Origin of the sequence: Nonomuraea sp. NPDC052634, assembly GCF_040678535.1 — a bacterium.
In the GTDB taxonomy this organism is placed as follows: Bacteria; Actinomycetota; Actinomycetes; order Streptosporangiales; family Streptosporangiaceae; genus Nonomuraea; species Nonomuraea fastidiosa.
In genome coordinates, this window is sequence record NZ_JBFATY010000004.1 from 1 (window position 1) to 110,654 (window position 110,654).

At 70.6% G+C, this 110,654-nt stretch carries 110 protein-coding genes, 2 tRNA genes, 2 pseudogenes and 1 riboswitch (1 of these 115 running past the window's edge); of the genes and pseudogenes, 63 read left to right on the forward strand and 51 right to left on the reverse strand.

All coding sequences use genetic code 11. The features are described from left to right. The first annotated feature begins 112 nt into the window (after nt 1-112). From AB0K67_RS19130 to AB0K67_RS19145, 4 genes and pseudogenes are all read left to right on the forward strand, one after another. Nucleotides 113-1,279 (forward strand): FAD-dependent oxidoreductase, encoded by a 1,167-nt coding sequence (locus AB0K67_RS19130; RefSeq protein WP_364061417.1) that lies wholly within the window; start codon nt 113-115, stop codon nt 1,277-1,279. 30 nt (nt 1,280-1,309) lie between these two features. Continuing rightward, nucleotides 1,310-1,948: pseudogene (locus AB0K67_RS19135) on the forward strand (CU044_5270 family protein); the annotation flags it as partial. A gap of 241 nt (nt 1,949-2,189) precedes the next feature. Next, nucleotides 2,190-2,405 (forward strand): hypothetical protein, encoded by a 216-nt coding sequence (locus tag AB0K67_RS19140; protein WP_364061419.1) that lies wholly within the window; start codon nt 2,190-2,192, stop codon nt 2,403-2,405. Between the two features lie 59 nt (nt 2,406-2,464). Continuing rightward, complete coding sequence (locus tag AB0K67_RS19145; RefSeq protein ID WP_364061422.1) at nt 2,465-2,950, forward strand: hypothetical protein; 486 nt, start codon at nt 2,465-2,467, stop codon at nt 2,948-2,950. Nucleotides 2,951-3,046: 96 nt separating this feature from the next. Here the strand turns inward: AB0K67_RS19145 and AB0K67_RS19150 are convergent, their stop codons facing one another. Continuing rightward, complete coding sequence (locus AB0K67_RS19150) at nt 3,047-3,235, reverse strand: hypothetical protein (protein WP_364061425.1); 189 nt, start codon at nt 3,233-3,235, stop codon at nt 3,047-3,049. A 146-nt stretch (nt 3,236-3,381) separates the two neighbouring features. Here AB0K67_RS19150 and AB0K67_RS19155 point away from each other — a divergent pair, with 146 nt between their 5' ends. Beyond that, entirely contained in the window at nt 3,382-3,744 is a 363-nt protein-coding gene (locus AB0K67_RS19155; protein WP_364061428.1) for a hypothetical protein, read from the forward strand. 267 nt (nt 3,745-4,011) lie between these two features. Here AB0K67_RS19155 and AB0K67_RS19160 read toward each other — a convergent pair whose 3' ends face one another. From AB0K67_RS19160 to AB0K67_RS19190, 7 genes and pseudogenes are all read right to left on the reverse strand, one after another. Continuing rightward, nucleotides 4,012-4,533 carry a hypothetical protein gene (locus tag AB0K67_RS19160; protein ID WP_364061431.1) on the reverse strand — a complete coding sequence of 174 codons (522 nt, stop codon included), beginning with the start codon at nt 4,531-4,533 and terminating at the stop codon, nt 4,012-4,014. Between the two features lie 32 nt (nt 4,534-4,565). Then, nucleotides 4,566-5,153, reverse strand: a complete 588-nt coding sequence (locus tag AB0K67_RS19165) for a hypothetical protein (RefSeq protein ID WP_364061434.1) — start codon at nt 5,151-5,153, stop codon at nt 4,566-4,568. Between the two features lie 147 nt (nt 5,154-5,300). Continuing rightward, the gene (locus tag AB0K67_RS19170; protein ID WP_364061437.1) at nt 5,301-6,014 is read right to left on the reverse strand and encodes an RDD family protein; all 714 of its coding nucleotides are present in this window, start codon (nt 6,012-6,014) and stop codon (nt 5,301-5,303) included. After that, complete coding sequence (locus AB0K67_RS19175; RefSeq protein WP_364061440.1) at nt 6,011-6,397, reverse strand: PadR family transcriptional regulator; 387 nt, start codon at nt 6,395-6,397, stop codon at nt 6,011-6,013. The genes AB0K67_RS19170 and AB0K67_RS19175 overlap by 4 nt, the downstream gene beginning before the upstream one ends. A gap of 366 nt (nt 6,398-6,763) precedes the next feature. Beyond that, the gene (locus tag AB0K67_RS19180; protein ID WP_364061443.1) at nt 6,764-7,279 is read right to left on the reverse strand and encodes an Lrp/AsnC family transcriptional regulator; all 516 of its coding nucleotides are present in this window, start codon (nt 7,277-7,279) and stop codon (nt 6,764-6,766) included. Between the two features lie 164 nt (nt 7,280-7,443). Beyond that, nucleotides 7,444-7,553: pseudogene (locus AB0K67_RS19185) on the reverse strand (type 1 glutamine amidotransferase domain-containing protein); the annotation flags it as partial. A gap of 214 nt (nt 7,554-7,767) precedes the next feature. Continuing rightward, entirely contained in the window at nt 7,768-8,259 is a 492-nt protein-coding gene (locus AB0K67_RS19190; protein ID WP_364061446.1) for a Pycsar system effector family protein, read from the reverse strand. A 240-nt stretch (nt 8,260-8,499) separates the two neighbouring features. Between AB0K67_RS19190 and AB0K67_RS19195 the strand changes: the two genes are divergently transcribed. The 6 genes from AB0K67_RS19195 (at nt 8,500) to AB0K67_RS19220 (ending at nt 14,951) form a co-directional block, all read left to right on the forward strand. Beyond that, nucleotides 8,500-9,171: a Crp/Fnr family transcriptional regulator gene (locus tag AB0K67_RS19195; RefSeq protein WP_364061449.1), complete on the forward strand. Its 672-nt coding sequence runs from the start codon at nt 8,500-8,502 to the stop codon at nt 9,169-9,171. A gap of 159 nt (nt 9,172-9,330) precedes the next feature. Further along, nucleotides 9,331-10,077, forward strand: coding sequence for a hypothetical protein (locus tag AB0K67_RS19200; RefSeq protein WP_364061452.1), 747 nt, complete (start codon nt 9,331-9,333; stop codon nt 10,075-10,077). 2 nt (nt 10,078-10,079) lie between these two features. Further along, nucleotides 10,080-12,305, forward strand: a complete 2,226-nt coding sequence (locus AB0K67_RS19205; RefSeq protein ID WP_364061455.1) for a hypothetical protein — start codon at nt 10,080-10,082, stop codon at nt 12,303-12,305. Continuing rightward, nucleotides 12,302-13,285 carry a hypothetical protein gene (locus tag AB0K67_RS19210; protein WP_364061458.1) on the forward strand — a complete coding sequence of 328 codons (984 nt, stop codon included), beginning with the start codon at nt 12,302-12,304 and terminating at the stop codon, nt 13,283-13,285. The genes AB0K67_RS19205 and AB0K67_RS19210 overlap by 4 nt, the downstream gene beginning before the upstream one ends. A gap of 61 nt (nt 13,286-13,346) precedes the next feature. Next, on the forward strand, nt 13,347-14,630 hold the full coding sequence (locus AB0K67_RS19215; protein ID WP_364061461.1) for a DUF4407 domain-containing protein: 1,284 nt from the start codon (nt 13,347-13,349) through the stop codon (nt 14,628-14,630). 45 nt (nt 14,631-14,675) lie between these two features. After that, nucleotides 14,676-14,951, forward strand: coding sequence for a hypothetical protein (locus tag AB0K67_RS19220; RefSeq protein ID WP_364061464.1), 276 nt, complete (start codon nt 14,676-14,678; stop codon nt 14,949-14,951). Nucleotides 14,952-15,014: 63 nt separating this feature from the next. Here the strand turns inward: AB0K67_RS19220 and AB0K67_RS19225 are convergent, their stop codons facing one another. Together AB0K67_RS19225 and AB0K67_RS19230 are read right to left on the reverse strand one after the other, a co-directional pair. Then, the gene (locus AB0K67_RS19225; RefSeq protein ID WP_364061467.1) at nt 15,015-15,446 is read right to left on the reverse strand and encodes a hypothetical protein; all 432 of its coding nucleotides are present in this window, start codon (nt 15,444-15,446) and stop codon (nt 15,015-15,017) included. Nucleotides 15,447-15,643: 197 nt separating this feature from the next. Next, nucleotides 15,644-16,075, reverse strand: a complete 432-nt coding sequence (locus tag AB0K67_RS19230) for a hypothetical protein (RefSeq protein ID WP_364061470.1) — start codon at nt 16,073-16,075, stop codon at nt 15,644-15,646. Nucleotides 16,076-16,362: 287 nt separating this feature from the next. Here AB0K67_RS19230 and AB0K67_RS19235 point away from each other — a divergent pair, with 287 nt between their 5' ends. Then, a complete protein-coding gene (locus tag AB0K67_RS19235; RefSeq protein WP_364061473.1) occupies nt 16,363-16,845 on the forward strand; it encodes a hypothetical protein in 483 nt (160 codons plus the stop codon). A gap of 11 nt (nt 16,846-16,856) precedes the next feature. Here AB0K67_RS19235 and AB0K67_RS19240 read toward each other — a convergent pair whose 3' ends face one another. Together AB0K67_RS19240 and lgt are read right to left on the reverse strand one after the other, a co-directional pair. Beyond that, nucleotides 16,857-17,498, reverse strand: coding sequence for a class I SAM-dependent methyltransferase (locus AB0K67_RS19240; protein ID WP_364061476.1), 642 nt, complete (start codon nt 17,496-17,498; stop codon nt 16,857-16,859). Between the two features lie 43 nt (nt 17,499-17,541). Further along, nucleotides 17,542-18,399: a prolipoprotein diacylglyceryl transferase gene (gene lgt, locus AB0K67_RS19245; RefSeq protein WP_364061479.1), complete on the reverse strand. Its 858-nt coding sequence runs from the start codon at nt 18,397-18,399 to the stop codon at nt 17,542-17,544. Between the two features lie 234 nt (nt 18,400-18,633). Between lgt and AB0K67_RS19250 the strand changes: the two genes are divergently transcribed. Next, complete coding sequence (locus tag AB0K67_RS19250; protein ID WP_364061482.1) at nt 18,634-20,082, forward strand: MDR family MFS transporter; 1,449 nt, start codon at nt 18,634-18,636, stop codon at nt 20,080-20,082. Between the two features lie 90 nt (nt 20,083-20,172). Beyond that, entirely contained in the window at nt 20,173-23,361 is a 3,189-nt protein-coding gene (locus tag AB0K67_RS19255; protein WP_364061485.1) for a BTAD domain-containing putative transcriptional regulator, read from the forward strand. Nucleotides 23,362-23,436: 75 nt separating this feature from the next. Here the strand turns inward: AB0K67_RS19255 and AB0K67_RS19260 are convergent, their stop codons facing one another. The 3 genes from AB0K67_RS19260 to AB0K67_RS19270 all read right to left on the reverse strand — a co-directional run bounded on the left by AB0K67_RS19260 (nt 23,437) and on the right by AB0K67_RS19270 (nt 26,848). Beyond that, nucleotides 23,437-24,468, reverse strand: coding sequence for a DUF5678 domain-containing protein (locus tag AB0K67_RS19260; protein ID WP_364061488.1), 1,032 nt, complete (start codon nt 24,466-24,468; stop codon nt 23,437-23,439). Between the two features lie 36 nt (nt 24,469-24,504). Beyond that, nucleotides 24,505-25,848, reverse strand: a complete 1,344-nt coding sequence (locus AB0K67_RS19265) for an AMP-binding protein (RefSeq protein ID WP_364061491.1) — start codon at nt 25,846-25,848, stop codon at nt 24,505-24,507. Between the two features lie 394 nt (nt 25,849-26,242). Continuing rightward, nucleotides 26,243-26,848: a CGNR zinc finger domain-containing protein gene (locus AB0K67_RS19270; RefSeq protein ID WP_364063213.1), complete on the reverse strand. Its 606-nt coding sequence runs from the start codon at nt 26,846-26,848 to the stop codon at nt 26,243-26,245. 35 nt (nt 26,849-26,883) lie between these two features. Here AB0K67_RS19270 and AB0K67_RS19275 point away from each other — a divergent pair, with 35 nt between their 5' ends. Further along, a complete protein-coding gene (locus AB0K67_RS19275; RefSeq protein ID WP_364061494.1) occupies nt 26,884-27,750 on the forward strand; it encodes a hypothetical protein in 867 nt (288 codons plus the stop codon). 167 nt (nt 27,751-27,917) lie between these two features. On the opposite strand, the gene katG is transcribed toward AB0K67_RS19275, so the two are convergent. Continuing rightward, nucleotides 27,918-30,146, reverse strand: coding sequence for a catalase/peroxidase HPI (gene katG / locus AB0K67_RS19280; RefSeq protein WP_364061497.1), 2,229 nt, complete (start codon nt 30,144-30,146; stop codon nt 27,918-27,920). 33 nt (nt 30,147-30,179) lie between these two features. Next, nucleotides 30,180-30,617, reverse strand: coding sequence for a Fur family transcriptional regulator (locus AB0K67_RS19285; RefSeq protein WP_364061500.1), 438 nt, complete (start codon nt 30,615-30,617; stop codon nt 30,180-30,182). Nucleotides 30,618-30,881: 264 nt separating this feature from the next. Here AB0K67_RS19285 and AB0K67_RS19290 point away from each other — a divergent pair, with 264 nt between their 5' ends. Beyond that, nucleotides 30,882-31,328 (forward strand): protein phosphatase, encoded by a 447-nt coding sequence (locus AB0K67_RS19290; RefSeq protein ID WP_364061503.1) that lies wholly within the window; start codon nt 30,882-30,884, stop codon nt 31,326-31,328. A 203-nt stretch (nt 31,329-31,531) separates the two neighbouring features. Here the strand turns inward: AB0K67_RS19290 and AB0K67_RS19295 are convergent, their stop codons facing one another. Continuing rightward, nucleotides 31,532-32,854, reverse strand: a complete 1,323-nt coding sequence (locus AB0K67_RS19295) for a hypothetical protein (protein WP_364061506.1) — start codon at nt 32,852-32,854, stop codon at nt 31,532-31,534. A 144-nt stretch (nt 32,855-32,998) separates the two neighbouring features. On the opposite strand from AB0K67_RS19295, the gene AB0K67_RS19300 reads away from it, so the two are divergent. The 3 genes from AB0K67_RS19300 (at nt 32,999) to AB0K67_RS19310 (ending at nt 36,253) form a co-directional block, all read left to right on the forward strand. Further along, nucleotides 32,999-34,801, forward strand: a complete 1,803-nt coding sequence (locus tag AB0K67_RS19300; protein WP_364061509.1) for an NAD(P)/FAD-dependent oxidoreductase — start codon at nt 32,999-33,001, stop codon at nt 34,799-34,801. Nucleotides 34,802-34,941: 140 nt separating this feature from the next. Further along, entirely contained in the window at nt 34,942-35,379 is a 438-nt protein-coding gene (locus tag AB0K67_RS19305; RefSeq protein ID WP_364061512.1) for a hypothetical protein, read from the forward strand. Between the two features lie 61 nt (nt 35,380-35,440). Then, nucleotides 35,441-36,253: an MBL fold metallo-hydrolase gene (locus tag AB0K67_RS19310; RefSeq protein WP_364061515.1), complete on the forward strand. Its 813-nt coding sequence runs from the start codon at nt 35,441-35,443 to the stop codon at nt 36,251-36,253. Between the two features lie 69 nt (nt 36,254-36,322). On the opposite strand, the gene AB0K67_RS19315 is transcribed toward AB0K67_RS19310, so the two are convergent. Both AB0K67_RS19315 and AB0K67_RS19320 read right to left on the reverse strand, forming a co-directional pair. Beyond that, nucleotides 36,323-37,777 carry a HAMP domain-containing sensor histidine kinase gene (locus AB0K67_RS19315; RefSeq protein WP_364061518.1) on the reverse strand — a complete coding sequence of 485 codons (1,455 nt, stop codon included), beginning with the start codon at nt 37,775-37,777 and terminating at the stop codon, nt 36,323-36,325. Beyond that, entirely contained in the window at nt 37,774-38,445 is a 672-nt protein-coding gene (locus tag AB0K67_RS19320; RefSeq protein ID WP_364061521.1) for a response regulator transcription factor, read from the reverse strand. The genes AB0K67_RS19315 and AB0K67_RS19320 overlap by 4 nt, the downstream gene beginning before the upstream one ends. Before the next feature lie 126 nt (nt 38,446-38,571). Here AB0K67_RS19320 and AB0K67_RS19325 point away from each other — a divergent pair, with 126 nt between their 5' ends. After that, nucleotides 38,572-39,096 carry a hypothetical protein gene (locus tag AB0K67_RS19325; protein ID WP_364061524.1) on the forward strand — a complete coding sequence of 175 codons (525 nt, stop codon included), beginning with the start codon at nt 38,572-38,574 and terminating at the stop codon, nt 39,094-39,096. A 267-nt stretch (nt 39,097-39,363) separates the two neighbouring features. Here AB0K67_RS19325 and AB0K67_RS19330 read toward each other — a convergent pair whose 3' ends face one another. Continuing rightward, the gene (locus AB0K67_RS19330; protein ID WP_364061527.1) at nt 39,364-39,837 is read right to left on the reverse strand and encodes a YtxH domain-containing protein; all 474 of its coding nucleotides are present in this window, start codon (nt 39,835-39,837) and stop codon (nt 39,364-39,366) included. A gap of 184 nt (nt 39,838-40,021) precedes the next feature. Here AB0K67_RS19330 and AB0K67_RS19335 point away from each other — a divergent pair, with 184 nt between their 5' ends. Together AB0K67_RS19335 and AB0K67_RS19340 are read left to right on the forward strand one after the other, a co-directional pair. Then, entirely contained in the window at nt 40,022-40,558 is a 537-nt protein-coding gene (locus AB0K67_RS19335) for a peptidylprolyl isomerase (protein ID WP_364061530.1), read from the forward strand. Between the two features lie 171 nt (nt 40,559-40,729). Further along, a complete protein-coding gene (locus AB0K67_RS19340; protein ID WP_364061533.1) occupies nt 40,730-41,635 on the forward strand; it encodes a rhomboid family intramembrane serine protease in 906 nt (301 codons plus the stop codon). Nucleotides 41,636-41,670: 35 nt separating this feature from the next. Here AB0K67_RS19340 and AB0K67_RS19345 read toward each other — a convergent pair whose 3' ends face one another. Beyond that, nucleotides 41,671-41,916, reverse strand: coding sequence for a cell division protein CrgA (locus tag AB0K67_RS19345; RefSeq protein ID WP_364061536.1), 246 nt, complete (start codon nt 41,914-41,916; stop codon nt 41,671-41,673). Nucleotides 41,917-42,060: 144 nt separating this feature from the next. On the opposite strand from AB0K67_RS19345, the gene AB0K67_RS19350 reads away from it, so the two are divergent. The 3 genes from AB0K67_RS19350 to AB0K67_RS19360 are packed head-to-tail and all read left to right on the forward strand — an operon-like array spanning nt 42,061 to nt 43,451. Then, nucleotides 42,061-42,678, forward strand: a complete 618-nt coding sequence (locus AB0K67_RS19350) for a class E sortase (protein WP_364061539.1) — start codon at nt 42,061-42,063, stop codon at nt 42,676-42,678. Between the two features lie 3 nt (nt 42,679-42,681). Further along, the gene (locus AB0K67_RS19355) at nt 42,682-42,840 is read left to right on the forward strand and encodes a hypothetical protein (protein ID WP_364061542.1); all 159 of its coding nucleotides are present in this window, start codon (nt 42,682-42,684) and stop codon (nt 42,838-42,840) included. Further along, the gene (locus AB0K67_RS19360) at nt 42,837-43,451 is read left to right on the forward strand and encodes a gamma-glutamyl-gamma-aminobutyrate hydrolase family protein (protein ID WP_364061545.1); all 615 of its coding nucleotides are present in this window, start codon (nt 42,837-42,839) and stop codon (nt 43,449-43,451) included. The genes AB0K67_RS19355 and AB0K67_RS19360 overlap by 4 nt, the downstream gene beginning before the upstream one ends. Before the next feature lie 150 nt (nt 43,452-43,601). Here AB0K67_RS19360 and pknB read toward each other — a convergent pair whose 3' ends face one another. From pknB to AB0K67_RS19395, 7 genes are all read right to left on the reverse strand, one after another. Then, complete coding sequence (gene pknB / locus AB0K67_RS19365) at nt 43,602-45,500, reverse strand: Stk1 family PASTA domain-containing Ser/Thr kinase (protein ID WP_364061548.1); 1,899 nt, start codon at nt 45,498-45,500, stop codon at nt 43,602-43,604. 83 nt (nt 45,501-45,583) lie between these two features. Beyond that, nucleotides 45,584-46,957 carry a protein kinase gene (locus tag AB0K67_RS19370; protein WP_364061551.1) on the reverse strand — a complete coding sequence of 458 codons (1,374 nt, stop codon included), beginning with the start codon at nt 46,955-46,957 and terminating at the stop codon, nt 45,584-45,586. A 21-nt stretch (nt 46,958-46,978) separates the two neighbouring features. After that, nucleotides 46,979-48,439, reverse strand: coding sequence for a penicillin-binding protein 2 (locus tag AB0K67_RS19375; protein WP_364061554.1), 1,461 nt, complete (start codon nt 48,437-48,439; stop codon nt 46,979-46,981). Beyond that, nucleotides 48,436-49,815: an FtsW/RodA/SpoVE family cell cycle protein gene (locus AB0K67_RS19380; protein WP_364061557.1), complete on the reverse strand. Its 1,380-nt coding sequence runs from the start codon at nt 49,813-49,815 to the stop codon at nt 48,436-48,438. Before AB0K67_RS19380 ends, AB0K67_RS19375 begins: the two co-directional genes overlap by 4 nt. Then, a complete protein-coding gene (locus AB0K67_RS19385) occupies nt 49,816-51,138 on the reverse strand; it encodes a Stp1/IreP family PP2C-type Ser/Thr phosphatase (protein WP_364061560.1) in 1,323 nt (440 codons plus the stop codon). It lies immediately after the preceding gene. Next, a complete protein-coding gene (locus AB0K67_RS19390) occupies nt 51,135-51,605 on the reverse strand; it encodes an FHA domain-containing protein (protein ID WP_345393437.1) in 471 nt (156 codons plus the stop codon). The genes AB0K67_RS19385 and AB0K67_RS19390 overlap by 4 nt, the downstream gene beginning before the upstream one ends. Before the next feature lie 17 nt (nt 51,606-51,622). Then, nucleotides 51,623-52,363 carry a DUF3662 and FHA domain-containing protein gene (locus tag AB0K67_RS19395; RefSeq protein WP_345393439.1) on the reverse strand — a complete coding sequence of 247 codons (741 nt, stop codon included), beginning with the start codon at nt 52,361-52,363 and terminating at the stop codon, nt 51,623-51,625. Between the two features lie 200 nt (nt 52,364-52,563). Between AB0K67_RS19395 and AB0K67_RS19400 the strand changes: the two genes are divergently transcribed. After that, nucleotides 52,564-52,646, forward strand: a tRNA-Leu gene (locus AB0K67_RS19400). 375 nt (nt 52,647-53,021) lie between these two features. Here the strand turns inward: AB0K67_RS19400 and AB0K67_RS19405 are convergent. Together AB0K67_RS19405 and AB0K67_RS19410 are read right to left on the reverse strand one after the other, a co-directional pair. Continuing rightward, nucleotides 53,022-54,041, reverse strand: a complete 1,020-nt coding sequence (locus AB0K67_RS19405; protein ID WP_364061565.1) for a hemolysin family protein — start codon at nt 54,039-54,041, stop codon at nt 53,022-53,024. Then, nucleotides 54,038-55,390, reverse strand: coding sequence for a hemolysin family protein (locus AB0K67_RS19410; protein WP_364061568.1), 1,353 nt, complete (start codon nt 55,388-55,390; stop codon nt 54,038-54,040). Before AB0K67_RS19410 ends, AB0K67_RS19405 begins: the two co-directional genes overlap by 4 nt. Nucleotides 55,391-55,857: 467 nt before the next feature. Here AB0K67_RS19410 and AB0K67_RS19415 point away from each other — a divergent pair, with 467 nt between their 5' ends. The 4 genes from AB0K67_RS19415 (at nt 55,858) to AB0K67_RS19430 (ending at nt 59,972) form a co-directional block, all read left to right on the forward strand. After that, nucleotides 55,858-56,961 (forward strand): LCP family protein, encoded by a 1,104-nt coding sequence (locus AB0K67_RS19415; protein ID WP_364061571.1) that lies wholly within the window; start codon nt 55,858-55,860, stop codon nt 56,959-56,961. A gap of 268 nt (nt 56,962-57,229) precedes the next feature. Next, nucleotides 57,230-58,108: a DNA-formamidopyrimidine glycosylase family protein gene (locus tag AB0K67_RS19420; protein WP_364061574.1), complete on the forward strand. Its 879-nt coding sequence runs from the start codon at nt 57,230-57,232 to the stop codon at nt 58,106-58,108. Nucleotides 58,109-58,151: 43 nt separating this feature from the next. After that, nucleotides 58,152-58,475 (forward strand): rhodanese-like domain-containing protein, encoded by a 324-nt coding sequence (locus AB0K67_RS19425; protein WP_364061577.1) that lies wholly within the window; start codon nt 58,152-58,154, stop codon nt 58,473-58,475. A 53-nt stretch (nt 58,476-58,528) separates the two neighbouring features. Further along, nucleotides 58,529-58,645: riboswitch (TPP riboswitch) on the forward strand. Continuing rightward, the gene (locus AB0K67_RS19430; protein WP_364061580.1) at nt 58,635-59,972 is read left to right on the forward strand and encodes a cytosine permease; all 1,338 of its coding nucleotides are present in this window, start codon (nt 58,635-58,637) and stop codon (nt 59,970-59,972) included. It overlaps the preceding riboswitch by 11 nt. Here AB0K67_RS19430 and AB0K67_RS19435 read toward each other — a convergent pair. After that, nucleotides 59,941-60,510 carry a methylated-DNA--[protein]-cysteine S-methyltransferase gene (locus tag AB0K67_RS19435; protein WP_364061583.1) on the reverse strand — a complete coding sequence of 190 codons (570 nt, stop codon included), beginning with the start codon at nt 60,508-60,510 and terminating at the stop codon, nt 59,941-59,943. The two genes, AB0K67_RS19430 and AB0K67_RS19435, sit on opposite strands and share 32 nt — an antisense overlap. An 80-nt stretch (nt 60,511-60,590) precedes the next feature. On the opposite strand from AB0K67_RS19435, the gene AB0K67_RS19440 reads away from it, so the two are divergent. Both AB0K67_RS19440 and AB0K67_RS19445 read left to right on the forward strand, forming a co-directional pair. Further along, nucleotides 60,591-62,474, forward strand: a complete 1,884-nt coding sequence (locus tag AB0K67_RS19440; RefSeq protein ID WP_364061586.1) for a PAS domain S-box protein — start codon at nt 60,591-60,593, stop codon at nt 62,472-62,474. A 142-nt stretch (nt 62,475-62,616) separates the two neighbouring features. Then, entirely contained in the window at nt 62,617-63,048 is a 432-nt protein-coding gene (locus AB0K67_RS19445) for an ATP-binding protein (protein ID WP_364061589.1), read from the forward strand. Here the strand turns inward: AB0K67_RS19445 and yidC are convergent. The 3 genes from yidC to AB0K67_RS19460 form a co-directional block, all read right to left on the reverse strand. Further along, nucleotides 63,032-63,673, reverse strand: coding sequence for a membrane protein insertase YidC (gene yidC / locus AB0K67_RS19450; RefSeq protein ID WP_364061592.1), 642 nt, complete (start codon nt 63,671-63,673; stop codon nt 63,032-63,034). The two genes, AB0K67_RS19445 and yidC, sit on opposite strands and share 17 nt — an antisense overlap. Before the next feature lie 349 nt (nt 63,674-64,022). Then, entirely contained in the window at nt 64,023-64,220 is a 198-nt protein-coding gene (locus tag AB0K67_RS19455) for a DUF6412 domain-containing protein (protein WP_364061595.1), read from the reverse strand. Further along, nucleotides 64,220-64,393: a hypothetical protein gene (locus tag AB0K67_RS19460; RefSeq protein ID WP_364061598.1), complete on the reverse strand. Its 174-nt coding sequence runs from the start codon at nt 64,391-64,393 to the stop codon at nt 64,220-64,222. The genes AB0K67_RS19455 and AB0K67_RS19460 overlap by 1 nt, the downstream gene beginning before the upstream one ends. A 94-nt stretch (nt 64,394-64,487) precedes the next feature. Here AB0K67_RS19460 and AB0K67_RS19465 point away from each other — a divergent pair, with 94 nt between their 5' ends. Further along, complete coding sequence (locus AB0K67_RS19465; protein ID WP_364061601.1) at nt 64,488-65,183, forward strand: response regulator transcription factor; 696 nt, start codon at nt 64,488-64,490, stop codon at nt 65,181-65,183. Nucleotides 65,184-65,286: 103 nt separating this feature from the next. Next, nucleotides 65,287-66,360, forward strand: a complete 1,074-nt coding sequence (locus tag AB0K67_RS19470; RefSeq protein ID WP_364061604.1) for a HAMP domain-containing sensor histidine kinase — start codon at nt 65,287-65,289, stop codon at nt 66,358-66,360. 137 nt (nt 66,361-66,497) lie between these two features. Here AB0K67_RS19470 and AB0K67_RS19475 read toward each other — a convergent pair whose 3' ends face one another. Beyond that, on the reverse strand, nt 66,498-66,887 hold the full coding sequence (locus AB0K67_RS19475) for a hypothetical protein (protein ID WP_364061607.1): 390 nt from the start codon (nt 66,885-66,887) through the stop codon (nt 66,498-66,500). A gap of 187 nt (nt 66,888-67,074) precedes the next feature. On the opposite strand from AB0K67_RS19475, the gene AB0K67_RS19480 reads away from it, so the two are divergent. The 4 genes from AB0K67_RS19480 to mptB all read left to right on the forward strand — a co-directional run bounded on the left by AB0K67_RS19480 (nt 67,075) and on the right by mptB (nt 70,945). Further along, a complete protein-coding gene (locus tag AB0K67_RS19480) occupies nt 67,075-67,422 on the forward strand; it encodes an STAS domain-containing protein (protein WP_345393493.1) in 348 nt (115 codons plus the stop codon). 46 nt (nt 67,423-67,468) lie between these two features. After that, the gene (locus AB0K67_RS19485) at nt 67,469-68,197 is read left to right on the forward strand and encodes a glycosyltransferase (RefSeq protein WP_364061610.1); all 729 of its coding nucleotides are present in this window, start codon (nt 67,469-67,471) and stop codon (nt 68,195-68,197) included. Nucleotides 68,198-68,236: 39 nt separating this feature from the next. Next, nucleotides 68,237-68,779, forward strand: a complete 543-nt coding sequence (locus tag AB0K67_RS19490; RefSeq protein ID WP_364061613.1) for a DinB family protein — start codon at nt 68,237-68,239, stop codon at nt 68,777-68,779. A gap of 231 nt (nt 68,780-69,010) precedes the next feature. Continuing rightward, a complete protein-coding gene (mptB, locus tag AB0K67_RS19495) occupies nt 69,011-70,945 on the forward strand; it encodes a polyprenol phosphomannose-dependent alpha 1,6 mannosyltransferase MptB (RefSeq protein ID WP_364061616.1) in 1,935 nt (644 codons plus the stop codon). Here the strand turns inward: mptB and AB0K67_RS19500 are convergent. Next, nucleotides 70,848-73,709, reverse strand: coding sequence for a hypothetical protein (locus tag AB0K67_RS19500; RefSeq protein ID WP_364061619.1), 2,862 nt, complete (start codon nt 73,707-73,709; stop codon nt 70,848-70,850). The genes mptB and AB0K67_RS19500 overlap by 98 nt on opposite strands. Nucleotides 73,710-73,862: 153 nt before the next feature. Here AB0K67_RS19500 and AB0K67_RS19505 point away from each other — a divergent pair, with 153 nt between their 5' ends. The 4 genes from AB0K67_RS19505 (at nt 73,863) to serS (ending at nt 77,974) form a co-directional block, all read left to right on the forward strand. Next, nucleotides 73,863-75,065, forward strand: a complete 1,203-nt coding sequence (locus AB0K67_RS19505; protein WP_364061622.1) for a glycosyltransferase 87 family protein — start codon at nt 73,863-73,865, stop codon at nt 75,063-75,065. 22 nt (nt 75,066-75,087) lie between these two features. Further along, entirely contained in the window at nt 75,088-75,510 is a 423-nt protein-coding gene (locus AB0K67_RS19510; RefSeq protein WP_364061625.1) for a DUF4446 family protein, read from the forward strand. A 75-nt stretch (nt 75,511-75,585) separates the two neighbouring features. Next, nucleotides 75,586-76,506 carry a prephenate dehydratase gene (pheA, locus tag AB0K67_RS19515; RefSeq protein ID WP_364061628.1) on the forward strand — a complete coding sequence of 307 codons (921 nt, stop codon included), beginning with the start codon at nt 75,586-75,588 and terminating at the stop codon, nt 76,504-76,506. A gap of 205 nt (nt 76,507-76,711) precedes the next feature. After that, the gene (serS, locus tag AB0K67_RS19520; protein WP_364061631.1) at nt 76,712-77,974 is read left to right on the forward strand and encodes a serine--tRNA ligase; all 1,263 of its coding nucleotides are present in this window, start codon (nt 76,712-76,714) and stop codon (nt 77,972-77,974) included. 57 nt (nt 77,975-78,031) lie between these two features. Here serS and AB0K67_RS19525 read toward each other — a convergent pair whose 3' ends face one another. Both AB0K67_RS19525 and AB0K67_RS19530 read right to left on the reverse strand, forming a co-directional pair. Continuing rightward, nucleotides 78,032-79,723, reverse strand: a complete 1,692-nt coding sequence (locus AB0K67_RS19525) for a hypothetical protein (RefSeq protein ID WP_364061634.1) — start codon at nt 79,721-79,723, stop codon at nt 78,032-78,034. Between the two features lie 1,285 nt (nt 79,724-81,008). Continuing rightward, nucleotides 81,009-81,212, reverse strand: a complete 204-nt coding sequence (locus tag AB0K67_RS19530; RefSeq protein ID WP_043619750.1) for a cold-shock protein — start codon at nt 81,210-81,212, stop codon at nt 81,009-81,011. Nucleotides 81,213-81,463: 251 nt separating this feature from the next. Between AB0K67_RS19530 and AB0K67_RS19535 the strand changes: the two genes are divergently transcribed. After that, on the forward strand, nt 81,464-82,234 hold the full coding sequence (locus AB0K67_RS19535) for an HAD family hydrolase (protein ID WP_364061637.1): 771 nt from the start codon (nt 81,464-81,466) through the stop codon (nt 82,232-82,234). Nucleotides 82,235-82,587: 353 nt separating this feature from the next. Here the strand turns inward: AB0K67_RS19535 and AB0K67_RS19540 are convergent, their stop codons facing one another. Together AB0K67_RS19540 and AB0K67_RS19545 are read right to left on the reverse strand one after the other, a co-directional pair. Continuing rightward, on the reverse strand, nt 82,588-83,106 hold the full coding sequence (locus AB0K67_RS19540; protein WP_364061640.1) for a bacterial proteasome activator family protein: 519 nt from the start codon (nt 83,104-83,106) through the stop codon (nt 82,588-82,590). 5 nt (nt 83,107-83,111) lie between these two features. Continuing rightward, nucleotides 83,112-84,068, reverse strand: coding sequence for an NAD(P)H-quinone oxidoreductase (locus tag AB0K67_RS19545; protein WP_364061643.1), 957 nt, complete (start codon nt 84,066-84,068; stop codon nt 83,112-83,114). A gap of 114 nt (nt 84,069-84,182) precedes the next feature. Between AB0K67_RS19545 and AB0K67_RS19550 the strand changes: the two genes are divergently transcribed. Further along, nucleotides 84,183-86,855 carry an AAA family ATPase gene (locus AB0K67_RS19550; RefSeq protein WP_364061646.1) on the forward strand — a complete coding sequence of 891 codons (2,673 nt, stop codon included), beginning with the start codon at nt 84,183-84,185 and terminating at the stop codon, nt 86,853-86,855. A gap of 1 nt (nt 86,856) precedes the next feature. Here AB0K67_RS19550 and AB0K67_RS19555 read toward each other — a convergent pair. Next, nucleotides 86,857-86,943: transfer RNA gene (locus AB0K67_RS19555), tRNA-Ser, on the reverse strand. A 36-nt stretch (nt 86,944-86,979) separates the two neighbouring features. Here AB0K67_RS19555 and AB0K67_RS19560 point away from each other — a divergent pair. Then, nucleotides 86,980-87,321: an STAS domain-containing protein gene (locus tag AB0K67_RS19560; RefSeq protein WP_364061649.1), complete on the forward strand. Its 342-nt coding sequence runs from the start codon at nt 86,980-86,982 to the stop codon at nt 87,319-87,321. A 48-nt stretch (nt 87,322-87,369) separates the two neighbouring features. Here AB0K67_RS19560 and AB0K67_RS19565 read toward each other — a convergent pair whose 3' ends face one another. From AB0K67_RS19565 to AB0K67_RS19590, 6 genes are read right to left on the reverse strand one after another with little or no spacing between them, the layout of a single operon-like run. Further along, nucleotides 87,370-88,215, reverse strand: coding sequence for an NUDIX domain-containing protein (locus AB0K67_RS19565; RefSeq protein WP_364061652.1), 846 nt, complete (start codon nt 88,213-88,215; stop codon nt 87,370-87,372). 12 nt (nt 88,216-88,227) lie between these two features. Next, nucleotides 88,228-88,974 (reverse strand): M15 family metallopeptidase, encoded by a 747-nt coding sequence (locus tag AB0K67_RS19570; protein ID WP_364061655.1) that lies wholly within the window; start codon nt 88,972-88,974, stop codon nt 88,228-88,230. A gap of 29 nt (nt 88,975-89,003) precedes the next feature. Further along, nucleotides 89,004-89,480 (reverse strand): universal stress protein, encoded by a 477-nt coding sequence (locus AB0K67_RS19575; RefSeq protein WP_364061658.1) that lies wholly within the window; start codon nt 89,478-89,480, stop codon nt 89,004-89,006. Nucleotides 89,481-89,494: 14 nt separating this feature from the next. Further along, nucleotides 89,495-89,731, reverse strand: a complete 237-nt coding sequence (locus AB0K67_RS19580; RefSeq protein WP_364061661.1) for a hypothetical protein — start codon at nt 89,729-89,731, stop codon at nt 89,495-89,497. Then, complete coding sequence (locus tag AB0K67_RS19585) at nt 89,728-90,153, reverse strand: hypothetical protein (protein ID WP_364061664.1); 426 nt, start codon at nt 90,151-90,153, stop codon at nt 89,728-89,730. Before AB0K67_RS19585 ends, AB0K67_RS19580 begins: the two co-directional genes overlap by 4 nt. Continuing rightward, nucleotides 90,150-91,961, reverse strand: coding sequence for an MDR family MFS transporter (locus AB0K67_RS19590; RefSeq protein WP_364061667.1), 1,812 nt, complete (start codon nt 91,959-91,961; stop codon nt 90,150-90,152). The genes AB0K67_RS19585 and AB0K67_RS19590 overlap by 4 nt, the downstream gene beginning before the upstream one ends. A gap of 99 nt (nt 91,962-92,060) precedes the next feature. Here AB0K67_RS19590 and AB0K67_RS19595 point away from each other — a divergent pair, with 99 nt between their 5' ends. The 3 genes from AB0K67_RS19595 (at nt 92,061) to AB0K67_RS19605 (ending at nt 95,396) form a co-directional block, all read left to right on the forward strand. Then, on the forward strand, nt 92,061-92,621 hold the full coding sequence (locus AB0K67_RS19595) for a TetR family transcriptional regulator (protein WP_364061670.1): 561 nt from the start codon (nt 92,061-92,063) through the stop codon (nt 92,619-92,621). Between the two features lie 263 nt (nt 92,622-92,884). Then, nucleotides 92,885-94,201 (forward strand): glycoside hydrolase family 6 protein, encoded by a 1,317-nt coding sequence (locus AB0K67_RS19600; protein WP_364061673.1) that lies wholly within the window; start codon nt 92,885-92,887, stop codon nt 94,199-94,201. 214 nt (nt 94,202-94,415) lie between these two features. Then, nucleotides 94,416-95,396, forward strand: coding sequence for an LLM class flavin-dependent oxidoreductase (locus AB0K67_RS19605; RefSeq protein ID WP_364061676.1), 981 nt, complete (start codon nt 94,416-94,418; stop codon nt 95,394-95,396). Between the two features lie 22 nt (nt 95,397-95,418). On the opposite strand, the gene AB0K67_RS19610 is transcribed toward AB0K67_RS19605, so the two are convergent. The 3 genes from AB0K67_RS19610 to AB0K67_RS19620 all read right to left on the reverse strand — a co-directional run bounded on the left by AB0K67_RS19610 (nt 95,419) and on the right by AB0K67_RS19620 (nt 99,601). Then, nucleotides 95,419-95,859 carry a hypothetical protein gene (locus tag AB0K67_RS19610; RefSeq protein WP_364061679.1) on the reverse strand — a complete coding sequence of 147 codons (441 nt, stop codon included), beginning with the start codon at nt 95,857-95,859 and terminating at the stop codon, nt 95,419-95,421. A 10-nt stretch (nt 95,860-95,869) separates the two neighbouring features. Continuing rightward, entirely contained in the window at nt 95,870-96,910 is a 1,041-nt protein-coding gene (locus tag AB0K67_RS19615) for a DUF6745 domain-containing protein (RefSeq protein WP_364061682.1), read from the reverse strand. 186 nt (nt 96,911-97,096) lie between these two features. Then, a complete protein-coding gene (locus AB0K67_RS19620; RefSeq protein ID WP_364061685.1) occupies nt 97,097-99,601 on the reverse strand; it encodes a glycoside hydrolase family 2 TIM barrel-domain containing protein in 2,505 nt (834 codons plus the stop codon). 110 nt (nt 99,602-99,711) lie between these two features. Here AB0K67_RS19620 and AB0K67_RS19625 point away from each other — a divergent pair, with 110 nt between their 5' ends. The 15 genes from AB0K67_RS19625 to AB0K67_RS19695 form a co-directional block, all read left to right on the forward strand. Further along, entirely contained in the window at nt 99,712-100,323 is a 612-nt protein-coding gene (locus AB0K67_RS19625; protein ID WP_364063215.1) for an RNA polymerase sigma factor, read from the forward strand. After that, complete coding sequence (locus AB0K67_RS19630; RefSeq protein WP_364061688.1) at nt 100,320-100,970, forward strand: hypothetical protein; 651 nt, start codon at nt 100,320-100,322, stop codon at nt 100,968-100,970. The genes AB0K67_RS19625 and AB0K67_RS19630 overlap by 4 nt, the downstream gene beginning before the upstream one ends. Before the next feature lie 300 nt (nt 100,971-101,270). After that, the gene (locus tag AB0K67_RS19635) at nt 101,271-101,522 is read left to right on the forward strand and encodes a hypothetical protein (RefSeq protein ID WP_364061690.1); all 252 of its coding nucleotides are present in this window, start codon (nt 101,271-101,273) and stop codon (nt 101,520-101,522) included. Between the two features lie 219 nt (nt 101,523-101,741). Beyond that, the gene (locus tag AB0K67_RS19640; protein ID WP_364061693.1) at nt 101,742-102,071 is read left to right on the forward strand and encodes a hypothetical protein; all 330 of its coding nucleotides are present in this window, start codon (nt 101,742-101,744) and stop codon (nt 102,069-102,071) included. 186 nt (nt 102,072-102,257) lie between these two features. Next, the gene (locus AB0K67_RS19645; RefSeq protein WP_364063218.1) at nt 102,258-103,430 is read left to right on the forward strand and encodes an MFS transporter; all 1,173 of its coding nucleotides are present in this window, start codon (nt 102,258-102,260) and stop codon (nt 103,428-103,430) included. 336 nt (nt 103,431-103,766) lie between these two features. Continuing rightward, nucleotides 103,767-105,281, forward strand: coding sequence for an asparagine synthase-related protein (locus AB0K67_RS19650; protein WP_364061696.1), 1,515 nt, complete (start codon nt 103,767-103,769; stop codon nt 105,279-105,281). Further along, nucleotides 105,269-105,529 carry a lasso peptide biosynthesis PqqD family chaperone gene (locus tag AB0K67_RS19655; protein ID WP_364061699.1) on the forward strand — a complete coding sequence of 87 codons (261 nt, stop codon included), beginning with the start codon at nt 105,269-105,271 and terminating at the stop codon, nt 105,527-105,529. Before AB0K67_RS19650 ends, AB0K67_RS19655 begins: the two co-directional genes overlap by 13 nt. Then, entirely contained in the window at nt 105,526-106,002 is a 477-nt protein-coding gene (locus AB0K67_RS19660) for a lasso peptide biosynthesis B2 protein (RefSeq protein WP_364061702.1), read from the forward strand. Before AB0K67_RS19655 ends, AB0K67_RS19660 begins: the two co-directional genes overlap by 4 nt. Next, a complete protein-coding gene (locus AB0K67_RS19665) occupies nt 106,002-106,121 on the forward strand; it encodes a keywimysin-related RiPP (RefSeq protein WP_364061705.1) in 120 nt (39 codons plus the stop codon). Before AB0K67_RS19660 ends, AB0K67_RS19665 begins: the two co-directional genes overlap by 1 nt. Before the next feature lie 48 nt (nt 106,122-106,169). After that, on the forward strand, nt 106,170-106,289 hold the full coding sequence (locus tag AB0K67_RS19670; protein ID WP_364061708.1) for a keywimysin-related RiPP: 120 nt from the start codon (nt 106,170-106,172) through the stop codon (nt 106,287-106,289). A 243-nt stretch (nt 106,290-106,532) separates the two neighbouring features. Continuing rightward, nucleotides 106,533-107,459 (forward strand): ABC transporter ATP-binding protein, encoded by a 927-nt coding sequence (locus AB0K67_RS19675; RefSeq protein WP_364061711.1) that lies wholly within the window; start codon nt 106,533-106,535, stop codon nt 107,457-107,459. A gap of 6 nt (nt 107,460-107,465) precedes the next feature. Beyond that, the gene (locus AB0K67_RS19680; RefSeq protein WP_364061714.1) at nt 107,466-108,302 is read left to right on the forward strand and encodes an ABC transporter permease; all 837 of its coding nucleotides are present in this window, start codon (nt 107,466-107,468) and stop codon (nt 108,300-108,302) included. Nucleotides 108,303-108,358: 56 nt separating this feature from the next. Next, a complete protein-coding gene (locus tag AB0K67_RS19685) occupies nt 108,359-109,618 on the forward strand; it encodes a histidine kinase (RefSeq protein ID WP_364061717.1) in 1,260 nt (419 codons plus the stop codon). Nucleotides 109,619-109,625: 7 nt separating this feature from the next. Further along, nucleotides 109,626-110,258: a response regulator transcription factor gene (locus AB0K67_RS19690; RefSeq protein WP_364063221.1), complete on the forward strand. Its 633-nt coding sequence runs from the start codon at nt 109,626-109,628 to the stop codon at nt 110,256-110,258. Nucleotides 110,259-110,371: 113 nt separating this feature from the next. Next, nucleotides 110,372-110,654 carry the beginning of an ABC transporter ATP-binding protein gene (locus tag AB0K67_RS19695; protein WP_364061720.1) on the forward strand. The gene runs 623 nt beyond the window's last position, so 283 of the gene's 906 nt are visible here — the first part of the coding sequence; the start codon lies at nt 110,372-110,374; its stop codon lies beyond the right edge, outside the window.

Genomic DNA, 110,654 nt, shown 5'->3' on the forward strand with positions numbered 1-110,654 from the left:
GGCGACGGCACCAATATCGAGCGCGCCTCTGCCACCAGCGATGGCATACCTACGCCGAGACAACACCATGATCACAACAATCTACGGCTGCCGTAACTGAGAGAGAGACGAGATGGCACACGTTGTGATCATTGGAGGCGGTTTCGCGGGCGTGTGGAGCGCGGCGGGCGCGGCGCTGGCACGCGAGCGCGCGGACGGAGATGCGGACCTGCGCATCACGCTCATCGCGCCGAACGAGCACCTGGTGCTGCGGCCGCGCCTGTACGAGCCGGAGCCGGACCTGGCCAAGGTGGAGCTGCGCAGGATCCTCGGGCCGATCGGCGCCGGACACGTGCGTGCCTCAGTGAGCACGATCGACACCGAACGCCGCATGGTGGTGGCCGATGGTGAGGAGATCGGTTACGACCGCCTGGTGCTGGCGGCCGGCAGCCGGCTCGTCCGGCCACATGACCTGCCCGGCGCTGAACGGCTCTTCGACATCGACACCCTCGACGGGGCCCGGCGGCTCGCCGACCATCTGCGCGACCGGGAAGACTACAAGGTCGTGGTCGTCGGTGCCGGGTTCACCGGTCTGGAGGCCGCGACCGCGCTGGCCGCCCGTGGCAGGGTGCTGCTGGTGGACCGGTCACAGGTGGTCGGCGACCAGCTCGGCCCGGGACCGCGCAAGGACATCGAGGCGGCGCTGGACGAGCTGAGCATCGAACGCCGACTCGGGACGACGGTGACCGAGGTCGGCGAAGGGTACGCCGTTCTGTCCGACGGCACCAAGGTCGAAGCGGACGTGGTGGTCTGGACGGTGGGGATGCGGGCCAGCGAGCTCACCCGGCAGATCTCCGGCGAGCTCGACCACCTCGGCCGGGTACCGGTGGATCGGCGGCTGCGCGCTCTGCCCGAGGTGTTCGCCGCCGGAGACACCGCCGCGGCGCCGTTCGACGCCGAGCACACGGTCATGCAGGCGTGCCAGCACGCCACCCCGCTCGGCAAGGTCGCCGGGTACAACGCGGCGGCCGACCTGCTCGGGATACCGCTGCGCGACTTCACCCCCGGCCCGTACGTCACCTGCCTGGACCTGGGCGGTGCGGGTGGGATCTTCACGCGGGGCTGGGACCGAAGGGTGATGGCCACGGGCAGCCACGGCAAGGAGATCAAGATGCAGATCAACCAGGCGATCCACCCGCCGGTCGACGACGCGGAGAAGATCCTCGCCGCCGCCGACCGCGTCCGCATCGACCACCCCTTCTTCCCCCGCGACGAGAAGGAGCCCACTCCCGCCGCCTGATCACCGCCCTCCCGCAGAACGCGGCGGGCCGCACTCGTGGCGGCTCAGAGCACGGCCGCCGAGATCCGGCCGGACCAGTGGTTCTACCTCAAGGAATCGCAGCACATGCCAGGAGCCGGCCCGTCGACGTTCGAGACCTGGGACCGCATGGACGGCCTCAGGTCGGCGCTCCGCCATGAAAGCGGGCGGTTGAAGGAGGGCCCGGTGGAGAAGGGGCCGACGAACGTGCGGCGTACCCAGCAGGAGGTGGAGGCCCTACCGGCCGATCCCGACGCACTGCTGCGGCATTTCCGCGATGCTCCAGAGCGTATGCCGCTGTCGATCTGCGTGCCGACCTGCCCGCCCGAGATCGCGCAGGACATGAAAGCGTTCGGGACGATCGGGTGGTACCTGAAGTACGGGCCCATGATCCCGCCGGACACGGCCGCGGCGATGTTCCAGGCGCTGGCGAAGATCCCGCATGTCTCCGTCGAGGAGGACGCCACGGACATGGATGGCCGCCACGGCGTCGGCGTGGTCTTCGACGCGGGCGAGCACGGCAGGCTCTTCTACGTGCTCGACCCGGGCGACTACCACTACATGGGTGTGAAGGCCGTGCATGACGGCCAGAGCTTTGGCATGTCGGTGCTCGGCGCTGGAATCGTGGACCGCGCGGGTGACACTCCTTAAGCGGTCGTCTCGGTGGGCGCGTCCCGGGCGCAGGTCGTGAGGCGAGGGCGAGATCGCGGACGAGGGGCGCCGCGGGTCGACGCGGAGCTGTTCAACAAGCTCTTCTCGCAGACGTTCGACCAGTCGAAGCGGGATGCGAAGGTCGTCCAGGTCTCCAGGGACTGGAGCACGTGCATACGGGCCGAAGGGCTGCGGTACGCCGACCCGCTCGCCGCCGTCTCCGACCAGCGGTGGATGCGGGGTGGCGGGTGGCCCGCCCACCAACGAGGAGATCCGGGCGGCGCAGGCGGACGTGAGGTGCAAGGTGAAGACCGGTCTCGTCTCCGTCTGGTCGGCCGCCGAGAAACGCATCCAGGAAAGCGCCGTACGCGCTCATCCGAAGGTGTTCGAGGCGTTGAAAGCGGCGAAGGACCGGCAATCGGAGTCCGCTCACGCGATCATCGCCGGTGCTCGGTGAACCCGTCCGCCGAGGAAATGCGCACGACGGCGGGGCCGGCGGGTGCCTAGGTTGGCCTGATGACGGAAACACCGGCCACGGGCTACGACGGCTTGGCCTCCCGCCTCGTCCCGGAAGACGAACTACGGCGGTTCCTGCTGGACTGCTTCGGGATCGCCGAGCAGGAGTTGTTCGTCGGCCACACCGGCCGGCTCGACGACGCTTTGCGGGATGTTCCGCAGGACGTGGTGTTCGCCGCCTTCTGCACCTACGAGGAGGCCCGCGGCCATTTCGCGATGTCGTTCGACGTCGGTATCGAGGGACGCCTCGCCGACCGGGTGGGCCGGCGGGAGTTCATCGAGAGGTTCGCAGCGCACTTCGACATGTACGTGCTGTACGGCGACACCGAACCGGCCTGGCTGTGGACGGTGATCCTGCCGGACGGCAGCCGCCTCCTCGCCGAGTTGGACGACGAAGACGGCAGATCCATGCTTGACGCGGTCACGGCGCCGGTGCCGGGACTGCCGGACGTTCGCGTGGATGAGGGTCTCTGGCAGATTCGATGATTCTGCGGGACGCCTTTCACCGAACCGGCCGGCAGGATCAGCGTCCGGTGGCGGTGTTCGATGACGTCGGTGATGCGGGACAGCGGCTGCTCGGGTTCACGGACGGGGGGTGGCGGAAGGCTTCGTCTGCTGGGCCCCGTGCCCGTACGACAGCGCCAGGCCGAGAGACACGGCCATCGCGATGCCCAGGAGAACGTTGGACGATGCCATGCCGACCCCTGTGCCGATGGCCAGGCCGCAAGGGAGGCCGAACTTCCAGTTGGGGAGGGTCTTCATGTTCTTCATGGCTCATATCCTTCCGTGGAGGCCGCGTGCGCAGTAGAGACGGAGATCATCGGTGTCGCATGACATCTGTCAATGGGAGCTCGGACCGGCCCGGAGTACCGTGAGGCCGGTGAGCAACCGTGGGGTGCTCTCAGTAGGGTCCCGTCATGGAGATCCCCGAGCCGGCTGAACTGATCCGGCTCTTCGAGGACGAGCCGGAGAGCGAGTACGAGGACGTTCACTGGCCGGTCGGCCTGCACTCATTTCGCCTGACCCAGGGCTCGGCATCGGTCCTTTGCTCCATCGACCCCCTGGCGAGTGAGGCGTACATCAGCCTCTACGCGGACGGCGAGGAGATCGCCTACCTCGGGCGGCTGCGGCGTCTCGGGAGACTGTCGGTTGAGCGCGAGCGGTCCGGCTATGAAGGGCTGACGCTGTGGTTCCAGGAAGACTTCAGGGAGCCGGTCATGCTCCAGACCAAGCCCACGATCCGGCTGGCATGGGACGTGAAGTCTTTCGGCGAGACGTGAAGCGGCCTCGGGAAGGGTGTGATCAATCGCCGGGCGCGGCCTGGATCGGCTGACGCCGGCATGAACACGTCCGCCTCGTCCTCGGTCTCGACCGTGAACCCGTGCCGTTCGTACTGTCGCCTAACCGGACTACGCCTGCTGCGCGTTCAGCCGGGCAGGCCGTTGCGGGCTTGGGTGGCCGTGCTCGGCTGAACGCTATTCAAGGTCGTACGTCTCCGGCCCCGCGTTCACCGCGGTCCGAAGTCCTTGCAGGCCGCCTTTTGGGCGTCACTGTGGTGCGCGCCAGTGAGCGAGCTGTTTGCTCGTGCTTTTGACCACGCGCGGTTCCGACTCGTCCTGCGGCCAGATCTGGAGGAGATAACGGTCGATGACTTCGTCGGAGGTGTCGGTCTCCGCGGCCTCGTCCATGTTCTTCGCGTGGTAGCGGAGCCGGTACCAGCCCGGCCCGGCGGGCAGCGCGGGGAGTTCGTGGACGTTCTCGCCGCCCCATTCGTGCAGGGACAGCCGGCCGGCCTCCGACTCGAGGCTGACTTCCACGATGTCCTCGTAACCTTCGGTGTCCGGCCCCGGGTCGTGGTCGGTCACGGTCACGGTGAAGCCGACCTTTCCGGTGTGCAGGCCCGTGATCAGGAAGGCTCCGCCCTCGTCCACCCGAAGGATCCCGACCGGGTGCTCGGGGTGGTCATCGGGTAAGTCCTCGAAGCCCATGGCGTCGTCGGTGTCGTCGAGAAGGTAGGCCTGGCCGTAGTGAACGCCCAGGTCGAACGACACGGTGTGAGTATCGGTCATGGCAGGGAAGCGTACGATCTCGCACTGACAATTCAGCGCGAGTCGCGTGGCGAGTGGCGCGATCTGCGGTGGCCGGCGGGGCCGGACACTGTGAAGGTTCCCGAGGCGGACGGTTCGAGCCGGTATCGCGCGTAGCGGTCGCCGGGCGGTGTGAACTCCAGGCCGTTCTCGTCGAGGGCGTTGCAGATCGTCGCCTGGCCGTTCGGGAAGCCGAAGCCCAGCGACACGATCGTGCCCTCGACGCCGTCCCTGTTGAGCAGCATCAGCAGTTCCACTGCCGTGCAAGGCTGTCCCACAAGCGCGGTGAGCTCGTCGATCGCGTCGTCTCGCCATTCGAGGTGGAAGTCCTGCCAGTCCAGGCCGCGTTCCGGGTCGATGGTGTTCCAGGTGATGGAGACCTCGTCGAACTTCCAGTGGTTGATCTCGACCTGTTCGCCCTCGAAGTTCAGCAGGATCGGGCAGTTCGTGAACCACTCGTCCGCATCGAGGTCCCACGCGAGGAGGGCGCGGGTCAGCCGGCGTCCTGTGAGGCGGGCCAGGCGCGCTCCATGCGTGGCCGTGATCGCCCGGCGGTCGCTCAGCCACTCCGGCCGGTATCCGGGGACTCCGAAGTCGAACATTCACCGATTGTCGCCCAGTCCATGCCTGCCGCTTGGGGTCTGCGCAGGGTTCACGAGCCTATGCGGCGGGTCGCGGAGTTCCGCGAGGCGGCATACGCGGTGGTGGCCAAGGCCACCACCGCCCCGTTCGTGAGCGCAAGGGCCCGTTCACTGTGACTTCTCGCCGCCGGCCACCGGTACGACCTTGGTCTCCGTCAGGCGGTCGAGGATGCGGCGCCGGTCGCCCCACACGGCCGGGACCCAGTCCACCCACGCGAACGGCCCCAGCAGCAGGCATAGCCTGCGGACGATGCCGGTGATCGGGTGGATGCGCAGCCCGTTCTCGGTGACGACGCGGAGCTTCATCAGGCGCTTGCCCGGCGTCATGCCGGTGCGCGCCTCGATCAGCCCGAGCCCGATGATCGACCAGGCGAGCGCGATGGGGAAGCCGAGCGTGTAGACGAGGCCGGAGTCGTCGTACGCGCCGCACCTCAGGGGTGTGAAGGCGACACAGCCTTCGCCGAACCTGAAGTACGTGGCGGGCGGAAACGACACCGTGAACCCGCTGCCGCCCTCGATGGTCCTGATCAACCCTTGTACGAACAGCGCGATCGAGATCCCGACCAGCGGCAGGTTGTCGATCAGCACGGCGATGAAGCGGATGTCGGTGCGGGCGGGCTTGGCGTTGCGCAGTTCGGCGAAGGAGGCCGCCGCCTCGGCCGGGGTGCCGAGCCGCTCTAACGCCTCGGAGAGCTCGCCGGCCTCCGCCGCCTCCGCCAGGTGATCGCCGAGCTCCGCCCTGGCCTTGTCGCGTTCGGCGCCGACGAGGTGGCGGGCGACCTTGTCGGTGTAGTCGTCGATGGTCTGTCGTACGTCGCTCATTCGTGTACCTCGCCCAGGGTGTTGAGTAGCTGGCGCATCGCGTCGACGAGGCCGCTCCACTCCTCGCGCAGCATGGCGAGGTACGCGCGCCCGTCCTCGGTGATGACGTAGTACTTCCGCGGCCTGGACCGCCCCTCGGCCTCCCAGGTCGCGACGATGTGGCCGGAGTCCTCAAGACGGTGCAGCAGCGGGTAGAGCGTGCCTTCCTTGACCTCGAGGACGCCCTCGCCCGCGTCGCGCAGCACCTTCATCAGCTCGTAGCCGTATCGGCGGCGAACGTTGAGCACGGACAGCACGGCCAGCTCGGTCGTGCCCCGCGCGAGCTCCCGGCGGAGCCGTGCGATGGTGGCCGACCCCGGCATCGTCTCGGCATCCTCAGTCATACAAGCACAGTACGACCCGATACCTTGCGCGACAAGGTATCGGGTCGAACATAGCTACCTGCTCTGGCAGATGGCGCCGTCTGACCGTTCGTCCAGGCCCGGGAGGGGCCGCTCACCGCACCGGCTCGTACAGCCGCGACACACGTACGGCCGGCGCCCCTCTGCCGGGGCCGGCCGCGATCCACCTGCCGCCCGACGCGTCCGGCCCGTACGCGGTCAGCGCGGCCCCGGGCACCGCGCGCGGGACCCAGCGCCCGCCCTGCCGGCTGCCAGGTGTGCGTCAGCCGTCATGCCTCGCCATCCGCCTCCTGCCGAGCACATCCGGCGGAGCGGCAGAAGCAGCACCGCTGAGGCTGCTCGCACGGGTCAGCGTCGCGGGCCGCGCCGGCTCGGGGTGCCGCGTCCCGCTCGTCGCGGTTCGCTCTCGGGGAAGAGGTTCGAGCTGCGGATGTGCTCGTACACGATGGAGGTGCGTACGTCGGCGACCTCCGGCTTCTCGGTGAGCCGGTCGATGACGAACGCGTACAGGTGATCGTTGGACGGCACCGCCACGTGCAGCAGGAAGTCCTCGTTGCCCGCGGTCACGAACACGCCGATCACCTCGGGCAGCCCGGCCGCCCACTCGCGGAAGCCCTCGATGTTGGCCCGCGTGGGCGGGCGTACACGGACCGCCACGAGCGCCTGCACGGCCCGGCCGATCTTGGCGAGATCGACCTCAAGCCGCGCGCCGGTGATGACGCCGCGGTCGCGCAGCGAGCGAGTGCGGTCGAGCGCCGTGGTCGGTGCGACGCCGACCGCCGCCGCGACGTCACGGTTCGTACGCCGCGCGTCGCGCATGAGCTCCCGCAGGATCGCCGTATCGAGTTCGTCCAGCTCAGCCATACGCCGAGTATCGCCGAACTTCATACGTCCCGTAGACGATCTTGCGAATATCCAACTACTGCCGCGTGAGTTTCCCGAATAATCGACGTCGAGGACGACGACGGACGTCGCCGCCCTGCAGCCGCATGAACCTCAGGCCGCCAGCTTGGTGATCAGCGCCGCGGCCTCTCGATCAGGCGGATCGAGGCGGGGTCCTCGGCGAGGTCCCACAGCGGGCCGTGCCGCCCGGGTAGAAGACGGCGTCGTAGTCCTCCACCGAGACCGAGTCCAGGCGTCTGAGCCGGCGGGGCCGGGAGGGTGCCGTCAGGCGAGGCGGAGGATGCGGGACCCTGAGCCGGCGGGAAGCCGGGAGGGTGCCGTCAGGCGAGGCGGAGGATGCGGGACGTCGCGGCGAGGGCGCTGTCGAGCGGCCCGGGATCCCGATGGATCTTCGCCCTGACGCTCGCCCCCACCCACATCTCGTACAGCGTCTGGGCGACCTCACGCGTTCACGTGCCTTGCACGACGGCGATGACGGCCGTGATCGTGAGAGCCGCCAGAGCCGCGAGCATGGCGATGATGCCCAGGCTGCTCCACCGGTATTTGCGCGAGGCCACTTGGGCGTTCGCCCACACCTGTTCGGCCACGGCCGTGGTGAGCGCGTCGGGATCTCGGATGAGGCCGCCCAGGTCGCCGGCGTACGCATCGGGCCGGTCGCGGTAGCGCTTGGCGATCTGGTGGTAGTAGAGGAGGCCGGCGGTCTTCACGTTCACGCGGCGGGGCAGGAGGCTGAGCCCGGCACAACAGGCGGCACCGATCACCAGCAGCGCGCAGATCGCGACAGCGATCGAGAACAGCGCGCTCGGCCGCACAGTGGTCCTGATCAGCGTGTAAACGAGACCGCCGATGACTCCTGAAGCGGCAAGAGTGAACCCCGCCTTGTTCTCCGCGTGCTTGACCAGATCGACGACGAGCGAGAGGGCCCTCCACGCGTCCTCCACTCCCGCACGCGACCGGTCCGGTTGAGGGGCGGGCACCGGTGCCTGTCGCGCGGTGCGCATCTTGCTCAGGAACATCTCACCGGCCCTTCGAACGACACTGATCGGCTCCGACGATTACGGAGATCGCCGAGAGCCGTGGTGATACCTCTTCACTGAGACGGCGGTGTCTGAATTCCGTATCATCACGAATACCGCTTACATGCGAAGGTGATGGTCATGCCGTGGCCCAGGGGCACGTTTATGGCAGGGCTCGACCAGCAGACTCAGGCGGAGATTCTCGCGCTGGGCGAGCCGCAGCACTTCGATGCGGGTGACGTCCTCCTTCGCCAGGGTGATCCGCGCGTGGATCACGTCTATCTGCTGCGCTCGACGCGAGCGGGAATGTGCGCGTGCGCGAAAGTGACGGCGAACCGGGGAACGGGCGTCGAAACGCTCCTCGGTATCCGGGTCAGCGGCGATCTCATCGGGGAGATGGGCGTGCTGCGCGGCACGGAGCGCTCGGCCACGGTGACGTCCTGCACGCCGACTCTGGCTTTCCGCATCACCGCGAAGTCCTTCACGAATTACCTCAAGCAGCGGCCCCAGGTCGCCACGGCCATCGCCGCCATGCTCGCCAACCGGCTCGACTGGGCGAATCAGCGGCGGCTCGATTTCGCCGCCTTCGACATCCCCGTACGGCTTGCGCGCATCATCGGGGAACTCGCCCGGCGTCACGGGGTGGAGACTCCGGCGGGGATCGAGCTCGGCGTCAATCTGTCCCAGCAGGAGTTGGGGCGGCTCATCGGGGCGCGGGACGCCGCCGTGAGCAAGGCCATGCGATTCCTCAAGGAAACCGGCGTGCTGCGTACGGGTTACCGCCAGTACGTCATCACGGACCCGGCCCGGCTCCACGACCTGGAACGCGCAAGCTGACCGGGCCGGCATTGGCGGCGTTTAGAGCAGAACGTCACATACGCCCCATCTGTCGGAATCGCGGGTGTATTGTGCCGCCGGATTCTTCCTATTAATAGGTAGTCTGCGCGCGCTTAAGCGCTCATACTGATACCCGCGTCAGAGGCAGAGAGGCGGTCTATGGTCGTGGAAAGCACAACTTTCGGGCGTGCTCTCGTGGTTTCGAGCGACCTCAAAGGCTATGGGCGCGGCAATGACAAGCGTCATGAGACCATGCAGGCGGAGTTCGTCCGGATCCAGCAGGCCGCCACGCAGGCGGCAGGTCTCAACCGGGACGCATGGGAGCGCCAGCCGGGTGGTGACGGCGAACTCGCGGTGCTGCCCGCGGGTGAACCTGAGATAAGGGTCATCGACCAGTACGTCAGAGAGTTGGGCAAGCAGCTTCGTGACTATAACGCGGACCTTCCATTGGAGGAGCGGCTGCGGCTGAGGGTGGCGATGGCCTTCGGCACGGCCTATCCCGCCGCCAATGGCTATGCCGGCCAGGCGGTCGTGGAGGCCAGCCGGCTCCTGTCGTGCCGGCCGCTGAAACTCCTGCTGGACAGGAGGCCAGAGGTGGATCTGGCCCTCATACTCTCGCAGCGGGTCTTCGACGAGACGGTGCGGCAAGGGCACACCTCGTACTCGGTCTCGGAGTTTCGGGAAGTGCAGGTCCAGGAGAAGGAGTACGTTTCATCGGCCTGGATCCGCGTGGCCGGTATTGACGTCTCCGACTTGAGCTCGCTTTTCGCGGAAACGGAACCCGAACCGAGCGGGCCGTCGCCGCGCCACGTCGTCGGAGCGATGACCCAGAAAGCCGAAGTCATCACCAATCTCTACGGCGCCGTCGACGCGCGCAACGCTGTTTTCGGCGTGAGCGGGAAGTGACGATGGCGGAAGCATCACCGGCAAAGGAGCCGGCCGATCCCAAGACGCCTGAGGATGGCTCTGCATCCGAGGAGGGGAAGGCGTCGAAGGGGAAGGAGACCGCCGAGCAAAAGGGCGAGCAGAAGGCCGAGGAGAAGAGCGAAGAGAAAGACGAGAAGAAGGACGAGAAGAAGGACGACGAGAAGGGCGAGCAAAAGCCCGGGCAGCAGGACAGGAAGGAAGAAGCCGCCTTCGACGAGGGCGCACTCGGTCAGAGCGCCACCGTCATCAACAACTTCTTCGACGCGGTGGACGCCTCGCAGTCCGTCTTCGGCGTCGCCTCCCGGCGCTCCACGCGTACGATGACGGGCACACTCGGCCCCGCCGACATCGAGCGGGCACTCTACTCTTTCGTGCCTCCCCCTTGCTTCGAAGACGCTCTGGCGAAGTTACGCGAGCATCGCGTGCTCGTGCTCGTCAGCCGTGAGGACACCGGCAAATGGACCAGCGCGGTCGCGCTCCTGAACCGGGTCAAGCGGCCGGACACGAAGATCATCGTGCTGTCACCCGCTCGCGCCCTCGACGACCTGGCGAGCAAGACCGCCTATCGGAACGGCTGGGGCTACGTCATCCAGGGATGGACGCCGGACGACATCGCGCCGGCCCTGCAGCACTTCGAGTTCGAGACGCTCGCTCGCACGCTTGAAGAGGCCGACGCCCACCTGGTGCTCACCGTCCACCGTGACCCGGCGACCGCCGCGCCGGGGCCCTTCCACATGCGCTGGCAGATACCGGAGCCTCTCGCGCTGTTCGACGCCCACCTCGGCGGCATGGTCCTCACCGACGAGCTCGCCGAGGTGCGCGCCCACGCGGCGGAGCTTCGTTCACCCGGCCAGATCGCCGGTCTCGCACGTCAGATCGCCGTAGGCGGGCGATCCCCGGCCGACGTGCTCGCGGAGATCTCCGACAGCGAGGTGACCAAGTGGTTCGAGAGGCAGCCCAAGCGGTCCGAGGTCCTCGTGGTCGCCGCCCTCGCCTTCGCCTACAACCTCCCCGAGCGGATCTTCGAACGCCTGCTGGTCGACTTCGAGCGCATAGCGGAGGACGTCAAGCTGCGCGGCAGGGAACCGGGCGCGCAGAACGATGACGACACCCTGCCGCAGCATCGAGCGCAGTGGAGCGGTGACCACCCGCTGATCACCGTCGACAGCTCGTCGGACCTGCTCGCGGGAGAGCGCAGGATCGTCTTCCGCGCGGCCCGCCATCGTGAGCAGGTCATCACCGAGCTGATGCTGCTCTACAGCTACGACCTGTGGGAGCCGCTGCGGCTGTGGATCCGTGCCCTGGCCGACGACCTGCCGGAGGTACAGGCTCAGGTCGCGGAAGGGCTGTCGCTGCTGGCCGCCGTCAACCCCCAAGAGGTGCGCGAGTCGTTCCTCGAACCGTGGGCCGCGGGCCCGGCGTCGGAGCAGATCATGGCCACGCTGCTGCTGTCGATGATGTGCGCGAACGACACGCTGGCCCCGATAGCCCTCAGAACGGTCTTAGGGTGGGCCGTCGACGCCGGCCGGCGCCGTGCCATGACCGCGGCGCTGGCCTTCGCCGGCGGCCTGTCCATCCGCTACCCGGCCGACAGCATCGACTGGCTGTGGTTCCTGTCCTTGCGCGCGATCGACATCCGCGTGGTGGCGATACGTGCGCTCGTCCTGCTGATCCAAGGCGCCGCCGAACGCGAGGAAGGGGCGTCACAGGCACTACGGCTCCTCACCAAGCACATCGAGCTCGAGCTGCACGGCCCCATCGACCCCGGCTACGCCCGCAAGGCCCTCGCCGTGGCTCTGGAGGTCCTCAACGCCGACCGGCTCGATACCGAGGACGATCCTCTGGCGGCCTGGCTGCTGCTGAACGAGCCCGACAGTGCCCGGCCCCTGGGCACTCTCTGGGCGTGGGCCCTGCGCAGCGGCCACTACCGGAGGGACGCGATACAGGCCCTCTACCGCACCTTGCGGGCCCTCTGCGGCAAGGACGGAGCGCGCGCCGCCGCCATGGCCTTGGGGAAGGTCGTGTGGTCGTCGCTGCCGCCCAACACGGTTCCCCTGGTCAAGCGCGCGATCGAGCGCGCGGGCAACACGTTGCGGGAAGGCCGCGAAGACGCCGGCAGGACGCGGGAACTCGTTCTGGCGGTGCTCGCGGCGAGCGCTGGAGGAGGGCTTTCGAGCAGCACACGAACAAGAGGAGTCATGCCGTGAGCACCTCATATCCGATCATCGAGGAACAGGACCTGCCCCCGTCGCAGCGACGTTTCGGGATCTTCGCCCGCCGCGATCCCGCCCAGCTGCCCCAGCCGCGTGCCGGAACGGTCCTGGTCTTCGAAGTTCACGGCGGCCATCACGCGTTCGCGGAGCGCGGGCACCCAAGAGGGACCGAGGAGGCGGTCGTCGAGGCGCGCTCCGTCGCCGTCGTGGACGTGCGGGCCCGCCACGTGTCCGCCGAGGTCGAGCTGCCTTCACGCGACCTCGGCTACAAGTTCACCGTGCGGGCGAACTTCAGATGCCGGGTGACCAACCCGGAGACGGTCGTCGCCGATCACGTGAAGGACGTCGCCGAGATCCTGGCCGGGCATCTCCGCAAAGACTCGACCTTGATGCAGCTCGGAGCGACCCGCCCGATCGAGGACGTCAACGCCCTCGCTCCCGACGTCGTCTCCAGGGTGCAGGCCTTCTTGGAGTTCCATCCGCCGGTGATCGACGGCATGGAGATCGCGCTTGAGAACGTCGAGCTGCTCATGCCGGACGACGTCGCCGTACACGGAAGAGGGCTCAAGCGGATCCAGTGGGGCGGCGAGAGCGCGGAGCTGCGCGCGGCGATCGAGAACCGGGACGTCGAGCGCATCGAGAGCATTCTCCAGCGCGGGGTCGAGGCGGCGACCGCCCTCGGCATCAGCCGGGAGCAGATCATGATGAACGATGTCGTCCAGGCCAGCCGCGCGCTTCACGAGGAACGGCTGCAGCGGCTGCAGAAGGTGCTCGACAGTCTGCCCGAAGGATCGCTGGACTTCCTCCCCATCGACTCCCAGCAGCTGCTCAGCAAGGTGATGAAGGCGATGGCCGGTTTCGAGCCCTTCGACGAGGTGCCGGGGTCAGAGGAACGGCCTGCCCTACCCGACGGGCGCGATCGGGGTGAGACCGACGGTCCACGGTCCATAGGGCTGGAGGATCTGGATGACTGAGTCCGCACAGCACACAGGGCCGTCGCACGTCGGTCGGCGGTCTTGGCTGCGCAAGGTCGATGTGGGCCGGCGCCTGCGGGTGCTCGCCGGCGTCGACGAGGCCCTGCTGGCGCGCGTGCCGCTGGAACGCACCCGCTACACGGGGGTTGGCGGCGTCATTCTGGGCACCGCGGTGATGGCCGGGCTTTCGATGTGGTTCGCGCTGAGCCAGGTGCTCGGAGGTTCCCATCTGCTGCTGGCCGTCCCGGTCCTGATCTGGGCCCTCATTGTGCTCAATCTCGACCGGTGGCTGGTCTCCACCGTCACGGGCATGTGGCAGCGCCGCCTCCTCACGCTCATCCCGCGGCTGCTCGTCGCCGTGGTCCTGGGAGTCGTCATCGCGGAACCGCTGGTGCTGAGGGTGTTCGAGACAGCGGTGGTCCAGCACGTCAAAGACCAGCGCGAGACGCTCAGGAACGTACGCAGAGCCTGGTGGGTGGAGTGCAATCCCCTGCCTCCCGCCACCCCGAAGCGGCAGGACTGCCAGGGGAGCAGCCTCATGGCTTCGACACCGGTGGCGGACCTCACCGCTCTGGCCGATCTGCAAAAAGACGCCGAGAAGCTGCGGAAACGCATCGACACGGCCAACCGCCGCCATGCCAAGCTCGTGGACCAGGCGAGTGACGAGTGCGCCGGCAGGTCGGGCCCGGGGCTGAGCGGAAGAGTGGGCGAAGGGCCCCGGTGCCGCCGCCTGAAGGAGGAGGCCCGGCGCTATCTGGCGAACAGCCGTCTCAAGGAGAACACCGCCGAACTGCGGCAACTGGAAGCGCGGATCGACAAGCTGCGCGAGCCTCTTCCGGTCAAGGGGGAGGCGTACCAGAAGGCCCTCGACGCGGAGATCCAGCGGAGACTCGCCGAGATGCCGTCGCCGGACGACCCCGTCGGTCTGCTCGAACGCCTCAAAGCACTGCACGAACTGACGCGGGACAACACCTACCTCGGGGCGGCGAGCTGGCTTCTCCGGCTGTTCCTGATCCTGATCGACTGCCTGCCCGTGCTTGTCAAGCTCATGGGCGGGACGACGACGTACGACCGCATGGTCGGCGAAGAGAATCGCCGCAGGGAAGAGGTCCACGCACACCAGGTGCGGCTCGCGGCGGAGGCCGAGATCGGCCGGCTCGAACTGAGCGCGTACATGACCGCTGAGGAACGTCGCAGGGCCCGGCAGCAGATCGATGTGGAGCGGAAGGCGACCGACCTGGCCGCACGCAGCAAGATCGAGGAGATGATCAGCAACCGGACGCGTGAGCTGCGCAGGACGATGCTGAACGACGGGCGCAACGGCGCCAACCACCAGTTCAGCTGACCCCACGGCGGGCGCGGGCGCGCTGACGTCTCTTAGTCTGCGGCCATGGCGTTCAGTGAGGAGGAGTACGTCGCGTGCCTGGAGGGTGAGCGGCGCCGGTACGCCTGGGTGATGCGGAGGTACGGCGGGCTCGGTGAGGCCGAGGCGGAGGCGGCGGCCCGGGAGTTCTACGCGTACGAGCCGGCCGGCGAGCCGTACCGCGGCCTGGTCTTCCACGACGAGGCGTGGCACTGGGCGATGCTCGGGATCTACGGCGAGCGCTACTGGGTCGCCCATCCCGAGCTCGCCGACCCGCCGCCCGAGTACCGTGCTCTCGGATGAGAGCCGCGGCGGCCGCATCTCGTTCGGCGGGATGCGGCCTGTTCGCCGTCGCGCTCTGCCGGGTCAGTCCCGGACGGTCCTCTGGTGCCAGGTGTAGTAGAGGAAGGTGCTGTCGGGCCCGGTCATCGTGCCGTCGATCCGCCACCAGCTGTTGGGTGGCATCGTGTAGCTGAACGCCTTGTCACCGGGCCGGTCGTCTTCGAAGACGACCTTCTCGTCGTCGGTCAGGTCCTTCACGCGGATGGTGAACGTCTCGCCGTCCGGGATGTCGAGGCAGACCTCGTACGTGGTCTTCTCCGGCCCGTTCGCATTCCAGGCCGCGTTGTTGACCCCGTACCGTTCCACGTTGGTGGGCACGTACAGCTCATGAACCTGGTCCCACGGGCCGCTCGCGGCGCAGTCGATCGACGACGTGGCCGCCGAGGCGGGGCCGCCTGCGACGAGTGCGGTGCCGAGGACGCCGGCGGCGGCCAGCCCGGAATAGATGCGCTTCATGCCACTCTCCATCAGTGTCCCCAACCGTGATGGTTGAACGCTCAACTGATTGTGCGCGATCTTCACCTTCAATGCAAGATCGGGAAAAGTCCGGAGTCAGGTGGTCCGGTGCGGAGGCGAGGTCGCCACGGACGTCCCCCGAGTGGCGAAAGGCCGCATCCCTGCGGGCGGGATGCGGCCTCAGTGGCCCGGTCGCGTCAGGACAAGGTCCGCTTCTCGTACCAGGTGTAGTAGAGGTATGTGCTGGCCGGCCCGGTCAGCGTGCCGTAGACCTGCCAGAAGCTGTCGGGTGGCAGCGTGTACGTGAAGATCTTGTCGCCCGGCCGGTCGTCGGTGAACGTGCTCCAGGCGCCGTTGTTGTAGATGCGCACCTCGATGGCGAACTTCGAGGCTTCGTCGGGGATGTCGAGGCAGATCTCGTACGTGTACGTGTAGGGGCCGCCGATGTTGTAGCTGCGGCCGTCGATCGCGGGCCGCTCGACGTTGGTGGGGACGTAGCTGTTGCGGACCCACGTGTAGTCGTCACGTGCGGCGCAGTCGACGTCGGAGGTGGCCGCGGATGCGGGGGCGGTGCCTAACAGCGTGGCGCCGAGGACGCCGGCGACGAGAGCGGAGACGGTGCGCTTCATGCCTCTCCTTGTCCAGTCTCTTCAACCGGGATAGTTGAAGTCTCAAGAGATTCTGGCGCGCGTGCCCGCTCTTGTTCAAGGCTCGGCAGCGACGTACGCGTGCGCGACGTGGGGGGTTGTCACGGTTTCGCCCATCCGGCGGACGGTACAGGGGAGCACCGACACTCCCCGATATTCGGGTGAGGCGCGGACAAGGCGGTGGATAGCGTTCCGGTATGCGGCGATGCGGGGGGTGCGGGTGGTGGGAGCCGGCGGGGGCGCCGGACTGCCGGCGGTGCGGGGGCATCGTGGACGAGATCGTCGAGTCCGGGTGGCGGGCGTTCGTCGCGAGCGAGTTCGGGGCGCTGAACGGCCAGGAGGAGCGGGACGTCGCCGCGATGGTGGTCGACGAGCCCGACAAGCACCTGTGGCGGGTGGTGGACGCCGCCTACGACCGGCTCACCTGCGAGGAGTGCGGCGGCAGGCTGAGCAGGGGGCCGGCCGGGTGCGGCACGTGCGATCGGGCCAACGGGTTCCGGTACGTCGCCATCGAGATCGACCGGCCCGGCGTCCCACCGGGCAACGAGCACGCGATACGGGTCAACGTGTCGGTGGTGCGCAGGCCGTACGGGCTTTCATCGAACGAGCTGGTCGCGCGGCGGCTCCTGCTGCCCTACCTCCTCGGCGGGCGGCTGCCGACGACCGCGCAGGCCCAGGCCGTCAAGGCGCTGCTCAACAGGGGCGGCACGGCCGATGACCTGGCCGAGCAGCTCGATCTGGCCTGGGGGTGACGGTCCTGCGTCTACACCGCGCGCATCAGCAGGTGGCCGCGGCGGAAGCGTTCGTCCTCCAGGGGCTCGCGCAGCATGCGTCCCACCTCGGTGAAGCCCTCCTTGCCGACCAGGCCGGCCAGCTCGTCGATCGGCCAGCGGTAGGCGGGGGCGACCTTGTGGTCGAATTCCGTCACCGGTCCGCCCTCGGACTCGAAGAACCCGAGCAGGAGGTGGCCGCCGGGGGCCAGCACGCGGCGGAACTCGGTGAGGTACGGCGGCAGCTCCGCAGGCGGGGTGTGGATGACGGAGTACCAGGACAGCACGCCGCCCAGCGCGCCGTCCGGCACGTCGAGCGCGCCCATCGAGCCCAGCTCGAAGCGCAGATCGGGGTGGTCCCTGCGGGCGATCTCGATGAACGCGGGCGAGAGGTCCACGCCGAAAGCGTCCAGGCCGAGGTCACGAAGGTGCGCGGTCATGTGGCCGGGTCCGCAGCCGGCCTCGACGACGCGGCGCAGGCCCGAGGCCCGTACGAGCTCCGCGAACGCCCCCACGATCGCCCGGTCCAGCGGCAGGGCGTCGAGGGAGTCCCTGATGAGGTCGGTGTAGAGGTCGGCTACGGCGTCATAAGCGTCCGCCGTGGCGGTCAGATAAGAGGGGGACGGTCCGGCCATGGCGGACGACTGTAGCCCATCCACCCGGCCATCGGCGCAGCGGTCACTCGGCCGGGGCGGGGGCCTTACCCGCCGGTACGACGACCTCCGGCGCGTCCTTGCGCCGCGTCACCCAGACGTACACGATCGCCCCGGCGAACAGCACGAGCGACGTCCACTGGTTGATCCTGAGATCCAGGAACGTCACCGCGTGATCGACCCCGCCCACCGGGTCGATCCGTAGTCCTTCGATCCAGAAGCGGCCGAACGTGTATCCGGCGACGTAAACGGCGAACAACCTCCCGTGATGGAGCTCGAAGCGCCGCCCCGCCCACAGCAGGGCGAGGCCGAGCGCCAGGTCCCACAGCGACTCGTACAGGAAGGTCGGATGGTAGAGGACGCCGGGCTCGCCGCCGTGCGCCTGGTCGATCTCCAGCCCCCACGGGAGCGTCGTGGGGCTGCCGTACAGCTCCTGGTTGAACCAGTTGCCCCAGCGGGCGATGGCCTGGCCGACGGCGAGGCCCGGCGCGATCGTGTCGGCGACGGCGCCCAGGGACAGGCCGCGGCGGCGGCAGGCGAGCCACACCCCGACGCCACCCAGCGCGACCGCGCCCCAGATGCTCATCCCGCCCTCCCAGATGAACAGCACCTGGTAGGGCTCCTTGGTGGCGCGCGGGCCGAAGTAGAGCTGCCAGTCGGTGATGACGTGGTAGAGGCGGGCACCGATCAGGCCGAAGACGACGGCGGGGACGGCGATGTCGGTGATCGTGTCCGGCCGGCCGCCTCGGGCGCGCCAGCGGCGTTCGCTGATCCAGGCGCCCACGACGATCCCCGCGATGAAGCAGAGCGCGTAGGCCCGGATCGGGATGAATCCGAGATGCCAGACACCCTGGGAGGGGCTGGGAATCGCGGCGAGAGGCATGGAAGCGACGCTAACGGATGCGGAGCTCACCGCCCGGATTCGTGACGCGATTGTGGAATTTGTGCTGCCTGTTCGTCGCTGTACGCCGGTGGAGAAGACCGGCGCCGCCGGCCGATGAGTTCCGTCGGTGGCGCCGGTCAGTATGTGCATGACGACGATGAGCGCTTGTGACGGCGCCGTCCCCCAGGCGAAGCCCCTGACCACCTTCTGACTGACGACCGGGATCGAGGCTCCGTGATCACTTCCCCGCAAGACCACCAGCAGGACGCGCCACCCCATACCGGGAAGGCCGAAAGGCGCACGCCGCCGGTGATCCGGCTGCTGGTGCTGGCCACATTCGTGGTCATACTCAACGAGACCATCATGATCAACGCGATCCCGCGTCTGATGACCGCGCTGAGCATCAGCGAGCAGACCGCGCAGTGGCTGTCGACCGCGTTCATGCTGACGATGGCGGCGGTCATTCCGATCACCGGGTGGTTCCTGCAGCGGGTGTCCACGCGGGCCGCCTATGCCACCGCGATGGGCCTGTTCCTGCTGGGCACCGCGCTGGCCGCCGTGGCGCCGGCCTTCGAGGTGCTGCTGGCCGCCCGCATCATCCAGGCGTCGGGCACGGCCGTGATGATGCCGCTGCTGATGACGACGTTGATGCATGTGGTGCCGGAGAGCAACAGGGGCCGGGTCATGGGCAGCGTCAGCCTGGCGATCTCGGTGGCGCCCGCCATGGGGCCGACGATCTCCGGGTTGATCCTCGGCTTCGGGTCGTGGCGGCTGCTGTTCGCGGTGGTGCTGCCGATCGCGGCGCTGGTCACCTGGCGCGGTCTCGCGCAGCTGCAGAACGTCGGGGAGCCGCGCTTCAGCACGATCGACTGGTTCAGCGTGGTGACGGCGGCGGCCGGGTTCGGCGGCCTGGTCTACGGGCTCAGCAGGTTCGAGAGCGGTGAGGTCGGGGTCGCCGCGGGCATCGTGGCGGCCGGGCTCGCCACCATCGCCGTGTTCGTGGTCCGCCAGCTCGTGCTGCAGCGGCGCGGGGTGCCGCTGGTCGATCTGCGCACGCTGCGGCACCGCACGTACACGATCGCGCTGATCATGATGTCGGTGGCCTTCATGGCGATGCTCGGCTCGATGGTGCTGCTGCCGCTCTACCTGCAGAACGTCCGGTCGTTCAGCCCGCTGGAGACCGGGCTGCTGGTCATGCCGGGCGGCCTGGCGATGGGGCTGCTGGGGCCGGCCGTGGGGCGGTTGTTCGACAAGTTCGGCGGTCGGGTGCTCGTGGTGCCGGGCGCGATCGGCATCATGCTCTCGCTCGCGGGCTTCACCCAGATCACGATGACGATGCCCTACTGGCAGCTTCTCGCGCTGCACGCGCTGCTGTCGATCAGTCTGGCGGCGACCTTCACCCCGGTCTTCACGCTCGGGCTCGGCGCGGTCCCGCCGTCGCTCTACTCCCACGGCAGCTCGATCCTCAGCACGCTGCAGCAGGTCGCGGCGGCCATCGGCACGGCGCTGGTGGTCACGGTGATGAGCGCGCGCAGCGCCGCACTGCGGGCGTCGGGCGTCACCGACCTGCTCGCCGACCTCGGCGGCATGCGCCTTGCGTTCACCATCGGCGCGGTGCTGTCGGTGGCCGTGGTCATCACCGCCGTGCTGCTTCCCTCCAGGGCGGCTCCCGTCAAGGAGTGAGCGCCTTGCGCGGTCGCGGTGGCCGGTGTACAACCTGTCACCATCGACGAGGAAAGGTCATCAGTGACCGCGTTCGGCATTCTCGGTGCGGTGCAGGCTCGTTCGGCGGACGGGCCGGTGCACGTCCCGGGGAAGCAGCGGTCGGTGCTGGGCGTGCTGCTGCTCTACCCCAACACGCCGATCTCGATCGAGCGGCTGATCGACTGCCTGTGGGAGGAGCCGCCCGCCTCGGCGGTGTCCAACATCCACAGTTACGTCACCCGCCTGCGCCGTACGGTGGCGCCCCGCCTCGTCACCCAGGATCACCACTACCTGCTCCCCCTCGACCGCACTGAACTCGACCTGCTCGTCTTCGAGGACACGCTGGCCGAGGCACGCCGCCGCGCCGACGCGGGCGACCTGGGGGCGGCGCACGAGGCGTACCGGTCGGCGCTGTCGCTCTGGCGCGGCAGGCCGGCCGAGGACGCGCAGCTCACCGGCGCCGTGCTGCCGCGCGTCGCCGACCTGGAGGAGCTGGCGCTGTCCGCCCGCTGCGACTGGACGGACCTCCGGTTACGCCTGGGCCTGCACGAGGAGCTGATCGGCGAGCTGCGGGCGCTCGCCCAGGCCAATTCGCTCAACGAGCGCGTCTGGCGGCAGCTCATCCTGGCGCTGCACAGGTCGGGCCGCCGGGCGGAGGCGCTGGAGATGTACGGCCGGGTACGCGCGGTGCTCTCGGCCGAGCTGGGCGTCGAACCCGGCCCCGAGCTGCGTGACCTGCACGCCGCGATCCTCGCGGGCGACGAGACGCTGACCCCGCCCGTACGCGCCGCCGCCCCCCGCATCGTCCCCCGCCAGCTCCCGCCCGCGCTGGGCCGCCTGGTGGGCAGGCGCGCGGAGCTGGAGCGGCTGGAAGCGGTGTCGGCCGCGAAGCTGATCCTGGTGGTCGGGGGTGCGGGCGTCGGCAAGACCACGCTGGCCGTGCACTGGGCGCACCAGGTCGCCGGCCGTTTCCCCGACGGCCAGCTCTTCCTGGACGCGCGCGGTTTCGACCAGGCGCCGCCGATGAGCGCGGCCGAGGCGCTGCCACGCCTGCTCCAGACGCTCGGCTGGCCCGCCAAGGACATCCCCGTGGAGCTTGAGGCCCAGATCGGCCTGTACCGGTCGATCCTGGCCGGGCAGCGAGTCCTCGTGGTGCTGGACAACGCCGGCGATCCCGACCTGATCAGGGCGCTGATACCGCCGGGCAGCGGCTCGCGGATGCTGGTCACCAGCCGCGACCGGCTGAGCGGCCTGGTGGCGCTGGAGTCGGCGGCGCCGGTCACGCTGGACGTGCTCGACCTCGACGAGGCGGTGGCACTGCTCGCCGAGACCGCCGGGCCGGAGCGGGTTCGAAGAGAGCCGGAGGCCGCCGCCCGCCTGGCCGAGCTGTGCGCACGCCTGCCGCTGGCGCTGCGGGTGGCCGCGGCGAAGGTGGCGGCGGGCCCGCACAGGACGCTCGCCGAGTACGTGGCCGAGCTGGGCGGCCATGACCTGCTCTCGAAGCTCGAAGTGGCCGGCGACCGGCGTACGGCGGTGCGCGGCGCGGTCGGCAGGTCCCACGAGACGCTCACCCCGCGGGCTCGGCGGCTGTTCCGGCTGGTCGGGCTGGTGCCGAACACCGGCATCACGGTCCCCGCCGCCGCCGCGCTGTCCGGCTACCCGACAGGGGAGGCGGCCGGGCTGCTCGACGACCTGGCGCGGGTCCACCTCATGAACGCGGGACCCGACCGCTACACCTGCCACGACCTGGTGGTGACGTACGCGGCGGAGCGGGCGGCGGCCGAGGACCCGCCCGACGAGCGCGAGAGCGCCGTCACCCGCTATTTCGACTTCTACCTGCGCTCGATCGTGGCCGCGGGCGAGCACGTGGACGTACGCGTCGTCGGTCCCGCGCCGGGCTGCCCCGAGACGGAGGCGACACCGCTCGCCTTCGGCGACCGGGCCGAGGCGGAGAGCTGGCTTGACCGGGAGTGGGACACCATCGCCGCGCTGATCGCCCGCGCGGCCGAGCACGGCCCGTACGCCATGGCCTGGCGGCTCGCCGACGCGCTGAGAGACGTGCTGCCCTGGCGGCGGCCGGTCGCCGAGTCCTTGCGCATCGCCGAGCTGGGGCTGAAGGCCGCCCGCGCCGAGCGCGACAGCCTGGGTCAGGGCGCGACGCTGATGTCCATCGGGTACGTGCGGTGGCGCATCGGCGACCTGGAGGCCGCCATCGACGCCTACCAGGAGGCGCTGCCGTTCCTGCGCCGCGCCCGCTGGCGGGCGGGCGAGTCGGCGGCGCTGCGGGCCGCCGGGGTGGCGCTCGCGCAGGTGGGGGAGCCAGAGCAGGCCGCCGACAGGTTCCGCCGTGCGCTGGCCATCGACAGGAGGCTGGGCAACCGGGCCGGCGAGACGACCAGCCTCGCCAACCTGGCCTCGCTCTCCCTCGACCTCGGCCGGCTGCGCGAGGCCGAGCGCCGCCATCAGGAGACCATCGTCGCGGCCGCCGAGATCGGCAAACGCCATCTCGAAGCCGTCATCCTGGTGAACCTCGGCGTGGTCAGGCGGGAGCTGGGACGGCTGGACGACGCCAGGGCCACGCTCGGCCAGGCGCTGTCGGCCGGGCGGGAGACCGGGTCGCCGTACGTGGAGGCCATGGCGCTGGAGTCGCTCGCCTGCGTGCACCTGGAAGCCGGCGGGAACGAGGAGGCGCTGCCGGTCCTGTCGGACGCGGCAGAGGCGGCGCGCAGCGCCGAGAGCCCCGAGATCGAGGTGCGCGCGCTCATCGGGCTGGCGCTCGCCCACCTGCGGCTCGGGAACGTCGCCGAGTCCGGCGAGCGGCTCGATGCCGCCGCGGCGATCGCGGAGCGGACCGGCCACCGGCCGATCCAGGTGGAGCTGCTGCTCGCCCGCTCTGAGCTGGCCCGCGCCCAGGGCGCGCCCGCCGACGCGCTGGCCTTCGCCGGTCAGGCCAGGCACCTGGCGGGCCGGGGGTACGGGCTGGCGCTGGGCAAGGCGTACGCCGCCGTCGCGGACGCGCAGCTCGACCTGGGCGAGCCGGCCGCCAGCGAGGGGAGCTGCGAGGAGGCGCTGCTGGTCTTCCGCAGGACCGGGCAGCGGCTCGCCCGCGCCAGAACGCTGATCACGCTCGGCCGCGCCCTGCACGCCACGGGACGCCGGGACGCGGCACGGTCGGCCTGGCGGCGCGCGCACGCCATCGCCGCCGAAGCCGGAGCCCCCGAGCGGGGTCAGGCCGCAGCCCTGCTCGCCGGGTCCTGATCACGCCCGCCCGGCGGCCGGGCTTGGTCACGCCTGCTCGGCGGCCGGGCTTGATCATGTCACGGTGGCGCTTGATCACACCTGCTTGACGAACGGTGCGCCCTCGTACCCGGCGCGGCGGGCGGCACGCAGCGCCGTGCCCGGGGTCGGGCCGTGACCGACCACGCTGTCGTCGCCGGCGACGGCCACCCAGGTGCCCGCGGGCATGCCGGTCGCGGACCGCGCGGCGCGCAGCGAGCCGGCCAGCCGCTCGACGCGGCCGGAGGTGTCCACTTCCGACGCCGGCAGGCCGAGCCACTCGTGCGTACGCCGCTCGGCCCCGCGAAGCCGCCGCCAGATCACGTACTGGACGAGGATCGCCGGGCCGAGCACGGTCAGGAACGCCATCCCCGAGCGCAGCACGCCGGTGACGAACCCGATCTCCACCAGCACGATCAGGCCGATGCCGACGGCCGCGCCGATCCAGCCGGCCGCCTTGCCGTACGCCTTCGTCGCCACCAGCGGCCACAGCGTGAGCATCAGGCAGTCGCCGAGGCCCGCCGCCACCGGCGCCGACCCGCCCGTCACCGCCAGCAGCGGCGCGAACGGCTGCCCCACCACCTGGGCGAGAAACCGGTCGGTCAGGTCGCCGAGCCCGGTCGCGAACAGGTCGTACACCGCGAGCACGGTGGCGAACGCCGCCACGTGGCCCGCCTTCATGCCGGTCTGCGCCCACAGGCTGCTCACCCCGATGACGGCGATCACGATGAGCAGCGCGTTCAGCACCAGCACCGCGCCGCCGGACCCGGCGGCGGCCGCGGCCACGTCGGCGGCGACGAGCAGCAGCGAGAGCAGCGTCGCCCACCGCCCGCCGGCCAGCGGCGCGAGCGTCATCTGGGCGCCGGCGAGTAACAGGAGCCCGAAGATGGCGGAGACCGCGGGACCCGGCAGCGAGAGGTACGCGACGGGCATGACGACCACCAGGCAGCTCATGATGAGCACGTCCGAGGCGGTCGAATGCCCGACCGGCGGCCGGGGCAGGGTGAAGCGCCGCACGTAGCCGAGGCCGCCCAGCACGATCCCGGCGATGAGAACGTCGAGCAGGGCGATGTTCTGGAAGGTGAGCATGATGAAGGAGGTCTCCGGCGGCTGGGAAAGCGGCGGCTAGGAAAGCGACGTCTCGAAGCTGTGCTCGTACAGGTCGGCGCGGACCCGGCAGGGCTTGGGCAGGTCGTCCGCGCCGTCCACGAGCAGGATCTTGGAGACCTGGAGCGAGCGGGCGGTCGCCAGCTCCTCGATCCGGCCCAGCGCGCCGGGCGGTGCCACCACGTGCAGGTCAGGCTTGACCGGGTCGCCGGTCAGCGCGTACCTGGTCGGCAGCGGGACCTCGCGCACCCGCTGCAGCACCTCCAGGACGTCGCGGGCGGTCGGTCCTCCGCCGTAGCCGGTGGCCCGCCCGAGCACCTGGGACGTCGCCGGGAGCAGGGCGAGCTCGCAGCCGTACGGCTCGTCGGGCAGGCGGCGCACCAGGTCGCCCGTGCGGTAGCGGATCAGCAGCGTCGTCTCGCGGTACGGCGCGTACGGGGTGGCCACCAGCTCGCCGATCTCGCCAGGGGCGACCGGGGTGTCCGCGTCCACGTCGAGGACCTCGAAGTGGGCCTGCTCGGCGGCCAGGTGCAGGTGCTGCTTGCTGCACACCATGCCGGTGGTGGGGACGAGCTCCGTCATGCCGTACACGTCGGACACCGGCACGTCGAACACCTCGCGTACGCGCTCGCGCATCGCGTCGGTGAGGATCTCCGCGCCGGTGAAGATCCGGCGCAGCCCGAAGTCCTTCTTCTGCCAGCCGTCCCGCTCGGCCCGCTGCACGAGCGCTCCCAGGTAGGAGGGGACGGTGTAGAGGTCGGTGACGTACGGGGCCTTGCGGGGCAGGTGCAGCGGCGTGGCCAGCCGGTCGAGCGCGATGCCGGGATCGACCAGCCCCTGCGCGATGAAGCCGGACCCCACCAGGTTCAGCGCCCGCTGCGCCGTGATCAGGCCCACGGTCGCGCGCGAGCTGATGCACGACAGGCCCACGTGGTGCTCGCGCATGTCGCCGACGATCAGGTACGAGATCGCCGACAGCACCGCCGCCAGCTCAAGCTCGTACCGCGAGAACCAGACGATGGTCGGGATGCCCGTGGTGCCGGTGGTCTGCGCCAGCAGGACCGGCTCGCTCTGCTCCGACACGAACGCGGGGCCGGCGCCCCGCAGGGCCGACTTGGGCGTGGACGCCACCTGCGTGATCTCGTCGAGTCCGACCCCGGCCGGGTCGATGCCGTGCTCCCTGAACCACAACCGGTAGTACGCGGTGTTCTCTGCGGCGCGCTTGACCGCCTGCCGCAGCCGGCGGTCCGCCATCGAACGCCGGATCTCCGGATCGTCGACACCGCCGCCCGGCGGCAACTCGCCCGCACCCTCACCCGGCTCGCCCAGCTCGGCCAGCATCAGGCGGAGGTCGGTCACCATCTTCCGTAGTGCGTCCACATCGAAGCGGCCACCGCGAAGGACGGTGGCGGCGTAACGAAGCTGTCGAGCGGCAGTGGCGAGCAATGGCACCTCGATTCATCGTGACGGCGCGATGGGGCCGGCCGGCCCGCGAGGGACCGGCCGGCTCTGTCCGATCAGGTGGCGGGGATCTGGAACAGCGCGGTCGTCAAGGTGCTGACGGCGTACCTGGCGTAACGCAGGCCCATACGGATCACAGGTTCCTCCAATCGACGCTCGCCGCGGAGTTCCGCAGCGAGGCAGGTGATCGCCTCCCGGCTACGATCGCTCGGCACTCCACAAAAGCTCCACATGATCACCACATGGGCCTGTCAACCGTGAACGCCCTGCTCAGGGGCTGGGATGCGGGTGAGGGTCAGGCGCGGCGCCTGGCGCGGTAGGCGCTGGCCTTGGCGCGGTTCTGGCAGGACAGGTCGCAGAAGCGGCGCGAGGCGTTGCGGGTGGTGTCGAAGAAGACCAGCGTGCACTTGCCGGCCTGGCACGCGCCCAGCCTGGCGGCCTGGCCGACGCCGATCACCATGGCGAGCGCGGTGCCCATGTCGGCCGCCCAGGCGTCCACGGGGTCGGCGTCGGGGCGGTGGAAGGACAGGCCGAGCGGGTTCGCGGGGGAGCCGTGCAGGTTGGGTACGGCGTGGTGGCGTACAAGGAGGTCGTTGAGCCCGGCGGCGGCGTCGGCGAGGCCGTCGCCCGCGGCGAACACCGGCCGCAGCTCGGCGGCGATCTCGGCCAGCCGGTCGGCGTCCGCGGGGGTGAGCAGGTTCGCGGCCGGATGGACCGTGAGGTGCTGCTGAGCGGCGAGCACGGCGGCCAGCCGGTCGGCTCCCGACGCGGGCGGCGTGACGGCGCGGCCGTGCTGGAACGGCGTGGCCAGGGTGTTGATCAGCCGTACGGCGAGCTCGATCCTGCTCCCGACATAACCGTCTATTTCCGCTTGACCAGTGATTCGCCATGCTTCTACCATCACTGGCATACCTTATCTAGACAGTGAGGATTATTGTGGCCTTCGAGCAACTCGCCCGGCAGATGTGGCACCAGATCGAGCCGGTGCACGCCACGCTCTACTACAGCAAGGAGGCGTACGAGGAGGCCGCGGCGCTGGGCTACGCCGTCGAGCCGCGCTGGCCGAGCTACTTCGCCTGGCGCACGGCGCCCCTGGGCGCCGCCGGTCGCGGGCTGGTCGCCGCCGCGTACTACAGCTTCAGCCCGAAGATGATCGCCGAGTACGTGCCGGCGATCTGGGCGACGGCCGCCCCCGACCAGGTGCTCGAGGCCAGGCTGCGGGCGGTCGATCGGACGGTCCGCGCCCTCACCGGCGATGTCGCGGCGCTCGCGGAGGCGGCCGAGCTGGCGGTCAGGGCGGCGGAGAGCGCCGACGTGGCGCACCGGCCGCTGGCCGCGGCCAACCTGGCGCTGCCCTGGCCCGACGAGCCGCACCTGCGGCTGTGGCAGGCGTACACGGTGCTGCGCGAGCATCGCGGCGACGGGCACCTGACGGCGCTGCAGGCGGCGGGGCTCGACGGGTGCGAGGCGCTGGTGTCGTTCGCCGCCGTCGGGGCCGCGCCCGCCGCCACCTTCGACAGCCGGGGGTGGAGCGAGCAGGAATGGGCGGCGGCCCGCGAACGGCTGGCCGCCCGTGGGCTCGTCGACGCCGACGGCGTGGCCACCGACGAGGGGCGCGCCCTGCGCAACCGGGTCGAGCGCCACACCGACCAGCTCGCCGCCGGACCCTGGCGGGCGCTCGGCGAGGAACGCGCCGCACTGCTGGCCGAGCTGAACCTGCCGCTGCTCGGCGCGGTGTTCGAGTCGGGCATGCTGCCCTCGCAGACCACGCTGGGCATCGGCAAGATCGCCGTCGCGTACTGACCGGGCCGCGTCGGAGGTACGGACCGGAGAAAGAAAAGGGCCCGCCACCGCGAAGGCGCCGGGCCCGAAGCTTCGGCCCGCCATGTCAGCGGGCCGGGAAGAAACCCCTGTGACAGGGCCGGAGGTGGCCCGCCACTCCTTCAGCAGGTGGTGGCGGGCCGGGAGGATCAGGACAGGTCGAACCGGTCGAGGTTCATGACCTTGTCCCAGGCGGCCACGAAGTCCTTGACGAACTTCTCCTGGGCGTCGTCGCAGGCGTACACCTCGGCGAGCGCCCGCAGCTCCGAGTTGGAGCCGAAGACGAGGTCGGCGCGGGTGCCGGTCCACTTGAGCTCGCCGGTGGAGGCGTCGCGGCCCTCGAAGGTGGTGGAGTCTTCGGAGGTCGGCTTCCACGTGGTGTTCAGGTCGAGCAGGTTGACGAAGAAGTCGTTCGTCAGCGTGCCGGGCCTGGTGGTGAAGACGCCGTGCTGCGACTGCTGGTAGTTGGCGCCCAGCACGCGCAGACCGCCGACCAGGACGGTCATCTCGGGGGCGCTGAGGGTCAGCAGGTTGGCGCGGTCGATGAGCAGGTACTCGGCCGGGAGCCGGTTGCCCTTGCCCAGGTAGTTGCGGAAGCCGTCGGCCTTCGGCTCGAGGGCGGCGAAGGACTCGACGTCCGTCTGCTCCTGCGTGGCGTCCACGCGGCCGGGCGTGAACGGCACCTCGATCTCGAAGCCCGCGTCCTTGGCGGCCTTCTCGACGGCCGCGCAACCGGCCAGCACGATCAGGTCGGCCAGCGAGACCTGCTTGCCGCCGGTCTGCTCGCCGTTGAACGCCTTCTGGATGCCCTCAAGGGTGCCGAGCACGTTCGCGAGCCTGTCGGGGTCGTTGACCTCCCAGCCGGCCTGCGGCTGCAGGCGGATGCGGGCACCGTTGGCGCCGCCGCGCTTGTCGCTGCCGCGGAAGGACGAGGCCGATGCCCACGCGGTGGAGACCAGCTCGGAGACCGACAGGCCGGAGGCGAGGACGCGGCTCTTGAGCGTGGCGATGTCGTCGGCGTCGATCAGCTCGTAGGTGCGCTCGGGCAGCGGGTCCTGCCAGAGCAGCACCTCGCTCGGCACCTCGGGGCCGAGGTAGCGGGCCACCGGGCCCATGTCGCGGTGGGTCAGCTTGAACCACGCCCGCGCGAACGCGTCGGCGAACTCCTCGGGGTGGTCGAGCCAGCGCCGCGTGATCTGCTCGTAGATCGGGTCGTAGCGCAGCGACAGGTCCGTGGTGAGCATCGTCGGGTGGACGCGCTTGTTCGGGTCGTGGGCGTCCGGAACGGTGCCCTCGCCCGCGCCGTCCTTCGGCCGCCACTGCCAGGCGCCCGCCGGGCTCTTGTACAGCTCCCACTCGTACTTGTAGAGGGTCTCCAGGAAGCTGTTGTCCCACTTGGTCGGGGTCGGGGTCCAGATGCCCTCAAGGCCCGAGGTGATGGTGTCGGCGCCCTTACCGGTGCCGAAGCTGTTGCGCCAGCCGAGGCCCTGCTCCTCCAGGGGCGCGGACTCGGGGTCGGGGCCGACGTTCTCGGCCGGACCGGCGCCGTGGGTCTTGCCGAACGTGTGACCACCGGCGATCAGCGCGGCCGTCTCCTCGTCGTTCATCGCCATGCGGCGGAACGTCTCGCGGATGTCGCGGGCGGCGGCCAGCGGGTCGGGGTTGCCGTTCGGGCCCTCGGGGTTGACGTAGATGAGGCCCATCTGGACGGCGGCCAGCGGCTCCTCCAGCTCGCGGTCGCCGGTGTAGCGCTCGTCGCCGAGCCACGTGGTCTCGGGGCCCCAGTAGACGTCGTCCTCCGGCTCCCACACGTCCTCGCGGCCACCGGCGAAGCCGAAGGTCTTGAAGCCCATCGACTCCAGCGCGACGTTACCGGCGAGGATCAGCAGGTCGGCCCAGGAGAGCTTCCTGCCGTACTTCTTCTTGACCGGCCACAGCAGGCGGCGGGCCTTGTCGAGGTTGGCGTTGTCGGGCCAGCTGTTGAGCGGGGCGAAGCGCTGCTGGCCGGAGCCGGCGCCGCCGCGGCCGTCGCTGATGCGGTACGTGCCCGCGCTGTGCCAGGCCATCCGGATGATGAACGGCCCGTAGTGGCCGAAGTCGGCCGGCCACCAGTCCTGCGACGTGGTGAGCACCTCGGCGATGTCACGCTTGACCGCCGCGAGGTCGAGGGTCTTGAACTCCTCGGCGTAGTTGAAGTCCTCGCCCATGGGGTTGGCCACGGCGGGGTTCTTCGCCAGGATCTTCAGGTTGAGCCGGTCCGGCCACCACTGACGGTTACCGCCGCCCTGGGTGGGGTGGGGTGCGCGGTGGGCTACCGGGCAGCCACCTCCATCCTCCGGCTTCGGGTCCGTGACGATCGCGTCGTGGTTTTCAGACATGGGAATCCCTCCGGACTATCTGACGCAAGATGCTCATGAGCTGGTGGCTGTGGAACAGTCGGGGCACAGACCCCAGTAGATGACCTCGGCCTCGTCGATGGTGAAGCCGTGGTCGTCGGACGCGTGCAGGCAGGGCGCGTGTCCGACCGCGCAGTCCACGTCGGCGACGGCGCCGCAGACGCGGCACACGACGTGGTGGTGGTTGTCGCCGACCCGTCCCTCGTATCTCGCCGGGCTGCCCGCCGGTTCGATGCGGCGGACGAGTCCGGCGGCCGTGAGGGCGTTGAGCGCCTCGTAGACGGCTTGGAGCGAGATGTGGCCGACGCGCTCGCGCACCCCGGCGGCGATGGCTTCGACGTCGAGGTGGTCACCGTCGCGGACGGTCTCGAGCAGCGCGACCCGGGCGGCGGTCACCCGCAGCCCTACGCTGCGCAGCTCCTCGGCGCCGGTCGGCGTCCTGGGTGCGGTCATGGCGACTAACCTACTCACCTAAAGGCGAACGATACAAGTTTATGAACGATGCAATTTCAGTGTCGCTTCAAAGATAACTTGGGGTTCCGTTGGGTTTGCCCCGGTTCGGAGGCGGCCCCGTCGCGTGGTCACGGGGTGAGTGAGCCGAGGAGGGTGCGGGCGAATGCGACGACCGCCTGGCTCGCCGGCGAGTCCTGATCGCCCAGCGCTGAACGCCTGCCGTGTCGCCGTCGCGGCCGGCCGGACCGGGTTACGCTCGGCGGCGTGACGTGGGATCCCGACGCCCCGGGCGTGCTGCGCCTGCCTTCCGGGCGGCTGGTGCGCGGCCGTGGCCTGCGCCATCCGCTCCCGCCGGGCCCTGAGCCCGACTTCGGCCTCTACCTGCTCGGCAAGCAGCCGCCGCCCACCACGTGGGAGCAGCGGTGGGTGCGCTGGCCGGACTTCTGGCTGCCGTCCGATCGGCGTAAGGCCGCCGCCGACCTGCGGGAGGCGTGGGAGCGTGCCGCGTCGGAGCGGGTCGAGGTGGCCTGCGGCGGCGGACGCGGGCGCACCGGCACCGCACTCGCCTGCCTGGCCGTGATCGACGGCGTCCCCGCCGATCAGGCGGTCGCGTACGTGCGGGAGCACTACTCCCGCCACGCCGTCGAGACGCCCTGGCAGCGCCGCTACGTCGCCCGCTTCAGCGCCCAGCCGTCACCCGACCGCCCCTGAGCCCGCGCTCGCGGCCGACCGTCGACCCGACCCCGCAAGCCCGCGCTCGCGGCGAGCCGCCGTCACTCGACCGTCCGTAAGCTGTGCCCGATCGTGGCCGTGCCCGGTGCTCAGCCTGGCGATGATGCGCAGGCGCAGCGGGTTGGCCGGCGCCGCCGGCATCGCGGCCAGGGCGTCACCGGTGGAGCCCGGCGCTGAGGAGGTCATGGCTCGCCGTCGCCTGCCCGGCGGGCGAGGAACGGGGTCGGCGGCCCGAAGGCCAGCCCCACGGCCAGGCAGATCAGCGGGATGGCCGGGATCACGTACCGGACGTCGAAGGCGGCGAGGAACGGCGGCGAGGCGACGAGCGCGAGCGCGGCCAGCGCGGGCAGCAGCGCGTCCCAGCGCCGCCGCAGCGGCGCGGCGACCAGGGTGCCTGCCAGGACCAGCGTGAGCACAGGGAACGGCACGTACCCGAAGCGCTGGTAGGCGCGCAGCCAGCCGGCGTACGGCTCGACCACGCGGGTGGCGGCGGGCCCCATCTCGTACGACTCCGCGACGCCCCGTACCGACTCGCTGATGGGCCGCTCGGACGAGGGGAACTTGTACGGCGTCTTCTCGTCCACGGCCGTCCGCTCCCACCGGAAGAGCTGCCCGAGGTCGGTCAGCACGGCACCGAGGTATTCGCCCGGCTGGGCGAGGATGGCGGCGCGGGCGAACTCACCGGCGAGCCGGTTGCGGTTGGCCGTGCCCGGCACCTTCGGCAGCGGCGAGAAGTCCTCCCACAGCCAGTGGGGCGGGTAGGGCCGCTCCTCGACCGGCATGTCGGGGCAGAGCACCTTCAGCCGCTCGGGCGGCTTGATGACGTCGCAGTCGGCGAAGCTCATGGTGCGCGACCACAGGAAGTTCCCGTCGGCCTCGGTCAGCGCGAAGACGCCCTTCTCGGCCTTCATCCAGGTCGCGTACGCGCCCAGCGGGATCGCCCCGGCGACCAGCAGCGCCACCAGGGGGCGCCAGCCGTAGCGGCGGATGAGCAGGTAGGCGGCGGTGAGGATGAGCAGCGGCAGCCCGACGGTCCTGGTGATGCCGGCCAGGCCGAGCAGCATGCCGCCGGTGGCGGCGGTGGCCGGGGTGACCCGCCGGACGAGCAGCGCGACCGCGGCGGTGACGAGCACGATGAAGACCGCATCGGCCATGATCATGTGCTCGAGCAGGATCATGAACTCGTCGTAGAGCAGCGGGGTGACGAGCAGCGTGGCGCCCCAGCCGGGCAGGCCGCGGCGGCGCAGCAGGGCGTACAGGGCGACCGCGAGCCCCAGCACGAGCAGGTGCTGCAGGACCGTGACCAGCGTGAGGCTGTGGGCGGGGCGCAGCAGCGCGAGCAGCAGGGAGTAGCCGGAGGGCCGCGTCGTGCCGGGGGTCAGCTCCTCGCGCAGGAAGGCGAAGGAGTCGCCGTAGAAGAGGATGGCCGGAGGGAAGCCGAGCACGGCGAGCACGCGCAGCCCGATCGCCGGCAACATGGCGATGACCAGTGCGCGATGGGCCAAGACGAATCCGCTTCCTCGTGAGTCCCGGGACCACACAATAGTGGACAAGCTGGTCAGCGCATCGGGGCCGGGCTTGCCGCGACTATTTCCGAATGACATTCTGAAAATGAGGTCCGGACATGCCGTACGCCGCCGGAGGGATGCATGACCGTCGCCGACCGTCCCGCGATCGACAAGGAAGCCCTCCGCCGGAAATATCGCGAAGAGCGCGACAAGCGGCTGCGCCCCGACGGCAACGACCAGTACATCCGCCTCACCGGCCGCTTCGCCCGCTACCTCAAGGACCCGTACACCCCGGTCACGGCACGCGCCCCCAAGACCGACCACGTGACGGTCGCCTTCATCGGCGGCGGCTTCGCCGGGCTGCTCACGGGCGCGCGCCTCAAGGAGGCCGGCATCGACGACGTGCGCATCGTGGAGAAGGGCGGCGACTTCGGCGGCACCTGGTACTGGAACCGCTACCCCGGCGCGCAGTGCGACACCGCCTCGTACGTCTACATGCCGCTGCTCGAAGAGACCGGCCACATGCCGTCGGAGAAGTACGCGCACGCGCCGGAGATCCTCGAACACTGTCGCCGCATCGGCAAGCACTACGGCCTGTACGACAACGCCCTCTTCCACACCGAGGTCACCGACCTGGAGTGGGACGAGGCCCGCTCCCGCTGGATCGTCCGCACCGACCGGGGCGACGCGTTCACCGCTCGGTTCGTCGCCATGGGCATCGGCCCGCTGCACGTGCCCAAGCTGCCCGGCATCCCCGGCATCGACGACTTCGCCGGGCACTCGTTCCACACCAGCCGCTGGGACTACGCCTACACCGGCGGCGACCCCTCCGGCGCACCCATGGACCGGCTCGGCGACAAGCGGTTGGCGATCATCGGCACCGGCGCGACCGCCGTGCAGTGCGTGCCGCACCTCGCCAGGGCCTGCCGCGAGCTGTACGTCTTCCAGCGCACGCCCTCATCCGTTGACGTACGCGACAACCGGCCGACCGACCCCGAGTGGTTCGCCTCGATCGCCACGCCCGGCTGGCAGCAGCGCTGGCTGGAGAACTTCACCGCCAACCAGACCGGCGTCCTGGCCGACGAGGACCTGGTGATGGACGGCTGGACCGACATCGCCCGCCGCTTCCGCGCGAAGATCAGCGCGCTGCCGCCCGGCCAGATCACCCCGGAGAGCGTGCAGGCCGCGTTCGAGGACGCCGACTTCGAGAAGATGGAGGAGATCAGGGCCCGCGTGGACGCCGTCGTCCGCGACCCGGAGACCGCCGGGAAGCTCAAGGCGTGGTACCGCCAGCTCTGCAAGCGCCCCTGCTTCCACGACGAATACCTCCAGGCGTTCAACCTGCCCGGCGTCCACCTGGTCGACACCGACGGCAAGGGCGTCGAGCGCATCACCGAGCGCGGCGTCGTGGCGGCCGGCCACGAGTACGAGGTGGACTGCGTCATCTACGCCTCCGGCTTCGAGGTCGGCACCGACTACACCCGCCGCGCCGGCTACGAGGCCAGGGGGCGCGGCGGGGTGCGGCTGTCGGAGCGCTGGGCCGACGGGATGCGGACCCTGCACGGCATCCACGTGCACGGCTTCCCCAACGTCTTCATCGTCCAGCCGGCCCAGGGCGCGAACCTCATCTCCAACATCCCGCACAACTTCACCGAGGCCGGCAAGACCATCGCCGCGATCGTCAAGCACGCCATCGAGCACGGCCACACCCAGGTCGAGGCCACGCGGGAGGCCGAGGACGCCTGGATCGAGCTGCTGCTGTCGGGCAAGGGGCGGATCATGGGCTCGCTCGACTGCACGCCCGGCTACTACAACAACGAGGGCCGCGACCTCGGACTGAAGTCCTGGCTGAACGTCGGTCACCCGCAGGGCGCGATGGCCTACTTCGCCTACATCGACCGCTGGCGGAGCTCGGGCGACTTCGAAGGGCTGACGTTCCGCTGAGGAGCGCGTGCGAGGGGCGGGCGTTGCGCTGAGAAGCGCGTCCGAGGGCCTGAGCCTTCGGTGAAAGGGCCTGAGCGTGCGGTGAAAAGCTAGACCCGGCACTACTGACCACGCCTCGCACCAGCGGTTACGGTCGCAGAATGCTCGACAGGACCGCGCTGGAAGCCCTCACCCGACGGCCCTTGCCGTTCCTCGCCTCCGCCTGGCCGTGGCGCGGCGCCGCGTACCTGCTGGCCAGCCTGGTCCCCGGAGCGGCGGCGGGGGTCACGGTTGCGGCGACCGCCGCCGGGTTCGGCTTGACGCCGTATCTCGGCGTCGCGACCGGGCTGGCCGCGCTGGCGCTGTGCGTGCCGCTCGTCGCCGCCTTCGAACGCCTCCGCCTGCGCCTCGTCGACCGGATCGCCGTGCCGAAGCCGCCGGACCGGCGCAAGCGGGAGGCGGGACTCGCGCTCATGACCGTGCTGGCGCTGTGGTGGATCGACCTGATCATGCTCGCGTTCACGGCCGGCGGCCCTGTGCTGCTCATCCTCACGCCGGTCGTGCAGCCCGACGTCAACACCGTGGTCAGCACGGCGTGAGGGGCTGATGGTTCATGGGGGCATATGTCATGACCCGGCGCGCTCAGTATGGTTCGGTGGCATGAACGAGCAGTGGCAGGAAGTCGGCGACCGGGTCTACGTACGGCGCCACCGGTCGTACGACGTGAACACGGGCCTGATCGTGGGCGACGGGCACTGCCTGGTGCTGGACACGCGCGGCTCCCACCGTGAGGGCGCGGACCTGGTCGAGGCCGTCCGGCGGATCACCCCGGCCCCCTGGACGATCGTCAACTCCCACTCCCACTTCGACCACTTCTTCGGCAACGCGGCGTTCGGCCCCGCCGAGATCTGGGGCCACGTCAGGTGCGCCGAGGAGATCGAGCAGTACGGCGAGCAGCAGCGGGCCCACCTGATCGAGAGCCGCCCCGAGCGGCGCGACGAGTGGGAAGAGGTCACGATCGTGCCGCCGGACCACACGTTCGCCGCCGCGGCCAGCCTCGACATCGGCGGGCGCATGGTGCACCTGCGGCACTTCGGGCTCGGCCACAGCAGCAACGACATCGTGGTGCAGGTGCCGGACGCGGGTGTGCTGTTCGCCGGCGACCTGGTGGAGGAGGGCGCGCCGCCCGCGTTCAGCGACTCCTACCCGCTGGACTGGCCGGTCACCACGGCCGCGATGCTCGCCGAGATGCCCGAGCAGGTGATCGTGCCCGGCCACGGCGCGGTGGTGGACCGGGCGTACGTGCAGGGGCAGCAGGAGGAGCTGGCGCTGGTCGCCGACCTGGCCAGAAAGGCCCACGTGGAGGGGCTGCGCGACTCGATCAAGCTCTTCCCCTACCCCGAGCCGATCTCCCGCCAGGCCATCGAGCGCGCCTTCATGCAGCTCGACCAGCTCGACGCCTCGGTCAGCTGAGGTCAGCCGAGCGGTCAGCCCGGGTCAGCAGAGGTCAGCCGAGGTGAGGCCAGCAGAGGTCAGCAGAGGTCAGCCGAGGGGGAAGCGCGCGACGAAGCCGGAGTCGTCGTACACCAGCGAACCGCCGTGCAGGTGCGCGATGTCCCTGGCGATGGGCAGCCCGAGCCCCGCGCCGCCCGCGTCCCTGGCCCGCGCCTCGTCCAGCCGGGTGAACCGGCCGAACACCGCCTCGCGCTGGTCCGGCGGGATGCCGGGGCCGTCGTCGCTCACCACCAGCACCGCCGCGCCGTCCTCGGCGGCGACCCGCACCTTCACGGTCGAGGCGGCATGGCGTACGGCGTTGTCGACCAGGTTCGTCACCAGGCGGTCGAGATGCGCGCTCGACCCTGACATGACCACGTCGGGCGCGACGTCCAGCTCCACCCGCACGCCGGGCCGCCGCCTGGCCCGCAGCGCCGCCTCGGCCGCCACCTGACCCAGGTCCAGCTCGGCGGCGCGCAGCGGCTCGCCCGCGTCCAGCCTGGCCAGCATGAGCAGGTCGGCGGCCAGCGACTGGAGGCGTTCGACGTCGGCCAGCGCCTCGGCGGTCAGCTCGCTCGGCTCGGCCAGCTCCAGCCTGGCCCGCAGCGTCGCGATCGGGCTGCGCAGCTCGTGCGCGGCGTCAGCCACGAACCGCTTGTGCTGCTCGACGGCCGTCTCCAGCCGGTCGAGCGTGCCGTTCACGGTGGTCGCGAGCGCCGCGACCTCGTCCTTGGAGCGCGGTACGGGCACCCGCTGGTGCAGGTCACGGGCCGTGATGTCGGCCACCTTGGCGCGGATCGCGGCCACCGGGCGCAGCGCGCGGCCCACCGAGAGCCAGGTCATCGCCGCCACCACCGCCAGCAGCGCCGGCACGCCGGGCAGCAGCGCCCCGTAGACGGTGCGCAGCGCCTGCTCGACGCCGTCGAGCGGGACCCGCGACAGCAGCGTGGCGGGACCGTCGGCGGTGGTCACCTCGACGGCGGCGACGGCGTACCCGCTGGCCCTGACCAGCTCCGCGGCGCCGTCCTCCTTGGTCACCATCACGTCGGGGTCGGCGAAGCGCACCGCCACGCCCTCCTCCGGGACCGCCGCCCGCTGCGCCCCCTTCACCAGCTTGGGCTCTTCCGCCGGGGCCTTCGCGTCCGGCTCGGCGATGCGCTCTGTGGAGTGCTCGGGGATCTCCAGCGTCCGCGCGTACGGCACCGCCGCCGTGGCCCTCCTCGCCGCCTCCGCGTCGGCGCTGCTGACCAGCGTGCCGCGCAGCGACACCACCAGCACCAGCGCCGCCATGCCGAGCGCGAGCGCCACGACGAGCGTGGCCGCCGCCGTCGCGCGCACCCGCACCGAGGACAGGCCGGGGGAGAGCCGCCGCCAGAGCGCCTTCGGGCCGCGCGCGAGCTTCCCGGACAGGATCGTGATGCGCGGACGCCGCGTGAACCAGGGGGAGTGCCGCGTGAACCAGGGGGAGCGCCGCCCGTTCTCGGGGGAGCGCCGGGCGATCACGCCGCCTCCAGCCGATATCCGGCACCGCGTACGGTGATCAGCGTCGTCTTCCCGAACGGCACGTCGATCTTGCGGCGCAGCGCGCTGATGTAGACCTCCACGATGTTCGGGTCGCCGTCGTAGCTGAAGTCCCACGCCTGGGCCAGCAGGTCGCTCTTGGAGACCACCTCGCCGGCCCGCCGGGCGAGCGCGTGCAGCACGGCGAACTCCTTCGGCGTCAGCGCGATGTCCACCTCGCCCCGGCGGCAGCGCAGCCCCGCCGGGTCGATGACGAGGTCGCCCACGGTGATGCAGACAGGCCGCTCCCGCCCCCCGCGCCGGACCAGCGCGCGCAGCCGGGCCAGCAGCACCACGTACGAGAACGGCTTGGCCAGGTAGTCGTCGGCCCCGTTGTCCAGCGCCTCGGCCTCGTCGTAGACGCCGTCCTTGGCGGTGAGCATCATGATCGGCGTCCAGTTACCGGCTTCGCGCAGCCGGGAGCACACGGCGTAGCCGTTCATCCTGGGCAGCATGACGTCCAGGATGATCACGTCGTAGGTGTTCTCGGTGGCCAGCCACAAGCCGTCGCGCCCGTCGTGGGCGACGTCCACCGCGAAGCCCTCGCCCGCCAGCCCACCCTTGATCAGGTCGGCCAGCCGCTCCTCGTCCTCCACCAGTAAGACTCGCACGCCGTCCAGCCTGCCTCAGCGCACCTAAAGCGAACCTGAAGATCATTTGGGCTCTCTTCAGGATCACTTCAGGTCCGTGCGGCCACCCTCGGAGCCGTCCGATCGTTTCCGAGAGAGGAGAACTTCATGTTCAAGCGGCGTTTCGCGGTGCTCGGCGCGGCGGTTGCGCTGACCGTCGCAGGTCTGACCGGGTCCGCGCTGGCCGGGACCCCGTCCTCGCCGCCCGAGCCCGTCGCGGCCTCGGTGGCCTCCGTCGCCGTCCCAGGGGCCGGCACGCTGACCTGTAAGACCTCCGACGGCAAGGTGATCGAGCTGGCGAGGGTGAAGCCCGCCGACGGCGGCGCGGTCGCCGAGACCCGCCCGGCCCAGCCCGCGGACCCGTCCGGCGTGATCACGCAGCCGCAGCGCGCCGAGTCGGTGGACCCGAACGGCAAGCCGCAGGTCGTGTCCCCGGGCAGTGGTGAGGGCAAGGCCGAGGGGGTGAAGTTCCGTGCCACCAGGGCCGCCGAGAGCGGCGAGCCCACCGCCGACGCCCCGGCCAAGGTCCGCGTCGTGACCCCGTCCGAGACCGCCGAGACCCAGGCCGAGAAGCCCGCCGAGACCATCGAGCTCGTCTGCAAGACGATCGGCGGTGCGGGGCTCGACGACTAAGAGCGCCGCTCACGCCCTGCACGACCGGCCCCGGACCCCAGTGCATGCCGTGCCGCCAGTCCTGCTCCAGGCCGTAGCCGGTACCGACCATGAGGTGCATCGGCGGCAGCGGCGTACAGCACGTCGAACGGCTTGCCGGGCGGCGCGAACGTGATCACAGCCTTGACGACGTCGCGGGTGCCGGGAGCGTAGACCGGACGCCGGCGCCCGTAACGCGAAGCGCGCCCCCGTCGTGTGACGGGGGCGCGCTTCCCAGGACGAACGCGCTCACGATGTCTTGTGCGAGGTCTCGTCCGTCCTGCTGGACACCGTGGCCGCAACCTGGTCCGCGGACTCCGCAGCCCTGTCCGCCTTCTCATTGACCCAACGTGTGGCATCGGAGGCGGAGTCCTTCATGTGCTCGGTCCACTGCTGAGCGTTGCGGCGGTAGAACATGTAACCGATCGTCCCCACCGCGAGGCCGGTCAGCAGCACGAGCGTCGGCCATCGCCGCGATGGCGTCGGCTTGGGGTCGATGCGTTTGGCCGCGGCGGTCAGCATCGAGCTGACCTTGGGAGCGACCTGCTGCTCGAACCCGTGCGCCGCGGACTCCAGCCGCGGCGCCGCCCAGTGACGGGCTTCTTCGATACGCTGCGCCGCGACCACCTTGGCCTGGTCTGCCATCGGCGCGAGGCGCTGGCCGGTTTCAGCGGCCCGGGTCTTCACTTGACCCATCCACGTGGTGGGCACGTCTATGACCACGCGGCGTCTCTTCATTGTCAGGGACACGACAACCTCCCCTGTCGTTGGGGCCCCGAGCCTGACCTTCCCTGGACAAGGCGGCTCAATCATGGCCGTCCATGGGAGGATGGCTCGGTAGGCCGAACGGCCATAGTCCTCAAAACACCACAATCGAACCCTGTTCATAGAGGGGGGCAGCTGTCTCGTGGCTGAGAAGCTGATCGCGAACCTGCAGACCAATCACGGCAATATCAAGGTGGAGCTCTTCCCCACCAAGGCACCCAAGACGGTGCGCAACTTCGTGGAGCTCGCCGAGGGCACCCGTTCCTGGACGCACCCCGGCACCGGCGAGAAGAGCAACGCCCGCTACTACGACGGCACGATCTTCCACCGGGTCATCGCCGGCTTCATGATCCAGGGCGGTGACCCGCTGGGCCAGGGCATCGGCGGCCCCGGCTACGAGTTCGACGACGAGATCCACCCCGAGCTGCGCTTCGACCGCCCGTACCTGCTGGCCATGGCCAACGCGGGCAAGCGCTTCGGCAAGGGCACCAACGGCTCGCAGTTCTTCATCACGGTCGCGCCGACCCCGCACCTCAACGGCAAGCACACCATCTTCGGCGAGGTCATCGAGGGCAACGAGGTCGTGGACGCGATCTCCAAGACCCGCACCGACGGGCGGGACCGCCCGGTCGAGGACGTCATCCTGGAGTCGGTCACCATCGAGCGCCAGGCCGCCTGACATCCGGCCGCAGGGAGGCCCGCAACGCCGGCGTGCAGCTTCAGGGGGCGCGCACACCGGAGGCGGGCCTCGCGGGGCCGGATGGCCGTTCTCAGAGCCCTTCCGGCCGCGCCGGGGCCGCCGGTCCAGGAGGCTCACGCAGCACGCCTCCGTAAGCCTTAGGCTTCGGTCATGACCAGCCAGCCGCCGAGCCAGCCCCCGCAGCCCGAGCAGCCCGCTGAAGCCGTCCCCACGTGCTACCGACACCCCGAGAGGGAGACGTGGGTGCGCTGCCAGCGTTGTGAGCGCCCCATCTGCCCCGACTGCATGCGCGACGCCGCGGTCGGCTTCCAGTGCCCCGAGTGCGTCGCCGAGGGCAACAAGGCCATCCGCCAGGCCAAGACCGCCTTCGGCGGCGGCGTGGTGCGCACCCCGATCGTCACCTACGCCATCCTGGCGCTCAACGTTCTGGTCTTCCTCGCAACGCTCGCCGCCGACTTCCTCCTGGGCGGCTCCTACGTCGTCACCGCGGAGCTGGGGATGTCGCCCATCGGGGTCGCCGTCCTCGACCAGTACTACCGCCTGATCACCGCGGCGTTCCTGCACCAGGACGTCATCCACATCCTGTTCAACGGCTGGGCCATCTGGGTCATCGGCCCCTATCTCGAGCGCGCCTTCGGCCACGCCCGCTTCACCGCCCTCTACCTGATCAGCGCGCTGGGCGGCTCGGTGCTCGGCCTCTGGCTCGACCCGCTCAACACCCTCACGCTGGGCGCGTCGGGTGCGGTGTTCGGCATGTTCGGCGCGGTCTTCGTGGTCGGGCGCAAGCTCAACCTCGACGTACGCGGCATCGGCCTGATCATCGCGCTCAACCTGGCCATCACGTTCGTGCTGCCCGCGATCTCAGGTGTGCGCATCAGCTGGACCGGCCACGTGGGCGGCCTCCTCACCGGCACGCTCCTGGCCCTGGCGCTGGTCTACGCGCCGAAGGCCAACAGGGCGCGGGTGCAGTGGCTGGCGATCGCTGGAGCGCTGGCGCTCATGGTGGTGCTCGTGCTCGTACGCGTCCCAGCGATTGTCAGCATGCTCGGCGGCTGAGCTTCCCCAGGCTGTGGAAAAGACTGTGGAAAGAACTAACGCCAGCGGGTGGAAAGAACCACACCGAAGATGATGAAAACAAACCCGATCAGCAGGTTCCAGTTCTGGAGGTCCCTGAAGAACGGCGCCTGAGGAGCGACGTAATAGGTCGCGATCCACAGGATGCCGATGACCCACGCGGCCACCATCGTGGGGGCGAGCCAGCGCGGGCTGACCTTGACCTGCTGCGACCGCTGCGGCGGGGTGTAGACCGCCTTCTTGCGAGTTTTGGACTTGGGCACTGGATGACTCCTGCTGAGGGCCTGGGCATCCGGATCGTCCGCAGGCTCTTCGGTAAGGGTAGTTGAAGTGAGGCCCAGGATAGTCGCCACGCGCATCGCATGGCGATCCCAGGGGGCCGCATCGCCGCGGATTACCCTGAGCGCATGCGGGCCGCCCTGCGGGCCCTCGGGGAGCTCAGCATCACCGCGGGCCTGATCCTCATGCTGTTCTGCGCGTACCTGCTCTGGGGGACGGGCGCGTACACGCAGCGGCAGCAGCTGCTGCTCCAGCGCGAGCTGGCGGCCAAGGAGAGCGGCGCGCGGCGTCCGCCGCAGCCGGCCATCGGGCAGGCGTTCGCGCTGCTGCGCATCCCCAAGCTGGGCCGCGACTACAAGTACGCGGTGGTCGAGGGCGTCGGCGCTGAGCAGCTCAAGAAGGGGCCAGGACACTACCCCGACAGCGCGATGCCGGGCGAGGTCGGCAACTTCGTGCTGTCGGGCCACCGCACCACGTACGCGGCCCCGTTCAACGAGATCGACGAGCTCGAACGCGACGACGAGATCATCGTGGAGACCCGCGAGGCCCGCCACACCTACCGCGTCACCTCCCAGGACATCGTGCGGCCCGACGAGGTCGAGGTGCTCGCCCCCGTGCCCGGCAAGCCCGACATCCGGCCCATCCGCGCGTTCATCACGCTGTCCACCTGCCACCCCGAGTACTCCGCCGCCGAGCGGCTCATCGTCTACGGCGTGCTCAAACACAGCGAACCGCGAGAGGAGTGACCCGTGTACGCCTGGCTCTGGCGCAAGCTGCCCGGCCGCCCGCCCGTCCGGCTGCTGACGGCCGCCCTGCTGGTGCTGCTCGCGGGGGCCGTACTCTGGTACGTCGTGTTCCCGCTGATGGAGCCGGCGGTGACGCTCGACGAGGTGACGGTGAGGAAATGAGCCGGGTGCTCGTCGTGGACAACCACGACAGCTTCGTCCACACGATCGTGCAGTACCTGCGCGAGCTGGGCGCCGACTGCGACGTCCGGTCCCGCGACGACGTCCGCGTGTACGACGCCGACGGCTTCGCCGGCGTGCTCGTGAGCCCGGGACCCGGCACGCCGGAGGCGGCGGGCGTCAGCGTCCCGCTGGTCCACCACGCGGCCGAGACCGGCCTGCCCCTGCTCGGCGTCTGCCTCGGCCACCAGGCCATCGCGGTCGCCTTCGGCGCCACGGTGGCGCGGGCCCCCGAGCTGTTCCACGGCAGGACGAGCGAGATCGTCCACGACGGCAAGGGCGTGTTCGAGGGCCTGCCGTCGCCCGTGCGCATGACCCGCTACCACTCGCTGGCCGTGCTGCCCGAGACCGTGCCCCCGGAGCTCGACGTGACCGCGCGCACCGAAGACGGCGTCATCATGGGCCTGCGGCACCGTCAGAAGCCCATCGAGGGCATCCAGTTCCACCCCGAATCGGTGCTGTCCGAGCACGGCCACCGGCTGCTGGGAAATTGGTGGCGGAAAGTGGCGGAAAACCGTGTAACAAACGGCTCGCGAAGAGCGACGTACCAGTGAGCGTCCCCGCCGTTGCCCCCGAGCGGCGGGGGCGTTCTTGTGTGCGGACCTCCTGCCGCACGGGGGCTCCCGTGCGCGGGGACCAGGCCGCGCGGCGGATATGAGCAGCGAAAAGCCGCCCCTTCCCGAGCGGAAGGGGCGGCTTTCTCGTCAGTGCCTCGGGCCTCGGTTGTGCAGGCCGCCGCCGAGGCCGTCCTCGATCGGGCTGTCGCCCGGCGGCTCCTCCTCCGACGGGAAGTCGTCGCTCGGCTGGTCGTCGCTCGGGACGTCCTCCGTCGGGAAGTCGTCGGCCGGCGGCGGGGAGTCCTCCTGCTGCTGGGGACCGGTCGACACCGTGATCGTGATCGTGGTGCCGGGCAGCAGCTTGGTGCCCTCACCCGGGTTCTGCTGCACGACGGTGCCCTCGGGCTCCTGCGCGGGCTGCTGCGAGACCTTGACCTTGAAGCCCGCGGACTTCAGCTGGGCGGTCGCGTCCTCCTGGGTCAGCCCGATGACGCTCGGGACCTCGCGCATCTCCTTCGGCACGAAGAGCGTGACGGAGCCGCCCTTCTCCAGCTCGGCACCGGCCTTCGGGTCGGTCGCGATGACCGTGCCCTGCGGCTTGGTGGAGTTGCGGGTCTTGATGACGCCGCGCAGGCCGACCTCTTCGAGCGCCCGCTGCGCGTCCTCCTGGGACATGCCGACCAGGCCGTCGGGCACCTTGATCTTCTCGGGGCCCTTGGACACGACCAGCTTGACCGTGGCGCCCTTCTCGACCTGGGTGTCGGCCGGCGGGTCGGTCTCGATGACCGCGCCCTTCTCGACGTCGGAGCTCGCCTTCAGCTCCACGTCGGGCACCAGCCCGAGCTTCTTCAGCTCGGCCTCGGCGTACGAGCGCTCCTGCGACACCAGCGACGGGATCGTCACCTTGGTGTCGGACGGGGTGTCCTTGCCGCTGAAGACGGTGTAGCCGATCGTGATGAACGCGCCGATGATGAGCAGCGGAATGATGATCCACAGCGCGGTCTTGAGCGCGTTGTTGCCGCCACCTCCGCTCGACGCCCTGCGCCGGCCACCGCCGCCGCGGCCACCACCGTCGTCGTCGTACTCGTACGGCGGGATCGCGCTGGTGCGCTGGGTGGCCGGGCCGGTGGCCGCCTGGGTCGCGGTCATCATGCGGGTGCCCTGGTGCATGGGACCGGTCATCGCCATCGTCTGGGCGTCGGTCGGCATGCCGGACATCGCCCGCTGGATGTCGGCCCGCATCTCGCCCGCGCTCTGGTAGCGCTGGCTCGGGTCCTTCGCCATGGCCTTGAGCACGATGGCGTCGGCCCACTGCGGGATCTCGGGGTCGATCTGGGACGGCGGGATGGGCTCCTCGCGCACGTGCTGGTAGGCGATCGCCACCGGGGAGTCGCCGGTGAACGGCGGCTGGCCGGTCAGCAGCTCGTACAGCACGCAGCCGGTGGAGTAGATGTCGCTGCGCGCGTCGACCCGCTCGCCGCGCGCCTGCTCGGGCGACAGGTATTGCGCGGTGCCGATCACCTGGGCGGTCTGCGTCATCGTGGCCGCCGAGTCGGCCATCGCGCGGGCGATGCCGAAGTCCATCACCTTGACGTCGCCGGAGCGGGTGATCATGACGTTGGCGGGCTTGATGTCGCGGTGCACGATGCCGCCGCGGTGGCTGTAGTCGAGCGCGCGCAGGATGCCGTCGACCAGCTCCACGGCGCGCTCGGGCAGCAGCCGGCGGTCCTGGCGCAGCAGGTCGCGCAGCGTCCTGCCGTCGACGTACTCCATCACGATGTACGGCACGGGCGTGCCGTCGGTGACGTCTTCGCCGGTGTCGTAGACCGCGACCACGGCCGGGTGGTTCAGTGAGGCCGCCGACTGCGCCTCACGGCGGAACCGGGCCTGGAAGGTATGGTCTCGCGCCAGATCAGACCGGAGGGTCTTGATCGCGACTACGCGGTCCAGCCGGATGTCTCTGGCGCGATACACCTCGGCCATGCCGCCGCGCCCGACGACACCGTCGAGCTCGTAGCGACCTCCGAGTAGCCGAGGCTGAGTCATTTCCTGCACTGTCCCTTACCGTTCATCTTGGGTACCGGCCGGCTCGCGGGGCCGCCGGTGTCCATCATCGACCCCATGGCGCGTCACGTCTCCTCATTGGGCGGGTTTGTCTCACCCGGGTCCGGCGAGGTGCTGGTCGTGGTGGGTGTCGGAGTTGTCGGAGTCCTGGTGGGCGTTGGGGTCGGGGTGGGGGTGGGTGTCCGGGTGGTCGGGGGTGGTTTCGGCGTCGGCTTCTTGGTGGGAGTAGCCGACGTGCTTACCGTAGCCGACCGCGAGGGTATCGGCCTCGGTGTCCTCACCGTAACAACCGGCGGTCGCCGCGTGGTCTTCGTCTTCGACGGCCGCGGCTTTGGCCGGGTCGGCGTCGACTTCACGGTAGGCGATTGTGTCGGTTCGGCCACCTGCGGAGTGGCCTGCGGCCGCTGCGGGTCGGCGAACGTGATGGCGGTCAGCCCCACCGCCGCCGCGCAGCCCGCCGTGGCGACCAGCGCCAGCGTCCGAGCGCCCCTGCGCCGCTTCCTCCCCGTGCCCTCCTGGAGCGTGGCCGGCTGGAGGTCGTCGGTCGCGAGCTCGTCCTCAGGGGCCGGCTCGCGGACGCGGAAGCCCGCAGGGTCGGTCAGCATACTGAGCTCGGCCGGGCCCTGAACAGCCCCGGCCAGCGACTCGCGCAGCACGTACGCCCGGTCGGCGACCTCGATCGCCGACCCCGGCCGCTGCTCCGGCTCCTTGGCGAGCAGGCTCATGACCAGCTCGCGCACCGCGGCCGGCACGTCGGCGCCGAGCGGCGGCGGCTGCTCGTTGAGGTGCAGCAGCGCGATCGCCACCTGGCTGTCGGCACGGAACGGCGTGCGCCCGGCCAGGCACTCGTACGCCACCACGCCCAGCGAGTAGAGGTCCGTCGAAGGCGTCAGGGGGAGGCCCTGCGCCTGCTCGGGACTGACGTACTGGGCGGTGCCCAGCACGGTGCCGGTCTGCGTCACCGGCGCGGCCTCCAGCGCCCGCGCGATGCCGAAGTCCGTCACCTTGATCGCCCCCTCGGGGGTGACCAGCAGGTTGCCGGGTTTGATGTCGCGGTGGATGATGCCGGCCGAGTGCGCCGCGTGCAGCGCCTTGGCCGTCTGGTGCACCACGTCGAGCGTCACCTCGGGCCCGAGCGCGCCGTTGCGCCCCAGGATGGCCGACAGCGGCTCGCCGTGCACCAGCTCCATGACGAGGTAGGCCAGGTCGCTCTGCTCGCCGTAGTCGAAGACCTGGGCCACGCCCGGGTCGGCCAGCGCCGCGGTGAGCCGCGCCTCGTTCCTGAACCGCTCGCGGAACGTGGGGTCGGCGTGCATGTGGCTGCGCAGGATCTTCACCGCCACCTCGCGCCCGAGCAGCTCGTCGCGGGCACGCCAGACCTCCCCCATACCGCCCGTGGCGATGCGGGAGACCAGGAGATAGCGGTTACGGAGCCGCATGACCCAGCAGGTTACCGTCACTCACTTGTTCAGCACCGCCTCCATCACGGCTCTGGCGATGGGCGCGGCGGTGTGACCACCGGTGGCCTCGGCCCCGACCTTGGCCGCCCCGGACTCGACGATGACCGCGACGGCCACCTTCGGGTTGTCCGCGGGCGCGAAGCTGATGAACCAAGCGTGCGGGGGCCGGCCGTCGGTGGTCTCCGCGGTGCCCGTCTTCCCCCCTACTTCGACGCCTGGAATCTGCGCGAGGTTGGCGGTGCCGTTGGAGACGACGCTCACCATCATCTCGCGCAGCTTGGCCGCCGTCTCGGAGCTGACCGCCTCGCTGAGCTCGTCGGGGTCGGCCTCCTCGATGGTGTCGCCCTTGGAGTCGGTGATCTTGTTGACGAGGTACGGCTTCATCACCGTCCCGTCGTTGGCGATGCCCGCCGCGACCATGGCCATCTGCAGCGGCGTCATGCGGTTGCTGCGCTGCCCGATCGAGGCCATCGCCACGGCCGCCTGGTCCTCCTTGGGCCCGAAGTCGCTCTGCGCGACCGACATCGGCACGCCGATCTGCTCGCCCATGCCGAACTTCTCGGTCTGCTCCCGCATCTTGTCGTAGCCCAGCTCCATGCCGATCGCGCCGAACGGCGTGTTGCACGACCGCTCCAGCGCGTAGGTGAGCGTGACCTGGCCGCTGCCGCACGCCGCGCCGCCGTAGTTGGGCAGGCTGATGTTCGTGTTGGGCAGCGGCAGCCGCTGCGGGGCCTGCACCGTGGTCTCGGGGCCGCGCGAGGAGTCGTCCTCCAGGTACGCCGCCGCCGTCACGACCTTGAACGTCGAGCCCGGCGGGTACGTCTGGGCGATGGCGCGGTTGAGCAGCGGCTGGCTCTTGTCCTTGGCCAGCTCGTCGTACCGCTTGAACACCGTCCCCTTGTCGGTGCCCGACAGCTCGGTCGGGTCGTACGTGGGCAGCGAGACCATCGCGAGTATGCCGCCGGTCTTCGGGTCGAGCGCCACCACGGCACCGCGCTTGCCGCTCTGGCGCAGCGCGTCGTAGGCCGCCTTCTGCGCCTTGGGGTCGATCGTGAGATCGACGTTGGCGCCTTTGGTCGGCTCGCCGGTGAACAGGTCGATGCTCCTGCGCAGCAGCAGGTCGGCGCTGGAGCCGTCGAGCAGCTTGTTCTCGGCCGCCTCGATGGCCGAGGCGCTCTCCGGCGAGAAGAAGCCGGTGACGTGCGCGTAGAGCTTCGCGTCGGGGTACTTCCTGATGAAGCGGAAGTTGTTGTCGCCGGTGTCGACGGACTCCGCCAGCACCTTCCCGCCCGCCGTGATGCGGCCGCGCTCGATCGCGTAACGGTCGAAGAAGTTGCGGCGGTTGCGCGCGTCGGAGATGTACTCGTCGGCCTTGACCGCCTGCAGCCAGTTCACGTTCACCATCAGGAGCGCGAACATGGCGAGGGCGGCCACCGCCACTCGCTTCAGGGTGCCGTTCATCGCTGGAACACCTGCGTCAGTCCCTCGTTCTGGATCGCCTGGGGTGGGGGGCGTCTGGCGGCGTCTGACGTTCGTACCAGCAGCGCGATAAGGATCCAGTTAGCCAGCAGCGCCGAGCCGCCCTGCGACATGAACGGCGTGACCAGGCCCGTCAGCGGGATGAGGTTCGTCACACCCCCCACGATGATGAACACCTGCCAGGCGAGGATGAACGACAGGCCGCCCGCGAGCAGCTTCGAGAAGGGGTCGCGAGCCGCGAGCGCGGTGCGCAGGCCGCGTTCGACGATCAGCGCGTAGATCATCAGGATCGCCATCAGGCCGGTCAGGCCGAGCTCCTCGCCGACGGCGTTGAAGATGAAGTCGGAGAACGACAGCGGGATCAGGTCGGGGTGTCCCTGGCCGAGCCCGGTGCCCAGGATGCGGCCCGCGCCGAGCCCGAACAGGCCCTGCATGATCTGGTAGCTGCCGCCGAACTCACGGTCGTAGTACTCGGGGTTGCTCGGGTCGAGCCAGACGTCGAAGCGGTCGCCGACGTGGGAGAAGATCTGCCCGGCGACGAACGCGCCGCCGACGAACAGCAGCAGGCCGATCAGCACCCACGACGTGCGCTGCGTGGCGATGTAGAGCATCACCACGAACCCGCCGAACAGCAGCAGCGACGAGCCCAGGTCCTTCTGCAGCACCAGCACGCCGATGGCGACGGCCCAGGTGATCAGAACCGGGCCGAGGTCGCGGGCCCTGGGCAGGTCGATGAAGAGCAGCCGCCGGCCCGCCAGCGCCAGCACGTCGCGCTTGGCGACCAGGTAGCCGGCGAAGAAGACGACCAGCGCGATCTTGGCGAACTCGGCCGGCTGGATGGTGGCCGAGCCGAACCCGATCCAGATGCGCGCGCCGTTGCGCTCCTGGCCCAGCCCGGGGGTCAGCGGCGAGATCAGCAGGACCACGCCGACCAGCCCCGCCGTGTACGTCAGCCGCTGCAGCATGCGATGGTCGCGCAGCACCAGCAGCGTCACGGAGAACAGCACGACACCGGCGCCGGTCATGACGATCTGAGTGGTGGCGGATGCGCCGGCCATGCCGGCGTTCTCCAGCCGGTAGATCATCACCAGGCCGATGCCGTTGACCAGCGTCACCAGCGGCAGGATCAGCGGGTCGGCCCACGGGGCGAACTTCGCGAGCACGAGGTACGCGGCCAGCATCAGGCCGCCCAGGCTCAGCCCGTACGTCAGCATCCCGGCCGGGATCTGACCGTCCATGGCCAGGCCCACGTTCGCGTAGGCGCCCATGACGATGCCCACGGCGAGCGCGAGCATGAGCAGCTGCGCCACGCGCCGCTTGGCCGGCATCGGGACGGGGGTGACGGCGACTTCGCTCATCTACTGCTGTCTCGTCTTGGACTTGGTGGCGGAGGCGCTCGCGGTGGGAGTGGCGCTCGCCTCCGTCTCGGGCTGCTGATCTTCGGTTTCGGCCTTGTCGGCCTCTTCGTCGTCGGCGAACGACAGACTGTTGATCTTGGTGATGCCTTCGTCGACGGTGGTGACGGGGATGCCGTCCTTGACCAGAGCCTGATCGGCTTCGGAGAGCTGGGAGAGCTTGCGGCCAGTGGGCTTGGAGACGTGGAAGAGCTGGAAGGGACCCACTTCCTTCTTGACCCCCTGGAACACGACCACCTCGCCGCCCCTAGCGCCGACGAAGAACTGGTCCTGGGTCCACTGGTAACCGAAGTAGCCGCCGACGGCCACGCCGACGACGCCTACGCCGAGCACGGTGACCAGCACGGGCCACAACCTGCGACGCTTCCGCGAGCGCCGGGACGTGGCCTCGGCGACCGGCTCATCGAAGTCGTCGCCGGAGAGCACCGGCTGGGGTGCGGTCACCGCGCCTGCTCGCCCCGGCTGGATGTCCTTGGTCGGGTCGAGCCGGTTCATCCCCGCGGCGCCGACGATGGCGGCCTCCGCGGGCAGCTGTTCATCGTCGGCGATCTCCAGCACGTCGGCGAGAACGCACGTGATGTTGTCGGGCCCGCCGCCCCGGTTCGCCAGATCGATGAGCTGACGGACGACCTCTTCAGGATCGTCGATGTTGGTGAGCGTGGCGTGCAGCGTCTCCGCGCTGACCACGCCCGACAGGCCGTCGGAACACAGCAGATAGCGGTCGCCTACCTGCGCCTCGCGCAGCGTGAGATCGGGATCGACCTCACCGCTGCCGTCGAGCGCGCGAAGCAGGATCGACCGCTGCGGATGGGTGGCCGCCTCTTCCGGCGTGATGCGCCCGTCGTCGACGAGCTGCTGCACCAGCGTGTGGTCATGGGTGATCTGGTAGAGCTCACCACGTCTCAGGAGGTAGGCCCGCGAGTCGCCCACATGGACCAGGGCGACCTGGGTGCCGTTCCAGAGCATGGCGGTGAGCGTCGTGCCCATGCCTTTGAGGCTGGGATCCCGCCCCACCATTTCGTGCAGCCTGCGGTTGGCGTCGCGCACCGCTGCCTCGATGGCGTTGAGCAGGTCACCCCCCTGTTGGGCCTCTTCCAGAGAGGCCATGGCGGCGATGGCGACGGAACTCGCCACCTCGCCGTGTGCATGCCCGCCCATGCCGTCGGCGACGGCGAGCAGGCGGCCGCTAGCGTACGCCGAGTCCTCGTTCCCTTCGCGGAGGAGGCCGACGTCCGAGCGGGCGGCGTAGCGGAGTGCGATGGTCATTTGCGCAATTCAATGACTGTCTTGCCGACGCGGATCGGAACACCGAGCGGCACCGGGGTCGGGCGGGTGACTTTCGAACGGTCGAGATACGTGCCGTTGGTGGACCCAAGATCTTCCACGATCCATTGACCGTCCTGAGGAAAGAGCCGGGCGTGCCGGCTGGAAGCGTAGTCGTCGGTGACCACCAGCGTGGCGTCATTGGCCCGGCCAATGGTGATGGGCTGCTCCGTGAGGTTGATGGTGGTGCCCTGGAGAGGCCCACCCGTGACGATGAGCTGGCGTGGCTCGCCCTTCTTGCTCTTGGGCTTCGCCACGGGTTTGGCGGGCTTCATGGCCTTGCGGCCACCCGCCGGCGCGGTGCGTGAACCGAACAAGTCAGTCCGGATCACGCCGACTGCGGCAATGACAAAGAACCACAGCACCGCCAGAAAGGCGAGCCGGATCAGCAGCAGCGTGAGCTCGGACATGGACCGTCTGTCTACCCCTAATCGCGCCGGAACACCAGAGTCGTACGCCCCAGCGTCACTCGCGTGCCGTTTTGGAGCTCGATCCTGCGCACCGGCTGGCCATTGACGAAAGTGCCGTTCGTCGAACCCAGGTCGACGAGGACCACATTCTGGCCCTCGACCCGCAGCTCCGCATGATGCCGCGAGACACCGGGATCGACGAGACGAAGATCGCAGTCGGTGCCCCTGCCGAGCAAGGTCACCGGAGTGGTGAGCTCGTAGGAGCGGTCGCCCTGCGGATCGTCCTGAGTGGAGACGAGCAGCCGCGGCCGCCCGCCGAACGCATGGGGCCTCGACGGAGGCAGGTCGCTCGCCGGCTGGCGAATCTCGTCCTGCTCCACCGTCGCACCGCGGATGACCCCCGACCGGATGCGGAACAAGCCCACAGCCAGATCGCCGGCGGTCTCGAAGCGAACCCGGACCGGTCCCACGAAGGAGTAGCCCTGCTCCTTGGCGTACTCCCTGGCGAGGTTGGCCAGCTCGTGGCTGATGCTGTCGGCGTACACCTCAAGCCGCTCGGCATCGGTCGTGGACAGCTCCACCACGAAATCGTTGGGCACGAGCGTGCGACCTTGAGCGACGATCGCCGCACGCTCATCCATCTCCCGCTGAACCGCGCTGGCGACCTCGACCGGCTGAAGGTCAGATTTGAACGCCCGCGCAAAGGCTCCCTCAACCAGGCCTTCGAGCCTTCGCTCGAAGCGCTGAAGGACTCCCACCGGGTACCTCCCTTCCTCCGTGCATATGATCGCGGCCCCGTAGACGCATCGGCGCCCGGTCTCCGCTCGTTCCACGTGACGGTGTCACAGGCGCTCGTCGGGCGGCCGCGCCCAGCTCCTCCGCTCCCGTGTCTTATGCGATCGTATCCGGGTTCAGTACCAGTGGCTGTTCCGTGCTACTGTTCTTTCCGCACCCACAAGGGCGGGTGGCGGAACGGCAGACGCGCACGGTTCAGGTCCGTGTGTCCGAAAGGACGTGAGGGTTCAAATCCCTCCTCGCCCACTCGGTGACTGGGGGACCCTGGTCGCAAGCCTTGATCGGCTTGCTCCCTTGGGTCCCCTCGTCATGTCTGCCCGGGGGGTAACCCCCGGACCCCCAGGGGGTCGCTGGCGCTCCTGGGGGCTTTGCCCCCAGACCCCCAGCCGACGCTTCGCTTCTGGGGGCTGTCGCCACCAGACCCCCAGTTGATGCTTGCGGGCCTTTTGGGCCGGAGTTCGGGGTTCGGTGCTTGGTCTTCTCTGGTTTTGCTGTGCTCACCCTGGCTTAGGGGTGCTCTCTGCGCAAGGGGAACCGGTCTTCTTTTCTGCTTCACGGTACGACTTGGGGCTTGCAAGGTGCTTGCAAGCCCCAAGTCGTATCCTTTGCCTCTCTTGTGAGCTACGTCACACTTGTGGCCCTTGTGTCCAAGAGTTCGCCCACCAAGTCGGTGAGGCTCACCATTCCGATGATTTTCTGGTCCTGGTTCGTCACCAGGGCCAAATGGGATCGTTGTTCCTGTAGGGCCGTTACCGCCTCCGGCACCTGTGTCGTGCAGGGCAGTGAGGGGAGCTTGCGGAGGAGGTCCTTTGCCTTGCTCCCCGGGTTCAGCAGGGCGTCCCGTACGTGTAGGGCGCCCTCTATGCCGTTAGGGCCCTCCACCAGGAGTCTCAGGTGGGCGCTGCCCGCCGCCGTCTTCTTGATCTCGGCTGCCGTCGCCTCCGACTTGACCTTGACCACCTTCTCCAAGGGGACCATCAGGCGCTCGATGCCCTCGTCCCCCAGGCGCAGGGCCCTGGTCAGAAGGTCGTGTTCCTCCCTGTCCAGCAGGCCCATGCGGCCTGACTCCCCTACCAGGATCGCTAGCTGGCGAGGAGTTCTCGTCGTTGCCAGCTCGTCTCTCGGCTGGACGCCGAAGAGATGGAGAGTGACGTTCGTCAGGGCGTTGAGCGCCGACAGCAGCGGGCGCATCACCGTCGTGAACGCCCTGAACGGGAACGTCAGCAGCAGGGCCGCGCGCTCCGGGTGGGTCAGGGCCCAGCTCTTCGGCGCCATCTCGCCCACCACCATGTGCAGGAACGTCACCAGGGCCAGCGAGAACGTCAGCGCGATCGGCATGCGCATCGCCTCGGGGATGCCCACGGCCGCGAACACCGGCTCCAGGTAGTGCTCGATCGCCGGCTCCGTCACCTGGCCCAGGCCCAGCGTGCACAGGGTGATGCCGAGCTGGGCGCCCGCGAGCATGAGCGAGAGCCTGCGGCTGCCGCCCGCCGCCGAGCGCGCCGCCATCCTGACCAGGCGGTTGCCGCTCGCGCCGATCTCCTCAAGCCGGTGGCGGCGCGAGGAGACGAAGGCGAACTCGGCGGCCACGAAGAGCGCGTTGAAGGCCAGCAGGGCCACGCTGAGGATGATGAGGCTCATCGGGGCGTGGCCTCCGCGTGCTTGTTGAGCGGGGTCAGCCGCACCCACTCGGGCACCCTGCGGTTGAGCGAGATGACCGTCAGCTCTGCGAACTGCTCCTCGGTCTCGTCCGCGAACGGGTCGGTGTCCTGGCTCACCGGCACCGTCACCGTGTCGCCCGGGTCGGGCAGGCGGCCCAGCCTGGCCAGCACCAGGCCCGCCAGGGTGTCGTAGTCGTCGCTCTCAGGCAGCGCGAAGCCCGTCGCCCGCTCCACCTCGTCCAGGCGCAGCCGGCCGGGGACCTCCCAGACGCCGCCCGGGTGCTCGACGGCGCCCTGCGGCTCGGGGTCGTTCTCGTCCACCAGCTCGCCCACCAGCTCCTCGGCCAGGTCCTCGATCGTGATGACGCCGGCCAGGCCGCCGTACTCGTCGATGACGCAGGCGATGTCGTCGCGCGCCGTGCGCATGCGGTCGAGGACGGCGGGCAGCGGCAGCGAGTCGGGCACCAGCAGCGCGGGGCGCGTGATGGCGGCGATCGTGCCGTCCTCCACGCCGGTGGTCAGCAGCTCGCGCACCCCCGTCACGCCCGCCACGTCGCCGTCGTCGGTCACCACCGGATAGCGGGAATGTCCGCCGTCGCGCATGACGTCCAACAGGTCGGAGATGGGCTGTGAGGCGCGCAGCACCACCACGCGGGGGCGCGGCACCATGATCTCCTCGGCGATGCGGTCGCCGAACTCCAGGGCCCGCTCCAGGAGGTCGGAGAGCCGGGCGGGCAGCTCGCCCGCCCGGGTCGACTCCGCGATGATGCGCGACAGCTCCTCGGGGGTCGCGCCGTGCTCCACCTCCTCGACGGGCTCGATGCCGACGCGCCTCAGCAGGCCCGTGGCGGCCGAGTCGAACAGCCTGACCACCGGGCCCACGACCGCGAGGTACGCCAGCGTCGAGCGGGCCAGGAACTTGGCCACCGGCTCCGGCCTGGCGATGCCGAGGTTCTTGGGCGCCAGCTCGCCGAACACCATCTGCACGACCGTGGCCACGAACACGCCTGTGGCCACGGAGACACCGGTGATCGCGGCGTCGGGGAGGCCGAGGCCGCTCAGCCAGGGGCGTACGAGTGCGGCGATCGCCGGCTCGGCGAGGAAGCCCACCAGCAGGGCCGTCACCGTGATGCCGAGCTGGGCGCCCGAGAGCATGAAGGAGAGCCGGGAGGTGACCTGGAGGGCCTTTTCCGCGGAGGTGTCGCCGGCCGCGGCCTGCTCGCGCAGGACGCTGCGGTCGGCGGCGACGAAAGCGAATTCCTGGGCGACGAAGTAGCCGGTCGCCGCGGTCAGAAGCAGGAGGGCCAGCAGCCCGAGATAGGCGCTCACCGTGGTGAGTCCTCAGATGAACCCGTGCCCGAGCACGGGCGGGGACTACACGGGTCCGAGTCGGACACGATCTTCCTTTCGATAGGGGTCGTCCATAACCGTAACGATGGTGGGTGGCATCTATGTTTCCGCGGTGACTCTCTGCTGGTTCCGCGTACTTTTCCGTAGGAAATCCTTGGCGGAAGGTCTTGACTGCCGGGGTTGGGACGTAGCGTTGATGACAAGTGAAGGGAAGAGGCGAAGTGTCTGAGGACGACCGGACGCGGGCAATGCGCTCGCCAGGCGACGGCCGCCCGCTGCCACCACGGCCCGGTGACGGCCGTCTCCGCTCTGGGGGCGCGCCGGCGCACCGGATACCCCCCGCAGGGCCTACTCCGCCTGGTGGGCCGACTCCGCCTGGAGGGCGCATTCCGCCTGGAGGGCAGATTCCGCCCGGAGGGGCGCCCACACAGAAGCTTCCCGCCCCCGTGCCTCCCGGTCCCGCCGAGGACGAGCCGCGCAGGGCGTCCTCGCGGATTTACGGGCGTGAGCGGTCGGGCAGGAGCCCGATCAGGCCGCTCAGGTCGCGTTCCGGCTCCGACGAGCGGCGGCCCTGGGGGCTGGTGCCGCGCCCGCGGTTCTCCGGCAAGACCGTTTTGGCGATCATCGCCGGTTTGCTTGTGGTGCTGTTGATCGCCGGCATCGGAATGTACTTCTGGATCGACTCGCGGTTGACGGGCATCGAGGGGGTGCTGGACGACTACGAGGGACGGCCCGCCGACACGCCGGGCACCAACTGGCTGCTCGTCGGGTCCGACAGCCGCAAGGGCCTGACCGCCGCCCAGCGCAAGAAGCTGGCGACCGGGCGGGCCGCGGGGCAGCGTACGGACTCGATGATGCTGCTGCACATCCCCGAGACCGACGACCCGCCCACGCTGGTCAGCCTGCCGCGCGACTCCGCCGTCACCATCCCCGGCAGGGGGCGCGACAAGCTCAACGCGGCCTACGCCTTCGGCGGGCCCAAGCTGCTGGTGCGCACCATCGAGAACGCCACCGGCGTGCACATCGACAACTACATGGAGATCGGTTTCGCCGGGTTCGTCGACATCGTCGACGCCGTCGGCGGGGTCGAGATCAACGTACGGGCCGCCGTCAACGACCCCAAGGCCGGGCTCAAGCTGAAGAAGGGCGTGCAGACGCTCAACGGCGCGCAGGCGCTCGGCTACGTGCGCACCCGCAAGGGCGGCGCGCTACCCGACTACGAGCGCACCAAGCGGCAGCGGCAGTTCCTCAGCGCGGTCGTGAAGAAGGCCGCGAGCCCCGGGGTGCTGCTCAACCCGTTCACCGCGATCCCGCTGGCGGCCAGCGCCACCGACGCGGTCGAGGTCGACACGGGCACGGGCGCGTTCGACATGCTCTCGCTCGGGCTGGCCATGGGCGACAGCCCGGTGACCACGGTGGTGCCGTTCGGGGGCAACGAGACCGTGCCCAGCGGCGCGGCGGTGAAGTGGGACCGGCCCAAGGCGCTGGCGTTGTTCAACGCGATCAAGGAAGACCGGCCGGTGCCGAAGGACGTCGTCGACTCCAACTGACCACCTCGCTCAGGTCCGGGACCCCGGGCACCCCCGTCCGGGCTTCGGGGCTGAGGGCGCCGCGCTCAGGTCCCGGACTCAGGGCGCCGCCCTCAACCGCCGAAGCCCGGGGTGCCGTGCTCAGGTTCCGGGGCCGGAGGGCCGTGTGGTCTCTTCGGTTTTCCGCGCGTGCCGGGGGCAGCCGTACGGCGTCAAGGTCCCCACCACGTGCACCGACGGTTTTCCGCGCGTGCCGGGGACAGCCCCGGGCGGGACGTACGCTGGGGGCATGCCCGAACTTCCCGAGGTGGAGTCCCTCACTCACTTTCTGCGTGAGCGGGCGGTGGGCCGCGCGATCGCGGGGGTCGATGTGGTGGCCATCCAGGCGCTGAAGACGTTCGATCCGCCGGTCACCGCGCTCAACGGGCTGACCGTGACCGGCGTGGCCAGGCACGGCAAGTTCCTCGACCTCGACTGCGACGGGCTGCACCTGGTCATCCACCTGGCGCGCGCGGGGTGGCTGCGCTGGCGCGACGACCTGTCGGGCGCGAAGCCGGTGCGGCCCGGCAAGGGGCCGCTGGCCGTACGCGTGCGGCTGGCGCCCGACGAGGAGGGCCTGGCGCCGGGGTTCGAGCTGACGGAAGCGGGGACGCAGAAGCGCCTAGCCGTCTATGTCACGAAAAATCCGGACGATGTGCCGGGCATCGCCGCCCTCGGCCCCGACCCGCTCGCCGAGTCGTTCACCGTCGAGGCGCTCAAGCGCATCATCGGCGGCAAGCGCACCCAGATCAAGGGCCTGCTGCGCGACCAGAAGGTGATCGCCGGCATCGGCAACGCCTACTCCGACGAGGTGCTGCACGCGGCGAAGATGTCGCCGTTCAAGATCGCCGCCACGCTGACCGACGCGCAGATCGCCGACCTGCACGAGGCCATCGTGACGACGCTGCGCGACGCGGTCGAGCGGGCTCGCGGCCTTGCGGCCAAGGACCTCAAGGCGGAGAAGAAGTCGGGGCTGCGGGTGCACAACCGTACGGGGCAGTCCTGCGACGTGTGCGGCGACACGATCAGGGAGGTGTCGTTCGCCGACTCCTCGCTGCAGTACTGCCCGACCTGCCAGACCGGCGGCAAACCGCTCGCCGACCGCCGCCTGTCCCGCCTGCTCAAGTAGGCGGGCGTCCGGTGCACCGCCTCGCGCAGGCCATGATGGAGTCATGACCGTTCCTGAGATCGAGGCCAGTGCCGTACCCGCAGACGCTTACCTGCTCGACGTCCGCGAGCAGGAGGAATGGCTGGCGGGCCACGCGCCGCAGGCCGTTCACATCCCGATGACGCAGATCCAGGGGCGCGTGGACGAGGTCCCCGACGACCGCACGATCTACGTCGTGTGCCGGGTGGGCGGCCGTTCCCTGCAGGTCGCGGCCTGGCTCAACCAGCTCGGGCGCGAGGCGGTCAACGTCGGCGGCGGCATGCAGTCGTGGGAGGCGGCGCGGCGGCCGATGGTCAGCGAGACGGGACAGGAGCCTTTTGTGGCATAAGTCGCCCACTATGGCGAATTAGTCGCCATTGAGGCATCATTGGGGCGCAAACTACAGATCGTCGCGGGAGCTCGGGGTCGCCGGGCTGAGAGGGCAGCACAACCATCCGCTGCCGACCGCCTGAACCTGTCCGGGTAATGCCGGCGTAGGGAGTGTGCGATGTCGCACGGCGTCGAAGAAGTGCCGCTGACCCTTGATGGAGAGGCCCCCAAGACCCTGGGCGTGCTCGATCAGGGCGCGCTCTGGGCCAATCTCGGGGTCAGCCTGCTCGGCTTCTCCGGAGCCCTGCTGCTGCTCGATCCGCTGGGCAACGCCCCGCTGACGCTGGCGGCGGCGCTGATCGCCACCGTGGTGGGCAGCCTCATCGGCACCGCCATGGTGGGCCTGTCGGCCGTCCCCGGCACGCGGACGGGCAAGCCCGCGATGGTGCTGCTGCGCGGGCTGTTCGGCGCCCGGATCTCCTACGTGCCCACGGTGCTGAACATCATCCAGATGATCGGCTGGGGCGCCTTCGAGCTCTGGGTGATCGCCAAGGGCGCGGGCGCGATCTTCCCGGCGGTTCCGTACCAGGTGTGGGTGATCGTGGCGGGCGTGCTGACGGCGGCGCTGACCATCTGGCCGCTCGGCTCGATCCGGCTGCTGCGCCGCTACGTCACGGTCGGCGTGATCGTGGCGATGATCTGGTTCACGGTGTTCTTCCTGCGCGAGGCCCCGTCGCCCGAGGGCGGGAGCTGGACGGCCTTCCCCGCCGCCGTGGACTACGTGATCGCGCTGTCGGTGTCGTGGGTGCCGATGGCGGCCGACTTCGCCCGGCACTCGCGCTCGGGCCGGGCCGCGTTCACCGGCGTGGTCGGCGGCTACACGCTGGCCCAGGTGGCCTGCTTGGGGCTGGGCGTCTACGCGGTGGCGCTGGCGGGCGCGGACGGCGTGCTGGCCGACCAGACGACGGTGTTCAACCCGTTCGTCGCGGTGCCGCTCGGCGCGCTGTTCTTCGGCATCCTCGTGCTGCGCGAGACCGACCAGTCGTTCGCCAACGTCTACTCCACCACGATGTCGCTGCAGAACCTCATGCCGCGGGTGGACCGGCGCATCCTGTCGACCGCCATCGGCGTGGTCACGATCGTGATCGCGCTGTTCGCGGACGTGAACTCCTACGGCGTGTTCCTCGGCGTGATCGGCGCCGTGTTCGTGCCGATGTTCGCGGTGCTCGCGGTCGACTACTTCGTGCTGCGCCGCGGCGAGGGCTGGAACACCGCCGAGGACGCCCCCTCGCGCTGGTCGATGCTGGTGCCGTGGGCGCTGGGCTTCGCCGCGTACTGGCTGACCACCTCGACGCCGACCTTCCCCGCGTGGGACGGCTGGTGGGCCGGTGTGCGCGACGCGCTCGGCTTCGTACGGGAGCCGTGGATGAACGGCGCGCTGGGCGGCGCCTTGGTGGCCGCCCTGATCACGCTGCTCATCGGGCTCATCCAGCGATCGCGCGCCGCTCGACGTTGAGCAGATGCTGCTTGGCCGCCGCGCCGCCCGGGTAGTCGCCGAGCTCGCCGTCCTCGCGCAGCACCCGGTGGCAGGGCACGATCACGCAGACGGGGTTGGAGGCCAGCGCGTTGCCGATCGCCCGCAGCGCGCGCGGCCTGCCGATGCTCTCCCCGATCCGCTCGATCGTCGTGGTGGTGCCGTAGGGGACCGCCATGGTCTTCTGCAGCACCGTACGCGCGAACGGCGTGGCCAGGGTCAGGTCCACCGGCGTGGCGAACGCGCGCAGCCGCCCGGAGAAGTACGCGTCGAGCTCCCTGCGCACCGGGTCGAGCCGGCGCGAGTCGGGCCCGATGAACTGGCCCAGATGCCGCGTGACCCGCTCGAACACGTCGTTCTCCGCCTCATAGCTGCACGCCACGATGCCCTTGGCGGTCACCGCCAGCACCAGCCTGCCCACCGCGCCGTCGTAGGTGCCGAACGCGATGTCGGGTGGGGTCTCGCCCCGATAGGTGCTGGAGGTCACTCGCAACAGGGCATCGAGATCGTTGCTCGACATACCCCTCACCCTCCCACCTGCCGGGAATCACCGTGACCGCAGCGTATCGGACGGATCGCCCGACGCACCCACCGCGCCACATGCACTATGGAGTGGTGGGGGACGAATGGGCCGGTAGTGACGATGAGATCGCTCGTGCGGCGCTCGCCAGCTCGCCCAACGCCATCGTGGCGCTCGACCGCGACCAGAGCGTCCTGGTGTGGAACGCCGCCGCCGAGCGCATGTTCGGCTGGAGCGCCGACGAGCTGCTCGGACGCCGCGCGCCGATCGTGCCTGAGGAGCTGACCGCCGAGCACAACGCGGTGCTCGAGCGCGTACGCACGGGAGAGCCCGTCTCGCTGCGCACCAAGCGCCTGCACGCCGACGGCCGGGTGCTCGACCTGCGGGTGGACATCAGCGCCCTGCGCCTGGGCAGCGCCGTGGCCGGCTACGTGTGCGCCTACCACCCCGCCAGGGCCGACGAGGTGGCCGAGCACCGCATGGCGCGCAGGGCCCGCCTGGTCGCCCGGCTCACCGACGTCGTGGGCGACATCAACTCCGAGCTTGAGCTGCCCGCCGTGCTCGACCGCATCTCGGCCAGCCTGACCGAGCTGACCGGGGCGGACGCGGGCGGGTTCGTCCTCATCGAGGGTGACAAGCTGCGGCTGGTCAGCACGTACCAGCTTCCCGAGGCGATCAGGGGCATCACCACCGACCTGCGGACGAGCCTGGTGGACAAGCTCTTACGCACCGGCAAGACCGTGCTGCTGCAGTCCGAGGGGCTCGACGACCTGGTGTGGGCGCGGCTGAAGGGGCTGCACACGATCGCTTTGGGGCTCGCGGCCGTGGGCGGGCGGCCGTACGGCGCCCTGTACGCCCTGTTCGCCCGGCGCACCCCCGGACACCTGGAGCTGGAGCTGCTGGAGCTGCTGGCCGGGCACGCCGGCATCGCGGTCGGCAACGCGGTCGCCTACCAGGAGGCGGTGCGGCAGCGGGCGCACGAGCGGGCCGTGTTCGACGCGAGCGCCGACGGCATCGCGGTGCTCGACCAGGAGGGCAACGTGGTGCGCTGGAACCCGGCCGCCGCCGAGCTGACAGCGCTGCCCGCGGAGTCCGTCATCGGGGGGCCGCCGCCGTTCCCGCTGCCCAAGGCCGGTGAGAAGGGCACCTTCCAGCTCGACAACGGCCGCTGGCTCGACGTGGTGAGCGCGCAGATCGAGGAGACCGGCGAGGTGGTCGTCGACTTCCGCGACGTGACGGCGGCCAAGGAACTGGAGGAGGCCAAGGACCTGTTCCTGGCCACGACCAGCCACGAGCTGCGCACCCCGATCACCATCGTGCGGGGCTTCGCCAGCACGCTCGACTCTCGCTGGGACGCCATGACCGACCAGGCCCGCCGCTCGGCCGTGCACACGATCGCCGAGCGCGCGAAGTCGCTGGGCGTGCTCATGGACCACCTGCTGCTCGGCGCGCGGGCGGGCGCCGACGAGCTGAAGGTCCGCATCGAGGAGTTCGACCTGCGGGAGCGCATCGTGGCGGCCACGCTGGGGCTGCCCGAGCTGTCGGACCGGCACCGGGTCGAGGTGGACGTCCCCGAAGGACTGCCGCGCGTGCTGGGCGACGCGCTGGCCACGGACATCCTGCTGGGGCAGCTGCTGGAGAACGCCTTCAAGTACTCGCCGAAGGGCGGGCTGATCAGTGTGGCGGCCTGGCCTGAGGACGACAACGTGGTCGTCGTCGTGGACGACGAGGGAGTGGGAATCGCCCCTCCTGACCGCGAACGCATATTTGAACGCTTCGTCCAGGTGGACAGCGGCGACCGGAGACGGTTTGGTGGAGTGGGGCTCGGTCTCTACATCGTCCGCAGTCTCGCTCGTGCACAGGGGGGAGATGTGAGCGCGCATCCGAGACCGGGAGGGGGCACCAGAATGCGGCTCGTTCTGCGGGCCTCTTCCTCTATCGGATCCGACACACCGATGCGGTAACGAGGTGGTCACGGTTGCGCTGATCTATCTTCCAATGTGTACAAGCTGTGATCGAGATGCGGTTTCTGGGATCGAGTAACGGGGCATTTCGGTCGTACCGGGGAGTGTTCCCGCGGGGGGCACAGGGAACGGGGAGGTGGGTGTGTCAAGCGTGGTGCTGCTGCCGTACGCGCCGTCCAGCGTTGCCGTTGCCCGCCAGCGTCTGAGCACTGATCTGCAGGACAGTGGGGTCTTCACCTCGGCCATCGACGATGCCGTGCTCGTGGTGAGCGAGCTGCTGAGCAACGCGCTGCGGCACGCGCATCCGCTGCCGTCGGGCATGGTGCGGGTGGCGTGGCTGTGCAGCGACGATCACATCGAGGTGGCGGTCAGCGACGGCGGCGCGGCCACCGAGCCCCGAGCGGGCCGGCCGACGCTGTCCTCGCTCGGGGGGCGGGGGCTCGGCATCGTGGAGTACGTCGCCGAGAGCTGGGGGGTCAGGCACGACGGTGACACCACGACCGTGTGGGCGATCCTGCCCGCACCGAGCAACAAGGTGAACGGGCAGGTCGCGGCGCTCAGAGAGGCCGGCTAGCCAGCACGGCGCGCTCGCCCGTGGCCCACGCCGTGGAGACGAGCAGATAGAGCCCGGCGGCCAGCGGCAGCACGAGCGCGGCCAGCACAGAGCCGTACGGCAGCAGCGGCATGATCCTCCTCAACGGCTCCGGCTGCTCCTCTGTGATCTTGATCTGGCGGGCGGAGAGCCACGCCACCACGATGACCAGCGCGATGACCGATACGAAGACCAAAACCGGTGCGCTGACCAGACCGAAATGAGCGATGACTCCGGCCAGCTGCTCCCCGAGCGGAGCCCCGAACAGGGTGTGCCCGGCGAGCGCCGTGGGATGCGTGGCCACCCGGTACATCAGCCACAGGAACGGCAGCTGGGCGAGCGACGGCAGGATGCCGGCGAACGGCGACGAGCCCTCCTTGGCGTAGAGGGCGGTCATCTCCCTGTGCAGGCGCTCGGGGTCGCGCCGGTGACGCTCGCGCAGCTCGCGGAGCTTGGGGGCGAGGCGTTCGCGGATCTTCGCCGTACGGGCCTGGCGGACGTTGAGCGGCAGCAGCGTCAGGCGTACGGCCAGGGTGAACAGCACGATGCCGAGCGCGGCACTGCCGCCTGAGGCGTCGATGATGAGCGTGACAAGAGAGTCGATCATGAGCCCTGATTCCTTTTGAGCGAAGGGGACCCCGTTGGACGGGTTTCCTTTCGGCAGAAGGGACTCCGTTCGGCGGGTTTCCCATCAGCGAAGAGGGCCCGTTGCAGCGGGGTGATGACGACGGGCTCGCTCGTCATGCCGAGCAAGCCCCGCTCGACGGGGTCGCGGAGCGCGGAGAAGCGCGGAAGGCGCGGAAAGCGCGGAAACGCGGCGAGTAGCGCGGAGAAGCGCCGAAAAGCCGAGAGCGCGGGGAAGCCGAGAAGCGCCGAGAAGCGCTTACATGCGCCGAAAGCGTGGAGAAGCGCCGAAAGCCCCGTCCGACGTGTGCACGTCGAGAAGCGGGGCGCGCCTAAGGGGCGCGGGGACGCGGACGCCCGGCCGCGTCTGGATCGCGCAGCCGCTGGAAGGCCGTGCGGCGCGCGTAGGACAGGGGGAAGCCCAGCGGCTCCCCGTGCAGGGCGGACAGCAGCGCGGCCGCCCACGTGGCCAGCAGCAGGATCACCACCATGGTGATCCCCACCAGCCACGGGTCGAACAGCAGCTGCATCAGGTGGAGCGCGAGGTCTTGCCGACGACGGTGACGGCGACGAACACGATGAGGGCGATCACCCCGATGATCAGCGCGAGCTTGATCAGGCCCACCAGCATCGGCAGGATGAAGGTGAACAGCACGAAGAGACCGAGCAGGGTGCCCAGAACGAGCATCACGACTTTACCCATGCAGTTACGGTACGTCTTCAGGGCATGATCCGCGACCCTTACGAAGCCATGACGTACCCCACTGTTTCCGGCAGGGTGGCCTTACCGTGAAGGCGTGAACACGCGCATCCTGGTGGTGGACGACGATCCCACGGTGTCCGAGGTCGTGGCGCGCTATCTGGAGCGCGACGGCCACGAGGTGGAGTGCGTCGGCGACGGCGCCGAGGCGCTGCGCAGGGCGCTCGCCAACCCGCCCGACCTCATGGTCCTCGACCTCATGCTGCCCAAGATCGACGGTCTCCAGGTGTGCCGGCGGCTCAGGGAGCGCTGGCCGGTCCCCGTGATCATGCTGACCGCGCTCGGCGAGGAGATCGACCGGGTCGTGGGGCTGGAGACCGGCGCCGACGACTACGTCACCAAGCCGTTCAGCCCCCGCGAGCTGGCGCTGCGCGTGCAATCCGTGCTGCGGCGGGCGCGCGGCGCCTCGGTCACCGGCGGCACCGGCGTACTGCGCGACGGCGACCTGGTGGTGGACGTCGGGGCTCACGAGGTACGGCTGCGCGGCCACGAGGTGCTGCTCACCGCCCGCGAGTTCGACCTGCTCGCCTACCTCATGCGCAACCCGCGGCAGGCGTTCAGCCGCGCGGCGCTGCTCAACCAGGTGTGGGGGTGGTCGTTCGGCGACTCGTCCACCGTGACCGTCCACGTACGGCGGCTGCGGGAGAAGATCGAGCCCGACCCGACGGAACCGCGGAGGATCGTCACGGTGTGGGGTGTCGGGTACCGGTACGAGCCTTTGGAGAGTCCCTGATGTCCGGCTACGGGCCCCTGATGCCCCGGCGAGGCGCCGAGCCCGCGATGCCCGGCTGTGAGCCCCTGGAGAGCCCCTGATGCCTCGTCCTGGCGATTTGCCCATGGTCATGGCGGTCACCGCCGGGCTGGGGCTGCTCATCGCGCTGGCGGGCATCTGGCTGATGTGGCGGCTGCGCACCCGGTCGATCGGCGTGATGATGGCCGTCGTCGTGGTGGTCGCGGTGGCGGCCACGCTGGCGGGCGTGGTGGCGATCATCGACATGATGATCATCGAGGGGCCCACCAAGGACTTCGTGCTCAGCGTGGTGGCCGTCGGCGGGCTCGTGGGGCTGGGGGTGGCGTTCGTGCTGGCCCGGCGGGTGGTCCAGGAGAGCAGGCGGCTGGTGGCGGCCGTACGCGACCTGCCCTTCGCCGCGCCGAGCGGGCTGCCCGCCGAACTGCAGACGATCGCCAACACGCTGGAGGAGGCGTACGCGCGGGAGCAGGCACTGGAAGGGGCGCGGCGGGAGCTGGTGGCGTGGGTGAGCCACGACCTGCGTACGCCGCTGGCCGGCATGCGCGCCATGGCCGAGGCCCTTGAGGACGGCGTGGTCACCGACCCCGAGACGATCAGGCGCTACCACCGGCAGATCAAGGTGGAGGTGGAGCGGCTGTCGGCGATGGTGGACGACCTGTTCGAGCTGTCGCGCATCCACGCCGGGGCGCTGCGGCTGTCGCGGTCGCGCATCGGCCTCGCCGACCTGGTCGCCGACACGCTCGCCGTGGCCGAGCCGCTGGCCAGGGCCAAGGGGGTCGTGCTCACCGCCGAGGCCGCGGAGGCCGTGCCCGTGGAGGCCGACGCCGGAGCCCTGGGACGCGCCCTGCGCAACCTCGTGGTCAACGCCATCAGGCACACCCCGTCCGACCGACCCGTGGTGCTGAGGGCGGCGGTCGAGTCGGGGATGGCCTGCCTGTCGGTCAGCGACTGCTGCGGCGGGATCCCCGAGGAGGACCTGCCGCGGGTGTTCGAGGTGGCGTTCCGGGGGGAGGCCGCGCGTACGCCCACCGCCGACGGCGGCGCCGGGCTGGGGCTGGCCATCGCGCAGGGGATCGTGGAGGCGCACGACGGGGAGATCGGCGTGGTCAACGACGGACCGGGCTGCCGCTTCGAAATCCGCCTCCCTCTGGTCGGCTGAGCCCTCGACAGGCCGGGACCGCACGGGCGCGTCGGATGCCGCTGCGACCCGCCTGCCGGACGCTCGCCCGGCTCAGGCGCATTCCGCGGCCCGGTTCGGGCGTTCGACCCCGGCTCGGGCATGTCGGGCACCCGGCTTCAGGCGCCGTCCAAGAGGTCGCGGCCGAACGACTCCGACATCGCCCGGAACGTCGGGCAAGGCCAGCGCCACATGCAGCTCCTGCAGCGCAGGATCGGATGCGCGGCGTCGCTCGTGATGCCCCCCGCATCACGCGGCTGATGCAGGTCGAGCAGCCTCAGCCCGAGCTCGGCGAACCTGAGCAGCTCCGTACGCGCCCCGGCCAGGAACTCCAGGTCCTCGAGCGCGAGGCGGGCGCGGATGGGGACGTAGCCCTCATGGTTCACCAGGCCGCGCAGGTGCCCTGCTTCCTTCTGCCATGAGGTCGCCTTCTCTGTGGTGATGAGGATGGTCTCCAGGCGTTCGCGGAGGCCCTGACGCTGAGGATCTTCGGGTTCGTCGGCGTTCATCGATCCGGGGCTCGTCGCTCCTGCCCCAGCCCCTCCCTCTCCGTGAAGCGGTGGCGGTTCCGGTGTCACGCTGTCAAGCTTCGCGTACTCTCCGTTTTCATGGAGCCCAAACGGAGGACAAAAACCTGTGCTTGCCCTATCGGCGTGACAACGTGACCGGAAGCCTCAGCGCCGCTAGCCTGCCCATGTGGAGCTCAAGGTCTCGACTCGATCACATGCCGGGTGCGCGCTCGTCGCCGTCACCGGGGAAATCGACCTCTACACGGCGCCCCACCTGCAGTCCGAGTTCACTCGGCTGCTGCAGGAGGGGCCTAGCCGGGTGGTCATCGACATGTCCGCCGTGGATTTCTGCGACTCCACGGGGATGAACGTCCTGCTCTCGGCGCTCAAGCGGATGAAAGAGCAGGGAGGGACGCTCGAGGTCGCCGCGCCGCGTCCCGCCGTACGGAAGATTCTGCAGGTCACCGGGCTCGACTCGGTCTTCACCGTGCACGAAGAGGTGCCGCAGGAGTTCCTCATCACCGAGGGATCATGAGAGAACGCGATCGCGGCTGCGCCGCGTCCGAAGGAGGTGCGGCTCGATGAGCGGTGACACGGCGGTCATCATCCCGGCCGCCGACGAGGCGGACCGCATCGCCGCCACCGTCAAGGCCGCCGCGGCCCTGCCCGGCGTCGATCTCGTCGTGGTCGTCGACGACGGCTCGCGCGACCAGACCGGCAGGATCGCGCGCGCGGCCGGCGCGCGGGTCGTCAGGCACAGCCGCAACCGCGGCAAGGCCGCCGCCATGGAGACGGGGGCCGAGGCCGTACGCCTCCTCGATGAGGACGACTCCCCCCGCCACTTGCTGTTCCTCGACGCCGATCTGGGCGACACCGCTCAGGCCGCCGCGCCGCTCATCGAGCCCGTACGCGCGGGCGAGGCCGACATGACCATCGCCGTCTTCACCACCAGGGTGAAGCTGGGCGGTCACGGGTTAGTCGTCCGCCTGTCCAAGGAGGGCATCCGCCGGGCCACCGGGTTCGACGCCACCCAGCCGCTCAATGGCCAGCGCTGCCTGACCAGGGCGGCCTTCGAGGCGGCGCGCCCGCTGGCGCATGGGTTCGGGGTGGAGACGGCGCTGACGATCGACCTGCTGCGCAAGGGGTTCCGCGTCAAGGAGGTCGAGGTCGACATGGCCCACCGCGCCACCGGCACCGACTGGCGCTCCCAGCTCCACCGGGCACGCCAGCTCCGTGACGTCGCGCGGGCGCTCGCGGTGAGGGAGCCGGTGGTCGTTCAAAATCTGGACAAACTTCGTCCCAAGCGTTGAAATGCGGTCGGCCTGGCGTAACCCCTACACTTGCCGCCCATGACCGACACAGACGAGCACGGCCGTCCCGAACCTCCCCTTGCCGGCGACGAGCTCGGCATGCTGGTGGGCTACCTGGAGTTCCACCGCGCGACCCTCGCCTGGAAGTGCGCCGGCCTCGACTCCGCGGGCCTGAACGCCACCGTGGGGGCGTCGACGATGACGCTCGGGGGGATGCTCAAGCATCTCGCGTACGTGGAGGACCACTGGTTCGCCCGCATGCTGCACGACCGGGAGGGCCAGCCGCTGTGGAGCACGGTCGACTGGAAGGCCGACCGTGACTGGGACTGGAACTCGGCCGCCTCCGACTCCCCTGAGGAACTCCGCAGCCTGTGGGAGGACGCCGTCGAGCGTTCCAGGAAGCTCCTGGACGAGGCGCTGGCCGGTGGCGGCGGGCTCGACCAGCTCGCCCGGCGGAAGTGGCCGGACGGGCGGGCGCCCAGCCTGCGGTGGATTCTGGTGCACATGATCGAGGAGTATTCGCGGCATAACGGGCACGCGGATCTCATCCGGGAGGCTGTGGACGGTCTGACGGGCGAGTAGCCTGCCGCGGGTCCGACCGCCCGTGGTCCGCGCCGCTCGTGTTCGGCGGCACCCCGATCTTGTCGGCGAGCGGCGCACCGCCGTAGCCCTCGTGGTCTCCTGCCGGGGTGGGGGTTGTCCACAGGGTGGGTGTTATCCACAGACGGAGCCGTGCGGGCGGGAGCCGTGCTGCGGGTGTGCTGGAATTTCCCGGTGACTTCGGATGCGCGGCGCAGACAGGGACGAGGCCGGTTGGCCGGGCCGGCCATGGTGGCGATCGCCGCCTCGATCCTGCTGACCATCACCATCGGGCTCCTGGGCCCGTCGGCGATGGTCCCCGCGCTCACCGGCCCTGCCTGGCAGCCGCCCTACTCCCTGGCGGCGGCCCCTGAGCCCCACCTCGTCATCGTCCTGGCGGTGGCGGCCTTGTCGCTGGGCGGCCTGGGGCTTCTGGCGGCCCTGCCGGCGCTTTCGGAAAGCGGCGACTCCCACAGCCCTCCAGCCGCCGGGCACCCATCCACTCCCGCCCCTGGGTCACCGTCCGCTCCCAGCTCCGAGCGTCCGTCCAAGGGGGTGCTTCGATCTCTGGGGGCGTTCCCCAGCCCGAAGACCCTGGTGATCATCGGGTGCGTGGCGGCCGCCGTTCTGGCGTTCCTGCCGCCATCGGGCTCCGGTGACCACCTCAACTACGCCGCTTACGGCCGCATGGTCACCTTGGGGCTCAACCCGTACACACACGGCGCGACGGACCTCCCGGGCGATCCCATAGCGGACGCCGTCGAGGAGCCCTGGAGGGAGGAGCCGAGCGTCTACGGGCCGGTCGCCACGGCTCTCCAGGCGGTGGCGAGCTGGATAGGCGGCGACTCGGTCCGGTTGACGATGTTCGTCCTGGCGCTGTTCAACGCGGCGGCGTTCATCGCGACCGGGCTGCTCATCGACCGCTTCACCCGGCACGACCCCCGCAGGCGGCTGCGAGCGGCGCTGCTGTGGACGGCCAACCCGCTGCTGCTCTACCACCTCGTCGCCGGCATGCACGTCGACACCCTCGCCATCGCGTGCATGGTCGCGGCCCTGCTGGCCAGAGGCCGTCCCGCAAGCTCTGGGGTCCTGCTCGGGCTCGGCGTGGCGATCAAAGTGAACGCGGGTCTCGTCGCGCTCGGCCCCGCCTGGGAGCTCCGCCGCCGCCCCGGCCGCCTGGCGCTCATGGCGGGCTGCGCGGTCGCGGTGGTGGTCATCGGGTACGCCATCGTCGGCCTCGACGCCCTCGCACCGATCACCCGTACGAGCAAGGCGATCTCCCACGCGTCGTTCTGGAAGCTCGTGCAGGGCTGGCTACAGGCCATCGTGGGCACGGGGAGCGCGTATCGGGGGCCCATCCAGGTCGGGTCCCTGCTGGTGCTCGCGCTCATCGCCTGGTCGCTGCTGCGGTTGGCCGTACGTACGGGATGGACGAGCGCCCGTGGTCCGCTTCCACGGCACCTCGCTCCGTCCCCGCCGACCCCTGTTCCGGCCTCGCAAGCCCCTGCTCCGGCCTCCTCCCAAGGCGCCGTTGCTCTTCCCCCGCAGGACGGCCTTGCCGCGCCGCCCTCTCAAGGCGCCGTTGCGCTTCCCCCGCAGGACGGCCTTGCCGCGCCGCCGTCTCAAGACGCCGCTGCGCTCCCGCAACAGTCTGCTGCGCTTCCGCCGGATCCGGCCTCGTCTCCGCAGGACGGCGTGGTGCCTTCGCAGGTCCCCGCCTCACCGTCGGAGGGTTCTGCTGCGACTTCGCGGCGGCACGGGTCGTTGGCCGGCCGCCTTTCGTTCCCTCGCCTTCTCGGGTGGTCGTCTCGGGCCGCCGGGCCGGAGGTGGTCTCCGCGGGTAGAGGGCTGGAGGCGCCGGTTGTGGCCATGGCGCTGGTGGTGGCGTACCTGTTCGCGACGCCCTACATCCTGCCCTGGTACGACGGGCTGGCGCTCGGGATGCTGGTGCTCGTGGGGGCGTCCGCGCTGGACGGGCTCGTGGTGGCGCACCTGCTGGCGCTGTCGCTGGCGTACCTGCCCGCCAGGGTCGAAGGGCAGCCCGAAGACCTCGAATGGCTGCGCACGGTGGTCAGGCCGCAGATCGGCTGGGCGCTGCTGGCTCTGACGGTGGCGCTGGTGGTGTGGGCGTGGCGAGCTGCAGGGCGCGAACGCAGGCGGCCAGCGTGAGCGGCACGGCGACGGTCAGGGCCATGGCGGGGATGGCGATGCCGGAGTCGTTCATGAGGAAGCCGATCAGCGCGCACGCGAGGGCGCCGAACAGGCCCGCTCTGAGCGTCGGCGCCATCTGGTACGCGAGGCCGAGCGCCGCGACGCCCCAGCGCGAAGGACGGGCCAGCACCAGGAAGAGGAAGGCCAGCGCCACCAGCGAGAGGAGGGTCAGCGACCAGTTGCCGACGGTCACGCCGACCATCGCGGCGAACTTGCGGCCGACGACGGTCCACGCCTCACCGTCGATGATCTGCTGGACGAACGCGCCGAGGTGGGTGCGCTGGGACTCCGGACGCAGCCAGTCGATCACCGACAGCACGCCGACGAGCGCCGCCCCGGCCAGCCCCACGAGCAGGAGCCGCAGCGGCGACACCCGCTTACCGGAGAGCAGGATCAGGAAGACGGCCAGGCCGATCACGAACGCCGGCACGCCGCCGAAGTCCGCACCCCAGGAGGGCCATCCGTCCGCGAACACCGCGAATCCGCCGTACGCGGCGCACAGCGTCACGACCACGGCCCTCGGCATCCTCTTGCCGAGCAGCCAGTGGGCGATCCCGGCCAGGCCGAGGATGGTGCCGGTGGAGTAGATGGCGAAGGCGATGTTGCTGAAGCCGTAGAAGCGTCCGCCGGTCACGGGCTCGTAGCCGCTCACGGCGTTCACCTGGAGCGTCGAGCCGGTCATGACGTCGAGGAGGAGCGCGACGGAGGTGATGGCGGCGACGGTGGTCAGCGGGCCGAGCACGTGAGCGCGCCAGGGGCCGGCGAACGCCACGGCGGTGATGAGCACGGCGATGCCGAGGATCGTGACGATCACCGACAGCATGGGCACCGGCAACGTCCACCAGGGGATGAGCTGGGCCAGGAACGTCGAGACGGCGATCGCTCCGCTGACCACGGCCACGACCTGGACGGACTTCAGGAGTTTCGAGCCGCTTGCCGGGTTGCCGGTGGTGGCCGAGGTTGAGGTCCGCTCGGTCGTGCCGGTGGGTTGTGCCGGTCTTGTCGGTTCGGTCGTGCCGGTGGGTTGTGCTGGTCTTGTCGGTTCGGCCGGAGCTGGTTCGTCCCGGGTGCTGTCTGTGCGCTGGGGGCGGGGGCGCGCCTGGTCGGCCGGGATGCCGGCAGGTGATGGCTGGGCTTTCAGAGAGCCAGGCGACTCCCCAGGGGTGTCGATTTGTGATGCTTCTGCGGGTGAAGGCTGGGCTGGGGCCGGGCTCGGGGGTGTGGGTTCGGGCGCGATCGGGGATCGCTTCGGCCCCTCAAGCCCTGGGCGTGCCTTTGTGGTTCGCGTCGATGCGGGCCTCCTTCGGCGGAGGGTCAGGGCGGCCAGGGCGTAGAAGAGGAGCTGGGCGGTGACCAGGACGGTGAAGAACGGGCCGCGGACCTCGCGGAGCACTTGGCTGGCCAGGTCTTCGCCCGCCAGCTCGGTGACCACCTCGGCGGGGGTTGCGGGGGCGGGGGCGCCGGACTGCCAGGGGCGGCCGACCACCTCGCGGGGGGCGGTCAGGCCCAGGGCCTGGATGGCGGTCGCGGTGAGGTCGCTGATGGTGACGAGGGCGTCCTGGCGGGTGGAGGTGGCGGTGAGATAGCCGTGGCGGTACGCGGAGCCGTCCGGGGAGGGGCCGGTGGCGATGGCGACGTGGAGGTGGGCGTTCGGGGTGATGTCGGAAATGCCGGCCAGCAGGATCGTGGTGCGGGGAGGGAGCAGGGCGAGCAGGTCGCCGATGCGCCGGTCGGCCTCGGCGGCGGCGGTCTTGCGGGCGGCGACGGGGAGACCGGTGGGGATGCCGTACTCGTCGCGGGGCTGCTTCGCCCAGGCGGTGGCGAGGTCGGGGACGTCGAAGACGATCAGGCTGTACGGAGCCGGGTCGCCGAGCGCGGAAGGGGTGGGGGCGTATTTGGTGATATTTCCGGACTTGTCGGCGGCGGCCAGTGCGGCGCCCGGCCCGATGGCGGCCACCTTGCCGCCTCCGTCCGCGACGATCTGGCCCAGCGTGCCGATACGGGCGGCGTACCCGGTCTTCGGCTGGTAGGCGGCCAGGGCGTTCCAGCCGGGGATCGTGGCGCCCTCGCCGTTCTGCTGCGGGGTGGGCGGGGCAGGGCAGCCCTCGTCCGGCGTACCGGCTCGCTGGCCTGCGGAGACCGTCAGCCAGCCGGCGATGGGGCAGGTGATGCCGCGGCCTGAAGGCGGCACGGTGCGGGTGGAGAGCGACGCCGATGAGCCCTCTGACATCAGGCGCCAGAGGTTGGGGGTCTGGGCCTGGTCGATGTCGCTCCACTCCAGTCCGGGGATGCCTATCAAGGCCACTCGTCCCCGGAGTGCGGTCGCATCTTTGTCGCCGCTGGTGACGGTGGTGGCGGCCAGCGTGCCGGGTGAGGTCGGCGGGGCTGACGGGCGTGCTTCGGCGGGGGTGGTCTCTGTGGTGTCAGTGGGTGCGGCTCCGCTGGTCTCGGTGGGTGCGGCTCTGCCGGTGTCGGTGGGTGCGGTTCCGCTGGTCTCGGTGGGTGCGGCTCCCGTGGTGTCGGCAGGGGCGGGGACTGGCTGTCCGGCGGCGGCCGTCGCCGGTCCTGACGGCACCGGGGCGGTGGCCGGCCTCTCCTGCGCGGCGGCTCGCCCTTCGAAACCGGGTGGGAAGGCGGTGTTCGACGGGGTTTCGGGGGCGGCGGCCGGCCCCTCCAGCGCGGGTGGGGTGGTGGTGCCGGACGCGGGGGTGGTGAGGGCCAAGGGGAATGCGAGGGCCAGGAGGGCCGTGAGGTGGCGGACACGCGCGTTCAGCCGCTTCCCGCGCCGATCCGGGCACGGCGTGGCGTTCGGCATGTACGGACCCCCAGTAGTCTGCCCCTCGATCAAACAACAGCCACGGTAACGTGCCACACCGTGACAAGTGGCGAGGTACGGGTGAGACGGCGGCAGTGGTGGGCGTGGGCGATCGCGGCCCTGCTCGTCGCGGCGGCCGCGGCGCCGCTGGTGTACGAATGGCTCACCAACCCCGACGACCAACGCCTGGTCGACCTGGACGTTTACCGTACCGGCGGGCAGATGCTGCTCGACGGCAAGCCGGTCTACGACTACTTCACCCCGGCCCCGCAACTGCTGCCGTTCACCTACCCGCCCGTCGCCGCCATGCTGGCGGTGGCGCTGGCCGGAATGTCGTGGGAGACCGCGCAGTGGGCGTGGACGGCAGGGATCTTCGTGGCGCTGGGCGTGACCGTGGGGTTCGCGTTCCGGCCGCTGCTGACCCGGGAGACGCTGCGCAAGTACGCGCCGTGGGTGTTCGCCCTGCTCATGGTGATGTGCACGTACCTGATGCCGATCAGGGACCAGGTCAGGTTCGGGCAGGTGGACATCCTGCTGGTCGCGCTGTGCGTCGCCGACTGCGTGGCACGGCGGCCCTGGTGGCCCCGCGGCTTCCTGATCGGCCTCGCGACGGCGGTGAAGCTGACACCGGGCGTCTTCCTCATCTACCTGTTGATCACCAAGCAGTGGCGTACGTTCTTCATGGCCTGCTTCACGGCCGCGCTGCTGACGCTGCTGCCGTTCGCGGTGATCCCGCAGGACGCGGTGGACTTCTGGTTCGGGGCGCTGCTCGACCCCGAGCGTCTCGGCGCGAACGCGGCCACCACCAACCAGTCGATCCGCGGCATGCTGATCCGGCTCTACTGGCCGGACGCGCTGACCTCGGTGCTGTGGGTGCTCATCGTGGCGGCGGTCGGCTGGTACGGGTTCCGCGGCGCGCGTGACGCGTACCGGGCGGGCGATCACATGACCGCGGTCGCGCTGGTCGGGCTGATGGCGGTGCTGCTGTCGCCCGTGGCCTGGATCCACCACCTGGCCTGGGTGGTCGTGGTGCTCGCCGCGATCGTGGGCGACGGGACCGACCCGGTACGACTGCGCGTGGCGGCCGGCGTGTGGCTGTACTACGTGGTGCCGGTGCCGTGGTGGGGGGTGTCGCTCAAGGCGGCGGAGATCCCGGGCGTCAGCCTCGTCCTGGGGAAGATCGTGCAGAACGGGTTCGGGCTCGGCGCGCTGGCACTGGTGTGGCTGCTCGTGCATTGGCTGCCGAAACGGCGGCTCACTTGACTTTGCCGTTACTCTTCGTGGCGTGCTCGTTACCATCTGGGTGATCGTGGGCGTCGTGGCCGGACTCAGCGGCGTGCTGGTCGGCTGCTCGGCGCTGCGGCAGGCCAGGGCCACGGTCGAGGACTGCCGGCGGATGCTCGTCAGGCAGCAGCTCGGCGAGGGCCGGGGCGATCTCAGGGCCATCAGGGACGTCGCCGTCTGCCGGTACGACGCGCTGTCGGAGATGTCGGGGCGGCTGTCGTTCTCGGTGGCGATGATCAACGGGCTGGGTGACGGGATCGTGCTGACGTCCATCAACGGGCGCAGCGAGACCCGTACGTATGTGCGGCCCGTGGTCGGCGGCAAGGGGCAGGAGCCGCTGTCGCCCGAGGAGGAAGAGGCGGTGCGCGCGGCGAGGCTCGGCCTGGGGCCCCTGGTGGCCGCTCCGATCTCCGAGACTCTCTAGCAGGGGCTCTTACCTGCGGATTCGCCTCGGGGTGAAACCGCCGCGGGCGCGTTCGCCTGGGGCTACCCTGGACGCATGCCCAAGCTCGCTTATCTCGGGCCGGAAGGCACCTTCACCGAAGAGGCCCTGCGGCTCCTCGACCCCACGGCCGAACGCCTGCCCTGCGCCAATGTGAGCGCCGCGCTCAACGCCGTCCGCTCCGGCGAGGCCGACGGCGCCGTGGTTCCGCTGGAAAACTCCATCGAAGGTGCCATCACCACGACGCTCGACGAGTTCGCATGGGGCGAGCCGCTGGTGATCAACGCCGAGCTGCTGCTGCCGGTGCAGTTCTCGCTGCTGGCGCGGCCGGGCACCGAGATCCCGCACATCAAGCGGGTCTACACCCATCCCGCGGCCATCACCCAGTGCCGCGCCTTCGTCGCCCGCGAGCTGCCCGACGCGGTCGTGGTGTCCGCCCCTTCGACGGCGGCGGCGGCGCAGGAGGTGGCGCTGCCGGGGTCGCCGTACGACGCGGCCATCGCCGCGCGCATCGCCGGTGAGCACTACGGGCTGGTCGAGCTGGCCTCCGACATCGGCGACAGGTCCGACACGGTGACCAGGTTCGTCAAGGTCGCACGGCCGGGGCCGCTGCCCGAGCCGACCGGGTCCGACCGCACCACGCTGGTGGTCTTCCTGGCCGACGACCACCCGGGCGCGCTGCTGGAGATGCTGACCGAGTTCTCCGTACGCGGGGTCAACCTCACCCGCATCGAGTCCCGGCCCACGGGCGACGGCATCGGGCGCTACTTCTTCCACTTCGACTTCGAGGGCCACATCGCCGACGCGCGGGTCGGTGAGGCCGTCGCCGGCCTGCACCGGATCTGCGGTGAGGTGCGCTTCCTCGGCAGTTATCCGCGGGCCGACGGGCTGAAGCCGCAGATCAAGCGCGGCACCGCCGACTCCGACTTCTCCGAGGCCGCCGAGTGGCTGGCGAAGGTGCGGGCGGGCAAGATCTGACGCCGGCGGTCGCGGGCTCTCCGGCTCGTCGAATGCGCCGGGGCGTGCGGCTTGTCCGGAGTGCTGAGGCGTCCGGCTGGCCGGGGCATGCGACCTGGCGGGATTTCCGTGTGAACGGGCAGGTGAGCGGGCCGGGGCGAAGGTTTCCTCGGCGTCGGTGGATAACCGGGGGCGGTCAGGCGCCGTACGCCGGTAGCCTTTCCTTGTGATTGACCTGCGTACCCTTCGTGAGGACCCTGACCGGCTACGGGCGTCGCAGCGTGCCCGCGGTGAGGACGACTCGGTCGTCGACACGCTGCTCGACCTCGACGAGCGCCGCCGATCGGCGCTGACCTCGTTCGAGTCTCTGCGCGCAGAGCAGAAGAGCATGGGCAAGTCGGTCTCCAAGGCGCAGGGTGAGGAGAAGGCCGCGCTGCTCCAGCGGGCCAAAGACCTCGCGAGCCAGGTCAAGGCCGCCGAGTCCGAGGCGGAGAAGCTCGGCGCCGAGCTCGACGAGCTGCTCCGTACGATCCCCAACCTCGTCGAGGAGGGCGCGCCGCCCGGCGGCGAGGACGACTACGTCGTGCTGGAGACGCACGGCGAGCCCCGGCAGTTCGACTTCGAGCCGAAGGACCACCTGGCCCTGGGCGAGGCGCTCGACGCCATCGACACCGAGCGCGGTGCCAAGGTGTCGGGCGCGCGGTTCTACTTCCTCAAGGGCGTCGGCGCGCGGCTGCAGCTCGGCCTGCTCAACATGGCGATGCAGCAGGCGATCGAGGCCGGGTTCACGCCGATGATCACGCCGGTGCTGGTCAAGCCGGAGACCATGCAGGGCACGGGCTTCGCCGTGGCCCACGACAGCGAGATCTACCGGCTGCCCGAGGACGACCTCTACCTCGTCGGCACCTCGGAGGTGTCGCTGGCCGGCTACCACGGCCAGGAGATCCTCAGCGCCGACGCTCTGCCGCTGCGTTACGCGGGCTGGTCGTCCTGCTTCCGGCGCGAGGCCGGCTCGTACGGCAAGGACACCAGGGGCATCATCCGGGTGCACCAGTTCGACAAGGTCGAGATGTTCTCCTACGTCCGTCCCGAGGACGCCCACGAGGAGCACCTGCGGCTGCTCGACTGGGAGAAGGAGATGCTGGCCAAGATCGAGGTGCCGTACCGCATCATCGACACGGCCGCGGGCGACCTCGGCATGTCGGCGGCGAGGAAGTTCGACTGCGAGGCCTGGATTCCGACCCAGGGCCGCTACCGCGAGCTGACCTCGACGTCCAATTGCACCGAGTTCCAGGCGCGCAGGCTCGGCATCCGCTACCGCGACAAGGACGGCAAGCCCAAGCACCTGGCCACCCTCAACGGCACGCTGGCCACGACCCGGTGGATCGTGGCCATCCTGGAGAACCACCAGCAGGCCGACGGCTCGGTGGTGGTACCCAAGGCGTTGCGGCCGTACGTGGGGCTCGACGTCCTCGAGCCGCCCAAGTAAGCCTGTGGCTCGAGCCGCTCCGCTACCTGGGTGCGGCTCGCACTGTCCGAGTAACCGTCACGACCCCTGCCCTTCGGTGGGGGTCGTGTCGCGTCGTACGTGAGGGCCCGGCGTCTCGGCGTCCTGAGCATCGTGCCACGTGAGCGGGTTCGGTTCTCCGGTGGCGGGCTGTACGAGGACGTCGGCGGGGACGGTGTCTCGGGCGGCGCGCCGTACGAGGAGGACGCTCGTGACCAGCACGGCCGAGGCCAGGAGCGCCGCGAGGGCGGTGGCGACCTGGTACGAGGCCAAAGCCCCGCTCGACCAGGCCTGGAACGGCGTCCAGATGGAGGCGAAGACCAAGGGCGCCCCGAGCAGGCCGACGGAGACGGGCAGGGCGCGCGCCCGCCCGCCGGCCGCGAGACCGAGGCAGCTCGCGCCGCCCATCAGGGTCACGTAGAGTCCGCCCATGGCCATGATCATTCCGACCACCTCGTCCGACGGGCCGGACGACGGATCGACCTTGAAGGTGACGAACGCCGCGAACCCGGCGTAGGTCACGGCGGCCACACACAGGTACGAACGGACGAGGCGGCGCAGCCCAGCCCCCACGAACCCGAGCAGCGTGCAGGCCGCCAGCAGCCACGCCCAGAGAAGCTCGGTGGTCAGCGGCACCGCCGGCAGGTCGCCGTCCAGAGGGACGTGCCGCCACGTCCCTGAGGTGTCCCGGACCAGCACCATGTCGGGCCCGCTCGCGGCGACCACGACGTGACCGCCGGGGCGCTCCTGCACGGCCAGGGTGGTGACGAGGTCGGTGCTGTCCTCGTACAGCCGGCGCAGGCGCTTGATGTCGTCCGCGGACGGCCGCCAGGACGGACGCCACGTCGTGCCGCCGTCGTCCGACTGGTCCACGCCGGTGCGATGGTCGGTGACCCGGTAGCAGCGGGTCGCCTGCTTGGGTACGCATTGGGCGCTCTGCCCCTTCTTGCCCTCCTGGGTGAAGGAGTCGAGCGACCACGTGATGCCGCCGTCCTCCGAGACGTACGAGCTGCCTGCCGAGGTCTGGACGAGGAGGCGGCCGCGGTCGTCCACCGTGACGTCGCTTGCGTACGAGTGGACCGGCATGGCGGAGGTCGCGGTCACCGCCACCATGGCCAGCGGCATCGTCACCACGACCCGCCACCGGGCGGCGGGCGGTCTGCGCAGGCTGTGGTTCCGTGCCCACCAGGAAATGACGAGCGCCGGCAGTGCCAGCAGGTCCGTAGGATCGGCCAGGACGCGCGACGGGCCCGCCAGGAAGGTCCACACCTGGGAGGCGGTCTCAGCGCCCGCCTCCGTCGTTTTCACGAGCGTGAAGAGCGTCCCGGTCAGTACGACCGCTGTCACGTCGCTCCGCAGCCACCGCAGCTCGGGCTTCGCGCCCGGCCGCTTGGACCAGGGGCCCGGCTGCCTGGACCAGGGGCCCGGCTGCCTGGACCAGGGGCCCGGCTGCCTGGACCAGGAGTCCGGCCGCCCGAACCGGAAAGCCCGGCTACGCCGGTCGGCCTCGGAAGGTCGCCCGGCAGTGCGGGCTCGACGCTCCGCGCGGGGGAAGGCGGCTCGGAGGCGGGCGGCCAGGGCCGCCGCCGGGCGGGTGAGCAGGACGGCGACCAGCGCGGGGGCCATCACCAGCCCCGCCACGTCGCTGAGCTTGCCCGTCACGACCCCAGGAAAGGCCGGTTTGAGCAGGTGGTCGTTGATCAGGAGGAGGAGTACCCCGGCAACCGTCACGGGGTGGCACAACCACGCGTACCTCATACCCCCATTGACCGCTGCGCGGTGGGAGCGGTTCAAAGCGCATGTGAGTCGAGTCACAGCCGTGACCAACCCGACACCACCGGAAGACCGCGGACATTAGGGCTGGCGCCTCGGTGTGGGCGGTGGCGTGCTGGTGCGGGCGGCGGGGGCTCCCGGCATCGGTGGGTGCTGGGCGCGAGCGGGGGTGCTGGTCTGGGCGATGGAGTCCTGGTGCGCGCGGCGGTGGCCTCCCGGCGCCGATGGAGGATTCCCGGCGCTAACGGTCGGGTGCTGGTGTGGCCGGCGGGCTCGGCATGCGTGACGTCCCGGCGCGAGCGGAAGTCCCGGCGTGAGCGGAAGTCCCGGCGAGCGGAAGCCTTAGCGTGAGCGGATGCCCTGGCATGGGGTGGTGCGATCCCGGCACGGGCGGTGGGCTCTTGGCGTGGGCGGAGGACTCGCGGTGCCGGCGGTGGCGTCCTGGTCCACCGCCGGCATGGTCACCCTGCTCGCCGGCCTCGGCGCATGGAGGCACCCTGGCGTGAGCGGAAACCACGGCGGTTCTGGCGTCGGCGGAGGGTTACGGCGCGCTGGTGCAGAGGCTCCTGGGCGGGCAGACGAGTGGACAAGCCTCGGAGTGAGCCAGGGAGCTCTGATGCGAGCGGAGGACCGACCTCCAGTACCTCCGACAGCGAGCAGAGAGCGCCCGGCGCACGAGGGCGGATCCCCGGCACGAACAGGAGCGCTCGGCAGGAGCAGGGACTGGGCGCGTTTGGGCAGCTTGCCGGCCCAGGCGCCGGTCGTGTCGGGAGACGGCGGCCTGGCCAGGTGATAGCCGTGCGTCTTGGCCGCGTCCGGGTCGGCGACGCCGTAGCGGCGGGAGTTGCCGGGATCGATCGCGGCGATCTGCGCCGCGCTCTCGGCGGGTGGGTCGATGGTGATGCCCTGCTTGCGCATGCACCTGACGACGAGACGGTTGTGAAGTGCCTGGGCCGAGCGGGAGTGCCTGGGCCGAGCAAGGAGTGTGCTGGGCCGAGCGGGAGTGCCTGGGCCGAGCAAGGAGTGTGCTGGGCCGAGCGGGAGTGCCTGGGCCGAGCAAGGAGTGTGCTGGGCTGGGCGGGGAGTGCCTGGGTGAGCAGGGGACGAGCGGGAAGTGCCGGGGACCGGTAGGGAGTGCTCGGGCGGGAGCGGCGTCATCCCCTGGACGAGCGAAAGATTTCCTGGGCAAGCGAAAGGCCGGGGTCCGCTGGAAGCGGACTCCGGCCTGTCTCGCTGCTACAGGTCAGATGGCACGGACCTGAGAGGCCTGCGGCCCCTTCTGGCCCTGCGTGATCTCGAACTCGACCCGCTGGCCGTCTTCAAGGCTGCGGTAGCCGTTGCCGACGATCTCGGAGAAGTGCACGAACACGTCCGGCGCACCGCCGTCCGGGGCGATGAAGCCGAAGCCCTTTTCGGCGTTGAACCACTTGACGGTTCCCTGAGCCATAAAAGCTCTCCCTCAGGATGTGAATCTATGGGACCCACACCTCGTGGGTCCCGGTGTGTCGTACAGCAAGCACCCCGGGGTGGCTCAGACAAAGTCATGCTGGTTTTCACTACGGGATCAGCTAATACAACGCCATCACATCTAACACCATTCTGGAGCGTTGGTGTTCCCGTCCCAACGAAGATTTCTGTCAGCCGGCATCACCGGGCAAACTGGAACCTGTTATGCAGAGCGATCCCTCACCGCGGCTAGTGGCCACCGACCTCGACGGTACCGCGTTGCGTACGGACGGAACCGTGTCTCCCCGCACGGTCGCCGCCTTCGGCAAAGTCGAGGAATCGGGGGCGGTCCTGGCGTTCGTGACGGGGCGTCCGCCGCGGTGGATGGGCGGGGTGGCGAGTGCGGTACGTCACCGTGGGCTGGCCATCTGTGCTAACGGGGCGCTGATCTACGACCTCCATACCGAACGGATAGTGGAATCTCACCTGATCAGCGTCGATGTACTCGAGGAAGTCGTCGCTCAGCTAAGAGCGAACGTGCCTGAACTCGTATTTTCGGTCGAGTATGAAGCCGGTTTTGCGCATGAGTCGGATTTCCTCCCAGGTGGGTTGGACCGGACACGGGACGCGACACGTGTGGATTCGGTCACTTCCCGCCCATGCGCCAAGTTGCTCGCCCTCCACCCCCGTATGGACCCCGACGAGCTGCAGGCGACGGTGCACGAGCTGGTCGGCCATCTGGTGACCGCGACGCACTCAAGTCGCAGGGGTTTGATCGAGATGAGCGCCCGGGGCGTGACCAAGGCGACCGCCCTGGCGGCGCTCGCCGAGCAGCATGAGATCAAGCCGTCGCAGGCGGTGGCGTTCGGGGACATGCCGAACGACCTGCCCATGCTGAGCTGGGCAGGCACGTCGTACGCGGTCGCCAACGCGCACCCGCTCGTGCTGGCGGCGGTCGATCACGTGACCGCCACCAACGACGACGACGGCGTTGCGCAGGTCATCGAGAAGCTTTACGCCTAGACGCCCAAAGCCCACGCCTGACATCTGACGGCCAACGCCCGCGCCTGACGGCCCAACGCCCGCGCCTGACGGCCCAACACACGCGCCTGACATCTGACGCTCATCGCCCGCCTGACATCTGACGTCTGTGGGTGGCGCCCCGATCAAAGCGGTGCCCTGGGCAGGCTTGGCGCCTGCGGTGCCCTGGGCAGGCAGCTTCATGTCTGAGGACGGGCTCCCGGTCCCGCAGGCGCCGTGCCTGAGGGCGGCGACCCAATAACGCTTCGTGCCTGCGGGCGGCGCACCAACGAAACTCGGCGCACCAACGAAACTCTGCGCCTGAGGACTGGGCCCCTGTAGGCCCTGAAGCGGGCCTACAGGTAGGGGCCGGAGCCGCCGTGCGGACGCTGTGCCTCCTCGCCCTGGGGCACACCGGTGGGCAGCGCCCTGCGCATCTGCTCGAGCTGGGCGCGGGCGGCCATCTGCTGCGCGAACAGCGTGGTCTGGATGCCGTGGAACAACCCTTCGAGCCAGCCGACGAGCTGGGCGTGCGCGATGCGCAGCTCGGCGTCGCTCGGCGGCGTGCCGTTGTCGTCGGTGAACGGGAGCGACAGCCGCTCCAGCTCGTCGACCAGCTCCGGCGCAAGACCGTCCTCGAGCTCCTTGATGGAGGACTCGTGGATCTCCTTCAGCCGCTTGCGGCTGGCCTCGTCGAGGGGAGCCGCGCGCACCTCCTCAAGGAGCTGGCGGATCATGCTGCCGATGCGCATCACCTTGGCGGGCTGCTCGACCAGGTTGGTCACCGAGCGATCGTCTTCGCCGCCATCGCCGTGACCTTGGAAATCAGGGCCCACCACCACGACGTGGGGGGTGTTGTTGTCCTCAGCATTCATAACACTCACCGTACTAGCAGGATCTTGCCGACGTGCTCTCCCGAATCCAACATTCGGTGGGCTTCGGCGGCTTCGGACATCGGCACCTCCGCGTGCACGACGGGACGCACGGCACCCGCGCCGACCAGGGGCCACACGTTCTCGACGACGCTGCGGACGATGGCCCCCTTCTCGTCGACGGGGCGCGCGCGCAGCGTCGTGGCGTGGACCGTGGCCCGCTTGGCCAGCATCACGCCGAGGTTGATCTCGGCCTTGGTGCCGCCCTGCAGGCCGATGACCACGAGCCGGCCGCCCGTCTTCAGGGAACGGACGTTCCTGTCCAGGTATTTCGCGCCCATGATGTCGAGGATGACGTCGGCCTGGACCTTGTCGGCGAAGTCCTCCTCGCGATAGTTGATCACCTCGTCGGCGCCCAGCTCCCTGACCCGGTCGGCCTTGGCCGCCGAGCCGACGGTGGTGACGACGCGGCTGCCGAGCGCCTTGGCGAGCTGCACCGCGAACGTGCCGATGCCGCTGGCCCCGCCGTGCACGAGCAGCGTCTCGCCCCTGCGCAGCCGCCCGATCATGAAGACGTTGGACCAGACCGTGCACGCCACCTCGGGCAGCCCCGCGGCCTCGCGCAGCGACACGCGTTCGGGCACCGGCATGACCTGCTGCCAGGGCACGGCTACGCGCTCGGCGTAACCGCCGCCGGCGAGCAGCGCGCACACCTCGTCGCCCGGCTTGAACTGCTCGACGTCGGCTCCGACCTCGGCCACCACGCCGGAGACCTCAAGCCCCGGGTACGGCGACGACCCGGGCGGCGGATCGTAAAATCCCTGCCGCTGCAGCACGTCGGCACGGTTGACCGCGGACGCCGTGACGTCGATCAGCACGTCTCCCGGCCCGACGTGCGGCTCCGGCACCTCGCGCCATTCCAGCACCTCTGGCCCGCCTGGCTTGACGATCTCAATGGCTCGCATGCGAACCACGGTAGCCGGGCAAAGAACTTGTGGGTTGCCGGGCTGCATGGGAGCAGGTGGCGTTACCCTGCAATGTGTTTGCTGCCCCTTTAGACCCACCCGAGGGGGAACACGGTGGCAAGACACGATCGAGAAGAATCTCTCGAGGAACAGCTCGCCTGGCTTGACGCGATCAAAGAGACGGAGGAGACCCCTGTCTCCGTCAGCGCGTCGTCAGCTCCGGTGGACGAGCCGGTCGCGTCCCCGTACCCCGCGGACCCGTGGGCGCTGGTGCGGCAGCAGCAGGAGACGACCCCGCCGCCGGTGTTCAGGGCGGCGGTCGACTCGGCGTACCCCGCTGAGGCGTACGGCGGTTCCGCCGCGACCGAGGTGTACGGCGGTTCCGTGACGGCCGACGACATTCCGGCGAGCCGCAGCGGCTCCGGCGAGTGGCCGGCGGGCCCTGCCGTGGACGAATCCCGGGCGAGTGCCGCGCCGAGCGTGGACGATCCGTTCCTGGCGCCGCTCAAGCCGCTGCCGAGGCTCGACGACACCGACACGTACGCGCTGCCGTTCACCCCGCCGCAGCCTGCGGGGAAGACGGAGGACGCCACGTGGCCGCCCGCCTCCGACTGGCCCGGCCCCGACGACGGTCCTTCCGCCAATGACACGGTCCGCGTGGAGCCGCTGCGCGCGGAGCCCGAAGCCGCCGGTACGCGGAGCGACGGCGACCAGGAGCCGGTCAAGGACGCGGGGGCGGCCGACACCCAGCCGCGCACCGAGCCGCCGACGCCGCAGAAGCAGGCGGCGCCCGACCGGGAGAGCGGCGACGAGCCGGCGAAGGCCCGGGAGACGACGGTCGAGAAGCCGGCGAAGGAGACGTCCGAGGAGCCGGAGGAGCAGCCCGCCGCGCGCGACGAACGGCAGGAATGGTCCTCGGACGTGTCCGAAACCCTGCCGCGCACCGAGCGCCCCCGCTGGGACGCCGCCGAGCCGGAGGACGAGCCGGCCGCGCCGAACGCCGACACGCCCGCCACCGGTATCCCGCAGTGGGCGCAGGAGGGCTCCCAGTGGAGCAGGGAGCAGGCGGAGTCGCTCCCGCGCTGGGACCGCACGTCCGGCGCGTCCAGCACGTCCGGCGCGTCTAGCACGTCCGGCGCGTCTAGCACGTCCGGCGCATCCAGCGTGTCCGGCGCGTCGGGTGAGTCCGCGAGGGCCGGGAAGGCCGCGCAGGCCGGGAAGGCCGCGCAGGCCGATGACGCCGACGCACCGGCCCGCGAGCCGGCCCGCGAGCCCCAGGAGCGGCAGGAGCAGCCGGCCGCCTGGGCCGACCAGCCGGAGCACTTCGAGTGGGGCAAGGACCCGGCGGCGAAGACCCCGCACTGGGGCAAGGACCGGCCGCAGGGGGCCGAGGAGGGCAAGGGCCCGCGCTGGGGCGCAGACGGTCCCGAAGCGGCCTCGCCGTGGGGCGACGGTTCCAGTGACGAGACCTCGCCGTCGTGGGGCGGGGCGCGCAGCGATGAGGCTTCCCCATGGGGCGGGCCTCAGCGGGACGAAACGTCCACATGGGGTGGAACTCAGCCGGACGAAACATCCCCGTGGGGCGTGAGCCAGCGGGACGAGACCCCGGGCTGGGGCCAGGAGCGGCGTGACGAGGCCGCGTCGTGGAGCCAGGAGCGGCCGGAAGAGCGCCCCCAGTGGGTACGCGACCAGCCGGAAGAGCAGTGGGCCGAGCGGCCAGAAGAACGCCCGAAGTGGGCCGAGCAGCCCGAGTGGCGCCCGGCCGACCGGGAGATCCCGCAGGTGCGGCAGAACCGCCGCCCGGCGCCCGCCCCCGTGTTCAGCGCGCCGCCCAGGCCGCCGGTGACCGGCCGTCCCACGGCCGACAGCCTCGACCCGGAGACGCTGCTGCGCGGGCGGCGCAACGCCCCGTCCAAGGGCTGGCGGCGTCTGGTGTACAAGGCGTCCGGCGGCTGGATCAAGCCGGGCGAGCCGCCGGAGGTACGGCGCCGCCGCGAGCTGATCACCCGCGCCCGCACCCCGGTCACCACCGGGCATCACCGCGTGGCGGTGCTGAGCCTGAAGGGCGGCGTGGGCAAGACCACGACGACGGTGGGGCTGGGCGCGACGCTGGCGCAGGTGCGCGGCGACCGCGTGATCGCGGTGGACGCCAACCCCGACCGCGGCACGCTCTCCGACAAGGTGGAGCTGGAGACCTCGGCCACCGTACGCGACCTGCTGAACGAGCGTGACCAGGTCAAGCGGTACGTCGACATCAGGGCGTTCACCTCGCAGGCGCCGTCGCGGCTCGAGGTGCTGGCCTCAGACCGCGACCCGGCGGTCTCCGAGGCGTTCAGCGGCGAGGACTACCAGGCCGTCGCCCAGGTGCTGGAGAACTTCTACTCGATCTGCATCACCGACTGCGGCACCGGCCTGCTGCACTCGGCGATGGGCGGCGTGCTGGGCATGGCCGACCAGATCGTGCTGGTCAGCTCCCCGTCGGTGGACGGCGCGCGAGCGGCGTCGGCGACGCTCGACTGGCTGGAGGCGCACCAGTACGGCGACCTGGTGAAGAACGCCACCGTGGTGCTGTGCAGCGTGCGGCCGCGGTCGAAGTCGGCGGTGGACATCAAGAAGCTGGAGGCTCACTTCGCCGCGCGCTGCCGCGAGGTGATCAGGGTGCCGTACGACCCGCACCTGGAGGAGGGCGCGGAGATCGACCTGGACCGGCTGCAGGAGGCGACCAGGGACGCCTACCTGCAGCTCGCCGCCAGCGTAGGCGACGGTTTCGCGGGGATCCGCGACTGAGCGGAGGGTGTGGGATTCGAACCCACGAGGCCATCGCTGACCTGGCCGCTTTCAAGGCGGCTGCACTCGTCCACTATGCGAACCCTCCTGTGCGGAAACCACGATAGCGGCTGTGATGGCGGCGGTGTACGTTCAGGTGGTGGCGGATCTCGACGTCGAGGTGCAGCGGGGTGGCCACGACGTGCGCGTGTGCCTCGCCGGCGACCTCGACAAGTCCACCGCGCCGCTGCTCAAGGACACCTTTCTCGCGTTGTTCGCTGAGGGCCGAGTGCGGGTGGTGGTCGATGCCGAGCGTCTGGAGTTCTGCGACTCCAGCGGGTTATGGGTGCTGGTCGAGCACCGGCGCCGGGTCGCGGCCCAGGCGGGGTCGCTGGGCATCGTGGGCGTGCACGGGGTCTTACGGCGGGTGCTCGACGTCACGGGCCTGAAGTCCGCCTTCGACCACGTGACCGTCGCCGAACCATGAACGTTCAGGCGGGCGGCTGCGCCTATGCGGGCAGCCGCGGCGGGACGCTCATGCGGGTAGCTGCGACAGCAGCCACTTGGGCCCGACGGTCTCCGCTCCCAGCTCCGCCACGCGTTCGCGCAACCCCCGATCGGCCGTGACGACGAGCACGCGCTCCCACGGCCTGGCCCGGCGTACGACGCCCACGATCGCGTCGTCGCCGCTTCCCATGGCGGCGACCACCTGAATCCCCGGCACCTCGGGCGCGCTCTTGGCCGCGCCCTCCACGACGGCCACCATGCGCGGATACCACTGCGCCAGCACCGGGTGGCTCAGCCGCAGCCCGGAGACGGCCCGCAGCAGCCGGGTGGCCGCGCCCAGGCGGTCGTTCCACCAGCCGTGCTCCGCCCGCGCGCCGACGATGTTGGCCACGTCGAGCACGAGCGTCTCGGGCTTGATCGCGCCCTGGATCTCGTGCCAGGTGGCGGCGAAGCCGGGATGCAGCTCGCGCCCGGTGACCTCGGGCAGGGCGAGCCAGCGCAGCTCGTCGCTTTCGTTGTTGGCCGGCGCGGCGGCCAACAGCTCGGGCGACTCGGCGATGACGGTCTCGAACGCCCACCCGCCGTGGTCGTCGAGGTAGACGCCTTGGACGCGGAGCCGGTCAAGGCCAAGGGCGGCCTCCTCGCGGGCCTCGCGCAGCGCGGTGGTGAGGGCGTCCTCGTGGCTGTCGCGCGCCCCGCCGGGCAGCCCCCAGGTGCCGCCGTGGTGGCAGCGCAGCGAGCGCTTCTGCAGCAGCACGTACGGAATGCCCCGATCGTCGTGGTGGACGACCAGGAGCCCGGAGGCGCCGTGGACGCCCCAATGCCGGTGGCCCTGGGCGCACTCGGTCCAGCCGTCGCCGTCCTTAGCCGTCATGAGGGGATCCTCTCAGCCTCCGCCCTTGGAGAAGTGCTGGTAGTCCTTGGCGCCCGACCAGTAGCCGCCCCACTCCCAGCCGACCTCGGCGAACGTCTTCACGACCCGATCACCGGGGTTGATGACACCTTTACCCTTCATCGGGCGCTTGGTGAACTTCCTGGCGTTGCGGTGCGCGGTGCTCCCGCTCGCGGTGACGTACGGGTTCTCCAACGGGTTGACGTCGATGGCCTCCCCGTACGCGTGGTTCGACCAGTTGCTGGACCCGGTCGCCCGGCGGCAGTTGAAGGCCGAGGTGTTGTCGTTGTCGATCGAGTCGTAGTCGTCGGCCTTGTAGGCGTCCACCAGCTTCATCTTGCGGATCGGCCAGCGCCGGTCGTACAGCTTCTTGAAGACCTTCTCGATGTCGCCGGTGACGGTCTTGCGCACGACCAGCTCGCCGATGTGCGGCTTGCCGTCGAACCCCCAGTACGACAGCGTCACCAGCCGCAGATCGCGGTAGTGGACGGGGCAGCCGGGCCGCCAGGAGTAGGGCAGACGGTCGCGGGAGACCCGCGAGACCTTCGAGGTGAACGGGGGCGGCGCCGTCGGGCTGGGCGTCGCCGTGGAACGATCCGATGCGGTCTGTTCTGCCGTGGCGGTCACGGGCGTGGACGAGCGCGGCCGGTCGGCGGGCGCGGCGGCCTGCTGCCCCGCGCCTGACTCCGCGCACGAAACGGACGCGAGCACCACGAACGCCATGGCGGCAACACGTTTCATCTCGCCACCATATGCGACGTCAGGCCAGGTCAGGGCACTACCAGCACCGTTCGCCTGGCGCGTTTCGCGAGCTTGGCCGCCACCGAGCCCCGCCACGAGGACCGGGAGCGGCCCACCACGATGGCGTCCGCCATGTACGTGTCGGCCAGCGCCTCAAGCTCGCGGGCCGCGTCGCCGCGCACGCTGACGAACTGCCAGGGCGCCCCGCAGCCGCGCAGTTCGTCCCTCAGGTCCTCGGTCAGGTCGGCCGCCGAGTCGGGGACGATGGGCGCCCCGGCGAAGAACCACAGCGTGGCCGTGTTGAGCGCTTCGACGAAGGCGATGAGCAGGACCGCGTCGTCCCTGCGGGCGAGCCCGGCCGCGTACGCGAGCGCGTTGCGGCTCGGGCCCGATCCGTCGAAGCCCACGACGAGCAGACCGGCGCCGTCCTTGCCGATCTCGAACTGCCCTTCGGGGAGCCTGCGGGAGGCGGGCTCCCACCGCGGGTCCACATCACTGCCGGACACGGCATGTTCCGGCGTCAGGCGTCCGCGTGCTTGCCGCGCCGGGCCAGCTCGCGCAGGGCGTCGGCCGCGTAGATCACGAGGGACACGAACGAGATCCCGGCGATGACGCCGCCGAGCCACAGGTCGTTGACCGTGGCGTCGACGTACTCGGCGCCGCGCGGCTGGTAGCCGACCGCGAACGGGGCGGCGATGAGCCACAGGCCGCCGAGGAACAGCAGCACGAGGGCGCCCACGCCCAGCTTGGCCTTCATCGGTTCTCCTCCACTCCGACCAGGGAAGCCTTGCCGTTCTGGCGGTGCTCGCCGCCGCTGTTACGGGCGTTCAGGTCCTCGCGCAGCGCCTCCACGAGCGGGGCGAGCAGGGTGGCGAGCTCGGCGGACGACGACTGCGGCGCGGCGACCGGCACGGGCTCGGGCTCCGGCTCGACGCGGCGCGGCTTGGGCACGACCAGGCCGCGTGCCACCAGCTCCTCGTAGATGGCCGACACGAACGCGATCACGGCCACGACGCCCACGACGGCCACGCCCAGGCCGGTGAAGAACTCCGACTTGGTGGCGTTCATCCAGTCGGCGTCCTCCGGCTGGGTGCCGAGGGCGAAGGGCGCGAGCATCAGCCACAGCCCGGCCATGACGGCCAGGGCCGCGGTGACGGCACCCACGAACTTGCGAATCATTGCGTGATTCCTCCTGTGACAAGGTCTTTCTGCGGCGGCGTGGCCTGCGCGATCAGGGCCCGTGAGGTGGGCCGCAGCACGTTCTGCGCGACCGACCTGGCCCGCTCGCGTTCCGTGCGGTCGTCGGGCGGCGCCATCTTGGCGACCGCGGTGAGCAGCGCGGAGTGCTCGCCGTTGGCCCGCTCGATGCGCTGGGCGATGAGCTCGAGCAGCAGGCCCGCCAGTACCAGGTCGTCCTTGCTGAGCGGCTTGGGCTCGGGGGCGGCCGGCGCGGCGGTGCTGCGCAGCGGCAGCTCCTTGAGCAGGAGCGTGGCGAGGAAGCCGAGCAGCGCGATCGGCACGCCCACCAGGAACACCGTCTCCAGGCCCCGCGTGAACGCCTCAAGCACGATGTTCTTGATCGGCCCCGGCAGATGCTGGATGGCGTCGGGGCTGCCGAGCTTGACGTCGCCACCGCCACCGGGCAGCTTGATGCCGGCCTCCCGCACCATCTCGGCCATCTCGTCCTTGAGGCGGTTGGTCAGGATCGCGCCGAACGCGGCCACGCCGACGGCGCCGCCCAGGGAGCGGAAGAACGACACGCCGGACGTGGTCGAGGCCATGTCGCGCAGCTCGGAGCCGTTCTGCGCGGCCAGGATGAGCATCTGCATGGACAGGCCGAGTCCGATGCCGAGCACCGCGACGTCGAAGCCGATGAGCCATTCGCTGGAGTCGACGTGCAGCTTGGACAGCATGAACAGGCCGACGGCCACGATGAGCAGGCCCGCCACCGGGAAGATCTTCCACCGCCCGGTCTGCGTGACGATCTTCCCGGAGATCACGCCGGACAGGAACAGCGCCACGACCATGGGCAGCGTCATCAGGCCCGAGTTGGTCGGGCTGAGCCCCTTGACGATCTGCAGGTACTGCGGCAGGTAGATCATCGCGCCGAACATCGCCATGCCGACGAACAGCGAGGCGGCGCTGGTGAGCACGAACGTCCGGTTGCGGAACAGCCGGGGCGGCAGGATCGGGTTGCCCGCGGTCCGCTCCGACAGCACGGCGAGGGCCAGCATGAGCAGGGCGATCGCGGCGAGGGTGTACGTCCAGGGCGAGTTCCACGCGAACTCGTTGCCGCCCAGCGTCAGCAGCAGCATCAGCGCGCTCGCGCTGGCGGTGATCGTCGTGGCGCCCCAGATGTCGATCGAGGTGTTCCGCTTGACCCGCGGCAGCTTGAGCACCTTCTGGATGACGATGAACGACACCAGGGCGAACGGCACGACCACGTAGAAGCACCAGCGCCAGCCGAGCCATTCGGTGTCGACGATGAAGCCGCCCAGCAACGGCCCCGCGACCGTCGAGATGCCGAAGACGGCGCCCATGTAGCCCGAGTAGCGCCCCCGCTCGCGCGGGGAGACGATGTCACCCAGGATCACCTGCGACAGAGCCGACAACCCACCGACACCGAGGCCCTGGATGGCACGAGCGGCGATCAGCTGTCCCATGTTCTGCGACATGCCGGCCACCATCGAGGCCGCCACGAACAGCGCCAGAGCGGTCTGGAAGAGCAGCTTGCGCCCGAACAGGTCGGACAGCTTGCCCCACAACGGCGTCGAGACCGTCATCGTCAGCATGGTCGCGCTGGCGACCCATGAGTACTGATCCTGACCGCCTAGCTCCCCCACGATCGTCGGCAGCGCGGTGCCCACCACGGAAGTCGAGATCATCGAGGTCAGCATCGCCAGCATGAGCCCGGACAGGACTTCGAGGATCTCGCGGTGGGTGTAGTGCCGCTTCGCGGGGGACGCGGCCGGTGCGTGCGCTACCAAGACAACACCACATCCCCTTCGTACTTTTTATCCACCAGGAGTATACGACTGTTTACTAGCCGGGCGGTAAGTCGGGTGTCCGTTCAGTAGAGTGCGGGCATGAGTCCCCAGGTGACTGAGGCCAGGCCACGCGACCGTGAGGCCACCCGGGAGCGGATCTTGCAGGCGGCCCGTACGCTCTTCGGCGAGCAGGGCTACGAGCAGGTGACCGTACGCATGATCGCGGCGGCGGCCGACGCCAACATCGCACTGGTCGGCCGCTACTTCGGTTCCAAGGCCGGCCTGTTCGGCGCGGTGCTGCAGGGCGAGCCGACGTTCAGCGCGCTGTTCGAGGGCGACGAGAAGGACCTGCCGCGCAAGCTCGCCGAGTACACCGCCGAGCGCATGCACCGGCCGCCGGACAGCCCCATCCTGCGCACTCTCGAACGCTCGGCCGGCCACCCCGAGGTGCACGCGGTGGCCAGGGAGCGCCTGATCACCGCGGTGATCGAGCCGCTGAAAGCCAGGCTGTCCGGGCCCGACGCCCACGCCCGTGCCCGCATGGCCACCGCGGTGCTGCTCGGCGTCGGCGCCACGCGCCGCCGCCTGGGTCCCGAGGAGCCGACGCCGGCCGACGTCGATCGGCTCACCGCCGTCTTCAAAGCGTGCCTGGGCGTCTGAACGCCCCGGCTCGACGCTGAGCGCCGGACCGGCCTCAGCTCCCGACATGGCCTCAGCTCCCGACATGGCCTCAGGTCCCGGCTCGGCCTCAAGCGCCGGGCCGGCGCTTTCCGTGCGGCGGTTGAAAGTTTCACCGTCCGCAGCCGCGCCGACCTGCGATGACGGCGTGGGCAGCGATCGGAGGTCTTTGTCCTGACGGGGGCCGCTCCCTACCATCCTGAAAGCCGGTGGGAGCGCTCCCACACGACGGACGGAGATCGTTCATGTCTCGCAGAAAGCCCGCACTGGCGGCGCTCCTCACAGCGATCGCCACGGCCGCGGCGGGGGCGGTCATCGCCGCCTCGTCCTCCACCGCCCAGGCCGCAGACTCCGCTTTCTACGTGGATCCTCAGACCAACGCCGCCAAATGGGTGGCCGCCAACCCCGACGACAGCCGTACGCCGGTGATCAGGGACAGGATCGCCGCCGTGCCGCAGGGCCGCTGGTTCGCCACCTACAACCCGGACACCGTGCGCGCCCAGGTGGACGCGTACGTCGGCGCCGCGGCGGCGGCCGGGAAGATCCCCATCATGGCCGTGTACGCCATGCCCAACCGCGACTGCGGCGGCCCGAGCGCGGGCGGCGCCCCCGACCACGCCGCCTACCGCGCCTGGATCGACCAGATCGCCGCCGGGCTCGGCGGGCGACCGGCCACGATCGTCCTGGAACCCGATGCCCTGGCCATCATGACCAACTGCATGAACGCCTCGGAGCAGGCCGAGGTGAAGGCGTCGATGGCCTACGCCGGTAAGCGGCTCAAGGCCACGTCGTCGCAGGTCAAGGTGTACTTCGACATCGGGCACGACGCCTGGCTGTCGGCGTCGGAGGCGGCCTCCAGGCTGGTCGGCGCGGACATCGCCAACAGCGCCGACGGCATCGCGGTCAACACCTCCAACTACCGCTCGACACCTGGCCTGATCTCGTACGCGAAGAGCGTCATCGCCGCGACCGGCGTGTCCACGCTCAAGGCGGTCATCGACACCAGCCGCAACGGCAACGGCCCGTCCGGCAGCGAGTGGTGCGACCCGCCAGGCCGCGCCACCGGCATCTGGAGCACCACCGAGACGGGCGATTCCGCGATCGACGCCTTCCTGTGGGTCAAGCCGCCGGGCGAGGCCGACGGGTGCATCGCCCAGGCGGGGCAGTTCGTGCCGCAGCGGGCGTACGAGCTGGCCATGGCCGCGCCCGACCCCACGATCACGCCGACCACCGACCCCACCGAAACGCCCACGCCGGGCACCGAGGGCTGCACGGCGGCGTACAAGGTGGCCAGTCAGTGGAACGACGGCCTGCAAGGCGAGATCACGGTCACCAACACCGGCGACGCGCCCATCAGCGGCTGGAAGGTCTCCTGGACGCCGCCAAGCGGCCAGACGATCTCGCAGCTATGGAACGGCACCCTGTCCACAGGCGGAGGCACGGTCAGCGTCACCAACCTGAGCTGGAACGGCGCGCTGGCACCCGGCGCGACGACCTCGTTCGGCTTCATCGCGAGCGGCGGCTCGGGCGACCCGTCGGCGCTCACCTGCACCGCCTCCTAGCGCGCGCCTCCGGCCTGCGCGCGCACCCCGCCGAGCCCCCGCGCGACGCCTGCGGGGGCTCGGCCTCTCGTTACGGGCCGCTCATTGCGGTCATCCATTGCGGCCCCCATAAGCCCCTCTCACAACGGGCCCCTCACTACGGGATGAAATAACCGCGCAGGCGCGGCTGTTGACCACGACCAGGTCGATTCCGCTCTGCGAAAGGCTCGTACTCATGGCTCTGCCGCTGTCCATCCTTGATCTGGCGCACATCGGCGAGGGCGAGACGGCGGCCGACAGCTTCGCCGCCAGCGTGGCCCTCGCCCAGCGGGCCGAGGAGCTCGGTTACAAGCGCATCTGGTACGCCGAGCACCACAACATGGACAGCATCGCCTCCTCCGCCACCAGCGTGCTCATCGCCCACGTGGCCGCTCATACTCGGACGATCCGCCTCGGGGCAGGCGGCGTCATGCTGCCGAACCACTCGCCGCTGACCATCGCCGAGCAGTTCGGCACGCTGGAGACCCTCCACCCCGGCCGCATCGACCTCGGGCTCGGCCGCGCGCCGGGCAGCGACCAGCAGACCATGCGCGCCCTGCGCCGCACCCCGTCGTCGGCGGACTCGTTCCCGCAGGACGTGCTGGAGCTGCAGGGCTACCTGACCGGCGAGACCCGCATCCCCGGCGTGCACGCCACCCCTGGCAGGGGCACGAACGTGCCGCTCTACATCCTCGGGTCGTCGCTGTTCGGCGCGCAGCTCGCCGCCGCGCTCGGCCTGCCGTACGCGTTCGCCTCGCACTTCGCGCCCGCCGCGCTGGAGGAGGCCATCGCGCTCTACCGGCGCGAGTTCAAGCCGTCGGCGCAGCTCGACCGGCCGTACGTGATCGCCGCGCTCAACGTCATCGCCGCCGACACCAGCGAGGAGGCGCAGGAGCAGTTCCTGGCCTCCAAGCGGCTGCGGGTCACCAGGTTCCTCGGGCGCGGGCGCACGTTCACGCCCGAGGAAGCGGACATGATCCTCGAATCCCCGGCGGGGCAGCAGATCGTGCAGATGACCAAATACTCGGCCGTCGGCGACCCCGCAGAGGTCAAGGCGTACGTCGAGCGGTTCGCCGAGCACACCGGGGCCGACGAGCTGATCGTGGCCTTCTCCGCCGTCGACAGGAAGGTGTGGCTGCGCTCGGCCGAACTGCTCGCCGAAGCCTGGTCGCTCTAACCGGTCCTGCCGCGCCGGTCCCTCAGTCGGCCACCAGCCGGGCGCGGCGGTGGCCGTCGTGCTCGCGCTGGCGGCGCACCACGTACGTGCCGGGCGCGCAGCCTGAGCCGCCGTGCTCGGGATGCAGCAGGTAGACGGGGGCGGAGGCGGAGAACACGCCGATGGCCAGGCCGTCGGCGTCGGTCACGTTCACCGTCCAGCGGCAGCTGCCCGGCTCGGCGACCAGCGTGTGCGGGTTGCCGCCGGCCTCGCCGCGCAGCAGCTCGATGCCTTCCGGCGGTACGGCCTGCCATCGGGGATCGTCGCGGATCTGCACCGCCGCCGACACCAGCCGCAGCGGCACCACGATGAGGTCGCCCTGGGCCTGCGGGCCGTCGAGCACGGGGATCTGGATCTCCTGCTCCAGGTGGTCGAGCACGGTCATCCCGGTCTGGCGGGCCAGCGAAGCCAGCGTCACTGTCATGGACATCACCTCAGGTTCTGCGTAGGAGTTGGGCGTACTGCTCGCCGGACAGCCCGTACGTCCAGCCGGCGGCGGCGAGCGGATCGTCGAAGGAGCCGGGCACGAGGAGGCCGTACTGCCTGCGGTGGCCGTCGCGCTCGACCGAGCCGTTGACCGCGAGCAGCACCCGCGTGGTCCGGCCCCTGTCGATGAAGGCTGTGTCGTAAAGGCGCAGCTCGGAGCCCGCGTTGCCGGGATCGGGCGCGGTGGCGACCAGCCGCAGCCCGGCCTTGGCGATGTAGGCGGGCCAGCCGATGCGTTCGATCGCGCAGCGCCTGACCTCGGCGTTGGGCTCGGCGGAGATGCGTTCTGGGGTCGGATCGTCGATCACCCAGGACGGCACCACGGTGCCGTGCCAGGCGTGCACGGCCCAGCCGTCGGCGTACTGGATGGCCGGGCCGTCGTCGCGGTGCGGGCGGCGCTCGCCGTTCTGCGCCCATGCCTCGGTGTGCAGCTCGGCGGGACGTTCGGAGACGACGCACACGTGCTCGGACGGCCACCACCAGTGGGACGCGGCGGCCACGGCGGTCCACAGGCCGAGCCGTTTCGACAGCTCTGCCGGCAGCTCGACGCCGGCGACCTGGCGCAGCGCGTCGCAGTGGGCGATCCAGGAGACGCACAGCGTGCGGTACCAGACCTCGGTAGGCGAGCCCACGTTGTGTGCGCGGCGGACGGCCGGCAGCAGGCAGCGGCTGGTGGTGCCCAGGAGCGGCTGGCAGACCTCGTCCCGCATCCGCCAGTCCACCTTGTGCTGCCCCCCGCGGATGTGGGCGTGGACCGCGCCGTACAGGCGGTCGCGCAGCTCGATGAAGCGTTTCGCGAGTGGCCATTCGTCCACCCGCTCAAGGAGGCGGCCCGGCGGCAGCCCGGCGGGCACGGTCGCGAACGCGGCGGCAGGCGAGGTGACCCAGTGGAATCGGGGCGGAGACAGACCGATGTGCCGGTAGAGGGCGGAGATGGCGGCCTCGGCGGCCGGGCGGTCCGCGGGCCGTGTCGAGAGCGAGCGGCCCATCCATCGGTCACGGAGCTTGACAGCAGCTTCCCGCTGCAGGACGTAGCTCACCGGGCGCGGGCGGAGGCGCCCTCCTTTCGCATGATCATGAGTGGAATGGTGACAGAAGCGGGCGGCCGATGTCCACCCGTTCGCTCACGTGGCGGGTGACAGAGACGGCACGGCCGGCCGTACGGGTCCTGCGCGTCAGCCCTTCTCGATGAGGGTCGTCGGCGGGAGGTTCCACGCGTCGAGCCGGATCCTGCGGTCCTGCGGCGGCACGCCGTCCCAGGTGGCGCGGAGTACGCGTTCCTCGCCGGGCAGCAGGTCGAAGGCGTTGTCGTCCCAGCGCACCCAGCCGGGCGCGTGCGCGGGCCGGTCGTCGAGCAGACGCAGGAACGGCACCACGGGCCCCGACTCGTGGCGCAGCCGCAGGGTCCACGCGTCCTCGCCGGTCTCCAGCTCGGCGGTGACGCTCGCCTCGGGCAGCGTGAGCAGGTCGGCGAAGCCGGGGCCGCCGGTCAGGACGTACCGGTTGGTGATCGTACGGCCGGTGTCTCCGCGTACGGACAGATCGAGCAGGAAGCTTCCCGCCCCCGGGGCGCACGCGATCACGCCGATCTCGCCCGGAACGGTGGCGGTCCAGCGCCGCTCGGCGCGCACACCTCCGTCGAGGCCGAGCACCCGCGCCTCGACCTCGGCGGGACCGCCCTCCCACCACGCCCATACGGTCGCGCGCAGCTCGTCCACGCGGGGCGCGGGCAGCGCCGCGCACACGTGTTCCCGCCGGTACGCGCGGCGCACGTAGTGGTAGGCCGCCTTCGGCTCGCCGAAGTAGTCGACGGACGACGTGCACCAGCCGTTCGGGAACGACTCGTTGAGCTGCCACGGCAGCACCCCGCAGCTCGCGGGGCGGCGGCGGTTGGCCTCGATCGCGTAGCGCAGGCCGTCGGCCTGGAGGAACTGGCTCGCCCGCGACATCGCCCGCAGGTCCTCGATCGCGCCGCCGAACGCGGCCCGCACCAGCGGCTCGTTGTTCCACCAGCGGCCGAGGTGGTCCCAGACCGGGTTGCGGTAGGTCGGCAGGCGGCGCTCCGGCGCGGGCACCACCGACTCGATCGCCCGCAGGTTGCTCATCCCCTCCACGCCGAACTCGCTGAGCAGCAGCGCCCGGCCCTCGTCGTAGAGGCGGTAGTGGTCGTCGAGCCCCTGGTGCTCCCACGGGCCGTGCACGTCGTGGTGCTCGGGGCCGCTGCGCACGCTCTGCAGCGTGTTGCCGAACACCGGCCCCGTCGGTGAGGTCGGCAGCCAGTGGCGGCCGGGGTCGAGCCTGGCCACCACCTCGTGCAGCGCCGCCAGCACCGGCGAGCCGTCGTCGGTCAGCGGCACGCCGTCGGCCCGCTGCAGCTCGTTGCCGCCGCACCAGATCGCCAGGCTCGGATGGTTGCGCCGCACCGGGACGATGCGTTCGGCCTCGGCGACCATTCTCGCCACGAACGCCGGGTCGTCGCTGGGCAGGCTCCGCATGCCCGAGCTCGACTGGGCGAACTCCTGCCAGACGAGGATGCCGTACTCGTCGCACAGGTCGTAGAACGCCTCGGTCTCGATGAGGCCGCCGCCCCAGACGCGCAGCATGGTCACGCCCGCGTCGCGGGCCAGCGTGAGGAGGTGGCGGAGTTTCCCCTGGTCGATGGCGCCGTAGAGAGCGTCGGCGGGGACCCAGTTCCAGCCCTTGATGGTGACAGGGCGGCCGTCCACGGTGAGGCGGTAGGGCAGCGAGCCCTCGGGGGCGCCCGGGTCGCGGGTGAAGCGCACGTCGCGGAAGCCGATCCGGGTCTCGCGCCGGTCGCTGACCTCGCCCGTCGTGTCGCGCAGGACCGTGGTGAGCGTGTAGAGGTGGGGGTCGCCGTCGCCGTTCAGGTGCCAGCGGCGGGGGTGGTCGACGGTGAGCTCGGCGGTGCCGCTGGGTGGGGCGGTGGCGGTGGCGACGACCTCGCCTTCCGCCGTACGCAGGGTCAGCTCGGCGCTGCCCTGCCCGTCTCCGTCCGTTGTGAGATGGACGGCGACTTTCCCGGTGCTCCCGTGCAGTGTCGGGCGGGCCCACACGTCGGCCAGCCGCAGCGCGCCGGTCGTCCGCAGCCGGACCTCGCCCCACAGGCCCTGGTGCACGAGGCGGGGGCAGAAGTCCCAGCCGTACCCCATGCGACCTTTGTGGACCTTCACCTTCTCCGTGTAGCCGACCTGCGGCTCGCTCACGGGCGCCGGCTCGATGACCACGGCCAGCGCGTGCTCGCCGCCCAGGCGGCCGGTGACCTCCACGACGAGCGGCACGTACGTGCCCTCGTGCCGCGCGATCCGCTCACCGTCGAGGTAGACGGCCGCCGCGTAGTCGATGCCGTCGAACTCCAGGAACGCCCGCCGCCCGGGTCCCGGCTCCGGTGTGACCAGCCGCGTCCGGTACACCCAGGTCCGCTGCGGCACCCACTCCGACAGCATGCTCTGCCGCCCGACGTACGGGCTCGGCACCTCACCGGCCGCCAGCAGGTCGGCGTGCACGCTCCCCGGCACTCTGGCGGGCACCCAGCCGCCGGTGGCGCCCTCGCGGGCGTGCAACTGCGCGCGGTGCAGCTGCCAGTCGTCCCCGAGGAAACCCCGAAGCTCCCAGCCCTTGTTGAGAACGCGTAGAGATGACGCGGAGGACACGGAGGACATGGCGCCTTTCAACGGGGTTGTGGCATCGTTCCCACAGGATGCTAGGGGCGGTGCCTTCGCGCGGTCAACGGGAACGGCCACCGCCGGACGGACAGTGCTTGTGTGTGGATATGTCACTGCGCGCCCGCATACGGGACGGGGATGCCGAGGCGTTCGAGGCGCTCTACGAGGAGACGGCCAGGCCGGTGTTCGCCCACGCCTTCCGCCTGACCGGCGACTGGTCGGCCGCCGAGGACGTGCTGTCGCTGACGTTTCTCGAAGCCTGGCGGCTGCGGCACCGCATCGACGCCGACGGCGGCAGCCTGCGGCCATGGGTGCTGGGCATCGCGACCAACGTGGCCCGCAACCTCCGCCGTGCGGCCCGCCGGTACGAGGACGCGCTCGCCAGGATGCCGCGAGGCGACCGCATCCCCGACTTCACCGACGAGATCGTCGGCCGCATCGAGGCCGCCGAACGGCTGGCCGCGGTCCGGCGGGCCTTCGGCGCGCTGCGCCGCCACGAGCAGGAGGTGTTCGCGCTGTGCGTCTGGTCGGGGCTCGACCACGCCGAGGCGGCCGAGGCGCTGGGCGTCGCCGTGGGCACCGTCAGGTCCCGGCTGTCGCGGGCGCGCAAGAAGCTGGAGAAACTCGCCGCAGAAGAACGGGAACGCCCCGCCGCGCGGCGACAGGTAACGGGTGACCACGAACACGTGGCCCGGTCCGTACGGGAGGAGAGGCGATGAACGCGGACGAGCGCGACACGCTGGCCGAGCTGCTGCCATTCGAGGCGGAACCGCGGCTTCCCGACGGCCGGCACCATCAACTCAAGGAGTTCGTCATGTCGGAGATCCGCAGGCCGGCCCGCCCCAGGCGGCTGCCCCGCCCCGCTCTCCTGGTCCCCGCGCTGGCCCTCGGTCTCGCGGCGGCCGTGGGCGTTCCCCTGGCGCTCGGCGGCGGCACGCCCGCGTACGCGGTGTCGAAGAACCCCGACGGCACCCTCACCATCACCATCCAGCAGGCCAAGGACCCCAAGCCGCTGGAGGCCACGCTCCGGTCCATGGGGGTGAACGCGGTGGTCGACTACATCCCCAGCGGCAAGCGCTGCTCGCCGCAGCCGCGCAGCACCGCCTTCCTGTCCCGCGAGGAGGCGCAGAACCCGGCCGACGGCCGGCCGTTCCTGATCTGGCCGCCCAAGACCGAAGAGCGGGCCTTCCAGATCGACCCGGGCGCGGTCAAGCCGGGACAGACGGCCGTGCTGGAGTTCAGCGTCTCCGATGACGAGCGCGTGGCCGGCATCTGGGCGAACATCTCGAACGGCCCGGTCGAGCCCTGCACGCTCGTGGACAGCGACGAGGCCCCGCTCGGCCCACCGCCGGGCTGGGACGGCTGACCCGGGATATCGTTGCGCGGTGACCGTCCGGTACGCGTGGCCCGACCACTTCTCCGCCCGCCCCCACGGCACGCCGGGCGGCCTGAATCCTCCGGCCGCCGAAGCGGAGGTCCGGGAGCTCGAAGCGCGCCTGGGGGTGGGGCTGCCGCCGGGCTACCGGCAGTTCCTGCTGTTCGCCGACGCTGGCGCGAGGACGACGACTGCTGCCTGCTGCGCGCCGCCGAGGCGGGCTGGCTGCGTGAGATCGATCCCACGCTCGCAGAGAGCTGGGCGGCGCTCAAGCCCGAGCACGGGTGGAGCGTGCCCGACGAGCTCTACTTCGTCTACGGGCCGGAGCAGGACTCCATCCACTTCCGCGGGGAGTACGTGCCCGACACCCTGCTGATCGGGTACTGGGACGACGGAGCCGCCCTGCTCAACCCGCACGTCCGCACCGCCGAGGGCGAGTGGGAGGCGTGGTACCTCGCGCCGTGGAAGCCCGGGGCCGGCCGCTACCGGTCCTTCTGGGACCTCGCCATGGACGAGCTGCGCTTCCTGCGCAACCCGGGCTGACCCGCTCACGCGGCGTCGCGGTGCCGGGCCGAGGCCGCAGAGGTCGCGCGCGCCGGGAGGGGGTCGCGCGCGGCGGGCTGAAGCGTCGGGGATGCGCGCGACGGGGTGGAGGCGTCACAACGTCGCGCGCAGCCGGGCTCAGGCGTCAGGAGGTGGGGTCCGCTTCGTGGGCCGGGCGGGCGCGGCGGGTTTCCGGTGTGGGTGGTCCAGGGGATCAAGGTGACCATCATCGAGCCCGGCGGGTTCGCCACCCGGGACGGCAACAACCCCGACCCGCTCGCCAACGGCCACATGGCGACGACCGACCCGGCGTACGACGGACTGCGGCAGCGGCTCGGGGCCATGACCGGCAAGATGCCCGCGGGCGACCCGGCCGCCGCGGCTCAGGCGCTGCTGAAGCTCGTCGACTCCGCGAACCCGCCGCTGCGGGTGCTGTTCGGCAAGGGGTTCCAGCCGATGATCGAGCGGGCGTACGCCGACCGTCTCAAGACCTGGTCCGACTGGCAGGAGCTCGCGATCGAGGCACACGGCGCCCTCGAAGCAAGCTGAGCCGGCGGCCGCGCCGGACGGGCGGCGGGCTTCCCGGGAGATCAGCCGGAGGAGAAATTCGATTGCCCGGCGATGCCGGGCGAGCCTAGGGTCCTGCTCCTGATGCGAAATGATCCGGAAGATCCGGCGCAGCTTCGACAGGACGGGCCACGATCGTCAGGGCGCGAGATCCCTGCCGCCTTGATCATGCTGCTCGCCGGCACCACCGTCTCCACACTCGGCGACGGCATGGCGACCCTGTCACTGGTGCTGGAGGCGGCCGACAGCGGCCCGTCGTGGTGGGTCACCGAGGTCTACCTGGCCGAGCTCGTACCGCCGCTGCTGCTCGCCCCGCTGCTCGGCGCGTTCGTGGACCGGACCGACGCGAAGCGCGCCTGGCTGGTGGCGGTGCTCGTCCAGGCGGCGCTGTTCGCCGGGGCCGCCGCCACCCCGTTCTTCCACGCGCGGGTGCTCATGGTGGCGCTGGCGAACGTGCTGGGCGTGATCTCCTCGGCCGCGGGCTTCAAGCTGCTGCCCGCCGTGGCCGGCCGGGCGGGGCTGGAGAAGGCCAACAGCTGGCTCACCGCGGCCACGTCGCTCTCCACGCTGGTGGGTCCCGGCCTGGGCGGCGCGCTGCACACCGCGTACGGGAACGCGTGGCTGCTGGGCTTCAACGCGGTGACGTTCGTGGCGGTCTCGCTCGTCGTCTGGTTCGTGGTGCCCGCGGGCAAGGACCAGCGTCTGTCCGTGGGCGGCGGCTCGATGGCGGGCGCGCTCGACGGCATGCAGGTGATGTGGCGGTCGCCGGTCATCCGCCCGCTCCTGCCGATCCTCGCGGCCGTGGTCTTCTGCACCGCCCTTGAGGGCGTCGCCGGGGTCTTCTACCTGCGCAGTATCACCAGCAGCGACACGCTCTACGGCTTCCTGCTGTCGGCGTGGGCGCTCGGCTCGCTGCCGGGCTCGCTCGTCGCGGGCTGGGGCAGGCTCGGCAGGCAGCACCTCGTCCTGGTGCTGGGCGGCGCGGCGCTCATGGGCGGCGCCTTGCTCGTCGAGGGCCTCGTCCCGGTCGCCCTGGTCATCGCCGTCGTCTTCGTCCTGGGCGGTTTCGGGAACGGCGCCCACAACGTCGGCCTGCGCAACGTCATCCACCACCACGTGCCGCCGGACATGCACGGGCGGGCCTGGGCGTACTGGCGCGTGCTGGCCAACACCTGCGTGACCGTCGGCTATCTGGTCGGCACGCCCGGCGTGATCCTGGAGGCGCGGGCGGCCATCATCAGCTCGGGCGCCCTGACCCTGCTCGCCATGCTGTACGGCGTGTGGCGGCTGAACAGCGCCGGCCTGCTCCGCAACTACCCGGCCGCGCAGCCCGCCGGGTGATCCGCGTCGTCCCACCGCCTGCGCCGCCGCAGCCGGTGAAGTCGGAAAGGGACGCGATGACCTTCCCGGTGAAGGGCTCGCCACGGTAGAAGAGGCGATCACCGGTGGCACTGAGCCCCGGATCGCCCGCCTCCACGGCCACCACGTACACGCCTCTTTTGCAAGCCGGTTCCGCTGGCCGTCGCAGGGCCGACCTCGGCGCGTACCGAGGACCTCGAAGAGATCTCGCGGCGGGTTCGCGCCCCGCACGAGCTCGCCGAGATCTCCCGCCGCTTCGACGGAAGCTTCTGCGTCTTCGGCTCGCTCGACGGCGTTCTGTTCGCCAACGGCCCCGCGATGCAGACACGGCAGGTCTTCCACGCGATGATCGACGGCGTGCGCGTCCTGTGCGACCGGGCCGACGTGCTGAGCGAACTCTGCGGGCTGCCTCTGGACGAGATCGCGCTGGGGCTCCGCCTGGCCCGCGGGCTGCCGTACCCCGCCGACAGGCTGCCCATGTGGCAGGGCGTGAGCGCCGTACCCGGGCCGCAGTACGTGCTCGTTCGGCGTGACGGGCGGGAGGCCGAGCAGCGGACCTGGTGGCGCCGGCCGGAGCCGCGCCTGACGAGAGCGGACGGCGCCGCGCTGCTGCGCGACGCGCTGGAGACCGCCGTCCGGGTTCGTACGGAAACCGAGGCCGATATCGCGTGCGACCTGTCGGGCGGGCTCGACTCGACCCCGCTGTGCTACTTCGCCGCCCGAGGCCCCAAAGGAGTCATCGCCCGGACGTTCTACACCGACGACCCGGGCGGCCGCGAGGACCTCGAATGGGCGCGCCGCGCGCTGCCCGCGATGCCGGGAGTGCACACGCACGACGTGTTCTCCGCCCAGGGCCTGCCCGGCTTCTACGAGGGCCTGTACGACCTGGCCATCCCCATGGACGAGCCCACGCAGGCCGGGGCGGCGATACCGCGGATCAGGCACATGCTCGCCGACGACGTCGAGCGCGGCGTGACGATCCACATCAACGGTCTCGGCGGCGACCACCTGTTACGCGGGGTGAAGGCATGGAACCACACCCTGATGCGCGCCAGGCCGTTCACCGCGTGGTCGCGCTCCCGCGCCGAGGACGCGCCCATGGGGATCGGCCCGCTCTCCACGCTGCGGCAGCTCATGGACCGCCGGACCTACCGGCAGTGGTACCTCGCCACGGTGCGCGACGCGGCACGCGGCGTCGAGCCCCCCGAACTGCCCAGGATCAACGACTGGTCGGTGCCGCTCTCCTTGCCGGACTGGCTCACGGCCGACGCCCGGGCGTCGATGCTCGACCGATTACGGCGGCTCGGAGCCGAGGCCACACCACTCGGCACCGGCCTGGCCAGGCACTTCGATGTCTTCACCGTGCAGCAGGCCGGCCGCCTGGCCAGGAGCATGGGACTCGTCGGCCAGTCGCTCGGCGTCTCGTACGACGCGCCGCTGCTTGACGACCACGTGGTAGAGGCCGTGTTCCAGGTCAGATACGAGGAACGCGACTCGCCGATCGAGTGGAAACCGCTCATGAAGGCCGCGATGACGGGATTACTGCCCGACGACTATCTGCGGCGGACCACGAAGATCGGCGGCGCCCCGCAGTCCGTCCGCGGCTACGCCGCCCACTTCGACGCTCTCACCAGCCTGTGGGAGGACTCGGGGCTGCTCGGCTCCGGGCTCATCGACCGGAGCCGGCTGCTGTCCTCAGCCAGGCCGAGCGCGACGGCGATGCCCTCCCCTTACGTTCACGCGCTCACCAACGCCGCCATCTTCCTGCAGGCCTGGAACAGCACCACGCGACGACGCGAGATCGAGCAGAAGGAGCCGTCATGGAGAGCGTGAGCGAGCAGCGCAGGTCCGCGCTGCACCGGGTCAGCACGGAGTACGGCGACGTCGTGCTGAACGAACGCACCGGGGCCTACTGGCATCTCAACGAGAGCGCATCCCGCGTCCTGGCGGTGCTCGAACGGGGCGGTAGCCAGGACGACGCGGTCGCCGACCTCGTACAGACGTACGGGATCGACGCTGACCGCGCCAGAGCCGACATCGAGGCGATCAGCGGCGAGTTGCGCAGGCTGGGCGCGCTGTGAGCGCCGTTCTCCCGGAGGCCCCGGCGCGCCTGAGCCCGCTCACCCGGTTGCAGATCGCCGCCGTCGTGCCGGTGGCCCGCCTGATCCACCGGCGGCCGCCCGCCGAGCTGCGGCGCCGGCTCGCCCGGCTGGCGCGCGGCGCGCGGCCGGCCCGCTACGACGAGGCGAAGCGGGCGCGCGACGAGATCCTGACCGCCAGCCCCCGATGCCGCGGCGACAGGGCGTGCCTGATCAGGTCGCTGTCGGTGGTGCTGCTGTGCAGGCTGCGCGGCGTCTGGCCGGCATGGTGCGTCGGCGTGCTCGCCGTGCCGCCGTTCGCCGCGCACGCCTGGGTCGAGGCGGAGGGCCGCATCGTCGACGAGCCCCTCGCCCACACGGACTACCGCGCCTTCTTCAAGGTCGCGGTCGAAGCCCGGCCGGGCGACCGCCCGGCCGCGAACCACAGAGATGACAGGAAGGAGGTGCAGCGCTGATGAAGGAGACCTACGAGTCGCCGGCCGTTGTGGAGCTCGGGAGCTTCCACGAGGAGACCGGTTACGGCATCGGGACCTCGGCCGAGGGCTGGTGGCCGCTGGCGGACCGGTCGTCCTGAGCCGCCGCTGGTGGCGTACCGCACGAGTCGCTGAAAGGAGGTGTTTCCATGGACGTCAAGTACGAGGCGCCGTCGCTGGTGCAGGTGGGTGACTTCCACCAGGACACCGGCGAGTTCATCGGCCCGTACGAGGAGGCCATCCTCCCGTTCGAGGACCACTCCCCCTGACGATCACCCTGCCAGGGGACAGGCGCTTGTACCTCATGACGCGAGGCGACTGGCATCCAGAACGTCGTTGAGGTGACGGCGCCCGACGCAGCAGCGCCCGCTGTGAGATCGGCACGTGATCTCACAGCGGGCACCCTTTGCTGCCATTACAGCACGCCCGGCACGCGCCAGGAACAGGCCAGGCGGCCTTGGCCGGCCCGGCGGCCGGGATCGGCGGCCACACGACGTCTCATGAGGAGTCACATGAAGGACGGCGACGCGGCTCCGGCGGTCGATGTCCGCGGCCTGTGCATGCGCTACGGCGCCCAGGACGTGCTCAACGGTGTCGATCTGCGCGTCGAACGGGGTGAGATCCTCGCGCTGCTCGGCCCCAACGGAGCGGGCAAGACCACGACGATCGAAATCTTGGAGGGCTTCCGCCGGCGCACGGAAGGACACGTCAGGGTGCTGGGCGTGGACCCGGAGACCGGCGGAGAGCGCTGGCGGGCGCGGCTCGGCATCGTGTTGCAATACTGGCGCGATCACCGCCGCTGGCGCGTCCGAGAGCTGCTCGACCACATCGGCCGCTACTACCGCGCCTACGGCACGCCGGATCGGCCACGGCCCTACCCGGCCGACGAGCTGCTGGCCCGCGTGGGCCTCACCGGGCAGGCGTCGAAGGTCGTCGGAGACCTGTCGGGCGGGCAGCGCCGCAGGCTCGATGTCGCGATCGGCCTCGTGGGCAATCCCGAGCTGCTCTTCCTCGACGAGCCCACCGTGGGCTTCGACCCGGAGGCGCGGCACGACTTCCACCAGCTCGTACGCGACATTTCCGCGAAGAACGACACCAGCATCGTGCTGACCACCCATGACCTGGCCGAGGCGGAGACCCTCGCCCACACCATCGCCATCCTGATCGACGGCCGCATCGCCGCCCGGGGCACGCCGCGCGAGCTGTCCGCGCGCTACTCGGAGTCGGTGAACGTGTCGTACCGGCGGCGCGGGGACGACCACCGCGTCGCGGTGCCCGAGTACGCGGCCGTGGACTACGTACGCCGGCTGCTCGACGGCGATCCGGGCATCTCCGAGCTCGAAGTGCGGCGGTCGAGCTTCGAGGAGGCCTACCTGAGCATGGTGCGCTCCCTGGGGTCCGCGCGGCGGGTGCTCGACGACGCGGTCAGGCCGAGGTGAGCCGCCGTGACGACGACCGGGTCCATCGTCAGGATCGGCCTGCACCGCGGGCTCATCGAGCTGCGGCACGGCCTGTCACTGACGTTCAACTACGTGTTCTTCCCGACGCTGGCCGTCCTCGTCATGTACGCGCTGCGCGGCTTCTCGCTCGCCGGCACTGACTACTCGCTCGGCGCGTACGCCATCCCGGGGATCATCGCGATGAACGTGCTGTTCACCGGGCTCATGGGCATCGCCTCCGCGCTGATGGTGGAGCGCGAGGACGGCACCTTGATGCGCGCCCGCGCGACCCCGCACGGCACGGTCGGCTACTTCGTCGGCAAGATCGTCAGCCAGGCCGCGCTGACGTGCGTGACGTTCGCGGTGGTCCTGACCGTGGCGATCGCGCTCTTCGACGACTTCACCTCCGACCCGATCGGCGGCTTCGTGACCCTGTGCTGGGTGCTGCCGCTCGGCATCGTCGCGATGCTGCCCATCGGCGTGATCCTCGGCGTCGTGGTGCGGCATCCCCGGCAGCTCAGCTTCGTCTCGTTGCTGCTGATGGGCATGACGGCGGTATCCGGGATCTTTTACCCGCTGGCGCTGCAGGCGCCGTACCTGCAGGTCACCGGGCAGCTCTTCCCGCTGTACTGGCTGGGCCTCGGCATGCGGTCGGCGATGCTGCCCGCCGAGCTGGCCGCCACCGAGATCGGCGGGTCGTGGCGGCCGGTGGAGACGGCGGCCGTACTGGGGCTGTGGGCGGCGGCTGCGACCGCGCTGGCGCTGCTCGCCCTGCGCAGGATGTCGCACCGCGCCGCGGGATCGCGGCCGCGGGCGGCCGGGCACGGGAGGGCAGCCCGATAGCCGGCGTCACGGCGACCCGTGATCCGTCCGGGGTGCCGCCGTACGATGGAGGGCGGATGACTGACGCATCAGCCCGCGTGAGCACGAGCGACGATGCCCCGGGCATCGGGCGCCCGCCGGCCGGTGCTTCCGGCACGTGGTTCCAGGAGCGCCCCTGGGTCGTGGAGCTGGTCGTGGTGCTCGCCGTCTTCACCTACAACCTGCCGATTCAGGCGAGTTTCGTCCCCAGCGGGCTGTGGCCGGGCACCGGCGCGGTCGTGTCCGTGGCGCTGTGCGCGCCCTACCTGGCCAGGCGGCGTCATCCGCTCGGCGTGTTCTGCGCCATCCTGCTGACGGCCGTGGTGCAGGTGCTGCTCGGCGTGGGCCTGCTGGTCGCGGACGTGATGCTGCTGTTCGCCCTCTACAACCTCGCGACGAGGCTGCGGTGGACGGTCACCGTCCCGGCCGCCGCGTCGGTGGTGGGGTGGCTGCTGGTCGCGTCCGTGCCGGTGATGCGCCAGGGGTACACGAGCGTCGGCGACATCGGCGTGCTCGTCGTGGTGATCATCTGGGCGTGGACCTGGGGGACGCTGGTCAAGACCCGCCGGGCGTACATCGACAGCCTGCGCGAGCACGCCCGCTGGCTCGAACGCGAGCGCGCGGCCGAGGCGAAGGTCGCGGCGGCCAGGGAGCGGGCGAGGATCGCCAGGGAGATCCACGACATCGTCTCCCACAGCCTGAGCGTCGTCGTGGTCATGGCCGACGGGGCGGCCGCCAAGGCGCACAGCGAGCCGGACCGCGCCCGGCAGGCGATGCTGGCCGTACGCGACACCGGACGTACGGCGCTGGCCGAGATGCGGCGCATGCTCGGCGTGCTTCGCGACGGAGAGCCGGGTTCGCACGCCCCGCAGCCGGGCATCGCGCACCTCGACCACCTGATCGAGGAGTCCAAGGCGGTCGGGCTGCCGGTCGAGCTGGCGGTGCGGGGCCGGCGGGTGGAGGTCTCCGCGGGCCTGGACCTCGCCGTCTACCGGGTGGTTCAGGAGGCGCTGACCAACGTACGCAAACATGCCGGGCCGGAGCTCGGCAAGGTCGAGGTGGAGCTGCACTACGGTGACACGAGCCTGCGCGTCCGGGTCACCGACGACGGCCGCGGCGTTCGGGAGGGCGTCCCAGAGACGGGTCCGGGCGGTCACGGCCTGGTCGGGATGCGCGAGCGGGTCACGGCGTACGGCGGCACGCTGCGCGCGGGACCCCGGCCGGACGGCGGCTTCGAGGTGGTGGCGGAACTTCCGATCGGAGGCGACTGTGACGATCCGCGTCCTGCTGGTCGATGACCAGGAGATGATCCGGATGGGCTTCCGCATGGTGCTGGAGTCGCGTCCGGAGATCGAGGTCGTCGGTGAGGCGGACGACGGCGACACCGCGATCGAGGCGCTGAAGACCGTCGAGGCGGACGTCGTGCTCATGGACGTACGCATGCCGCGCATGAGCGGCGTCGAGGCCACCCGGCGCATCCGGGCCCGCGACGACGCCCCGCGCGTGCTCATCCTCACCACCTTCGACCTCGACGAGTACGCCTACGAGGCGCTCCAGGCCGGGGCGAGCGGCTTCCTGCTCAAGGACACCCCGGTGGAGGAGATCGCCGCCGCGATCGCCCACGTGCACGCCGGGGACGCGGTCGTGGCGCCGAGCACGACCCGCCGCCTGCTCGACCACTTCGTACGCGGCCGGCCGCCCGCCGACCTGCTACGGAAGGGCAGCCGCCTGCCCGGGCTGACGCCCCGCGAACGCGAGGTGCTACTCCTGATCGCCCGAGGGCTGTCGAACGCCGAGATCGCGCGGGAACTCGTGCTCACCGAGGGCACCGTCAAGATCCACGTCGGGCGCATCCTGGCCAAGCTCGGCCTGCGCGACCGCGTCCAGGCCGTGGTGCTGGCGTACGAGACGGGCCTGGTGACGGCCGGCGACCACTGACCGCGTCTATGCCCTGAGGCATACGCGGCACGGCGCCTATCGCCTGAGGCATACGCGAAAGATATGCCTGCGGCGAGACGATCCGCGCCCGCCCTTCCAGGCACGGTTGAGCCATGTCCTACATCGTCGCCACCGAGCAGCTCACCAAGCGGTACGGCAGCCGCACCGTGGTGGACGGCCTGAACCTGCGCATCCCCCCTGGCTGCGTCTACGGCTTCCTCGGCCCGAACGGATCGGGCAAGTCCACGACCATGAAGATGCTGCTGTCCCTCGTCCGGCCGTCCAGCGGCGAGGTGCACATCATGGGACAGCCGATGAACCCCGCCACGCGGCGCGGGCTCCTCGCCTGCATCGGCTCCCTCATCGAGTCGCCGCCCGGCTACGGCCATCTCACCG

What these genes read in the sequence shown, in the direction of transcription:
- lgt (WP_364061479.1), bottom strand. Translation starts at nt 18,399, where the DNA reads ATGCCTCTCGCCGCGATTCCCAGCCCCTCCCAGGGTGTCTGGCATCTC.
- yidC (WP_364061592.1), bottom strand. Translation starts at nt 63,673, where the DNA reads ATGATCGACTCTCTTGTCACGCTCATCATCGACGCCTCAGGCGGCAGT.
- AB0K67_RS19390 (WP_345393437.1), bottom strand. Translation starts at nt 51,605, where the DNA reads ATGTCCGAGCTCACGCTGCTGCTGATCCGGCTCGCCTTTCTGGCGGTG.
- AB0K67_RS19145 (WP_364061422.1), top strand. Translation starts at nt 2,465, where the DNA reads ATGACGGAAACACCGGCCACGGGCTACGACGGCTTGGCCTCCCGCCTC.
- AB0K67_RS19310 (WP_364061515.1), top strand. Translation starts at nt 35,441, where the DNA reads ATGAACGAGCAGTGGCAGGAAGTCGGCGACCGGGTCTACGTACGGCGC.
- katG (WP_364061497.1), bottom strand. Translation starts at nt 30,146, where the DNA reads ATGTCTGAAAACCACGACGCGATCGTCACGGACCCGAAGCCGGAGGAT.
- AB0K67_RS19435 (WP_364061583.1), bottom strand. Translation starts at nt 60,510, where the DNA reads ATGTCGAGCAACGATCTCGATGCCCTGTTGCGAGTGACCTCCAGCACC.
- AB0K67_RS19165 (WP_364061434.1), bottom strand. Translation starts at nt 5,153, where the DNA reads ATGTTCGACTTCGGAGTCCCCGGATACCGGCCGGAGTGGCTGAGCGAC.
- AB0K67_RS19380 (WP_364061557.1), bottom strand. Translation starts at nt 49,815, where the DNA reads ATGAGCGAAGTCGCCGTCACCCCCGTCCCGATGCCGGCCAAGCGGCGC.
- AB0K67_RS19440 (WP_364061586.1), top strand. Translation starts at nt 60,591, where the DNA reads ATGCACTATGGAGTGGTGGGGGACGAATGGGCCGGTAGTGACGATGAG.
- AB0K67_RS19530 (WP_043619750.1), bottom strand. Translation starts at nt 81,212, where the DNA reads ATGGCTCAGGGAACCGTCAAGTGGTTCAACGCCGAAAAGGGCTTCGGC.
- AB0K67_RS19545 (WP_364061643.1), bottom strand. Translation starts at nt 84,068, where the DNA reads ATGCGAGCCATTGAGATCGTCAAGCCAGGCGGGCCAGAGGTGCTGGAA.
- pheA (WP_364061628.1), top strand. Translation starts at nt 75,586, where the DNA reads ATGCCCAAGCTCGCTTATCTCGGGCCGGAAGGCACCTTCACCGAAGAG.
- AB0K67_RS19195 (WP_364061449.1), top strand. Translation starts at nt 8,500, where the DNA reads ATGGCAGGGCTCGACCAGCAGACTCAGGCGGAGATTCTCGCGCTGGGC.
- AB0K67_RS19285 (WP_364061500.1), bottom strand. Translation starts at nt 30,617, where the DNA reads ATGACCGCACCCAGGACGCCGACCGGCGCCGAGGAGCTGCGCAGCGTA.
- AB0K67_RS19565 (WP_364061652.1), bottom strand. Translation starts at nt 88,215, where the DNA reads ATGACGGCTAAGGACGGCGACGGCTGGACCGAGTGCGCCCAGGGCCAC.
- AB0K67_RS19155 (WP_364061428.1), top strand. Translation starts at nt 3,382, where the DNA reads ATGGAGATCCCCGAGCCGGCTGAACTGATCCGGCTCTTCGAGGACGAG.
- AB0K67_RS19665 (WP_364061705.1), top strand. Translation starts at nt 106,002, where the DNA reads ATGAAGGAGACCTACGAGTCGCCGGCCGTTGTGGAGCTCGGGAGCTTC.
- AB0K67_RS19490 (WP_364061613.1), top strand. Translation starts at nt 68,237, where the DNA reads ATGACCGACACAGACGAGCACGGCCGTCCCGAACCTCCCCTTGCCGGC.
- AB0K67_RS19170 (WP_364061437.1), bottom strand. Translation starts at nt 6,014, where the DNA reads ATGAGCGACGTACGACAGACCATCGACGACTACACCGACAAGGTCGCC.
- AB0K67_RS19650 (WP_364061696.1), top strand. Translation starts at nt 103,767, where the DNA reads ATGCAGACACGGCAGGTCTTCCACGCGATGATCGACGGCGTGCGCGTC.
- AB0K67_RS19595 (WP_364061670.1), top strand. Translation starts at nt 92,061, where the DNA reads ATGAGTCCCCAGGTGACTGAGGCCAGGCCACGCGACCGTGAGGCCACC.
- AB0K67_RS19690 (WP_364063221.1), top strand. Translation starts at nt 109,626, where the DNA reads ATGATCCGGATGGGCTTCCGCATGGTGCTGGAGTCGCGTCCGGAGATC.
- AB0K67_RS19670 (WP_364061708.1), top strand. Translation starts at nt 106,170, where the DNA reads ATGGACGTCAAGTACGAGGCGCCGTCGCTGGTGCAGGTGGGTGACTTC.
- AB0K67_RS19260 (WP_364061488.1), bottom strand. Translation starts at nt 24,468, where the DNA reads ATGCTCACCTTCCAGAACATCGCCCTGCTCGACGTTCTCATCGCCGGG.
- AB0K67_RS19425 (WP_364061577.1), top strand. Translation starts at nt 58,152, where the DNA reads ATGACCGTTCCTGAGATCGAGGCCAGTGCCGTACCCGCAGACGCTTAC.
- AB0K67_RS19475 (WP_364061607.1), bottom strand. Translation starts at nt 66,887, where the DNA reads ATGAACGCCGACGAACCCGAAGATCCTCAGCGTCAGGGCCTCCGCGAA.
- AB0K67_RS19540 (WP_364061640.1), bottom strand. Translation starts at nt 83,106, where the DNA reads ATGAATGCTGAGGACAACAACACCCCCCACGTCGTGGTGGTGGGCCCT.
- AB0K67_RS19615 (WP_364061682.1), bottom strand. Translation starts at nt 96,910, where the DNA reads ATGGGCCGCTCGCTCTCGACACGGCCCGCGGACCGCCCGGCCGCCGAG.
- AB0K67_RS19205 (WP_364061455.1), top strand. Translation starts at nt 10,080, where the DNA reads ATGGCGGAAGCATCACCGGCAAAGGAGCCGGCCGATCCCAAGACGCCT.
- AB0K67_RS19225 (WP_364061467.1), bottom strand. Translation starts at nt 15,446, where the DNA reads ATGAAGCGCATCTATTCCGGGCTGGCCGCCGCCGGCGTCCTCGGCACC.
- AB0K67_RS19305 (WP_364061512.1), top strand. Translation starts at nt 34,942, where the DNA reads ATGCTCGACAGGACCGCGCTGGAAGCCCTCACCCGACGGCCCTTGCCG.
- AB0K67_RS19270 (WP_364063213.1), bottom strand. Translation starts at nt 26,848, where the DNA reads ATGGTAGAAGCATGGCGAATCACTGGTCAAGCGGAAATAGACGGTTAT.
- AB0K67_RS19455 (WP_364061595.1), bottom strand. Translation starts at nt 64,220, where the DNA reads ATGCAGCTGCTGTTCGACCCGTGGCTGGTGGGGATCACCATGGTGGTG.
- AB0K67_RS19420 (WP_364061574.1), top strand. Translation starts at nt 57,230, where the DNA reads ATGCCCGAACTTCCCGAGGTGGAGTCCCTCACTCACTTTCTGCGTGAG.
- AB0K67_RS19570 (WP_364061655.1), bottom strand. Translation starts at nt 88,974, where the DNA reads ATGAAACGTGTTGCCGCCATGGCGTTCGTGGTGCTCGCGTCCGTTTCG.
- AB0K67_RS19375 (WP_364061554.1), bottom strand. Translation starts at nt 48,439, where the DNA reads ATGAACGGCACCCTGAAGCGAGTGGCGGTGGCCGCCCTCGCCATGTTC.
- AB0K67_RS19675 (WP_364061711.1), top strand. Translation starts at nt 106,533, where the DNA reads ATGAAGGACGGCGACGCGGCTCCGGCGGTCGATGTCCGCGGCCTGTGC.
- AB0K67_RS19340 (WP_364061533.1), top strand. Translation starts at nt 40,730, where the DNA reads ATGACCAGCCAGCCGCCGAGCCAGCCCCCGCAGCCCGAGCAGCCCGCT.
- AB0K67_RS19180 (WP_364061443.1), bottom strand. Translation starts at nt 7,279, where the DNA reads ATGGCTGAGCTGGACGAACTCGATACGGCGATCCTGCGGGAGCTCATG.
- AB0K67_RS19350 (WP_364061539.1), top strand. Translation starts at nt 42,061, where the DNA reads ATGCGGGCCGCCCTGCGGGCCCTCGGGGAGCTCAGCATCACCGCGGGC.
- AB0K67_RS19150 (WP_364061425.1), bottom strand. Translation starts at nt 3,235, where the DNA reads ATGAAGAACATGAAGACCCTCCCCAACTGGAAGTTCGGCCTCCCTTGC.
- AB0K67_RS19600 (WP_364061673.1), top strand. Translation starts at nt 92,885, where the DNA reads ATGTCTCGCAGAAAGCCCGCACTGGCGGCGCTCCTCACAGCGATCGCC.
- AB0K67_RS19300 (WP_364061509.1), top strand. Translation starts at nt 32,999, where the DNA reads ATGACCGTCGCCGACCGTCCCGCGATCGACAAGGAAGCCCTCCGCCGG.
- AB0K67_RS19370 (WP_364061551.1), bottom strand. Translation starts at nt 46,957, where the DNA reads ATGCGGCTCCGTAACCGCTATCTCCTGGTCTCCCGCATCGCCACGGGC.
- pknB (WP_364061548.1), bottom strand. Translation starts at nt 45,500, where the DNA reads ATGACTCAGCCTCGGCTACTCGGAGGTCGCTACGAGCTCGACGGTGTC.
- AB0K67_RS19485 (WP_364061610.1), top strand. Translation starts at nt 67,469, where the DNA reads ATGAGCGGTGACACGGCGGTCATCATCCCGGCCGCCGACGAGGCGGAC.
- AB0K67_RS19620 (WP_364061685.1), bottom strand. Translation starts at nt 99,601, where the DNA reads ATGTCCTCCGTGTCCTCCGCGTCATCTCTACGCGTTCTCAACAAGGGC.
- AB0K67_RS19130 (WP_364061417.1), top strand. Translation starts at nt 113, where the DNA reads ATGGCACACGTTGTGATCATTGGAGGCGGTTTCGCGGGCGTGTGGAGC.
- AB0K67_RS19470 (WP_364061604.1), top strand. Translation starts at nt 65,287, where the DNA reads ATGGTCATGGCGGTCACCGCCGGGCTGGGGCTGCTCATCGCGCTGGCG.
- AB0K67_RS19605 (WP_364061676.1), top strand. Translation starts at nt 94,416, where the DNA reads ATGGCTCTGCCGCTGTCCATCCTTGATCTGGCGCACATCGGCGAGGGC.
- AB0K67_RS19625 (WP_364063215.1), top strand. Translation starts at nt 99,712, where the DNA reads ATGTCACTGCGCGCCCGCATACGGGACGGGGATGCCGAGGCGTTCGAG.
- AB0K67_RS19655 (WP_364061699.1), top strand. Translation starts at nt 105,269, where the DNA reads ATGGAGAGCGTGAGCGAGCAGCGCAGGTCCGCGCTGCACCGGGTCAGC.
- AB0K67_RS19460 (WP_364061598.1), bottom strand. Translation starts at nt 64,393, where the DNA reads ATGGGTAAAGTCGTGATGCTCGTTCTGGGCACCCTGCTCGGTCTCTTC.
- AB0K67_RS19585 (WP_364061664.1), bottom strand. Translation starts at nt 90,153, where the DNA reads ATGATTCGCAAGTTCGTGGGTGCCGTCACCGCGGCCCTGGCCGTCATG.
- AB0K67_RS19580 (WP_364061661.1), bottom strand. Translation starts at nt 89,731, where the DNA reads ATGAAGGCCAAGCTGGGCGTGGGCGCCCTCGTGCTGCTGTTCCTCGGC.
- AB0K67_RS19240 (WP_364061476.1), bottom strand. Translation starts at nt 17,498, where the DNA reads ATGGCCGGACCGTCCCCCTCTTATCTGACCGCCACGGCGGACGCTTAT.
- AB0K67_RS19200 (WP_364061452.1), top strand. Translation starts at nt 9,331, where the DNA reads ATGGTCGTGGAAAGCACAACTTTCGGGCGTGCTCTCGTGGTTTCGAGC.
- AB0K67_RS19385 (WP_364061560.1), bottom strand. Translation starts at nt 51,138, where the DNA reads ATGACCATCGCACTCCGCTACGCCGCCCGCTCGGACGTCGGCCTCCTC.
- AB0K67_RS19610 (WP_364061679.1), bottom strand. Translation starts at nt 95,859, where the DNA reads ATGACAGTGACGCTGGCTTCGCTGGCCCGCCAGACCGGGATGACCGTG.
- AB0K67_RS19685 (WP_364061717.1), top strand. Translation starts at nt 108,359, where the DNA reads ATGACTGACGCATCAGCCCGCGTGAGCACGAGCGACGATGCCCCGGGC.
- AB0K67_RS19360 (WP_364061545.1), top strand. Translation starts at nt 42,837, where the DNA reads ATGAGCCGGGTGCTCGTCGTGGACAACCACGACAGCTTCGTCCACACG.
- AB0K67_RS19325 (WP_364061524.1), top strand. Translation starts at nt 38,572, where the DNA reads ATGTTCAAGCGGCGTTTCGCGGTGCTCGGCGCGGCGGTTGCGCTGACC.
- AB0K67_RS19405 (WP_364061565.1), bottom strand. Translation starts at nt 54,041, where the DNA reads ATGAGCCTCATCATCCTCAGCGTGGCCCTGCTGGCCTTCAACGCGCTC.
- AB0K67_RS19175 (WP_364061440.1), bottom strand. Translation starts at nt 6,397, where the DNA reads ATGACTGAGGATGCCGAGACGATGCCGGGGTCGGCCACCATCGCACGG.
- AB0K67_RS19230 (WP_364061470.1), bottom strand. Translation starts at nt 16,075, where the DNA reads ATGAAGCGCACCGTCTCCGCTCTCGTCGCCGGCGTCCTCGGCGCCACG.
- AB0K67_RS19645 (WP_364063218.1), top strand. Translation starts at nt 102,258, where the DNA reads ATGCTGCTCGCCGGCACCACCGTCTCCACACTCGGCGACGGCATGGCG.
- AB0K67_RS19160 (WP_364061431.1), bottom strand. Translation starts at nt 4,533, where the DNA reads ATGACCGATACTCACACCGTGTCGTTCGACCTGGGCGTTCACTACGGC.
- AB0K67_RS19430 (WP_364061580.1), top strand. Translation starts at nt 58,635, where the DNA reads ATGTCGCACGGCGTCGAAGAAGTGCCGCTGACCCTTGATGGAGAGGCC.
- AB0K67_RS19630 (WP_364061688.1), top strand. Translation starts at nt 100,320, where the DNA reads ATGAACGCGGACGAGCGCGACACGCTGGCCGAGCTGCTGCCATTCGAG.
- AB0K67_RS19220 (WP_364061464.1), top strand. Translation starts at nt 14,676, where the DNA reads ATGGCGTTCAGTGAGGAGGAGTACGTCGCGTGCCTGGAGGGTGAGCGG.
- AB0K67_RS19265 (WP_364061491.1), bottom strand. Translation starts at nt 25,848, where the DNA reads ATGGTGACCGACCTCCGCCTGATGCTGGCCGAGCTGGGCGAGCCGGGT.